At 71.6% G+C, this 111628-nt stretch carries 110 protein-coding genes, 1 tRNA gene and 2 riboswitches (1 of these 113 running past the window's edge); of the genes, 61 read left to right on the top strand and 50 right to left on the bottom strand.

Annotation, left to right across the window (positions count from 1 at the left end; all coding sequences use genetic code 11):
• Positions 1-615: 615 nt before the first annotated feature.
• Positions 616-2529 (top strand): hypothetical protein, encoded by a 1914-nt coding sequence (locus ACFQSB_RS14890; protein ID WP_380826992.1) that lies wholly within the window; start codon positions 616-618, stop codon positions 2527-2529.
• 16 nt (positions 2530-2545) lie between these two features.
• Positions 2546-2923 (top strand): hypothetical protein, encoded by a 378-nt coding sequence (locus ACFQSB_RS14885; protein ID WP_354841827.1) that lies wholly within the window; start codon positions 2546-2548, stop codon positions 2921-2923.
• A gap of 241 nt (positions 2924-3164) precedes the next feature.
• Here ACFQSB_RS14885 and ACFQSB_RS14880 read toward each other — a convergent pair whose 3' ends face one another.
• The gene (locus ACFQSB_RS14880) at positions 3165-3368 is read right to left on the bottom strand and encodes a hypothetical protein (RefSeq protein WP_380826989.1); all 204 of its coding nucleotides are present in this window, start codon (positions 3366-3368) and stop codon (positions 3165-3167) included.
• 36 nt (positions 3369-3404) lie between these two features.
• On the opposite strand from ACFQSB_RS14880, the gene ACFQSB_RS14875 reads away from it, so the two are divergent.
• From ACFQSB_RS14875 to ACFQSB_RS14820, 12 genes are all read left to right on the top strand, one after another.
• Positions 3405-4628, top strand: coding sequence for a serine hydroxymethyltransferase (locus ACFQSB_RS14875; RefSeq protein ID WP_380826987.1), 1224 nt, complete (start codon positions 3405-3407; stop codon positions 4626-4628).
• 61 nt (positions 4629-4689) lie between these two features.
• Entirely contained in the window at positions 4690-5928 is a 1239-nt protein-coding gene (locus tag ACFQSB_RS14870; RefSeq protein WP_354841832.1) for a glycosyltransferase family 4 protein, read from the top strand.
• 210 nt (positions 5929-6138) lie between these two features.
• Entirely contained in the window at positions 6139-6567 is a 429-nt protein-coding gene (locus ACFQSB_RS14865) for a hypothetical protein (protein ID WP_380826985.1), read from the top strand.
• Between the two features lie 289 nt (positions 6568-6856).
• On the top strand, positions 6857-7648 hold the full coding sequence (atpB, locus tag ACFQSB_RS14860) for a F0F1 ATP synthase subunit A (protein WP_380826984.1): 792 nt from the start codon (positions 6857-6859) through the stop codon (positions 7646-7648).
• 91 nt (positions 7649-7739) lie between these two features.
• Positions 7740-7973 carry an ATP synthase F0 subunit C gene (atpE, locus tag ACFQSB_RS14855; protein WP_354841841.1) on the top strand — a complete coding sequence of 78 codons (234 nt, stop codon included), beginning with the start codon at positions 7740-7742 and terminating at the stop codon, positions 7971-7973.
• Between the two features lie 32 nt (positions 7974-8005).
• The gene (locus tag ACFQSB_RS14850; protein WP_354841844.1) at positions 8006-8545 is read left to right on the top strand and encodes a F0F1 ATP synthase subunit B; all 540 of its coding nucleotides are present in this window, start codon (positions 8006-8008) and stop codon (positions 8543-8545) included.
• Positions 8545-9354: a F0F1 ATP synthase subunit delta gene (locus ACFQSB_RS14845; protein WP_380826982.1), complete on the top strand. Its 810-nt coding sequence runs from the start codon at positions 8545-8547 to the stop codon at positions 9352-9354. The genes ACFQSB_RS14850 and ACFQSB_RS14845 overlap by 1 nt, the downstream gene beginning before the upstream one ends.
• A gap of 40 nt (positions 9355-9394) precedes the next feature.
• Positions 9395-11044, top strand: coding sequence for a F0F1 ATP synthase subunit alpha (gene atpA / locus ACFQSB_RS14840; RefSeq protein ID WP_354841849.1), 1650 nt, complete (start codon positions 9395-9397; stop codon positions 11042-11044).
• A gap of 3 nt (positions 11045-11047) precedes the next feature.
• A complete protein-coding gene (locus ACFQSB_RS14835; RefSeq protein ID WP_380826981.1) occupies positions 11048-11950 on the top strand; it encodes a F0F1 ATP synthase subunit gamma in 903 nt (300 codons plus the stop codon).
• A 9-nt stretch (positions 11951-11959) separates the two neighbouring features.
• Positions 11960-13387 carry a F0F1 ATP synthase subunit beta gene (atpD, locus tag ACFQSB_RS14830; protein WP_380826979.1) on the top strand — a complete coding sequence of 476 codons (1428 nt, stop codon included), beginning with the start codon at positions 11960-11962 and terminating at the stop codon, positions 13385-13387.
• A gap of 52 nt (positions 13388-13439) precedes the next feature.
• Positions 13440-13841, top strand: a complete 402-nt coding sequence (locus ACFQSB_RS14825) for a F0F1 ATP synthase subunit epsilon (protein WP_354916508.1) — start codon at positions 13440-13442, stop codon at positions 13839-13841.
• 13 nt (positions 13842-13854) lie between these two features.
• A complete protein-coding gene (locus ACFQSB_RS14820) occupies positions 13855-14259 on the top strand; it encodes a DUF2550 domain-containing protein (protein WP_380826977.1) in 405 nt (134 codons plus the stop codon).
• Between the two features lie 78 nt (positions 14260-14337).
• Here the strand turns inward: ACFQSB_RS14820 and ACFQSB_RS14815 are convergent, their stop codons facing one another.
• Positions 14338-14928, bottom strand: coding sequence for a cob(I)yrinic acid a,c-diamide adenosyltransferase (locus ACFQSB_RS14815; protein ID WP_380826976.1), 591 nt, complete (start codon positions 14926-14928; stop codon positions 14338-14340).
• A gap of 176 nt (positions 14929-15104) precedes the next feature.
• On the opposite strand from ACFQSB_RS14815, the gene ACFQSB_RS14810 reads away from it, so the two are divergent.
• Positions 15105-15422, top strand: coding sequence for an STAS domain-containing protein (locus tag ACFQSB_RS14810; protein WP_354916517.1), 318 nt, complete (start codon positions 15105-15107; stop codon positions 15420-15422).
• Between the two features lie 237 nt (positions 15423-15659).
• Here ACFQSB_RS14810 and ACFQSB_RS14805 read toward each other — a convergent pair whose 3' ends face one another.
• The 9 genes from ACFQSB_RS14805 to ACFQSB_RS14765 form a co-directional block, all read right to left on the bottom strand.
• A complete protein-coding gene (locus tag ACFQSB_RS14805; protein WP_380826975.1) occupies positions 15660-16268 on the bottom strand; it encodes a TetR/AcrR family transcriptional regulator in 609 nt (202 codons plus the stop codon).
• 80 nt (positions 16269-16348) lie between these two features.
• The gene (locus ACFQSB_RS14800) at positions 16349-17836 is read right to left on the bottom strand and encodes an aldehyde dehydrogenase family protein (protein ID WP_380826973.1); all 1488 of its coding nucleotides are present in this window, start codon (positions 17834-17836) and stop codon (positions 16349-16351) included.
• Positions 17837-18030: 194 nt separating this feature from the next.
• Positions 18031-18648, bottom strand: a complete 618-nt coding sequence (locus tag ACFQSB_RS14795; protein WP_380826972.1) for a response regulator — start codon at positions 18646-18648, stop codon at positions 18031-18033.
• Positions 18645-19910: a sensor histidine kinase gene (locus ACFQSB_RS14790; protein WP_380826971.1), complete on the bottom strand. Its 1266-nt coding sequence runs from the start codon at positions 19908-19910 to the stop codon at positions 18645-18647. Before ACFQSB_RS14790 ends, ACFQSB_RS14795 begins: the two co-directional genes overlap by 4 nt.
• A gap of 110 nt (positions 19911-20020) precedes the next feature.
• Positions 20021-20875 (bottom strand): ABC transporter permease, encoded by an 855-nt coding sequence (locus ACFQSB_RS14785; protein WP_380826969.1) that lies wholly within the window; start codon positions 20873-20875, stop codon positions 20021-20023.
• Positions 20872-21720, bottom strand: a complete 849-nt coding sequence (locus ACFQSB_RS14780) for an ABC transporter ATP-binding protein (RefSeq protein WP_380826968.1) — start codon at positions 21718-21720, stop codon at positions 20872-20874. Before ACFQSB_RS14780 ends, ACFQSB_RS14785 begins: the two co-directional genes overlap by 4 nt.
• Positions 21721-21862: 142 nt before the next feature.
• On the bottom strand, positions 21863-23041 hold the full coding sequence (locus ACFQSB_RS14775) for a glycosyltransferase family 4 protein (protein WP_380826967.1): 1179 nt from the start codon (positions 23039-23041) through the stop codon (positions 21863-21865).
• 624 nt (positions 23042-23665) lie between these two features.
• Positions 23666-24325 (bottom strand): endonuclease NucS, encoded by a 660-nt coding sequence (nucS, locus tag ACFQSB_RS14770; RefSeq protein ID WP_380826966.1) that lies wholly within the window; start codon positions 24323-24325, stop codon positions 23666-23668.
• 99 nt (positions 24326-24424) lie between these two features.
• On the bottom strand, positions 24425-25501 hold the full coding sequence (locus tag ACFQSB_RS14765; RefSeq protein ID WP_380826965.1) for a hypothetical protein: 1077 nt from the start codon (positions 25499-25501) through the stop codon (positions 24425-24427).
• A gap of 871 nt (positions 25502-26372) precedes the next feature.
• Here ACFQSB_RS14765 and ACFQSB_RS14760 point away from each other — a divergent pair.
• The 4 genes from ACFQSB_RS14760 (at position 26373) to ACFQSB_RS14745 (ending at position 29908) form a co-directional block, all read left to right on the top strand.
• Positions 26373-27854 carry a 3-hydroxyacyl-CoA dehydrogenase family protein gene (locus tag ACFQSB_RS14760; protein ID WP_380826964.1) on the top strand — a complete coding sequence of 494 codons (1482 nt, stop codon included), beginning with the start codon at positions 26373-26375 and terminating at the stop codon, positions 27852-27854.
• A 36-nt stretch (positions 27855-27890) separates the two neighbouring features.
• On the top strand, positions 27891-28211 hold the full coding sequence (locus ACFQSB_RS14755) for an ATP/GTP-binding protein (protein WP_380826963.1): 321 nt from the start codon (positions 27891-27893) through the stop codon (positions 28209-28211).
• Positions 28212-28389: 178 nt separating this feature from the next.
• Entirely contained in the window at positions 28390-29094 is a 705-nt protein-coding gene (locus ACFQSB_RS14750; RefSeq protein WP_380826961.1) for an alpha/beta hydrolase, read from the top strand.
• A 55-nt stretch (positions 29095-29149) separates the two neighbouring features.
• Complete coding sequence (locus ACFQSB_RS14745; protein WP_380826959.1) at positions 29150-29908, top strand: SDR family NAD(P)-dependent oxidoreductase; 759 nt, start codon at positions 29150-29152, stop codon at positions 29906-29908.
• Between the two features lie 18 nt (positions 29909-29926).
• Here ACFQSB_RS14745 and ACFQSB_RS14740 read toward each other — a convergent pair whose 3' ends face one another.
• The 3 genes from ACFQSB_RS14740 to mce form a co-directional block, all read right to left on the bottom strand.
• Positions 29927-31339 carry an AI-2E family transporter gene (locus ACFQSB_RS14740; RefSeq protein WP_380826958.1) on the bottom strand — a complete coding sequence of 471 codons (1413 nt, stop codon included), beginning with the start codon at positions 31337-31339 and terminating at the stop codon, positions 29927-29929.
• Between the two features lie 182 nt (positions 31340-31521).
• Positions 31522-32814: a DivIVA domain-containing protein gene (locus tag ACFQSB_RS14735; protein ID WP_380826956.1), complete on the bottom strand. Its 1293-nt coding sequence runs from the start codon at positions 32812-32814 to the stop codon at positions 31522-31524.
• 275 nt (positions 32815-33089) lie between these two features.
• Positions 33090-33518: a methylmalonyl-CoA epimerase gene (gene mce / locus ACFQSB_RS14730; RefSeq protein ID WP_354841907.1), complete on the bottom strand. Its 429-nt coding sequence runs from the start codon at positions 33516-33518 to the stop codon at positions 33090-33092.
• A gap of 188 nt (positions 33519-33706) precedes the next feature.
• Here mce and ACFQSB_RS14725 point away from each other — a divergent pair, with 188 nt between their 5' ends.
• Complete coding sequence (locus tag ACFQSB_RS14725; protein ID WP_380827134.1) at positions 33707-34894, top strand: acetyl-CoA C-acetyltransferase; 1188 nt, start codon at positions 33707-33709, stop codon at positions 34892-34894.
• Between the two features lie 323 nt (positions 34895-35217).
• Here the strand turns inward: ACFQSB_RS14725 and ACFQSB_RS14720 are convergent, their stop codons facing one another.
• Positions 35218-35697: a MarR family winged helix-turn-helix transcriptional regulator gene (locus ACFQSB_RS14720; protein WP_380826953.1), complete on the bottom strand. Its 480-nt coding sequence runs from the start codon at positions 35695-35697 to the stop codon at positions 35218-35220.
• A gap of 108 nt (positions 35698-35805) precedes the next feature.
• Between ACFQSB_RS14720 and ACFQSB_RS14715 the strand changes: the two genes are divergently transcribed.
• A complete protein-coding gene (locus ACFQSB_RS14715; protein ID WP_354841912.1) occupies positions 35806-36639 on the top strand; it encodes an alpha/beta fold hydrolase in 834 nt (277 codons plus the stop codon).
• A gap of 53 nt (positions 36640-36692) precedes the next feature.
• Positions 36693-37805, top strand: a complete 1113-nt coding sequence (locus ACFQSB_RS14710; RefSeq protein ID WP_380826951.1) for a CapA family protein — start codon at positions 36693-36695, stop codon at positions 37803-37805.
• 64 nt (positions 37806-37869) lie between these two features.
• Here ACFQSB_RS14710 and ACFQSB_RS14705 read toward each other — a convergent pair whose 3' ends face one another.
• On the bottom strand, positions 37870-38097 hold the full coding sequence (locus ACFQSB_RS14705) for a hypothetical protein (RefSeq protein ID WP_354916558.1): 228 nt from the start codon (positions 38095-38097) through the stop codon (positions 37870-37872).
• 177 nt (positions 38098-38274) lie between these two features.
• Between ACFQSB_RS14705 and ACFQSB_RS14700 the strand changes: the two genes are divergently transcribed.
• Together ACFQSB_RS14700 and ACFQSB_RS14695 are read left to right on the top strand one after the other, a co-directional pair.
• A complete protein-coding gene (locus ACFQSB_RS14700) occupies positions 38275-39567 on the top strand; it encodes a sensor histidine kinase (RefSeq protein ID WP_380826949.1) in 1293 nt (430 codons plus the stop codon).
• Positions 39564-40244 (top strand): response regulator, encoded by a 681-nt coding sequence (locus tag ACFQSB_RS14695; RefSeq protein WP_380826948.1) that lies wholly within the window; start codon positions 39564-39566, stop codon positions 40242-40244. The genes ACFQSB_RS14700 and ACFQSB_RS14695 overlap by 4 nt, the downstream gene beginning before the upstream one ends.
• 36 nt (positions 40245-40280) lie before the next feature.
• On the opposite strand, the gene ACFQSB_RS14690 is transcribed toward ACFQSB_RS14695, so the two are convergent.
• Both ACFQSB_RS14690 and ACFQSB_RS14685 read right to left on the bottom strand, forming a co-directional pair.
• A complete protein-coding gene (locus ACFQSB_RS14690) occupies positions 40281-40973 on the bottom strand; it encodes a DUF4230 domain-containing protein (protein ID WP_354841926.1) in 693 nt (230 codons plus the stop codon).
• A gap of 31 nt (positions 40974-41004) precedes the next feature.
• The gene (locus ACFQSB_RS14685; RefSeq protein ID WP_380826947.1) at positions 41005-42468 is read right to left on the bottom strand and encodes a hypothetical protein; all 1464 of its coding nucleotides are present in this window, start codon (positions 42466-42468) and stop codon (positions 41005-41007) included.
• Positions 42469-42870: 402 nt separating this feature from the next.
• Here ACFQSB_RS14685 and ACFQSB_RS14680 point away from each other — a divergent pair, with 402 nt between their 5' ends.
• On the top strand, positions 42871-43491 hold the full coding sequence (locus ACFQSB_RS14680; protein WP_380826945.1) for a MarR family winged helix-turn-helix transcriptional regulator: 621 nt from the start codon (positions 42871-42873) through the stop codon (positions 43489-43491).
• A 124-nt stretch (positions 43492-43615) separates the two neighbouring features.
• Here the strand turns inward: ACFQSB_RS14680 and ACFQSB_RS14675 are convergent, their stop codons facing one another.
• Positions 43616-45337 (bottom strand): S8 family serine peptidase, encoded by a 1722-nt coding sequence (locus ACFQSB_RS14675; RefSeq protein ID WP_380826944.1) that lies wholly within the window; start codon positions 45335-45337, stop codon positions 43616-43618.
• A 171-nt stretch (positions 45338-45508) separates the two neighbouring features.
• Here ACFQSB_RS14675 and ACFQSB_RS14670 point away from each other — a divergent pair, with 171 nt between their 5' ends.
• On the top strand, positions 45509-46468 hold the full coding sequence (locus tag ACFQSB_RS14670) for a tetratricopeptide repeat protein (protein WP_380826943.1): 960 nt from the start codon (positions 45509-45511) through the stop codon (positions 46466-46468).
• Positions 46469-46849: 381 nt separating this feature from the next.
• Positions 46850-48259, top strand: coding sequence for an NAD-dependent malic enzyme (locus tag ACFQSB_RS14665; protein WP_354841940.1), 1410 nt, complete (start codon positions 46850-46852; stop codon positions 48257-48259).
• Positions 48260-48337: 78 nt separating this feature from the next.
• Here the strand turns inward: ACFQSB_RS14665 and ACFQSB_RS14660 are convergent, their stop codons facing one another.
• On the bottom strand, positions 48338-49102 hold the full coding sequence (locus ACFQSB_RS14660; RefSeq protein ID WP_380826941.1) for a hypothetical protein: 765 nt from the start codon (positions 49100-49102) through the stop codon (positions 48338-48340).
• Positions 49103-49279: 177 nt separating this feature from the next.
• Here ACFQSB_RS14660 and ACFQSB_RS14655 point away from each other — a divergent pair, with 177 nt between their 5' ends.
• The gene (locus ACFQSB_RS14655; RefSeq protein WP_354841945.1) at positions 49280-49858 is read left to right on the top strand and encodes a YqgE/AlgH family protein; all 579 of its coding nucleotides are present in this window, start codon (positions 49280-49282) and stop codon (positions 49856-49858) included.
• On the opposite strand, the gene ACFQSB_RS14650 is transcribed toward ACFQSB_RS14655, so the two are convergent.
• Complete coding sequence (locus ACFQSB_RS14650; RefSeq protein ID WP_380826940.1) at positions 49851-50588, bottom strand: TetR family transcriptional regulator; 738 nt, start codon at positions 50586-50588, stop codon at positions 49851-49853. The genes ACFQSB_RS14655 and ACFQSB_RS14650 overlap by 8 nt on opposite strands.
• Before the next feature lie 136 nt (positions 50589-50724).
• Between ACFQSB_RS14650 and ACFQSB_RS14645 the strand changes: the two genes are divergently transcribed.
• The 6 genes from ACFQSB_RS14645 (at position 50725) to ACFQSB_RS14620 (ending at position 57517) form a co-directional block, all read left to right on the top strand.
• A complete protein-coding gene (locus ACFQSB_RS14645; RefSeq protein ID WP_380826939.1) occupies positions 50725-52296 on the top strand; it encodes an MFS transporter in 1572 nt (523 codons plus the stop codon).
• 96 nt (positions 52297-52392) lie between these two features.
• Entirely contained in the window at positions 52393-52644 is a 252-nt protein-coding gene (locus tag ACFQSB_RS14640; RefSeq protein WP_354841953.1) for a DUF3039 domain-containing protein, read from the top strand.
• Positions 52645-52883: 239 nt separating this feature from the next.
• Complete coding sequence (locus ACFQSB_RS14635; protein WP_417774566.1) at positions 52884-53798, top strand: zinc metalloprotease; 915 nt, start codon at positions 52884-52886, stop codon at positions 53796-53798.
• Positions 53799-54145: 347 nt separating this feature from the next.
• On the top strand, positions 54146-54826 hold the full coding sequence (locus ACFQSB_RS14630) for a hypothetical protein (RefSeq protein WP_354916594.1): 681 nt from the start codon (positions 54146-54148) through the stop codon (positions 54824-54826).
• 237 nt (positions 54827-55063) lie between these two features.
• Positions 55064-56821, top strand: a complete 1758-nt coding sequence (locus tag ACFQSB_RS14625; protein ID WP_380826937.1) for a DEAD/DEAH box helicase — start codon at positions 55064-55066, stop codon at positions 56819-56821.
• Between the two features lie 120 nt (positions 56822-56941).
• Positions 56942-57517: a nicotinamidase gene (locus ACFQSB_RS14620; protein ID WP_380826936.1), complete on the top strand. Its 576-nt coding sequence runs from the start codon at positions 56942-56944 to the stop codon at positions 57515-57517.
• Between the two features lie 155 nt (positions 57518-57672).
• On the opposite strand, the gene ACFQSB_RS14615 is transcribed toward ACFQSB_RS14620, so the two are convergent.
• Positions 57673-58959: a nicotinate phosphoribosyltransferase gene (locus tag ACFQSB_RS14615; RefSeq protein WP_380826933.1), complete on the bottom strand. Its 1287-nt coding sequence runs from the start codon at positions 58957-58959 to the stop codon at positions 57673-57675.
• A 45-nt stretch (positions 58960-59004) separates the two neighbouring features.
• Here ACFQSB_RS14615 and clpS point away from each other — a divergent pair, with 45 nt between their 5' ends.
• From clpS to ACFQSB_RS14590, 5 genes are all read left to right on the top strand, one after another.
• Complete coding sequence (gene clpS, locus ACFQSB_RS14610) at positions 59005-59295, top strand: ATP-dependent Clp protease adapter ClpS (RefSeq protein ID WP_354916606.1); 291 nt, start codon at positions 59005-59007, stop codon at positions 59293-59295.
• The gene (locus tag ACFQSB_RS14605; RefSeq protein ID WP_354841972.1) at positions 59292-59819 is read left to right on the top strand and encodes a DUF2017 domain-containing protein; all 528 of its coding nucleotides are present in this window, start codon (positions 59292-59294) and stop codon (positions 59817-59819) included. The genes clpS and ACFQSB_RS14605 overlap by 4 nt, the downstream gene beginning before the upstream one ends.
• A 9-nt stretch (positions 59820-59828) precedes the next feature.
• The gene (locus tag ACFQSB_RS14600; protein ID WP_354841974.1) at positions 59829-60239 is read left to right on the top strand and encodes a M67 family metallopeptidase; all 411 of its coding nucleotides are present in this window, start codon (positions 59829-59831) and stop codon (positions 60237-60239) included.
• A 230-nt stretch (positions 60240-60469) separates the two neighbouring features.
• The gene (locus ACFQSB_RS14595) at positions 60470-60748 is read left to right on the top strand and encodes a MoaD/ThiS family protein (RefSeq protein WP_354841977.1); all 279 of its coding nucleotides are present in this window, start codon (positions 60470-60472) and stop codon (positions 60746-60748) included.
• A gap of 2 nt (positions 60749-60750) precedes the next feature.
• Positions 60751-61698 (top strand): PLP-dependent cysteine synthase family protein, encoded by a 948-nt coding sequence (locus ACFQSB_RS14590; protein ID WP_354841980.1) that lies wholly within the window; start codon positions 60751-60753, stop codon positions 61696-61698.
• A gap of 105 nt (positions 61699-61803) precedes the next feature.
• Here the strand turns inward: ACFQSB_RS14590 and ACFQSB_RS14585 are convergent, their stop codons facing one another.
• Positions 61804-63450 carry a DUF3352 domain-containing protein gene (locus ACFQSB_RS14585; protein ID WP_380826929.1) on the bottom strand — a complete coding sequence of 549 codons (1647 nt, stop codon included), beginning with the start codon at positions 63448-63450 and terminating at the stop codon, positions 61804-61806.
• Between the two features lie 181 nt (positions 63451-63631).
• On the opposite strand from ACFQSB_RS14585, the gene ACFQSB_RS14580 reads away from it, so the two are divergent.
• From ACFQSB_RS14580 to ACFQSB_RS14555, 6 genes are all read left to right on the top strand, one after another.
• Entirely contained in the window at positions 63632-64423 is a 792-nt protein-coding gene (locus ACFQSB_RS14580; RefSeq protein ID WP_380826928.1) for a thioesterase family protein, read from the top strand.
• Between the two features lie 197 nt (positions 64424-64620).
• Positions 64621-65481: a glutamate racemase gene (gene murI, locus ACFQSB_RS14575; protein ID WP_354916644.1), complete on the top strand. Its 861-nt coding sequence runs from the start codon at positions 64621-64623 to the stop codon at positions 65479-65481.
• A gap of 205 nt (positions 65482-65686) precedes the next feature.
• Entirely contained in the window at positions 65687-66439 is a 753-nt protein-coding gene (locus ACFQSB_RS14570; RefSeq protein WP_380826927.1) for an MBL fold metallo-hydrolase, read from the top strand.
• Positions 66440-66443: 4 nt separating this feature from the next.
• Positions 66444-67160: a ribonuclease PH gene (gene rph, locus ACFQSB_RS14565; RefSeq protein ID WP_354841991.1), complete on the top strand. Its 717-nt coding sequence runs from the start codon at positions 66444-66446 to the stop codon at positions 67158-67160.
• Positions 67157-67780, top strand: a complete 624-nt coding sequence (gene rdgB, locus ACFQSB_RS14560; protein WP_380826925.1) for an RdgB/HAM1 family non-canonical purine NTP pyrophosphatase — start codon at positions 67157-67159, stop codon at positions 67778-67780. The genes rph and rdgB overlap by 4 nt, the downstream gene beginning before the upstream one ends.
• Before the next feature lie 71 nt (positions 67781-67851).
• Entirely contained in the window at positions 67852-69729 is a 1878-nt protein-coding gene (locus tag ACFQSB_RS14555; RefSeq protein WP_380826924.1) for a molybdopterin-dependent oxidoreductase, read from the top strand.
• A gap of 133 nt (positions 69730-69862) precedes the next feature.
• Here ACFQSB_RS14555 and ACFQSB_RS14550 read toward each other — a convergent pair whose 3' ends face one another.
• Both ACFQSB_RS14550 and ACFQSB_RS14545 read right to left on the bottom strand, forming a co-directional pair.
• Entirely contained in the window at positions 69863-70525 is a 663-nt protein-coding gene (locus ACFQSB_RS14550; RefSeq protein ID WP_380826923.1) for a response regulator, read from the bottom strand.
• On the bottom strand, positions 70522-71637 hold the full coding sequence (locus ACFQSB_RS14545; RefSeq protein ID WP_380826921.1) for a sensor histidine kinase: 1116 nt from the start codon (positions 71635-71637) through the stop codon (positions 70522-70524). Before ACFQSB_RS14545 ends, ACFQSB_RS14550 begins: the two co-directional genes overlap by 4 nt.
• Positions 71638-71852: 215 nt before the next feature.
• Between ACFQSB_RS14545 and ACFQSB_RS14540 the strand changes: the two genes are divergently transcribed.
• The 4 genes from ACFQSB_RS14540 to ACFQSB_RS14525 all read left to right on the top strand — a co-directional run bounded on the left by ACFQSB_RS14540 (position 71853) and on the right by ACFQSB_RS14525 (position 75267).
• Entirely contained in the window at positions 71853-72290 is a 438-nt protein-coding gene (locus tag ACFQSB_RS14540; RefSeq protein ID WP_380826919.1) for a DUF6223 family protein, read from the top strand.
• Positions 72291-72359: 69 nt separating this feature from the next.
• Positions 72360-73067, top strand: a complete 708-nt coding sequence (locus ACFQSB_RS14535; RefSeq protein WP_380826917.1) for a sulfotransferase family protein — start codon at positions 72360-72362, stop codon at positions 73065-73067.
• 374 nt (positions 73068-73441) lie between these two features.
• Complete coding sequence (locus ACFQSB_RS14530) at positions 73442-74986, top strand: toxin glutamine deamidase domain-containing protein (protein ID WP_380826916.1); 1545 nt, start codon at positions 73442-73444, stop codon at positions 74984-74986.
• A complete protein-coding gene (locus tag ACFQSB_RS14525; RefSeq protein WP_380826915.1) occupies positions 74983-75267 on the top strand; it encodes a hypothetical protein in 285 nt (94 codons plus the stop codon). The genes ACFQSB_RS14530 and ACFQSB_RS14525 overlap by 4 nt, the downstream gene beginning before the upstream one ends.
• 231 nt (positions 75268-75498) lie before the next feature.
• On the opposite strand, the gene ACFQSB_RS14520 is transcribed toward ACFQSB_RS14525, so the two are convergent.
• The 7 genes from ACFQSB_RS14520 to bcp form a co-directional block, all read right to left on the bottom strand.
• Positions 75499-78024, bottom strand: coding sequence for an ABC transporter permease (locus ACFQSB_RS14520; RefSeq protein WP_380826913.1), 2526 nt, complete (start codon positions 78022-78024; stop codon positions 75499-75501).
• Position 78025: 1 nt separating this feature from the next.
• Positions 78026-78787: an ABC transporter ATP-binding protein gene (locus tag ACFQSB_RS14515; RefSeq protein WP_354842016.1), complete on the bottom strand. Its 762-nt coding sequence runs from the start codon at positions 78785-78787 to the stop codon at positions 78026-78028.
• 304 nt (positions 78788-79091) lie between these two features.
• On the bottom strand, positions 79092-79784 hold the full coding sequence (locus ACFQSB_RS14510) for a response regulator (protein WP_380826911.1): 693 nt from the start codon (positions 79782-79784) through the stop codon (positions 79092-79094).
• Positions 79781-80962, bottom strand: a complete 1182-nt coding sequence (locus tag ACFQSB_RS14505) for a sensor histidine kinase (RefSeq protein ID WP_380826909.1) — start codon at positions 80960-80962, stop codon at positions 79781-79783. The genes ACFQSB_RS14510 and ACFQSB_RS14505 overlap by 4 nt, the downstream gene beginning before the upstream one ends.
• Positions 80963-81349: 387 nt before the next feature.
• Complete coding sequence (locus ACFQSB_RS14500) at positions 81350-82507, bottom strand: hypothetical protein (RefSeq protein ID WP_380826906.1); 1158 nt, start codon at positions 82505-82507, stop codon at positions 81350-81352.
• Positions 82483-82556: transfer RNA gene (locus tag ACFQSB_RS14495), tRNA-Leu, on the bottom strand. Before ACFQSB_RS14495 ends, ACFQSB_RS14500 begins: the two co-directional genes overlap by 25 nt.
• Before the next feature lie 50 nt (positions 82557-82606).
• Complete coding sequence (gene bcp, locus ACFQSB_RS14490) at positions 82607-83080, bottom strand: thioredoxin-dependent thiol peroxidase (RefSeq protein ID WP_354842026.1); 474 nt, start codon at positions 83078-83080, stop codon at positions 82607-82609.
• A gap of 123 nt (positions 83081-83203) precedes the next feature.
• On the opposite strand from bcp, the gene ACFQSB_RS14485 reads away from it, so the two are divergent.
• A complete protein-coding gene (locus tag ACFQSB_RS14485) occupies positions 83204-83548 on the top strand; it encodes a DUF3618 domain-containing protein (RefSeq protein WP_354842029.1) in 345 nt (114 codons plus the stop codon).
• Positions 83549-83578: 30 nt separating this feature from the next.
• Here ACFQSB_RS14485 and ACFQSB_RS14480 read toward each other — a convergent pair whose 3' ends face one another.
• Both ACFQSB_RS14480 and ACFQSB_RS14475 read right to left on the bottom strand, forming a co-directional pair.
• A complete protein-coding gene (locus tag ACFQSB_RS14480; RefSeq protein ID WP_380826904.1) occupies positions 83579-84766 on the bottom strand; it encodes an amino acid deaminase/aldolase in 1188 nt (395 codons plus the stop codon).
• Between the two features lie 43 nt (positions 84767-84809).
• Positions 84810-86303, bottom strand: coding sequence for a hypothetical protein (locus ACFQSB_RS14475; protein ID WP_380826903.1), 1494 nt, complete (start codon positions 86301-86303; stop codon positions 84810-84812).
• Positions 86304-86523: 220 nt separating this feature from the next.
• Here ACFQSB_RS14475 and ACFQSB_RS14470 point away from each other — a divergent pair, with 220 nt between their 5' ends.
• Positions 86524-87216: a type 1 glutamine amidotransferase domain-containing protein gene (locus tag ACFQSB_RS14470; protein ID WP_380826901.1), complete on the top strand. Its 693-nt coding sequence runs from the start codon at positions 86524-86526 to the stop codon at positions 87214-87216.
• 44 nt (positions 87217-87260) lie between these two features.
• Here ACFQSB_RS14470 and ACFQSB_RS14465 read toward each other — a convergent pair whose 3' ends face one another.
• Both ACFQSB_RS14465 and ACFQSB_RS14460 read right to left on the bottom strand, forming a co-directional pair.
• Positions 87261-88796 (bottom strand): ArnT family glycosyltransferase, encoded by a 1536-nt coding sequence (locus tag ACFQSB_RS14465; protein WP_380826899.1) that lies wholly within the window; start codon positions 88794-88796, stop codon positions 87261-87263.
• Between the two features lie 366 nt (positions 88797-89162).
• Positions 89163-89564, bottom strand: a complete 402-nt coding sequence (locus tag ACFQSB_RS14460) for an ATP-binding protein (RefSeq protein ID WP_380826897.1) — start codon at positions 89562-89564, stop codon at positions 89163-89165.
• Positions 89565-89785: 221 nt separating this feature from the next.
• On the opposite strand from ACFQSB_RS14460, the gene ACFQSB_RS14455 reads away from it, so the two are divergent.
• Both ACFQSB_RS14455 and ACFQSB_RS14450 read left to right on the top strand, forming a co-directional pair.
• The gene (locus ACFQSB_RS14455) at positions 89786-90607 is read left to right on the top strand and encodes a helix-turn-helix domain-containing protein (protein WP_354929168.1); all 822 of its coding nucleotides are present in this window, start codon (positions 89786-89788) and stop codon (positions 90605-90607) included.
• The gene (locus ACFQSB_RS14450; RefSeq protein WP_380826896.1) at positions 90555-90752 is read left to right on the top strand and encodes a DUF397 domain-containing protein; all 198 of its coding nucleotides are present in this window, start codon (positions 90555-90557) and stop codon (positions 90750-90752) included. The genes ACFQSB_RS14455 and ACFQSB_RS14450 overlap by 53 nt, the downstream gene beginning before the upstream one ends.
• A 114-nt stretch (positions 90753-90866) precedes the next feature.
• On the opposite strand, the gene ACFQSB_RS14445 is transcribed toward ACFQSB_RS14450, so the two are convergent.
• On the bottom strand, positions 90867-91091 hold the full coding sequence (locus tag ACFQSB_RS14445) for a hypothetical protein (RefSeq protein ID WP_354929159.1): 225 nt from the start codon (positions 91089-91091) through the stop codon (positions 90867-90869).
• A gap of 166 nt (positions 91092-91257) precedes the next feature.
• On the opposite strand from ACFQSB_RS14445, the gene ACFQSB_RS14440 reads away from it, so the two are divergent.
• Positions 91258-91776, top strand: a complete 519-nt coding sequence (locus ACFQSB_RS14440; RefSeq protein WP_380826895.1) for an RNA polymerase sigma factor — start codon at positions 91258-91260, stop codon at positions 91774-91776.
• Positions 91773-92255 (top strand): hypothetical protein, encoded by a 483-nt coding sequence (locus tag ACFQSB_RS14435; protein ID WP_380826894.1) that lies wholly within the window; start codon positions 91773-91775, stop codon positions 92253-92255. Before ACFQSB_RS14440 ends, ACFQSB_RS14435 begins: the two co-directional genes overlap by 4 nt.
• A gap of 121 nt (positions 92256-92376) precedes the next feature.
• On the opposite strand, the gene ACFQSB_RS14430 is transcribed toward ACFQSB_RS14435, so the two are convergent.
• Positions 92377-93210 (bottom strand): alpha/beta fold hydrolase, encoded by an 834-nt coding sequence (locus tag ACFQSB_RS14430; protein WP_380826893.1) that lies wholly within the window; start codon positions 93208-93210, stop codon positions 92377-92379.
• 96 nt (positions 93211-93306) lie between these two features.
• Here ACFQSB_RS14430 and ACFQSB_RS14425 point away from each other — a divergent pair, with 96 nt between their 5' ends.
• Positions 93307-93957, top strand: a complete 651-nt coding sequence (locus ACFQSB_RS14425) for a TetR/AcrR family transcriptional regulator C-terminal domain-containing protein (RefSeq protein WP_380826892.1) — start codon at positions 93307-93309, stop codon at positions 93955-93957.
• A 63-nt stretch (positions 93958-94020) separates the two neighbouring features.
• Here the strand turns inward: ACFQSB_RS14425 and ACFQSB_RS14420 are convergent, their stop codons facing one another.
• The 8 genes from ACFQSB_RS14420 to ACFQSB_RS14385 all read right to left on the bottom strand — a co-directional run bounded on the left by ACFQSB_RS14420 (position 94021) and on the right by ACFQSB_RS14385 (position 103291).
• Complete coding sequence (locus ACFQSB_RS14420; protein WP_380826890.1) at positions 94021-95136, bottom strand: glycoside hydrolase family 11 protein; 1116 nt, start codon at positions 95134-95136, stop codon at positions 94021-94023.
• Positions 95137-95774: 638 nt separating this feature from the next.
• A complete protein-coding gene (locus ACFQSB_RS14415; RefSeq protein WP_380826889.1) occupies positions 95775-97151 on the bottom strand; it encodes an L-serine ammonia-lyase in 1377 nt (458 codons plus the stop codon).
• Positions 97152-97311: 160 nt separating this feature from the next.
• Positions 97312-97701 carry a glycine cleavage system protein GcvH gene (gcvH, locus tag ACFQSB_RS14410; RefSeq protein WP_354842072.1) on the bottom strand — a complete coding sequence of 130 codons (390 nt, stop codon included), beginning with the start codon at positions 97699-97701 and terminating at the stop codon, positions 97312-97314.
• Positions 97698-98789 carry a glycine cleavage system aminomethyltransferase GcvT gene (gene gcvT / locus ACFQSB_RS14405; protein WP_380826886.1) on the bottom strand — a complete coding sequence of 364 codons (1092 nt, stop codon included), beginning with the start codon at positions 98787-98789 and terminating at the stop codon, positions 97698-97700. Before gcvT ends, gcvH begins: the two co-directional genes overlap by 4 nt.
• Positions 98790-98822: 33 nt before the next feature.
• A riboswitch (glycine riboswitch) is annotated at positions 98823-98924 on the bottom strand.
• A riboswitch (glycine riboswitch) is annotated at positions 98925-99022 on the bottom strand.
• 18 nt (positions 99023-99040) lie between these two features.
• Positions 99041-99751, bottom strand: coding sequence for a gamma-glutamyl-gamma-aminobutyrate hydrolase family protein (locus ACFQSB_RS14400; RefSeq protein ID WP_380826884.1), 711 nt, complete (start codon positions 99749-99751; stop codon positions 99041-99043).
• 11 nt (positions 99752-99762) lie between these two features.
• Positions 99763-100527, bottom strand: a complete 765-nt coding sequence (locus ACFQSB_RS14395; protein WP_354929129.1) for a 3-oxoacyl-ACP reductase — start codon at positions 100525-100527, stop codon at positions 99763-99765.
• 66 nt (positions 100528-100593) lie between these two features.
• Positions 100594-101943, bottom strand: coding sequence for an aldehyde dehydrogenase family protein (locus ACFQSB_RS14390; RefSeq protein ID WP_380826881.1), 1350 nt, complete (start codon positions 101941-101943; stop codon positions 100594-100596).
• Between the two features lies 1 nt (position 101944).
• Positions 101945-103291, bottom strand: coding sequence for a glutamine synthetase family protein (locus tag ACFQSB_RS14385; protein ID WP_380826879.1), 1347 nt, complete (start codon positions 103289-103291; stop codon positions 101945-101947).
• 144 nt (positions 103292-103435) lie between these two features.
• On the opposite strand from ACFQSB_RS14385, the gene ACFQSB_RS14380 reads away from it, so the two are divergent.
• Both ACFQSB_RS14380 and ACFQSB_RS14375 read left to right on the top strand, forming a co-directional pair.
• Positions 103436-104158, top strand: a complete 723-nt coding sequence (locus ACFQSB_RS14380) for a FadR/GntR family transcriptional regulator (protein ID WP_380826877.1) — start codon at positions 103436-103438, stop codon at positions 104156-104158.
• A 198-nt stretch (positions 104159-104356) separates the two neighbouring features.
• Positions 104357-105202 carry a hypothetical protein gene (locus ACFQSB_RS14375; protein ID WP_380826876.1) on the top strand — a complete coding sequence of 282 codons (846 nt, stop codon included), beginning with the start codon at positions 104357-104359 and terminating at the stop codon, positions 105200-105202.
• Between the two features lie 18 nt (positions 105203-105220).
• Here the strand turns inward: ACFQSB_RS14375 and ACFQSB_RS14370 are convergent, their stop codons facing one another.
• Entirely contained in the window at positions 105221-105811 is a 591-nt protein-coding gene (locus ACFQSB_RS14370; RefSeq protein ID WP_380826875.1) for a TetR/AcrR family transcriptional regulator, read from the bottom strand.
• Between the two features lie 87 nt (positions 105812-105898).
• Between ACFQSB_RS14370 and ACFQSB_RS14365 the strand changes: the two genes are divergently transcribed.
• Together ACFQSB_RS14365 and ACFQSB_RS14360 are read left to right on the top strand one after the other, a co-directional pair.
• A complete protein-coding gene (locus ACFQSB_RS14365) occupies positions 105899-107155 on the top strand; it encodes an FAD-dependent oxidoreductase (RefSeq protein ID WP_380826873.1) in 1257 nt (418 codons plus the stop codon).
• Between the two features lie 124 nt (positions 107156-107279).
• Positions 107280-107474, top strand: a complete 195-nt coding sequence (locus tag ACFQSB_RS14360) for a hypothetical protein (protein ID WP_354842100.1) — start codon at positions 107280-107282, stop codon at positions 107472-107474.
• Between the two features lie 110 nt (positions 107475-107584).
• Here the strand turns inward: ACFQSB_RS14360 and ACFQSB_RS14355 are convergent, their stop codons facing one another.
• Complete coding sequence (locus ACFQSB_RS14355; protein ID WP_380826872.1) at positions 107585-108250, bottom strand: alpha/beta hydrolase fold domain-containing protein; 666 nt, start codon at positions 108248-108250, stop codon at positions 107585-107587.
• Between the two features lie 297 nt (positions 108251-108547).
• On the opposite strand from ACFQSB_RS14355, the gene ACFQSB_RS14350 reads away from it, so the two are divergent.
• Complete coding sequence (locus ACFQSB_RS14350) at positions 108548-109468, top strand: TIGR03620 family F420-dependent LLM class oxidoreductase (protein ID WP_354842105.1); 921 nt, start codon at positions 108548-108550, stop codon at positions 109466-109468.
• A gap of 156 nt (positions 109469-109624) precedes the next feature.
• Here the strand turns inward: ACFQSB_RS14350 and ACFQSB_RS14345 are convergent, their stop codons facing one another.
• Positions 109625-111250: a nickel/cobalt transporter gene (locus ACFQSB_RS14345; protein ID WP_380826870.1), complete on the bottom strand. Its 1626-nt coding sequence runs from the start codon at positions 111248-111250 to the stop codon at positions 109625-109627.
• Positions 111247-111628, bottom strand: the final stretch of a protein-coding gene (locus ACFQSB_RS14340) for a tetratricopeptide repeat protein (protein ID WP_380826869.1). 938 nt of this gene lie beyond the right edge of the window; the window shows 382 of its 1320 coding nt (coding positions 939-1320); its start codon lies beyond the right edge, outside the window — the gene reads right to left on this strand; the stop codon is at positions 111247-111249. Before ACFQSB_RS14340 ends, ACFQSB_RS14345 begins: the two co-directional genes overlap by 4 nt.

The raw sequence follows: 111628 nt of genomic DNA, 5'->3' as shown, positions 1-111628 counted from the left end.
CACCGGCGATGCCGAGTCGGAAGACGCGTCCAAGCCCGGCGAGATCGTCACATCCGACAAGACGGCGAAGCCCGACGACGCCGTCACGTCCGACGACGTCACCGCCGCGTCCGTTGAGACCGAGAAGCCCGACGAGACCGTGAAGCGGGACGAGATCGCGAAACAGGACGAGATCGCGAAGCCGGACGAGACGGTGAAACCGGGCGACGGCGCCGAGGTCGAGGCGGCCGTCAGGCCGGAGGAGACCGTCGAGCCCGCAGAGACGGCCAAGTCCGGCCTGACCGCCAAGTCCGACGAGACCGTGAAGCCCGACGACACCCTCAAGGGTGACGACACCGCCAAGAGCGACAGGGCGATCACGGGTGGCGTGGAGACGCACACGGGCGACGAAGGCCGGTCCGACAAGCGTCCGTGATGGCGGCAGCCGGGTTGTGACCGTCGTGACTCATGCCGTATGGCTATCGTGCGGGCTCGGGGTCGAGATGCCTCAGTAGCGTGAGGTGCGTCTGTGCTCTTGAGCGACGGCCGATGGCGAGAGAGCATGGCTGCGAGCGGGCGCGAGCCTTCTCTGGAGGCGCACCAGAGGAGCGGCGGTCACGACCACGGGAGACGCCCATGGGCAAGCTGGACGGAATGGACCCCAAGCTGGTCCGTGAGCTGTTGGCCGAAGTGGGGCGCGCGGGCAAGCAGATGCGCGGCGTCGAAGGCCGTGTCACCCAGCTGACCAGCGCCGCCGGCCTTTCCGTGCCGACCACGTACCGGCCGGCCCAGGTGGCGGACGCCGGTGAGGCGTTCGTCCGTGATGTCAGCGCCCGGGTCGTCCTGCTCGAGAAGAAGGTGAAGCAGAACGACACGGTGAGCGGGCCCAAGAACATGGGCCAGAAGGCTCCCGACAAACACGACGACAAGGGCGACAAGGGCGACAAAACCCATACCGCCGACCAGGACGGGCATCCCACGTCCGACAAGGGCGACAAGGACGACGCCCCCAAGGCCAAGAACGAGAAGGGCGGCCCGCCGAAGGTCGAGAAGATCGACAAAGACGACGCCCTCAAGCACGACAAGAACGACGCGCCCAAGGCCGACAAGCACGACAAGAACGACGCGCCCAAGGCCGACAAGCACGATGCGCCGACGTCCGACACCCAGGACAAGACTCACAAGGTCGACACGCACCCCGACCAGCAGGACAAGACCGAAAAGCAGCAGCCACCAAAGGCCGAAAAGCCCGACGCCACCCCACGGCACGATCCCGCGCCCAAGCATGACCCCGCGCCGAAACACGACCCTGCGCCCAAGCATGACCCCGCGCCGAAACACGACCCTGCACCCAAGCACGACCCGACGCCCCGTGTGGATTCGGGGCCTCAGGGAGGCGAGCCGCAGTACATCGAGCCCACTGACGGCAACCCGCAGGCCGGCCCCGACAGCCGGTCTCCCCTTACTCCTCCCGAGCAACCCGACACCCCCGACCAGCAGCCGCACGCGGTCGATCAGCGTCCCGACGCGCCACAGCACCAGTCGCCTGTCCCGGATCAGCCGCCCTCGACCCCCGACCAACAACCGGGTGCGCCAGACCAGCAGCCGAACGCGGTAGATCAGCGGCCTGACGCGCAGCAGCAGTCGCCTGGTCCCGATCAGCAGCCGTCGGTTCCTGACCAGCGGCCGAGTGCGCCGGATCAGCACCAGCCGTCGGCTCCGGATCATCAGCCGAACGCGGTGGATCAGCGGCCTGACGCGCCGCAGCAGCAGTCGCCTGCTCCTGACCAGCAGTCGGATGGGGCGGACCAGCAGCCGTCGGTTCCTGATCAGCACCAGCCGTCGGGCCTTGATCAGCAGCCGAATGGGGTGGATCAGCGGCCTGATGGGCCGGTGCGGGGGCCGGATGTGGGGGATGGGCAGCTCGATACGCCTAAGGTGGACAATCCTCATGACATCGACACCTCGCAGGAGCGGACGCGGGTGATCGACGTCGACGGGGTGCGTGTCGTCGAGGTGACCATGAAGCCGCCGAGTGGGGAGTACCTGCGCTGGCTGGTGCAGAACATGGACAAGATCCCGCCGATGGACCAACCGGTGATCGTGCCGCCGGACGGGGCGCATCCAGGGCATCCGCACCCGGATGGTCCTGTCGGCCACATCCAGCCCAACGAGCCGTCCGGTACGGCCAAGCCGTCGGCGCCGCTTCCGCCGGACTCGCCGGACTCGTCCGCCGACGCCGCTTCGTCGGCGTCCGCCGGCAATCCCGGTCCGGTGGGTTCCGGGGTCGCCGAGAGTGGCCACGCGGCTCTGCAGGGGCACGTGGAGCCGGGTGAGCATGTCCGGTCGGGTCTGTACTCCCCGCCGGAAGGTGAGGCCCGTTACGGCCATTTCAGCGCCCACGGAGGGCACGCCGCCACGTTCGCGGCCGGTGACCCGTACGAGAATGGGGCTGGTGACCCGTATGAGGACCAGGCCGGAGGCCCGTACGAGGACGGGGATTCCGGTTCGTCGTCGCGGGGCAGGTTCGATCCGTCGTCCGGTTCGTGAAGGAGGGCCGCCAGAGATGTACGCCGATCCCCCGGCTCCGCAGCCGCTCCAGCCCGGAGAGAGCCCGCCCGGCTCGGCCGACCCCTTCAGCCCGGACGGGCAGGCGACGAGCTGGCGGTTCAACCCCGAGTACCAGAAGCTCATCGACCTGTGGCAGCAGGTGATGCCGATGCTGGAGCAGCTCACCACCTCGCTGGACAAGGCGCAGCAGATGGCCCGCAGCAGGGATGTCTGGGACGCGCCGGTCGCCGAGCGCTACGTCCAGGACATGAGCGAGTGGCGCAACCGCCTGAGCATGTACCGCCAGTCGGTGCTCTCGGCGATCAGCGACCAGGCCGCGGACACTCCGCGCTGGGTCCCGGTCGCGGCCGGCGCCCCCCACGCCTACAGCTGACCCGCTCAGTAGCCGACCCGCTCGGTCGTTGCGCCGCCGGTCGGTCGGGACGGCCGGCCGGTCCGGGCTCGCGGCTGGTCCGGGCTCGGGACCGGTCGGGACGAACGCCGATCGTCGGTGGGTGCGGATGGCGATGAGGGCGGGCTTACAGTGGGGAGATCGGTGTCCTTACCACGCGCGGGTCCGTGCGAGGGGAAGGAGTGGTGAGCCAGCCATGCACGCGAGACGGCCTGACCACGAATCACCCGGCCGGGGCGACCGCCCCGACCGCGACTCCGCACCGGATGCGCGCCCTGTCCAGGACTTCGCCGCGAATGCGCGTCCGGATCGCGCCCCCGTCGACGATGCGCGTCCAGATCGCGCCCCCGCCGACGACGCGCGTCCAGAGCGCGCCCCCGCCGACGATGCGCGTTCTGAGCGCGATCTGGCGCAAGGGGGTGGACATGGTGACGGGGAGTTCTATGGGCCCGACTTCGGGGAGTTGCGGCGGCGCGATCCGGAGATGGCGCAGGTGCTGCTCGACGAGCTCGACCGGATTCGCGGCGGGCTGCAGCTGATCGCCAGCGAGAACTACGCCTCTCCCGCCGTCATCGCGGCCCTCGGGTCCACGCTGACCAACAAGTACGCCGAGGGCTACCCGGGCAGGCGGTACTACGGCGGCTGCGAGGTGGTGGACCGGGCCGAGCTGCTGGCGATCGAGCGGGCGAAGGCGCTGTTCGGGGCCGATCACGTCAACGTCCAGCCGCATTCGGGCGCGTCGGCGAACCTCGCCGCGTACGCCGCGCTGCTCCGGCCGGGGGACACGGTCCTGGCGATGGCGCTGTCGCACGGCGGCCATCTCACCCACGGCTCCAAGGTGAACTTCTCCGGCCGCTGGTTCGACGTGGTGGCCTACGGGGTGCGGCGCGACACCGAGATGATCGACTACGACGAGGTCCGCGATCTCGCGCTGCGGCACCAGCCGAAGATGATCATTTGTGGCGCCACGGCCTACCCGCGGCTCATCGACCACGCGGTGTTCCGCGGGATCGCCGACGAGGTGGGCGCGTGGCTGCTGGTGGACGCCGCGCACACCATCGGCCTGGTGGCCGGCCGGGCGGTGCCCTCGCCGGTGCCGCACGCCGACGTGGTGACGTTCACGACGCACAAGGCGATGCGCGGGCCGAGGGGCGGCGGCATCCTGTGCACTTCCGAGCTGGCCTCGCGCATCGACCGGGCGGTCTTCCCCTTCACCCAGGGCGGCCCGCTGATGCACGCGGTCGCGGCCAAGGCGGTGGCGTTCGGGGAGGCGCTGCGGCCGGAGTTTCGTGCGTACGCCGCGCAGGTCATCGTGAACTGCCGCGCGCTGACCGACGCGCTGGCGGCCGAGGACATGCGCCCGGTGTCCGGCGGCACCGACAACCATCTGGCGCTCATCGACCTGCGCGGCGTCGGGGTGACCGGGGCGGCGGCCGAGCAGAGTTGCGCGCGGGCGGGCATCATCCTCAACCGCAACGCGATCCCCTACGACCCGGAACCGCCGACGGTGACCTCGGGCATCCGGGTCGGCACACCGTGCGTGACGACGCAGGGCATGGGGGTCAGCGAGATGAAGGAGATCGGATCGATGGTGGCGCAGGCCGTGCGTCATCCGGGTGCGATAGCGTCGGTGGCCGAGAGGGTGACGCAGCTCACGCGGGGTCACCCGGCATATCCACGTGGTTAATGTGCAGTTCTGTGTAATTTTTCGGTCACATCTGACCGAACAATCCGGGAAACTGGGGTCTGTGCGCGAATACCTCCTCATGGCGTCGGTGGCAGCGGTGGTCACCTACCTGCTGGTCCCGCTGGTCAGGGTTTTCGCCCTGCGCATCGGGGCGGCGCCCGAGATCCGCGAGAGAGACGTGCACACCGTCCGCACCCCTCGGCTGGGCGGCCTGGCGATGTACGCCGGCATGCTCGCGGGGCTGTTCGTGGCGAGCCGGCTGGACCACATCGGCGAGAAGCTCGCCGACCCGCGCATGGGCGACGGCCACACGGTCATCGCCCTGGCCCTCGCGGGCGGGGTCATCGTGGTCATCGGCTTTCTGGACGACTGGTGGGGCATGGACGCCTTCGTCAAGCTCGGCGGCCAGATCGCCGCGGCGGGGCTGCTGGTCGCCTTCAAGCTGACCCTGCTGTGGATCCCGCTGCCGAACGGCCAGACGGTCAGCCTGGACAACACGCTGACCACGATCATCACGATCATGGTGGTGGTCGTCGCCATCAACGCGGTGAACTTCGTGGACGGCCTGGACGGCCTGGCGGCGGGCATCGTGTGCATCGCGGCGATGGCGACCTTCGCCTGGACCGTCGCGCTGACCGACAGCCTCGACCAGGGGCGCCTCAGCATCACGGCGGCCATCACGGCCATCCTCATCGGCATGTGCCTGGGCTTCCTGCCGCACAACTTCCACCCCGCCAAGATCTTCATGGGCGACACCGGGGCGATGCTGATCGGCCTGGTGCTGGCGACCTCGGTCGTCACGGTGACCGGCACGGTCGACTACAACGGGGCGGCCGGTGACATCAACCGCTTCCCCGTCGTCCTGCCCATCCTGCTCCCGCTCGCGGTGATGGTCCTCCCGCTGGCCGACCTGATCATGGCGGTGGTGCGGCGCACTTCCTACGGCAAGTCGCCGTTCGCGCCCGACCGCGGCCACCTGCACCACCGCCTGCTGCAGATCGGCCACTCGCACCGGCGCACGGTGCTGATCATGTACGCGTGGACGTTCCTGTTCGCCGCGACGGTCGTGGGTCTGTCGGTCGGCGGGGTGCCGCTGATCGTCTTCCCGGTCGTCGTGCTGCTGGCGCTGGCCGTGCTGGTGATGATGGGCCTTCCCCTGTGGCGGTCCGGCCGGGGCGGGCGCGGTGGCGGCGTCCACGCCACGCGCCGGGGGCCGGCTCCCGACGCCGGGCCGGCGGCCGAGGACCCATCGGTGCCCGGGACGGCGGGCGCTTCCCACGTCACGGCCACCAGCGGCTGACCCGGCCCGCATCCGGGCCTGCATCCGGGGCCCGCGCGCAGATCATCTTCTGCTCTCGCCCGGGCGTTCACCTGCACGAAAGCGCAGGTAAAGGCGGCACTCCCTGAGCTTGTGATATCTTTCACTAGCAGTGGGCCCGGCAAGGCCCGGGCAACGCCAGCCCTGTAAGGTAGCAATCGCTCGCTTGACAACTGATGCCCTGGAGCACCGATGCAGGACAACGATCTCCGAATACTCAGAGCAGCCGTGATCCCGACGGCTCTGGTCGGCCTGATCGCTGTGGTGGCCGCCGCGTTCCTCGCGGGCTCCAAGGGCGCGCTCGGCTCGGGCATCGGGGTCCTCGTCGTGGTCGCCTTCTTCACCATCAGCCTGATCGTCGTCGCCTACGCCGCGCGCATCTCACCGACGATCATGATGGCCGCGGCGATGGGCACCTACCTGGTGAAGATCCTGCTGCTCGCGGTGCTGCTCGAACGCTTCGCCGACGCCACCACGTGGGATCCGCAGTCGTTCAGCCTGACCGTCATCGCCTGCACCATCTGCTGGACCATCGGCGAGGCGCGCGGTTTCCTGCGTCTTCGCATGCTCTATGTCGATCCCGAGGTCAAAGTTCCCGGCCAGGTCGAGGAGAAGAGGTGAGCCGTCATGCTCCGCACCGCCGCTTCCCTTACACTCTCATCGGCAGACGAGGTTCGACCGCTCACCGTCGGGCCCCCGAGATGACGATCTCTCGAGGCTGGCTCGATATGACTAGTCACAGCCGCGCCTGCTATTGTCGCGTGCGCGGTAAACAAGGTCGGGGAACATCTGTCGGAGCCATCGAGCCCTGGCCTCCTCGCCCTCTTTCCACTTCTCATCCGGTCCGCCCGTCCGCGGCGAGGTCACCGGATGGCCACTTGACCGATCAACACGACGAAGGGAATGACGAGTGAGCGCCACGCTGACGCCTCTCGCCTCCGATGAGTTCCAGGCTCCGGGGCTCGGCATTTTCGACTGGCCGCCGCTCGTCGAAGGTCAGGCCTGGTTCAACAAGCCGGCCCTCCTCGCGCTGGTCGGCACGCTGCTGGTCATGGTGCTCACCTACATCGCGTTCTCCCGGCCGAAGCTCGTGCCGCGAGGGTTCCAGAACGCCGGTGAGCTCGCCTACCAGTTCGTCCGCGAGCAGATCGCCCGGCCGAACCTCGGCAAGGACAGCGACCGCTGGATGCCGCTGCTGTTCACCCTGTTCCTGTTCGTGCTGGTCATGAACCTGTTCGGGTCGGTCATCTTCATCCAGTTCCCCGTGATGTCGCGCATCGGCTACCCGGCGATCCTGTCGATCTTCGTCTGGCTGCTGGTGATGTACCTGGGCATCAAGCACCAGGGGCCCATCGGCTTCTTCAAGAACGTGATGTTCCCCCCCGGCCTGCCCGGCTGGATCTACGTGCTGGTCGCGCCCATCGAGTTCATCTCGACCTTCTTCCTGCGCCACATCACCCACGCGGTCCGGCTGTTCGCCACCATGATGGCCGGCCACCTGATCATCGCGCTGTTCTCCGAGGTCGGCTGGCACTTCCTGGCCACCAACCTGACTCCGCTCGGCGCGCCGCTCGGCATCCTGGGCGTCGCGATGACCATCCTGCTGACCGCCTTCGAGATCTTCATCCAGGCGCTGCAGGCCTACGTTTTCGCGCTGCTCGCGGCGATGTTCATCAACGACGCGCTGCACCCGGCCCACTGAGACCCGCCCTCTGCGGCACCCCTTCCGTTAGCCCCGCCCGACACCTCCGGTGGGCACACACCCACTGGTCGATAGAAAAGGAAAACCACGCATGTCTGCTGCTGTTCTCGCCGAAGTGACCGGCAACCTCGGTTCCATCGGTTACGGCCTGGCGGCGATCGGCCCCGGCATCGGCATCGGCATCATCTTCGGCCAGGGCGTGCAGGCCATCGCCCGCCAGCCGGAGGCCTACGGCCTCATCCGTCAGAACATGATCCTGGGCTTCGTTTTCGCCGAGGCGCTCGCGCTGATCGGTATTGCGCTCGCGTTCGCCTTCCGGGCCTGACAGACGACCGGCTCTGAAGGAAGGCGGCATTCATGTACGCGCTAGCGGCAGAGGAAGCGACCAACCCACTCCTGCCTGACCTGGCCGAAATGGTCATCGGCGGGGTGTCGTTCCTGGTCGTTCTGTTCTTCATCGGCCGCCTCCTTGTGCCCCGCATCCAGAAGACCCTGGAGATGCGGACCGAGGCCATCGAAGGCGGCCTCAAGAAGGCCGAGGAGGCCCAGGCCGAAGCCCAGCAGACGCTGGAGGACTACCGGGCCAAGCTGGCCGAGGCCCGTCACGAGGCCGCCCGCATGCGCGAGGAGGCCCGCGAGCAGGCCGCGCAGATCAAGGCCGAGCTGCGCGAGGAGGCCCAGGCCGAGGCGCGCCGTCTCATCGAGGCGGCGCACGCCCAGATCGAGGCCGACCGCCAGCAGGCTTTCACCCAGCTGCGCGCCGAGCTCGGCCGCCTGTCCATCGAGCTGGCGAGCCGCATTGTTGGCGAGTCGCTGGAGGACCAGGCCCGGCAGAGCGGCGTCGTGGACCGCTTCCTCGATGAGCTGGAGTCCGCCGGCGAGGCGGCGGTGCGCTGATGAGGGGCCTGAGCCGTAGTTCGTTCGCCGAGGTCGAAGAGCGCTTCAACGCGGTCGCGGCCTCGGCAGACCTCGGCCGGCTGGCGCAGGATCTCGGCGCGGTCGCCGTCCTGCTCGACAACGAGCACGGGCTGCGGCGCAACCTCGCCGACCCGGCCCGCCCGGTGGAGCGCAAGGCCGAGGTCGTCCGCGGCCTGCTCGGCGGCAAGATCGCCGACGCCGCGCTGGAGACCGTCATCGCGGCCGTCTCGGCGCGGTGGTCCAGGTCGCCCGACCTGTCGGACGCCCTGGAGCGGCTCAGCGTCATCGCCTCGGCCGCCGAGGCCGAGTCGGCGAGCAGGCTCGACGACGTCGAAGACGAGCTGTTCCGCTTCGGCCGCATCGTCGAGGCCAACCCCGCGCTGCGCATGGCGCTGGTCGACCCCGCCGTCCCGGCGGACGCCAAGCGGGGGTTGGTCGCCGACCTGCTGCGCGACAGGGTGGCGCCGACGTCCCTGCGCCTGGTCACGCAGCTTGTGCTGCACCCGCGAGGACGTAGTTTGGAACGTGGGCTGGAGGAGTACGGCCAGCTCGTGGCGGAGCAGCGGCAGCAACTTGTCGCCGTGGTGCGCAGCGCGGTCTCGCTGACCGACGCGCAGAAGCAGCGCCTCACCGCCTGGTTGCGCACCACCTACGGACGGGACGTCCACCTCAACACCGAGGTGGACCCGCGGGTGCTCGGTGGGTTCTCGGTCCGGCTCGGCGACGAGCTGATCGACACCACGATCGCAGGACGTATTGAAGAAGTCCGCCGCCGGTTGGCCGGCTAGCAGTGTCAGGGCGGCCGATGATTAGGGAGACTGAAGAGAGATGTCGGAGCTGACGATCCGGCCGGACGAGATCCGGGACGCGCTTGAGCGCTTCGTTCAGGCGTACGAGCCGGAAGGCGCCGCGCGCGAGGAGATCGGGACCGTCGTCGACGCCGGCGACGGCATCGCCCACATCTCCGGCCTTCCTTCCGCGATGGCGAACGAGCTGCTGGAGTTCGAGGACGGTACGCGCGGTCTGGCGCTGAACCTGGATGTCCGCGAGATCGGCGCGGTCATCCTGGGCGAGTTCAGCGGCGTCGAGGAGGGCCAGTCGGTCCGCCGGACGGGCGAGGTCCTGTCCGTGCCGGTCGGCGACGGCTTCCTCGGCCGCGTGGTCGACCCGCTGGGCAACCCGCTCGACGGCAAGGGCGCCATCGAGGCCGAGCGGCGTCGTCCGCTCGAGCTGCAGGCCCCCTCCGTCGTCCAGCGCCAGCCGGTGAAGGAGCCGCTGCAGACCGGCCTCAAGGCGATCGACGCCATGACGCCGATCGGCCGCGGCCAGCGCCAGCTGATCATCGGCGACCGCGGCACGGGCAAGACCGCGATCGCCGTGGACACCATCCTCAACCAGCGCGAGAACTGGGCCACCGGCGACCCGACCAAGCAGGTCCGCTGCGTCTACGTCGCGGTCGGCCAGAAGGGCTCGACGATCGCGCAGGTCCGGGCACGCCTGGAGGAGGCGGGCGCGATGGAGTACACCACCATCGTCGCCGCCCCGGCCTCCGACCCGGCCGGCTTCAAGTACCTGGCGCCCTACACCGGTTCGGCCATCGGCCAGCACTGGATGTACCAGGGCAAGCACGTGCTCATCGTGTTCGACGACCTGACCAAGCAGGCCGACGCCTACCGCGCCGTGTCCCTGCTGCTGCGCCGTCCGCCGGGCCGCGAGGCGTTCCCCGGCGACGTCTTCTACTTGCACTCCCGTCTGCTGGAGCGCTGCGCCAAGCTGTCGGACGACCTCGGCGCGGGTTCGATGACCGGTCTGCCGATCATCGAGACCAAGGGCAACGACGTCTCGGCGTTCATCCCGACCAACGTGATCTCCATCACCGACGGTCAGTGCTTCCTGGAGACCGACCTGTTCAACTCGGGCGTCCGCCCGGCGATCAACGTCGGTGTCTCGGTGTCCCGAGTCGGCGGCTCGGCGCAGATCAAGGCGATGCGCAAGGTCGCCGGCACGCTGCGCCTGTCGCTGTCGCAGTACCGCGACCTGGAGGCCTTCGCGGCCTTCGCCTCCGACCTGGACGCGGCCTCCCGCGCCCAGCTCGAGCGCGGCGCCCGTCTGGTCGAGCTGCTCAAGCAGCCCCAGTACACGCCGTTCCCGGTGGAGAAGGAGGTCGTCTCGGTCTGGGCCGGCACCAGCGGCGAGCTGGACGACGTCCCGCTCGAGGACATCCGGCGCTTCGAGACCGAGTTCCTGGAGACCCTCTCCACCTCCTACAAGGGCGTCCTGGACGCCATCCGGGAGACCAGGGAGCTCGGCGACGACACCGTCACCACCCTCAAGGACGCGATCACCGAGTTCAAGAAGGGCTTCCAGACCTCCTCCGGTGAGATGCTGGTGCAGGACGAGCCCGTCGAGGCCCTGAGCGCGGACGAGGTCGGCCAGGAGAAGATCGTGAAGCACGTCCGCCCGACCGAGAAGAAGTAGCCCATGGGTGCCCAGCTAAGACTGCTGCGGCGGCGGATCCGGTCGGTCAGGTCCACGGCGAAGATCACGCGCGCCCAGGAGCTCATCGCCTCGTCCCGCATCATCAAGGCGCAGCAGCGCATGGAGGCGGCCGTCCCGTACGAGCGCGAGATCACTCGCGCGGTGTCGGCCGTCCTGAGCAACAGCGCCGACGTCGACCACCCGCTGACGGTCGCCAAGGAGCGGCCGTCCACGGCGGGCGTGCTGATCGTCACCAGCGACCGCGGCTTCGCCGGAGGCTTCAACGCCAACATCCTGCGCGAGGCCGAGGCGCTGGCCGGTCACCTGCGCGGCCGCGGCATCGAGATGAAGCCGTTCGTCGTCGGGCGCAAGGGCATCACCTGGCACCGCTTCCGCAGCCGGGAGATGAGCGGGGAATGGTCGGGCTTCTCCGACAGCCCCGCCTACGCCCACGCCAAGGAGATCGCCGGCGCGCTGGTCTCGGCCTTCGAGGACGAGAACGGCATCGACGAGATCCACGTCGTCTACACCGGGTTCGTCTCGATGCTGACGCAAGAGGTGCAGGTCAAGCGCATCCTGCCGCTCGAGGTGGAAGAGACCACCGAAGAGCCGGCCGAGGGTCCGCTGCCGTACTACGAGTTCGAGCCGACCGCGGGCGAGGTGCTCAACCAGCTCCTTCCCCGCTACATCGAGTCGCGCATCTTCAACGCGCTGCTGCAGTCGGCCGCCTCGGAGCACGCCTCGCGTCGCCGGGCGATGAAGTCGGCGACCGACAACGCCAACGAGCTCATCCGCGCGTTCACCCAGCAGATGAACCAGGCTCGTCAGGCCGAGATCACCCAGGAAATCAGCGAGATCGTCGGTGGAGCGAACGCGCTCGCCGACGCCTCTGCGGGGAAAGAGTGAGAAACCACAATGACTGTTGAGACCGTCGCGACCGCCGTAGGTCGTGTGGCCCGCGTCACGGGTCCCGTCGTCGACGTGGAGTTCCCCGTCGAGGCCATGCCGGACATCTACAACGCCCTGACCACCGAGGTCGCCCTCGGCGAGCAGTCCAGGACGCTGACCCTGGAGGTCGCCCAGCACCTCGGCGACAACCTGGTCCGCGCCATCTCCATGCAGCCCACCGACGGCCTGGTGCGCGGCGCCGCCGTCACCGACAGCGGCGGCCCCATCTCGGTGCCGGTCGGCGACGTCGTCAAGGGCCACGTGTGGAACGCGCTCGGCGAGCCGCTGGACACCGACAAGGCGTCCCTGCAGGTCAACGAGCGCTGGGGCATCCACCGCCCGTCGCCCGCCTTCGACCAGCTCGAGTCGCGCACCGAGATGCTGCCCACCGGCATCAAGGTCATCGACCTGCTCACCCCGTACGTCAAGGGTGGCAAGATCGGCCTGTTCGGCGGCGCCGGCGTCGGCAAGACCGTCCTCATCCAGGAGATGATCCGCCGCGTCGCGCTGAAGTTCTCCGGCACGTCGGTGTTCGCCGGCGTCGGCGAGCGCACCCGCGAGGGCAACGACCTGTGGCTGGAGATGGACGAGGCGGACGTCCTGAAGGACACCGCCCTGGTGTTCGGCCAGATGGACGAGCCGCCGGGCACCCGCCTGCGCGTCGCCCTGTCGGCCCTCACCATGGCCGAGTACTTCCGCGACGTCCAGAAGCAGGACGTGCTGCTGTTCATCGACAACATCTTCCGGTTCACCCAGGCCGGTTCCGAGGTGTCGACGCTGCTCGGCCGCATGCCCTCCGCCGTGGGTTACCAGCCGACGCTGGCCGACGAGATGGGCGTCCTCCAGGAGCGCATCACCTCGACCCGCGGTCACTCGATCACCTCCATGCAGGCGATCTACGTCCCCGCGGACGACATCACCGACCCGGCCCCGCACAACGCGTTCGCGCACCTCGACGCGCAGACCGTTCTGTCCCGGCCGATCTCGGAGAAGGGCATCTACCCCGCGGTGGACCCGCTCGACTCCACCTCCCGCATCCTCGACCCGCAGGTCGTCGGCGAGGAGCACTACCGGGTCGCCCAGGAGACCAAGCGCATCCTGCAGAAGTACAAGGAACTGCAGGACATCATCGCCATCCTGGGCATCGACGAGCTCTCCGAAGAGGACCGCGTCACCGTGCAGCGGGCCCGCCGCATCGAGCGCTTCCTGTCCCACCCGATGTACGCCGCCGAGGCGTTCACCGGCCAGCCGGGAGAGTTCGTGCCGGTCGAGGAGACCATCCACTCCTTCAAGGGTCTGTGCGAGGGCGAGTACGACCACCTGCCCGAGCAGGCGTTCTTCATGGTCGGCGGCATCGACCAGGCCATCGCCAAGGCCAAGGAACTGGCCCGCTGACGACGGAATGCCGGTACGGCCCCGCCGTACCGGCATTCGAGGAAGGTGTGTGATGGCAAAGCTCCGCATCGGAGTGGTGTCGCCGGAACGTGAGATCTGGTCCGGCGAGGCCGACATGGTGATTGCCAAGACCGTGGACGGCGAGATCGGTATTATGCCGAATCACGCGCCCGTGCTCGGTGTCCTCGTCGAGGGCGGCGTCCTGCGCATCCGGCGCGGCGACGGTGACGACGTCATCGCCGCCGTGCACGGCGGTTTCATCTCGGTGGCCAACAACGACGTGTCGGTGCTGGCCGAGACGGCCGAGCTCGGCTCCGAGGTGGACGTCGCGTCGGCGCGCGACGCGCTCCAGCGGGCGCTCGCCTCCGTCGAGGCCGACAACGAGGACGCCGAGGCCCAGATCGAGGCCAAACGTGCTCGGGCCCGGCTGCGTGCGGCCGGCGAAGAGGTCTGATAAATACACCGACATGAACGTGGGGGCGGCAATGGCGGCGCTTGACATACTGGTGAGCGTTGTGGTCATCGCCGCCCTGATCGTTCTGCGCGGGGTGCTGCTGGCACGATCCCGCGGGAACGTCGTATGTAGTCTGCGGACCAAAGACCGCGCATGGAGGAGTGGAGTTGCCCGCTACGCGGGCGGAGAGCTCCATTGGATCCCTTTCCTGGGACTGCGACTGAGGCCGCGCCACGCTATCGCGAGGCGCGGCCTCACCGTTTCCACCCGCCGCCCCCTTGCCGGCGACGAGGGCCCCGCCGGCTACTGGACCGTCGACTGCGCGGGTGTGTCCCTCGCCATGAGCGAGGACGCCCTCACCGGCTTCCTCGCCTGGGTCGAGTCCGCCCCTCCCAGCGCCCACCTCGACGCTGCATAGTTTTTGCCTCGCTGCGCTCGGTGGGCTCGGAGTGCCTTGAGGGATGCGGCTGGGGTTGGCCTTGACGGGGGTTAAGGGTCAGCGGGTGGCGCCGGGTTTCCAGAGGAGTTCGGTGCCGTCCGCGGTGATGCGGCACAGGATGAACATCAGGTCGCTCAGGCGGTTGAGGTAGGTCGCGGTCAGCGGGTTGACATCGTCGTGGGCCGCGAGGGCCGCCCAGGCCGTGCGCTCGGCCCGCCGGACGACGGTACGGGCGACGTGCATGAGCGCCGTGCCGGGGGTGCCGCCGGGAAGGATGAAGCTGCGCAGGGGCTTCAACCGCTCGTTGAACCGGTCGCACTGGGCTTCCAGCCACTCCACGTACGACGGCTCGACGCGCAGCGGCGGGAACTCCGGGTCGGGCGTGAGGGGCGTGCACAGGTCCGCTCCGACGTCGAACAACTCGTTCTGCACGCGGGACAGCACCTCGGCGACCTCGGCGGGCAGGTTCCCCATGGCCATGGCGACGCCGATCGCGGCGTTGGCCTCCTCGACGTCGGCGTAGGCGGCGAGCCGGGGGTCGGTCTTGTGCGTGCGGCTCATGTCGCCGAGGTTCGTGCTGCCGTCGTCTCCCGTGCGCGTGTAGATCTTGGAGAGGACGACCGGCTTGTCGTTGTCAGCTCGCGTCATGCCGCCCAGCGTAATCCGGGTGCCTGATCCCCCTGCCCGCGCGGGCCGCGCGCGTGCGGCGGTGCTCGGCCGGACGCCCGCGACGTGCGGTTTGACCAGGATCGAGGCATGGGGAACGCCGAAGCGGGCAGGGAGACGATGCGGCCTCGACAGGTCGCCGGACATGAGGAGGCGGCATGCGAGGCCGGATGGGTCCGGGTTGCCAGGAGGTCCACGTCGGGTCCCGGCTCGATGTGGGTACCGTCGCGGAGCTGCGGCCGCGCCTGCACGAGGCGGTCGAGAGCGGCGAGGGTGACATGTTCGTCGATCTCTCCGGCCTGGAGATGATCGACTCGGCCGGCCTGGGGGTTCTCGTCGGCACGCATCGCCGTGCGCTACGCGCGGGTCGCCGCCTTGTCCTGCGGGGAGTGCCGCCGCGGGTCATGCGGGTGCTCGCCATCACCCGGTTGCACCGGGTGCTTCGGGTCGAGCTGCCCGTGGCCGCGGTGGCCTAGTCCAGTGCGCTGTCCACGACGTTCGCCGGCTCGGGCTCCGTAGTAGGCGCCGGCATCGCCACACCACGACCCGCCGACCCGGCGCCGATCATTGCAGCACTTGGCCGGGGGTGGAGCCGCGCCCGGTGACGTAAGTGGTCGCCGCATCAGTCACGCGTCCGCCGCGCGCCGTGGGTGCGCGGGCAAGAGCGCGGGTCGGGGAGCCGGGCGGGTACGGCTCGGGCGTTCGCCGGGCGCTCAGGTGCCGAACGAGCGGCGGAAGATGTGGACGGCCGTCTCGATGAGGTGGTCCAGGGGCGGGCGTTCCTCGGCCAGCACCCACTCGATCAGCAGCTCCTGCAGCGCGCCTACGACCCCGAGGGCGAGCAGGTGGGTCAGGTTCGGCAGGCCGTCCGGCAGGTCTCCCAGGCTCTGTTCGATGATCTCGGTGAAGCCCTTGACCGCGCGCTGCCGGTGGGCGGTGAGGATGTCGCCCGCCCGCCGCACCTCAAGGTGCATGATGCGGGCGCGGCGCAGGTCCCGGGTGACGAAGGTGATGTACTCCCTGATGCCCGCGCAGATCCGGCTGTCGGGGTCGCCCGGCGCCTCGCCGATGGCCTTGGAGACCGCGAGGATGGTCTCCTCGACGCAACGGTCGTACACGGCGCGCATAAGATCTTCGCGTCCCGTGAAACATTCATAGAAAGCACGGTTGGAGATGCGCGCCGAGGCGCACAGCCGCTCGATCGTGGTCGCGGTGAAGCCCGCGCCGGCGAACAGCGTGTAGGCGGCGGTCAGCAGCCGTTCTCTGCGGTCGGCTAATCGCTGCTCCGCTGTCATTCCGCGGTAGTCGCGTCCGGTCGCCACTGCTCACCTCGCGTCCTGCTGGCCCCGTAGGAACCCATCATTATGGACGCAAGATCGTTTTTCTGGAAGTATCAGGACAACTACCTTCTGCGTCGACCATGCAGGAATGTGATCAGCTTCACAAGGCGGTCCATCTCCGCGGGGGTCCGGCGGAAGGAGGTGATGGTCATCCCGGGCAACGGGAACCGCTGGCGGGCGATGGCCTTCGGCCGGGCGAACTCGCGCAGCCCGTCCGCGCCGTGGATGCGCCCGAACCCCGAGTCGCCCACGCCGCCGAAGGGCAGCGACGGCACACCCGCGAACGAGATGACCGAGTTGATCGCCGTCATCCCGCTGAGCATCGCCCGCGCCAGCTCCATGGCCCGCCGCGCGTTGCCCGAGAAGACCGTGCCTCCCAGGCCGTAGGAGACCGCGTTGGTCCTGCGCATCGCCTCCTCGGCGTTCGCGACCTTGCGCACGGTGACCGTCGGCCCGAACGTCTCCTCGCGCACCGCGCTGGAGTCCTCCGGCACGTCCGTCAGCACCACGGGATCGACGTAAGGGGGCCGCACGGACGCGGCGCCGCCGACGACGGCCGTGCCGCCCTTGGCGAGGGCGTCGTCGACGTGCCGCCGGATCACCTCGGTCTGGGCCGGCATGGTGATCGGCCCGTAGTCCTCACCGGTGCGCACCGCCCGCGCCCGCTCGGTGAGCTCGCGCATGAAGGCGTCGTAGACCCCCTCGACCACGTACACGCGCTCGACGCCCACACAGGTCTGCCCGGCGTTGGACATCGCCCCCCACAGCGCGGCGTCGGCCGCGGCGGCGACGTCGGCGTCCGCGTCCACGATGAGCGCGTCCTTTCCGCCGCACTCGGCCACCATCGGCGTGAGGTTGGCCGCGCAGGCGGCCATGACCCGCTTGGCGGTGGCCGTCGAGCCGGTGAAGGCGATCTTGCGGACGCCGGGGTCGGCGGCCAGCGCCGCCCCGGTGTCGCCGAGCCCGGTGACCACCTGGAACACCTCGTGCTCGGGCACGCTCTGGCGGAACAGCTCCGCCAGCAGCACGCCGACGCCGGGGGTGAGCTCGCTGGGCTTGAACACCACGGCGTTTCCCGCGGCGAGGGCGTAGGAGATCGACCCCATCGGGGTGAAGACGGGGTAGTTCCACGGCCCTATCACCCCGACCACGCCGAGGGGCAGGTACTCCAGGGTGGCGGCGAGGTTGGCGCCGAGCAGGCCCGGCGAGACGCGGCGCCGGCCGAGGACCTTGCGGGCGTTGCGCGCCGCCCAGTCGAGGTGGGTGATCGTCAGCACCGTCTCCAGCGTGGCGTCGCCGATCGGCTTGCCGGTCTCCTGGTGGACGAGGTCGGCGATGCGGCCGAGGTTGGCGACGAGCACCGCCTTGTAGTCGAGCAGCCGGCGCCTGCGCGCCTCGAAGCCCAGCCCCGCCCACCAGCGGGCCGCCTCTCCGGCGCGCTCCACGGCCGCGTGGACGGCCTCGGCGTCGTGGCGCGGGTGGGTGCCGACGACGGCGCCCGTAGCGGGGTTCAGTGAGTCGAAGGCGGCCTGCTCGGTGGCGGTTGTCATGGCGTCTCCTCCTCGGGCCTCACGGCCGCGCTCGCGCCCGGATGCGCCCGTCCGGGACCACGCTGGTCCCTGCCCGGGACCTGTGGTCACCTTAGCCGCGCCGCCACACCGGACACCATCTGCCCCGAACATTGTTCCGCGTCCGTGTCGCGCCCGTGCCGCCGGCCTGTGCCGCGCCGTTCCCGGGAGCGAGGCTAGAGATGACCGCGGGCGAGCGCGGTGGTGACGGCGGCGGTGCGGTCGGAGACGCCCAGCTTGCCGAAGATCCGCAGAAGGTGCGTCTTGACCGTCGCCTCGCTGATGAACAGTTCCCTGCCCACCTCGGCGTTGGTCAGACCGCGCGCCACCAGCGCCAGCACCTCGGTCTCCCTGGGCGACAGCGACCCGGCGGCCGGCGCCCGCATGCGGGTCACCAGCCTGGTCGCCACGGCCGGCGACAGCACGGTCTCGCCGCGGGCCGCGCCGAAGACGGCCGCGACCAGGTCGGCCCGCGAGGTGTCCTTCAGCAGGTAGCCCGCCGCGCCGGCCTCGACCGCGCGCACGATGTCCTGGTCGGTCTCGTAGGTCGTCAGGACGATCACCCGGGTCTCCGGGCGGCCGGCCAGGATCGCCGGGATGGCATCGGCGCCGTCGCCGCCGGGCATGCGCAGGTCCATGAGGATCACGTCCGGGGACAGCTCGCGGGCGCACACCACCGCCTCGCGACCCGAGCCGGCCTCGCCCGCCACTGCGATGCCGGGATCGGCCTCCAGCATGCCCCGCAGGCCCTCACGGACCACAGGATGGTCGTCGACGATCAGCACGCGTATCACTCGATGCCGCCCTTCTGGGGGAGCCGGACGGTGAGCGTGGTGCCGCGCCCGGGAGCGGTGTCCAGGTCCACGGTGCCGCCCGCCTGCTCGACGCGGCCCCGCATGGCGCGCAGGCCGAACCCGGCGGAGGGGGACAGGCCGTCGAACCCCGCTCCGTCGTCGCTCACGCGCAGGACCACCTCCTGGTCGAGGTAGGTCAGTCCGAGCGAGGCCGACGCGGCCCCGGCGTGCTTGCGCACGTTGGCCAGCCCCTCTTGCGCCGCGCGGATCAGCACGACCTCCGCGCCGGGCGGCAGCGCCCGTGAACGGCCCTCGACGCCGAAGGACAGCGGGATGCCGAGCTCTTCGCCGACGCGCGAGGCGATGCGGCTCAGAGCCTCCTCCAGGCTCGACCCGTCCAGCGGAGGCGGCCGCAGGACGGTGATCAGCCCTCGCGCCTCGTCCAGGCCTTCCTGCGCGGTGCGCATGGCCAGCGCCAGGTGCCGGGAAGGGTCGGGCTGCGCCTCCGCCGCCTGGAGCAGCATGATGATGCTGGTGAAGCCCTGCGCGAGGGTGTCGTGGATGTCCCCGGCCAGCCGTTCGCGCTCGGCCAGGGCGCCGCGCTCGCGCGAGAGCCGCTCCACCTCGGCCCGGCTGGCCGACAGCTCCTCGATCAGCTCGGCCCGGTCGGCGCTCTGGTTGACGATGCGGGTGATCCACCGCCCGGCGATGATCGAGAAGACCGCCGCCACCACGCCGGAGGCCACGAAGCCGACCAGGTCGTCCATGCGGACGCCGGGCGTCATGACGAAGCGGATCGCCGGGGCCGTGTTCAGCAGCAGCACGGTGGTGACCGCCCACCGCACGGGCAGCGCCATGAACATCTGCGGGCACAGGGCGAACAGGGCGAACGTCGACGGTGGGGCGATCACCGTGGCGGGGACGAACGTCACGATCGCGAAGCCGGCGTAGAGCAACCCGAAACGGCCGTAGTGACGCTGGGCCTTGAGCGCGCGCCGCCCGACGAGCACGTAGGCGACGGCGCACGCGCACAGGGAGCCGATGGCCACGGCTTTGGCGGCGTCCCCCGCGCGCCTGTCCATGATCACCAGCGCGAGGGTCACCACGAACGCGAGCAGGTAGAGCGCCTCCCACCCGCGCAGGATCTGCCAGGCGTTGGCCACCGGCCCGTTCGCGCCGCCCGACGCGCCGGGTCTGGGGCCGGCCGTGACCGCCGGCCCGCCCGGGGCCGTGACCGCGCGGCCGCCGGGGGATGTGTCCACGGGGCGGCCGGGGGATGTGTCCACGGGGCCGCCGGGGAGCGGCATCGTGAGGCGGTCAGGGGGCGGGCCGCCCGGGCGGGTGGGGAGAAGGCCGGTGAGAGTCCGTCGCGTCATCCGTCGCGGCGGCTCTTCCAGCGGAACGTCATCAGGCACAGGGCAAGACCTCCGACGACCCACGCTGCCAGGACCATGGCCACGCGGTCCAGTTCGTAGGTGCCCGTGATCTCCAGGGCGGCCCCCGAATCGCCCAGGAAGACCGATCTGAAGCCCTGGCACATCCATTTCAGCGGGAAGAAGGAGGAGATTCCGACCAGCCACTGCGGTAGCTGGGTGAAGGGGATGTAGACCCCTGAGATGAACTGCAGCACCACGAACGGCAGGCTGATCACCGCCGAGGCGCTGCGGGCCGAGCGCGGCAGGCCGCTGACCGCGATGCCGAGCAGCGAGGAGGCGGTGATGCCGAGCACGAAGACCCAGGCGAAGGTCGCCCAGCGGACCGGGTCGGAGGGCAGGCGCACGTCGTAGGCGGCCACGCCGATGGCCAGCAGGATCGCGACCTCCAGGAAGGCCACCAGGAGCACCTGCAGGATCTTGCCGACGAAGTAGGCGCTGTGCGGGATGGGAGTGCCGGACAGGCGCTTCAGCGTGCCGTCGTCGCGGTCGACGGCGATGCCGATGCCGAGGTTCTGGAAGCTCGCGGCCATGACCCCCGCGCCGATGAGCCCCGCGGTGTAGAGCTGGGAGGCGGTGATGGAGGTGCCCCCGAGCCGGTCGGAGAAGATGGAGCCGAAGATCGCCAGCAGCACGATCGGGAAGGCGAAGGTGAAGACGACGGCGTCCCTCTCGCGGAAGAACATCCGGGTCTCCACGCCGGCCCTGGACCAGCCGAGCGCGAGCGCCGAGGGCAGGCGGGGCGGTGCGGCCGGGGGAGCGGCCGCGGCGGGGGCGGTGACGGCGTCGGTCATCGGGCCGTCTCCGCGATGAGGTTCATGTAGACGTCCTCCAGGGACGGTCGGGTCACGGTCAGCTCGGGGACCTCGCCGCCGAACCGGCCGGTGAGCTCCAGAATGGTCGCGGTCGGTGTGCCGGTCTCCAGGTGCCGGCGCTCGCCGTCCTCCAGCCAGCCCACCGTCGCGCGGGCGGCGGCCCGGCCGCCGAGGGTGGAGGGGCGGTCCTGCGCCACGATGCGGCCCCTGGCGATCACCGCCACCCGGTCGGCCAGCGCCTCGGCCTCGTCCAGATAGTGGGTGGTCAGCACGATCGTCGTGCCGTCGCGGGCCAGGTCCTCGATCAGCTCCCAGAACGTGCGCCGCGCCTCGGGGTCGAAGCCGGTCGTCGGCTCGTCGAGGAACAGCAGCTCCGGGCGGCCGACGACGCCGAGCGCCACGTCGACGCGGCGCCGCTGGCCGCCGGAGAGCTGCCTGATGCGCTTGCCGGCCTGCTCCGCCAGCCCGACCCGGGCGATCACCTCGTCGGGGTCCCGGGCGCCGGGGTAGTAGCCGGCGAAGTGGCGGACGGTCTCGCGCACCGTCAGCTCGGCGGTGTCGTTGGAGGTCTGCAGGACGATGCCGACCCGGCTCCGCCACTGCCGGGTGGGATGGCCGGGGTCGGCGCCGAGCACGGCGACCTCGCCCGCGTCCCGCTTGCGGTACCCCTCCAGGATCTCGACCGTGGTGGACTTGCCCGCGCCGTTCGGGCCGAGGATGGCGAACACCTCTCCCGCGGCGATGTCCAGGTCGATGCCGTCCACCGCCCGGACCTCGCCGTAGCGCTTGGTCAGCCCGCGGACCCTCACAGCTGTCTGCGTCATGCCCTCGAGCATCGTCCGTCCGGACCCCGCGCGGCACCACCGGACAACCGACCCCGTGTCCTCCGTTCGGTGGACACCGCCGCGCTACGCCGGTGCGCTACGCCGGCGCCCGCGGGGCCGGTTCCGGGGCGTCAGGGCGGGGTCAGACCGGCGTGCCGAGCGAGCACTCGGGCTGCGGCCGGCGCTCGTCCAGCTCGGCCAGCAGGGCCGTCCACTGGGCGCCGATCACCTCCATGTCGTAGGACGCGGCGGTCTTCAGCGCGTTGGCGCCCATCTCGCGCCGCAGTTCCTCGTCCTCGATCAGGCGGCAGATGCCGGCCGCCAGCGCGGCGGCCTTCTTGGACCGGACGAGAAGCCCGTCGTGGCCGTCGGTGATGATCTCCTTGGGGCCGTGCGGGCAGTTGAAGCTGACCACCGGCACGCCCTTGCTCATCGCTTCCAGGATGGTCATGCCGAAGCCCTCGTAGCGGGAGCTGACGGCGTAGATCGACGCCTTGGACAGCTCGACGCCGATCTCGGGGGTGCTGCCCATGAGGAAGACCTTGTCCGACAGCCCCGCCGCGTCGATGCGGTCGCGCAGCTTCTCCTCGCGTTCGGGGGTGCCGCCGCCGTAGATGCGCAGCACCCAGTCGGGGTGGGTCTCGGCGACGCTCTTCCAGGCGTTGACCAGGCGGTCGAAGCCCTTGGCCCACACGACGCGGCCGATGCCGACGACCACCTTCTCCTCCAGGGACGACTCCTCGCCGGCCAGGTCGGGGATGGCGTTGGGGATGCGCAGCAGACGCCCGGGCGGGTTCCCCTTCAGTAACCTGGTGTACTCCTTCAGATCGGCCCTGGTGAGCGTGGTGAAGGCGTCGAGCCTGCCGTAGCGCCTCTTGATCTGGGTCTGGAGCTGCGGGCCGTGCGACTCCAGGGTGACGTGTTCCTGGCCGATGGTGAGCACCTCCGGCGGCGCGAACAGGCCCATGGCCAGGTTGAAGGCCGGCCGCGTGCCGATGACCACCCCGCCCCGCAGCGAGCGCAGGTAGCGGGCCAGCCGCAGATCGGTCAGAAGGCTCATGTTGAGGTAGGCCTTCTCCTCCTCGGGGACCAACCTGCTCGGACGCCGGGCGAGGAACTCGGCGAGCCGTCCTCGGGGGGCGATGCGGTCGTCCAGGAAGCGCAGCCGCACACCGGGCGGCATCGGGAAGAACGGCTCCTCGTTGGTGCGGGTCAGGCTGACGATCTCCACGTCGTGCTCGCGCGCCAGGTAGGCGGCCAGGTTGAGCACGGTGCGGATCGTGCCGCCCATCCCGTAGGCGTGCAGAAGCAGGATGTGCACCGATCGAGTGCTCCGTGGCGGAGCCTTCCGCGCCCGCCGCGCGTTCACCAGGTCGAGCAGCTTCACCGCCCCACGTGCGACGGCCTTGCGTCCCCTCGTCAACACCCCGAAGACCCCTCAAATCGTGCGGTCATGGACATGCCCCTCGTATCCCATGTGCCATCTCGGCCGGGAAGCATCCGTGACCGCGGGTGAGAATAATGAACTACCCCGTGGAAGGTAAGGATTGCGTTAGCGCGGCCCTTACCTTGCCCTCACTCGCATGATCTAGACGCTCTCAAGGGGTGCTTCCGTTGCATCTGGTTCACAGGTAATTCACGGAGTAATGCACCGATAGCGGAACGTATGGCCACAGGGGCGGCATGGGGTGCGGTGTCCGGTTCTGTGAAGGTGAACGGCCTTGCGGTGCGGACCTCTGGCAAGGCCGGGCGGGATGTGGAGGAGGGGACTGGTCGTTCTGCGCCATTCCTTCTATGAACTGTCCCGATAAATGGCGGCGTTCTGGGCGAATGACGGGTTTCGCGATATATGTACAGATTTGGGGTTTAGTTCCGTCCGGTCGGGCGCGACCGGAACAGGGCATGGCTCCGCCCGGACGCGACCGGCGGTGACGAACGGCGCGGGTCAGAAAAGGGTGTCGGTGCGCTCGATGCCGCGCAGGGCGTCGTAGTCGAGAGTGACGCAGTCGATGCCGCGGTCGACGGCCAGCACTCTGGCCTGCGGCCTGATCTCCTGGGCGGCGAAGATGCCCTTCACCGGCGCCAGCAGGGTGTCGCGGTTGAGCAGCTCCAGATAGCGGGTGAGCTGCTCGACGCCGTCGATCTCGCCACGCCGCTTGATCTCGACGGCGACGGTGCCGCCCAGATGGTCGCGGCACAGGATGTCCACCGGCCCGATGGCCGTCGGGTACTCCCGGCGGACCAGCGTCCAGCCGGAGCCGAGCGTGGCGATGTTGTCGGCCAGCAGCTCCTGCAGGTGAGCCTCGACGCCGTCCTTCCGCAGGCCGGGATCGACGCCCAGCTCGTGCGAGGAGTCGTGCAGGATCTCCTCGATCGTCAGGACGAGCTGCTCGCCGGTCTTACCGTGGGTGACCGTCCACAGCCCCTCCTCCTCGCGCAGCTTGCACGGAGGGTTCATCCAGTTGAGCGGCTTGAACGCCCGGTCGTCGGCATGGATCGACACCGAACCGTCCGCTTTCAAGATCACCAAACGGTTCGCCATGGGCAAATGCGCTGACAGGCGGCCTATGTAGTCCACAGAGCATCGAGCGACGACGAGACGCATGGGGAAAGCCTAGCCCTCATGCGATCCAGCAGGGCATCAATAGGTTGGCGGCGATGGGGGCGCCGTCCCCGCGCCGCCGCGGACATCCGCGTGCCAGGGTCACCACCCCCAGGCTTTGAGCGCCGTCTGCTTGTCGAAGCCGACCAGCGAGGCCAGGAGCACGTAAAGCTCCCTGTCGTTGCGCTCCCTGGCCCTGTCCGCCGTGCGGCCCGCCGTGCTCTCCAGCCCGGGCTGCTTGTCGGCCGTGCTCAGCGCGCCGGCGAGGAAGGCCCGGGTGGCCTGCTCGCCACGCGCCCTGTAGCGGTCCATCAGGTAGGTCAAGTAGTCCTCGTGGTGGAGGAGCACCTTGGGGGGCGCGTCCGCCGAGACCACGATGGCGTCGTCGGGACCGGTGATGTGGCACGTGGCCGAGGTGTAGACGGCCCGGGTGTGCGCGGCGGCGAGGTGGTCCAGCGCGTTGACGACCTTGCGGAGCGAGGCGATCATCGTTCTCAGGGAGTCCGATGCGGTGAACAGGACGACGCTCAGCTCGCCGTTCGCGGTGAGGTCGGCCCCGGCCGCGGTCGCCTGCGTGAGGAAAGCCGTCATGTGCTGCGCGATCGTCTGCGAGGACGTGCCCGCATCGGCGTGCGACAGGTAGGAGATCCGCGCCGTGCGGCTCCACATGGCCAGCGCGGTACAGGTGTGAATCCGCGTCGTCCACGCCGTCCCGGCTCCGACGTGGTAGTACTGCTGGCCCGGCGCGTCACCCGTCTTGTCCATGCAGTCCTGCTCGATCGACACGCCGATCTCCGACAACCGCACGGGGGCGCTCCGCGCCGGCTCCACGACGTCGACCCGGCGGTCCTGGTCGCCGATGACGAGTTTGAGGGCGTCCACGGCCCCCACCTCGTCGAGGGTGCCGTAGAGCCGGAGCCGCGTGCCCTCCGGGTAGGCACCGCGCAGCGCTGCGGAGAAGGGGATGACCTGCCCGGTCTCGTCGACGCCGCACCCCTTGACGACCGTGCCCGCCACACCTGGCGTGATGCTGCCGACATCACTGGCCGAGGCGAGCGTGTAGGTCACGAGCGTGTTGACGGGGGAGAGGTCTCGCAGTCCGGCCGGGATGTCGTAGGTGTTCCCGGTCGTGAGATCGCGCAGGACGCCGGGAGTCATGAAGATCTTGCCGTTGGGCATTGCAACGCTCCAATGAGGGGGACGGCCCGTTTCCAGGCAGCCGAATAACCCAGGATGAAGAAATGGCCGCGGGCTCTCACGCGAATCACACCCCGGGCGTGAGCGGCCCGAAATCACGAATATGGCCCCGACTCGACCAAGGATCCCCCGGCGCCTTCCGAACCATAACACTCACCCCGGCCCTCGACCAGCAAAGGCCGCAGGCCCCGAAAATTCACAACCCAGGACCTCATGACCCCACCCCCATCAGCCCCTGAACACCAGTCAAACCACCCCCGCCTCTGATTTCCCTCATAAAACCAAGCCGGTAAATCACATTAATCCCCCAGATCAAATACACCCCCCGTCGACCCCCACCCCTGGCGCACTACAACCCGCCCCCATCCGCTGATCAGGTCGTCCAGGGCCTCCCGCGGTTCCTTGATGTCGGAGGAGCGGTCGCCGGCAGGGATGAAGGTCTTGGTTGTGATCTCAAACTCGCCCACCGTCCCTAGGAAGACGTCCTCCAGAAGCATCTGCAAGAAGTCCCGCTCCCAGGACTTTGCATATTGGCACCTGCCTGCCCTCGGGGCGGATCGGCATATGTGGTACTGGTAGTGCCTTGGCGAGCCATCGGCGAGTTTCTTGGTGGCCGAGTTTGCGGAGAATCTCTCGCCGCAGGGGCAGTGTTTCATTCCAGTTCTCACCGATTTGGCCGGCCGGGCACACCGGTGCTCGGTGACCGGATGGGAGAGCCGGCAGCCGCCGGCGAGACCGATGACGGCGAAGAGCCGCCCGCCCGGCTCCCGGAGGCGCCCCTTGGGGCCGTCGGACGGGAGAGGGGACGCCTCTGGGAGACTTGCGGCCAGAACAGGGACGGCAGGAGGGCAGGATGGCACGCACGTTCCACACCGTCGGCGTCGTCGGTCTCGGCACCATGGGCGCGGGCATCGCCGAGGTCTTCGCCCGGGCCGGGCTGAGCGTGATCGGCGTGGAGGTGGACGCCGCGGCGCTCGAGCGCGGCCGGGACAACCTCCGGCGGTCCACCGAGCGGGCCGTCGCCCGCGGCAGGATGACCCCCGGGGAGCGCGACGACATCCTCGCCAGGGTCGGCTTCACCGGCGCCCTCGCGGACCTGCGCGACGCCGACCTGGTCGTCGAGGCCATCCCCGAGGTGATGGACTACAAGCGCGCCCTGTTCGCGGACCTCGACCGCGTCTGCCGGCCCGACGCCGTCCTGGCCACCAACACCTCCTCGCTGTCGGTCACCGCGATCGCCGCGTTCACCTCCCGGCCGGGCCAGGTCGTCGGCATGCACTTCTTCAACCCGGCCCCGGTCATGCGGCTGGTCGAGGTCGTCGGCACGGTGGTCACCGAGGACGGGCTGACCGCGGACGTCGCGGAGCTCGCGCGGCGCGTCGGCAAGACGCCGGTCACCGTGGGCGACCGGGCCGGGTTCGTGGTCAACCGGCTGCTGCTCGGCTACCTCAACCACGCCGTCACGCTGCTGGAGCGCGGAGTGGCGGCCAAGGACGACATCGACACGGCCATGAAGACCGGGGCCGGCCTGCCGATGGGCCCGTTCACGCTGCTCGACCTGATCGGCCTGGACGTCTCCCACGAGATCTGCGAGGTGCTGTTCCAGGAGACGCGCGACCGGGTGCACGCCCCCGCCCCCCTGCTCAGGGAGCTGGTGACCGCCGGGTTGCTCGGGCGCAAGAGCGGCCGGGGCTTCCACGACCACGCCGGCGCACCCCGGCCTCCCGCCTCCGCGCCGGCAGGGCCGGCAGGGCCGGCGGTCGGGTCGGTCCACGTGCTCGGCGACGGCGCGGGGGATCTGGCCGCCCGGCTCGCGGCCGCGGGCGTCAAGCACGCCGAGGCGGAGGACGCCGACGTGGTGATCGCGCTGTCCGGCACCCCGGTCGTCGAGCACGCCGCGCGGCTGCCGCGTCCCGAGCGCCTGGCGGGGCTCCACCTGGTGGGCGACCGGGTGGCCGAGGTGGTCTCGACGGCGCTCACCGCCCCCGAGACGGCGCGCGCCGTCGCCGGCCTGATGGAGGCGCTCGGGCGCACCCCGGTGCCCTGCGCCGACCGCGCCGGGTTCGTGGTCGACGCGCTGCTCTACCCCTACCTCAACGACGCCGTCCGGATGTACGACTCCGGCTACGCCTCCATCGAGGACATCGACACCGCCATGCGCCTGGGCTGCGGCTACCCGGCCGGGCCGTTCGAGACCCTCGACGCCATCGGCCTCGGCACGGTACGCGACGGCCTGCGGGCGCTGTACGCCGAGTACCGCGAGCCGTTCTTCGCGCCGACGCCCCTGCTCGACCGCCTGGTGACCGCCGGTGTGACGAGCATCCGGGGCCGGTGACGGAAGAACACCCGCCACACCGACGTTCGTGCCGATATGAGCCCCCGCCGCGCCCGCCGTCCCGACCCGAGAGACAAGGGTCGCGGCTCCGTCGCGCCGCGCCCGCTCGACGGAGTCCTGCGCGGCATGGAGCGGGTGGAGGAGGGACCTGACGGGGAGTGGAAGGTCCGCAACGTCTCCGGCGCGGGCTCTGACAAGATGTACCGCTGCCCGGGGTGCGACCAGGAGATCCGCGCGGGGCTGCCCCACGTGGTGAGCTGGCCCAACTGGAGCGGCGGAGAGGGGGAGCGCCGCCACTGGCACACCGCCTGCTGGCGCAAGCGCGTGGACCGCGGCCCCGGCCGCTCCCGCTACTGAGCCTGCCCCGTCTTCCCGGCCCCCGCGCCGCCTGAGACGCCCCGTCCGTCACGCCCCGTCCGTCACGCCCCGTCCGTCCCGCACCGCCTGACATGTCCCGCCCGTCACCGCCCCGGCGGAGATGCATCGCCCGTCGCCCGCCCGGTCGGCCTCCCGACCGCTACCTGAGGAGTACGCATTGGAGATCCGCTCGTCGACGGTGCTGCCCGCCGTGCGGGAGGACATCGAACTGCACACGGCCGACGGCCTGACCCTGGTGGGGGAGCTGGCGCTACCCCCCGAGGGGCGTCCCGCGGCCACGCTCATCTGCCTGCACCCGCTCCCGACGGCCGAGGGCATGATGGACAGCCACGTGCTGCGCAAGGCCTCCTACCGGCTGCCCGCGCTGGCCGGTGTCGCCGTGCTGCGCTTCAACACCCGGGGGACCTCCTCCGCGCGCGGCACGTCGGAGGGCGCGTTCGACGAGGGCGAGGGCGAGCGGTACGACGTGGCCGCCGCGCTGGAGTACGCCGAGTTCCACGACCTGCCCGCTCCCTGGCTGCTCGGCTGGTCGTTCGGCACCGAACTGGCGCTCAAGTGGGGCCACGACCCGCTGGTCCAGGGTGCGATCCTGCTGTCGCCGCCGCTCAAGCGGGCCGGCGACGCCGACCTCGCGGCGTGGGCGGAGTTCGGCCGTCCCCTGGTCGCGCTGGTGCCGGAGTTCGACGACTACCTGCGCCCGGAGGAGGCCCGCCGGCGCTTCGCGGCCGTCCCGCAGGCCGAGGTGGTCGGCGTGGAGGGGGCCAAGCACCTCTGGGTCGGCGAGCCGTACGTGCGCATCGTGCTGGACGAGATCGTCAAGCGGGTCAACCCCTCGGCCTTCCCGCTGCCGACCGAGGTGTGACGCCGGGCGCGCCCGCCCCATAGAATCTTGTTCGGTTCGAGCAGAGGAGGCTGTCGTGCAGGCGTTCGATCTATCAGGACAGAAGGCGTTCGTGACCGGGGCGTCGCGGGGCATCGGCAGGGCGATCGCCCTGGCCTACGCCGAGGCGGGCGCCGACCTGGTCCTGGTCGCGCGCTCGCCCGAGCCCCTGGCCCAGGTCGCCAAGGAGGTCGAGGCGCTGGGACGGTCGGCGCACGTCATCCCGGCCGACCTGTCCGACCGGGACGCCGCCGCGGCGGCCGTGCGGCAGGCGCTCCAGGCGTTCGGCCACCTGGACATCGTGGTGAACAACGCCGGCGGCTCCAACTTCATCGTCCCGTTCAAGGACCTGCGGCTGTCCGGCTGGGACAAGATCATGAAGCTCAACCTGGACTCGGCGATGGCGGTGTGCCACGCCGTCGCGCCGCACCTGCTGGAGCGCGGGAGCGGCTCGGTGATCAACGTGGCGTCCATCGCCGCCCAGGGCGCCCCGTTCATGGCCCCGTACGCCGCGGCCAAGGCCGGACTGGTGGGGCTCACCAGGACCCTGGCGCTGGAATGGGCCGGCAGCGGGGTGCGGGTCAACGCCCTGTGCCCGGGCTGGACGGCCACCGACCTCAACCGCAGCCTCCGCGAGGACGAGAACGCCGGGCGGGCCATGGTGGCGAACGTCCCCATGGCCCGCTGGGGCACGCCGGAGGAGATGGCCGGCCCTGCCCTGTTCCTCGCCGCGCCCGCCTCCTCCTACATGACCGGGCAGGCGCTCTTCGTCGACGGCGGGCTCACCACCGCCTGAGCCGTCCAGGGGCGGCCGCTACAACCGGGCCTGGCGGGGGAGGACGACCTCCCTGATGATCAGGGCCACCGCGGCCGCCACCGGGATCGCCAGCAGTGCGCCCACCGCGCCGAGCAGCGCGCCCCCGAACAGGGCGGCGATCACCGACACCGCCGGCGCCACGTCGACCGAGCGGCTCATCACGCGCGGGTAGATGACGTAGTTCTCGACCTGCTGGTAGACCACGAAGAAGATCACGCAGGCGATGCCCAGCGGAGCGGACTGCAGGAACCCGACCGCCGACACCAGCACCGCGCCCACCGTCGCGCCGACCAGCGGGATCAGGTCGGTCACGGCGACGACCAGCGCGAGCGCCAGCGCGTACTTGGCCCCGGCGACCGTCAGGAACAGCCACGACAGCCCGCCCGCGATCACCGAGATCAGCACGTTGCCCGCGACGTACCCGCCGATGCCGTCGAGGATCTCATCGCCGATGGCCCGCGTGCGGGGGCGGCGGCTCGACGGCACCAGCAGGAGCAGGTACTCCTTGATCGTCGGCAGCGACCCGAGGAAGTAGAGCGTCAGCACCAGCAGGGTGAAGCCGGAGAAGAACGCGTCCAGCACGACCGCACCCGCGCCCAGGATGCCGCCGGCCACGGTCGCGCCGAGACCTCCGCTGGTGATGTAGCTCTGCAGGTTGGCGAGGATCTGGTAGTCGGCGTCGAGTTGCTTGATCGTCGGGTTGGCCAGCAGGCCCTGCACGTACCCGGGCACGGCGCCGACGAAGTCGCTGGTCTCCTGGCTGACCGGCGGGACGATCGCCAGGCCGAAGAGCGCGAACAGTACGATCACGCCGAGGAACACCAGCGAGATGGCCCAGCGCCGGTGCATGCCGCGCCGTTGCAGCGCCTCCACGACGGGGTTCAGCCCCACCGCCAGGAACGCCGCCACCACGATCAGCACGATCACGCTGCGCGAGCTGACCAGCGCCTGCGCCAGCCCCCAGGCCGTGAGCACGCCCAGCGCCGCCGTCAGGCCCCACAGGAACGGGCCCCGGGTGAGCGGCTTGCCCGGCGCGCCGAACGGCAGGTCGGGCCCCGTCATGCCGTCGTCCGCGCCGTCGGCGGCGGCCATCTCGCGTCCCCGACGCCCGGGCGACGCCACGACCCGCCCCGGCGACCCCATGCCCCGCCCGGACGCCCCTTCGCGCGTGGAGGACGACTCGCGCGCGGGAACCGACTCGGGCGAGGGGGACGCCGTGCGGCGTGGCGGGGCGTACTCGCGTCCCGGGGACGCCATGCTCTGCGCGGACCGTCCCCTGCGGCCGCCGGACGGCGCCGCCGCGGGCATGATGTCGGTCACCTCCGAGGCGTCGGCACGGGCGTCACGCGCGCCCTGGGCCCTCCCTGGAACATCGGACGCCGACCTCGCGTCCGGAGGAAGGTCACGCACGGTCTGCTCCTCGCCGTCGGGGGAAGTCGGGGTCGTGGAAACGGGCGGACAACAAAGGAGAGCCTAGCGACCCGTGATCGCCAGGCTCTCCCGTACCGTCCTGCATCCCCTTCGCCGGCCTCGCCCCGCTCGGCGGACTCGGGCGCCTTACCCGGACCGCCGGTCTCGGCCAGGTGGGCTGGTTACTCCTGCCACCACTCGGAGTCGTCCTCGGCCGGGGCCGCGGCGCGCTGAGGAGCTGGGGCCGGGCTCGGCTTCTCGCTCACCGAAGGCGTGGCCGCCAGCGCCGGCTTGGGCGCGGGGGCCGCGACCGCCGGGGCCTCGTCCATGCCCGGCAGGGCGGCGCCGCCGAGGAGCTGGCGGAGCTGGGCGAGGTGGCTGGTGATGCTGTCGCGCTGGCGGGTCAGCTCGTCCACCTGGCGCTGGGCGACGGTCCGGTTGCGCTCGGCCTCGGACTTGGCCTCAGACACGATGGAGTCGGCGCTGGCCTTGGCGTCGGCGACCATCTGGTCGGCGTTCTTGCGCGCGTTGGCGAGCAGCTGCTTGGCGTGGGTGTCGGCCTCGCGGCGGGTCTGCTCGGCCTGCTGGGTGGCCTTGCTGGCGCGCTGCTCGGCGGTGGCGGCCCGCTGCTCGGCCTCGGCCACCATCTTCTGGGTGTTGGCCTGGGCGGTGGCGTGACGCTCGGCCTCCAGCCGCTCGGCCTCCTCGCGGCGGGCGGCGAGCTGGATCTCGAACTCGGCCTCGTCCTGGGCGCGCTTGGCCTCGGACTCCTCCAGGACGCGCTGGGCCTGCGCCCGCATCTCGTCGGCCTGGCGCTTGGCCGTGGTGAGCACCTCGTCGCGCTCGCGCTTGGTGGAGGCGCGCAGCTGGGCGACCTCGCGCTCGGTGGTGGTGCGCAGCTTGGCGATCTCGCGCTCGGCGTCCGCGCGCTTCTCGGCGACCTCGTGGTCGGCCGTGGCGCGGAGCTTGGAGACCTCGCGCTCGGTGGTCGAGGTCAGCTCGTCGGCCTCGCGCTTGGCGGTCGAGCGGATCTCCTCGGCCTCCCGCTCGGCCATGGTGCGCATCTCGTCGGTCTCACGGGTGGCCAGCGCGCGCTTCTCGGCGGCCTCGTGCTCGGCCGCCGCCCGGACGTCCGCCGCGTCCACCTTCGCCGCGGCCTTGATCTCGTTGGCCTCGGCCCGCGCGGCCTGGACGAGCTCGGTGGCCTGCTCCTCCGCGAGACGCAGCAACTGCTCGATGCGGGCACCGAGACCGGAGTAGGTCGGGCGCTCCTGCTCCTGCAGCTGCCGCTGGGAGTCGGACAGCTCCCGTTGCAAGGCGGAGAGCTGCTCACGAGTCTGCCGCAGGTCGGTGTCGAGCTGCTTGAGGTGGTCGTGAACCTGGTGCCGGTCGTAGCCACGGAGAACCACGTCGAATTCCCGCGTGGGGGCGTCTTCAAAGAAATTGTTCAGCTGGGCGTCGATGTCGGACTGCATGAGGCTCGATCCTGGGTTGTCGAGACGGCTACACGGGCCGGACGGGGGGCGGACATCCGATGCGGGGGCCGGTGCCGGCGGGCGCGCGCGCCCAGGCACTCGCTCGCAGGGGCGCGCTGCCGCTCGCCCCTGATGTCCTCGTGCCCGGCTCGCCCGTCCACGGCGGGTCCACGTACCGGATGGTAGGCCAGCGTACTCCGGTGTTGCCGAATTGGAGGTCCCGTCCGACTTTCTGCGCGACTTGTTACGAATAAGCCATTGTTAAGTTTCGTCAGCTAGGACGGACGAGGAGGGGACTCGACCAGCTCTGTCAAGACTCCTCCCACATCTTTCGGATGAAGAAACGCGATTGACGTGCCCATTGCGCCGTGCCGCGGGTGCAGGTCGATCAAACGCACCCCCGTGGCGCCGATGGCCTCCAGTGCGGCGGTGACATCGCTCACACCATAGGCGACATGATGGATGCCCTCACCCCGCTTGGCCAGGAACTTGCCGACCGGCGTCCCGGCGTGCAGCGGTTCGAGCAGCTGGATGTAGGACCCCCCGCCCTCGCCGTCCGCCACGTGCAACATGGCCTCTTTCACCCCCTGCTCCTCGTTGACCTCCCGGGCGACCACGGTCACGCCGAAGGCCGACTCGTAGAACGCGATCTTCTCCTCGAGATTCTCGCAGGCTATGCCCACGTGGTCGATTCTCAGCAGCATTGCGTGTCCTCCGTCCGTGACCGGCCGCGAAAGCCGGAATGCCCGGCGGGTCTCTCGCGAGCCGCGCGGCGCGCGCTCCGAGAGACCTGCCTTGGGGGCGGGTGGTGCGTCGTAGGTATGGTGGCAAAGTCGCCGACGACCCCATCATGGAGGCCCTGGTGTCCCGTTCTCCCGCCACCCCGCCCGGCATGCCGCGATCGGTCATCGTCGCGGGGGCCCGCACGCCCATCGGCCGCCTGCTCGGTTCCCTGTCCGGTCTGTCCGCCGTCGAGCTGGGCGGCCTGGCGATCAAGGCGGCCCTGGAGCGTTCCGGCGTGGCGCCCGAGCAGGTCCAGTACGTGATCATGGGCCAGGTGCTGCAGGCGGGGGCCGGCCAGATCCCCTCGCGCCAGGCGGCGGTGAAGGCCGGCATCCCGATGAGCGTGCCGTCACTGACGATCAACAAGGTGTGCCTGTCCGGCCTGGACGCCATCGCGCTGGCCGACCAGCTCATCCGGGCCGGCGAGTTCGACATCGTGGTGGCCGGCGGCATGGAGTCGATGACCAACGCCCCGCACCTGCTCCCCGGCCTGCGCAAGGGCGTCAAGTACGGCGGGGCCGACATCGTCGACGCGATGGCGTTCGACGGGCTCAGGGATGTCTTCGACCAGGTGTCGATGGGGGAGTCCACCGAGCGGCACAACACCCGCCTCGGCATCGGGCGCGAGGAGCAGGACGCCTTCTCGGCGCGCTCCCACCAGCTCGCGGCGGCCGCCGCCAAGGACGGCACGTTCGACGACGAGATCGTCCCGGTGACCCTGCCCCAGCGCAAGGGCGACCCCCTGGTCGTCTCCGCCGACGAGGGCGTGCGCGGCGACACCACCGTGGAGACACTGGCGCGGCTGCGGCCCGCGTTCACCAAGGACGGCACGATCACGGCCGGCTCGGCGTCCCAGATCTCCGACGGCGCCTGCGCGGTCGTGGTGATGTCCCGGGCCAAGGCCGAGGAGCTGGGCCTGACCTGGCTGGCCGAGATCGGCGCGCACGGCAACGTCGCCGGCCCCGACAACTCGCTGCAGTCGCAGCCGGCCAACGCGATCCGCCACGCCCTGGGCAAGCAGGGGCTGACCGTGGACGACCTCGACCTCATCGAGATCAACGAGGCGTTCGCGGCGGTCGTGCTCCAGTCGTCCAAGGAGCTCGGCGTGGCCGAGGACAAGGTGAACGTCAACGGCGGCGGCATCGCGCTGGGCCACCCCATCGGCGCCTCGGGCGCGCGCATCGTGCTGGCCCTCGCCCACGAGCTGCGCCGTCGCGGCGGCGGCACGGGCGCGGCCGGCCTGTGCGGCGGCGGCGGCCAGGGCGACGCGCTGATCATCACCGTCCCCGCCTCCTGACCTCCCGCGGACGCGGACGTCGATCGGCGGCCCGCGCAGGCGTGGGCCGTCCGTCCCGTCGCCGCCCGAGGTTTCGGCGGTTCTCGATGACCCCGGCCGCTTGAGAGATGGGCCATCTTTAAGGTGTCTTGCCGGGTGCAGTGAATATGGGAGTCAAGTCTCGCGGGTGCGCGCGCATTGGCGCGTGGGATGCCGCGCCGGGCCCGTCCCCGCCGTGTTTCCGCGTGTACGCGTGTCCGCGTGTCGGTGTTCGCGCTCCGGTGCGCGCGGCGTGGGCGGCCCCGGCCGCGACGACCGGGGAGTGACCTCCTCGGCCGAGGGCGTCAGGCCTCGCGGGCGGCGTACGCGCTCGCCGAGGCCGTGACTTGGCGCAGGGTGCGCTGGAGGACGGCGATGGTGGCGGCGTCGATGCCCACGGCCTCGCCGATGGCGGCCGGGATGTGGCGGACCGCGGCCCCCAGGGCGCGGCCCTCGCCGGTGAGCGCGAGTTCCACCGTGCGCTCGTCGTCGGCCCGGCGCCGCCGGGTGAGCAGGCCCCGCGACTCCAGGCGCTTGAGCAGCGGCGAGACGGTGTTGTAGTCGAGCTGGAGCTGCTCGACGATGTCGCGGATGGTGCTGCCGTCGTGCTGCCAGAGCACGACCATCACCAGATATTGCGGGTAGGTGAGTCCTAGGGGTTCCAGCAGCGGGCGGTAGACGGCGGTGAGGCTGCGTGAGGCCGCGTAGAGGTCGAAGCACAGCAGCTCCGACAGGGCGCCCGGCGCGGTGTCGGCCGGTGCCGGGCCCGGTGTGCCTGGTGTCATGGAAGGAGTTTACGCCAGGCCCAGCGTTCCCGATTATCTCGTGCGCGAGGTAATCGTGTACGATGCGATACAGGCGAACGGAACAGCACCTACCTCGAAGGAAGCGTCATGGCGTACATCACCGTGGGCAACGAGAACTCGACCCCGATCCAGCTCTACTACGAAGACCACGGCTCCGGGCAGCCGGTTGTGCTCATCCACGGGTACCCCCTCGACGGGCACTCCTGGGAGAAGCAGACCGCGGCGCTGCTCAAGGCGGGCTACCGCGTCATCACCTACGACCGCCGCGGCTTCGGCAGGTCCAGCCAGCCCACCACCGGCTACGACTACGACACCTTCGCCGCCGACCTGGACATCGTGCTGAGTGAGCTCGACCTGGACGACGCCGTGCTCGTCGGCTTCTCGATGGGCACCGGCGAGGTCGGCCGCTACCTCGGCACCTACGGCTCCACGCGGGTGAGCAAGGCCGCCTTCCTGGCCTCGCTCGAGCCGTTCCTGCTCAAGACCGACGACAACCCGACCGGCGTCGACAAGTCGGTCTTCGACGGCATCCTCGCCGCCGTGACCGCCGACCGGTACGCCTACTTCGACGCCTTCTACGCCGACTTCTACAACACCGACGAGAACCTCGGCACCCGGCTGAGCGAGGCCGCGCTCAAGGCGAGCTGGAACGTCGCCGCCGGCGCGTCGGCGTACGCCTCGTCGGCCTGCGTGCCCACGTGGCTCACCGACTTCCGCGCCGACATCGCCAAGATCGACGTGCCCACCCTGATCCTGCACGGCACCGCCGACCGCATCCTGCCCATCGACGCCACGGCCCGGCCCTTCCGCCGGCTGCTGCCGCAGGCCACCTACGTGGAGATCGAGGGCGCCCCGCACGGCCTGCTGTGGACCCACGCCGACGAGGTCACCGAGGCCCTGCTGGCCTTCCTCAAGAGCTGACCCGTTCCCGGCGGGAGCCGAGTCGTCCACGCGGCGCGGATAGCATGGAAGACATGCGACGTCGATCTTTGACGTTGTTCCTCTGCGGTGACGTGATGCTCGGCCGGGGCGTCGACCAGATCCTGGACCACCCCGGTGATCCGGCGCTGCGGGAGGCGTGCGTCCGGGACGCGCGCGACTACGTCGGGCTGGCCGAGGCGGTCAACGGTCCGGTTCCCCGCCCCGCCGGCGACCGCTGGCCGTGGGGCGACGCCCTGGCGGTCCTTGAGGAGTCGTCGCCCGGCGTTCGCATCGTGAACCTGGAGACCAGCGTCACCCGCAGCGGTGACTTCTGGCCCGGCAAGGCCGTCCATTACCGGATGAATCCCGCCAACCTTTCGTGTCTCGCCGTCGCCCGTCCCGACGTCTGCGCGCTGGCCAACAACCACGTGATGGACTTCGGCCGCCGAGGCCTCGCCGAGACGCTGGACGCCCTGACCGGCGCGGGGTTCCGCGCCGCCGGGGCCGGGCGGGAGATCCGCGAGGCCCGGCGGCCCGTGGTGCTCACCCCGGACGGAGGCGGCCGGGTGCTGGTCTTCTCCTGCGGGATGGAGTCCAGCGGCGTTCCCGCGAGCTGGGCGGCGACCGCCGACCGGTCGGGCGTCGACCTGGTCCCCGAGCCGGCGCGCATCGGCACGGCGGAGATCGCCGGCCGGGTGCGCCGGGCCAAGGGCCCCGGTGACCTCGTGGTCGTGTCGCTGCATTGGGGTTCCAACTGGGGCTACCACGTTTCCCCGGCGCAGCGGCGCTTCGCGCACGCGCTGGTGGACGCGGGCGTGGACGTCGTCCATGGGCACTCCTCACACCACCCCCGCCCGGTGGAGGTGTACCGGGACCGGCTCGTCCTGTACGGCTGCGGCGACCTCATCGACGACTACGAGGGCATCGCCGGCTACGAGCGCTACCGGGACGACCTGAGACTGCTGTACCTCGCGTCGCTGGACGCGGACACCGGAAGGCTGCTCGGCCTCACCATGATCCCCATGCGGGCTCGCCGCCTGCGTCTCGACCGCGCCTGCGACCAGGACGCCGAGTGGCTCAGGTCCGTCCTCGATCAGGAGAGCCGCGCCTTCGGCGCCGCCGTGGCCCACACCCCGGACGGCACCCTCACCCTCCACCCCCGATAGGCCTGCCTCGCCTCCCGTGCCGCGCGCTCGCCGGATCGTGCGCGGCCCCCAGCGCGCGGAGCGCTCACGGTGAGCGGGGAGCGGCGGCGATGACGACGATGATCCCGAGCGCGGCCAGCGCAAGGTTGGCGTACAGCTCGTAGCCGGTCAGGAAGCCGATGCGGGGGACCACCACGCGGTTGAAGAAGTTCAGGAAGATCGCCATGAAGGGCTGCACGGCCACTCGGTCGATGGCCCCGCTGATGCCCTCGGCCGCCAGCACCAGCCCGGCCACCTCGATGTTGTTGCGCATGACGGCAAGCTATGGAGCCGCCGGCCCGCCCCGTAACGGCCATGCGGATCGCCGTCCCGGACCGCCGTATCCGGCCTCGGCGCCCTCTCCGGCGAAAGTCTCGTCCCCGCTGACTTCCGTATCGCCCGGTTCGCGGGGATGGGCGGTGCGCGGGGTCCGGTCGTAGGCTCGCGGCAGATGAACCGATCAGCCATCGCCTCCGCGCCACGGCGGCCCGTCCGCGACGCCCTCGCGGACATCGCCGTCTTCCTGCTGGCGGCGGGCTTCGGCCTGCTGACCATGGCCGAGCGCCTCGACGCGGTCATGCCCTCACCGGCGTGGCTGTTCACCCTCGACCAGGTCATCGGCGCGCTGAGCTGTGCCTCGCTGTGGCTGCGCCGCCGATGGCCGGTGGAGCTGGCGCTGGTGCTGGTCGTCCTGTCGGCGTGGTCGGAGATGGTCTCGGGCGCGATGCTGGTGGCGCTGTTCACCGTCGCCGTTCACCGGCCTCCGCGCGTCTCCGGCGGCGTCTTCGCCCTCAGCCTGGTGTCCGCCCTCATCTACACGTTCCTGCGTCCCGAGCCCGATCTGCCCTTCCCGCTGTTGTTCGTGCTGGGGCTGGCCATCCAGGGCGCGGTGGTGGGCTGGGGACTGTTCATCCACCAGCGGCGCAGCCTGGTGCTGTCGCTGCGCGACCGCGCCGTCCGCGCCGAGACCGAGGCCCACCTGCGCGCCCTGCAGGCCCAGCACCAGGCGCGCGAGGCGATCGCGCGGGAGATCCATGACGTGCTCGGCCACCGGCTGTCGCTGCTGAGCGTCCACGCCGGCGCCCTGGAATACCACCCGGGCGCGTCCCCCGACGACGTCGCCAGGGCGGCCAAGGTCATTCGCGAGAGCGCCCACCAGGCGCTCCAGGACCTGCGCGAGGTCATCGGCGTACTGCGCGCCCCCGTCGGTGAGCTGGCCCCCCTGGGCCTGGCCGACGTGCGCGACCTCGTCGCCGAGTCGCGCCTGGCCGGGATGCGGGTGAAGTTCACCGAGGAGCTGCCGGGACCGGCCCCCGACCGCGCGGGGCGCACCGCCTACCGCATCGTCCAGGAGGGCCTCACCAATGCCCGTAAGCACGCGGTGGGCGCCGAGGTGCGCGTCCGGGTGCTCGGCGCGCCCGGGCGCGGGCTGGAGGTGGAGATCCGCAACGCCCTTCCGGCGCCGTCCGCGCGACCGGCCCCGTCAGGAGCGGGACAGGGGCTGGTGGGGCTGGCGGAGCGGGTCGCCCTGGCGGACGGACGGCTTGAGCACGGGCCCGCCCCCGGAGGCGACGGGCGGCCAGAGCATGGGCCCGCCGCCGGAGGCGACGGGCGGCTTGAGCATGGGCCCGCCGCCGGAGGACTCGCCGTCGAAGGGCCCGCCGCCGACGGTGACCGGGCGCTATGGCACCCGGCCTCCGAAGGTGACTGGCGGCTGTGGGCCTGGTTACCGTGGCCGCCATGACCTCGATCGAGTCGTCCCCGGTGCGCGTGCTCATCGCCGACGACGATCCCTTGGTACGGGCCGGGCTGGTGATGATGCTGGGCGGCGCCCCCGACATCGCCGTCGTCGGCCAGGCCGGTGACGGCGCGCAGGTGATGCCCCTGGTCGACCGGCACGCTCCCGCGGTGGTGCTGATGGACATCCGCATGCCGGTGATGGACGGGCTGGCCGCCACCAGGGCGCTGCGGGCCCGGCCCATGGCGCCGGAGGTCATCGTCCTGACCACCTTCGACGCCGACGACCACGTGCTCGCCGCACTGCGTGCCGGGGCCGCGGGCTTCCTGCTGAAGGACACTCCGCCCGCCGAGATCGTGGCCGCCGTGCGCCAGGTGGCGCGGGGACGCCCGGTGCTGTCGCCGGGGGTGACCCGGCGCCTCATCGCCCGGGTGGCCGAATCGGGCCACGACCGGCGGCGTGCCCAGGCCAGGGAGCGCCTGACGTCGCTGAACGACCGTGAACGCCAGGTCGCCCTCGGGGTCGGCCAGGGCAGCTCCAACGCGGAGATCGCCGCCGCGCTCTACCTCGGCGTCCCGACGGTCAAGACCCACGTCTCCGGCATTCTCACCAAGCTGGGCCTGAACAACCGCGTCCAGATCGCGCTCATCGTCCACGACGCGGGGCTGCTGGACGAGGAGTGAGACCCATGCCGCGGCCTTCGGCGTGTGGCGGCCGGGTCAGGGCTCGTCGGTGTAGGCGACGGTGACCTTGGTGAAGCCCAACGACTTCAGCATGCCCTCCAGCATGAGCTTGGTGTTCTGATCGGCGCGGTTGCGCAGGTCGCTGGCCTGAGCGGCCTCGGCGATCTTCTGCTCGGCCAGGACGTACAGCTCCTGCTGGTTCTGAGGGGAGTTGGAGAGCATCTCCTGCACGCGGTCGAGCAGCCCGCGCTGCTGGGCGTAGACGTAGGACTTCTTGTTGTCCAGATTCGGCTTCTCCAGTTGCGCGTGCGGGATGCGCACGGTGACCTCGGTGCGGTCGGCGGAGACGGTGATCGCGTCCTTGGGCAGGCGCGAGAAGTCGACGTAGGCGTTCACCCCGCCCGCGCCGACGAACAGCGTGCGCGATCCTTTGACGGCGTCCGGCAGGAACGGCGCGTCCTTCTCCAGGTCCACGATGACCTGGAAGTTGCCGGTGGCGGACTGGAATCGGCTCATGTTCTGGATCGACTGCAGCAGCACCGGCTGGCTGCGGTCGATGGTGGTCTCCCCGAACGGGTTGAGGTACGACCAGGTCAGCTTGGCGCCCACGGTCAGCAGCACGAGCACGGTGAGAACCCCTGCCAGGATGCGCCAGCCGCGGCGGGATCGGCGTGGTGCCGGTTCCGCCGCCTCGGCGGCCGTCCGGGGGGTCGACGTCTGGCGGTTCACGGCCGTTCTCCTTCCCGGGATGCGAGGTTTCTCACCTTGCCGAGGCCACCGACGTCCGTGCGGGCGAAGAAGGACCGGACGAGGAAGGACCCGGCGTGGAAGGACCCGGCGTGGAAGGGCCGGGCATGGTCGGGTACGGCGAGCCGGGGACCGGCGACCGGTCGGAGTAGAGCGTGGCGCCGGCCGGCCCGGCGGGCGGAGTGGCGTCCCCGCCGCGTGACATCCGCCGCGTCGCCGCCCCGCCGTCGCCGTCGCCGCCGTTCCTGCCGGGAACGGCCGGCGTGCCGCCACCGCCCGCGACGGCCACCCCGCCGCCGAAGTGCGACGCCTTCAGCCGGCAGGTGGCGAAGTCGGTGTAGAACATGCGCAACCAGTCGCGGCGCTGGCTCTCGCTGAGCGCGGAGAACCACGCGGCGGCCGCTTGATGGCCCGGCAGCGGCCCACTCGGCAGCGGCTCGCCGCGCAGCCAGGCGCTCACGATGGCCCGGTAGCCGTCGGCGCGGGCCTCGCCGCACCGCGGGGCCAGGCGCTCGACGAACTCCGCCGCGGCCCTCGACGCGTAGCCGGGGGTGAGGTCGTCCACATGGATGGCGACCGCGCCGGTCGCGCCCCCGGGGGCCGGGCGGACGTCGTCACGCGGCCGCTGCTCGACCCGGGAGAAGGCGGCGGGCGTGCCGGTGAGCCGGGCGGCGATCGTGGTGAAGGCGGCTCCCAGCTCGGTCAGGCCGCTGCGCATGCCGGGGTGGACGCACACCGTGATCGGCCACTCCTGGCAGCTGTAGACCATCGTCTCGGTGGCGGCGACGGCCTGCGGCTCGCCGAGGACCCGTGCCATGCCCGTGCCCGCCGCGAGCACCGCCAGCAGCGCGAAGGCCAGCGCGAGCGCCCTGCGGGTCACAACGGTGGTCCAGATGAGCAGCAGGGCGGTGGTCAGCCCGAGCAGCCACAATGACTGGTCGGCGAACGCCGCGCGGCTCAGCCCCTCGAACGGGTCGTACGGCTCGGGCGTGGCGGGCGCGAGCTTGACGATCCAGCCCGACCCCGCCGACAGCGACGCGAACAACGCGTAGCTGCCGGCGCCCGCCGCGAACGGGGCGAGCGCCCAGGGCGCGGCCCAGCCCGTGACCCAGCCGATCACCGCGTACAGCGCGAGACCTGCGGCGCCCACGGCGAGGCCGCTCGGCGCCAGGTGGCCGGCCTGCTCGGTGAGGACGGCCTTCATGGCGAGCATGGTGACGGTGGCGCCGAACGCGCCCACCACGACCGCCAGCACCGCCAGCGGCGCGCGCAGCACCCGCCAGCCGCCCGGCAGCCGGCCGCGGGCGGCGCGGCGCTTGCGCACGGCGACCCACGCGGCGAACGCGGCGGCCACCGGCCCGGTCAGCCGGAGCGACCCGATGACCGCGACGACGATGTTCTCCCATGCGGAAATGCCCGGTACAAGGACGCTCCACGCCGCGAGCAGGCCCAGCGCGAGCAGCATCCCTACCGCCACCAGCGCGCTGTGCTTCAGCTCTTCGCGCGAAACGCCCCTTTGCTCAAGCACGGCCCCGCGCGGGCCGGAGACCCGGCCGCGCGGCCCGTGCCGTCGCGCACATGCTCTTCATTTGAAAAACCCCCGTGCCTGGATGAGCGGCGCGTTTCGGCACCGGTGCCGGCCCCTTGGCACCCGGCACCCGACCCTGCTCGCCACGCCGCACACCCGCGGGGATCGCGTAGCCGCGCCTCGCGTCGTACGGCGCGGCTTTTCCCCTTGCTTTGGGTCGGGCTTTGCCGCGCCTCACCTCTTGACATGCACACCATAACGGAGCGTGATGTTTGGCGTCCCGGTTCTTGGGTATCCGATGGAACTCAGTGACCCTGCGTCAATGGCGGCGACAGGCGCTAGCGTAGCGTTGTGTCCATCGGTGTACCGAAGCCGCTTAACCTGCCGTTCGACCCCATCGAGCGTGCCGCTGAGACCTGGCGCGTCCGTTTCGGGCCGTCCTCCGCCATGGCCGCCGTCACATCGATCATGAGAGCGCACCAGATCCTCATCGGGCAACTGGACACGCTGCTCAGGCCGCACGACTTGACCTTCGCGCGCTACGAGGCGCTGGTCCTGCTCACCTTCAGCAGGACCGGCGCGCTGTCGCTGTCGCGCATCGGCGAGCGGCTCATGGTCCACCCGACGAGCGTGACCAACACCATCGACCGGCTCGAGCGCGCGGGGCTGGTCCGCCGCATGCGCAACCCCAAGGACGGCCGCGGCGTCCTGGCCGAGATCACGGCCAAGGGACGCGAGGTGGTCGAGCGGGCGACCGCCGATCTGATGGGCGCCGACTTCTGCATGACGATGTACGGCGACGGCGAGAAGACCGAGATCTTCGGCCTGCTGCGCACCATGCGCGTGGCCGCCGGCGATTTCCCCGCCTTCGAGGAGGAGGACGAGGTGCTGGTGCCGGGGCGGTCCGGCGCCGGACCGGCGCGCCGCGGCGGCGACGCGAAGGGGCCCGCCCCGAAGGACGGGCCCCTGTGAACCGGCTGACGCCGGGCGTGCCGTCACCCGTGCGGCCCCATGGCGGGGGGCGATCTACGGGCGTGGCGCTCCAGCTCTAGCGCTGGTTCTGGTTCTGGTTCTGGTTCTGGTTCTGGTTCCGGCTCTAGCGGCCGACGGCGCGCAGGGCGTCGACGATGCCCTTGCCGTAGAAGCCGTTGGAGGTCGTGGTGCCCTCGCACACGTGGGTGGCGGTCACCGTGTTGCCGGCCGGCAGGATGCGGGTGTAGGTGTAGGCGGGCGGGTTCGGGCAGGCCGTCTTGGTGGCGGTCGCCTTCAGGATGCCCTCGACCAGGTCGGGCGAGAGGGTCTTGCCGCCGTTGCGGAAGTCCCGGTGGCCGTACTTGCTGACGATCAGCGCCGCGACGCCGACCGCGCGGGGCGAGGCCATCGAGGTGCCCTGCAGGTACTGGTAGTACGCGCAGGTGGCGCCGGAGCAGTCCTTGACGACGTAGTTCACGGTCGGGTTCCCGTCGGCGTCGATCTCACCGTTGGCCACGGCGAGCGACTTGGGATAGGCCGACAGCGTCGCCTTGGTGATGTCGCGGGTGTTGTCCGGGGTGTCGTAGACGTCGCCGCCGGGGGAGGCCACGTCGATGTACCCGTTGCCGTGGTCGGAGTAGTACGCCTTGCGCTTGCTGATGCCGGTGGAGGACACCGAGATCACGTGCTGGCCCTCGCTCGGCATCGAGACGCAGCTCGGGGGGATGGTGCGGGTGCGGGGCGCCTCGCCGGGCACGTCGGCGAAGTCCGGGCTGGTGGCGTCGACGAACGTCTTGGTGTAGTCGCTGGCCTGGTTGCCGGCCGCGGAGATCAGCGTCACGCCGCGCCGGTGGGCGTAGTCCAGGGCCCGCTGGGTGGCCTTGATGATCGTCGCCTGCTCCATCTGGTCGGAGGGCGAGTCGGCCGGGTTGTCGACACAGTTGAACAGCCACGGGTCGATGTAGTAGCTCATGTTGACCACGTCGACGCCGATGTCGCCCGCGTACGTCAGGGCGTCCACGGTGGGCTGCAGGAAGAAGTAGCCGGAGTCCTGGCCCGCGCGCAGGTTCACCAGCGTGACCTTGGGGGCCACGCCCGCGATGCCCAGCTTGTTGATCGGCGAGGCGATCGAGGAGGCCACGTGCGTGCCGTGTCCGTCCTCGTCCACGTCGTTGGGGTCGTTGCAGGACTTGTCGGGCTCGTCCTCACAGGGGCCGTCGATCGGCTCGCCGTTGGCGTCGGCGGGGACGTCGACGGTGAAGTTGCGGCTCAGCGCCTTGTCGAAGTTCGGGGCGATGTCGGGGTGGGAGCCGTCGATCCCCGTGTCGAGCACGCCGACCAGGACCTTGGGGTCGCCCTGCTCGTACTTGTGCGCCTCTTCGGCGTGGATCTGCTTCATGTCCCACTGCAGGTCCGAGAGCGGCTCGGCCTTCACCGCGTGGCCGTGCTTGAACGGCCCGCCGCCGCGGCCCTCCTTCTCGACGGCCTTGGCGTCCTTGGCCGCCCGCCCGGTGAGGGCGGTCCTGGCGGCGCTCTTGGGAACGCTGCCGACGGCGCGGTCGCGGGCCACGCCCTCGATCGCGGCGGAGCTCGTCACCGCGGAGACGAAGCCGGCGTTCGTGGTCGTGACCGTGGCCAGGCCCACGGCCTGGTTCACCTTGACCACGCTGCCGCCCGCGGCCTCGACGGCCTTCTGGGCGTCCGCCGGCGCGACGCCTTCCTTGTACAGGACGACGTACTGGGTCGCCGTCGCGGGTTCGGCCGTCGTTCGGACGGCCTGCGCCGGGAACGCCAGGGTCGCGGCGATCACGGCTGCTGCGGCGGAAACGACGATGACGCGTCTCACACCCACCTCCAAGTGAGCTGAATTCATGCCGAGAGCTATCGTTCGGGATATTCGTGATTTATGACAGATCCGTGCGAATTCGCGATAAAGGCGTGACATAACGGGGCCGAGTCGTCCGAGGGGTGCGCCCGCCGACCATGAGCACACGCCGGATGCGGCAGGATTGGACGTATGAGCCCAGCGGACTTCACTCGACCGGCTTCGTTGCAGGGGGCCGTGGATCTCGGCGCGCGCAAGCAGGCGCTCGAAGCCCAGGCCCGTCGCGAGGCGGCGGCGCAACAGGCCGCCGCGGGAGGCGCCCCCGCGGCGCCGGCGGCCGGCACGGTCATCGACGTCACCGACGAGACCTTCGCCACCGACGTCATCGAGCGCTCCATGCGCACCCCGGTCATCCTCGACCTGTGGGCCACCTGGTGCGAGCCGTGCAAGCAGCTCAGCCCGATCCTCGAGAAGCTGGCCGCCGAGGCCGCCGGCCGCTGGGTGCTGGCCAAGGTGGACGTCGACGCCAGCCCCCAGATCAGCGGCGCGCTCCAGGTGCAGAGCATCCCCACCGTCCTGGCCGTCTTCCAGGGCCAGGCGGTGACCGGCTTCCAGGGCGCGCTGCCCGAGGCGCAGGTGCGCCAGTGGCTCGACCAGCTCATGCAGGCGCTCGCCCAGTACCTCCCGCCCACCCCGGACGCCCCTCAGGACGAGCAGGGCGCGGAGCCCCAGCCGCAGACCGACCCCGACCTGCTCGCGGCCGAGAAGGCCATCGAAGAGGGTGACCTCGACGCGGCGGCGGCGGCCTACGAGCGGCTGCTCGCCCGCTCGCCGGCCGACCCGGACGCCAAGATCGGCCTGGCCGGCGTGGGGCTGGTCCGCCGCACGCAGGACCTGGACCCCGGCGCGGTCCTCCGGCGGGCCGCCGAGAACCCGTCCGACGTCGAGCTCCAGAGCCAGGCGGCCGACATCGAGATGCTCGGTGGCCAGGTCGACGAGGCCTTCGAGCGGCTGGTCCAGACCGTCCGCCGCACCTCGGGCGACGACCGCGACCGCGTCCGCCGCCACCTCCTCGGCCTGTTCGACGCCCTCCCCGCGAGCGACCCCTCCGTCGCCAAAGCCCGCCGCAGCCTCGCCAGCGCCCTCTTCTGACCCCCTCGCCCCCCCTCAAGGCACCCCGAGCCGCCGAGCGCAGCGAGGCACATCAACACGGCCTCAAGCTCGCCCCGAGCCCGTCAAGCCATTCCAGCGGATCAACCACAAGGACTCGCTCGGGGCGCGGCGGTGCTGTGAGGAGGAGAGAGCGAGTGCGAGGAACGAGCGCTCGTGAACGACGACGAACAGCGCCGCCTCAAAGGCGCCCCGAGCCCGCCGAGCGGAGCGAGGCCAATAAGCAGGGCACAGCATGAGGCGGAACAACCTGCTCGGGTCTGGCACGATGGATGTCCCGGAAGGGGAGCAGGCGAGCCGGGATGCACCAACAGCGGCACCCGAGCGAGCGCGACCACCACACCCGCAAAGGAGCGGATCGACGTGGCCACCGTGCCGAGCGTGTCGTACTCCATCACCGTCCGTCTTGAGGTCCCGGCGGGCGGTAAGGCCGTCAGTCAGCTCACCCATGCCGTGGAGACCGCCGGCGGCGTGGTGACCGCCCTTGACGTGACCAACGCCGGTCACGAGAAGCTGCGCATCGACGTGACCTGCGCGGCCAAGGACACCGACCACGCGCAGACGATCGTCGACAGCCTGGACGCCGTCGAGGGCGTCGTCATCCACAAGGTCAGCGACCGCACGTTCCTCATGCACCTCGGCGGCAAGATCGAGATGCAGTCGAAGGTGCCGCTGCGCAACCGCGACGAGCTGTCGATGGCCTACACGCCGGGCGTGGCCCGGGTGTCGCTCGCCATCGCCCGCAACCCCGAGGACGCCCGCCGCCTGACCATCAAGCGCAACACCGTCGCGGTGGTCACCGACGGCTCGGCCGTGCTGGGCCTGGGCAACATCGGGCCGGCGGCGGCGCTGCCGGTCATGGAGGGCAAGGCGGCCCTGTTCAAGCGGTTCGCGGGCATCGACGCCTGGCCCATCTGCCTGGACACCCAGGACGTCGACAAGATCGTCGAAGTGGTCCAGGCCATCGCCCCCGGGTTCGGCGGCATCAACCTGGAGGACATCTCGGCGCCGCGCTGCTTCGAGGTGGAGCGGCGGCTGCGCGACCTGCTGGACATCCCGGTCTTCCACGACGACCAGCACGGCACCGCCATCTGCGTGCTGGCCGCGCTCACGAACGCGCTGCGCGTCGTCGGCAAGTCGCTGCCGGACGTGAAGATCGCGATGGCGGGCGCGGGGGCGGCGGGCACGGCCGTGCTGCGCCTGCTGATGGCCGCGGGCGCGCGCAACGTCGTCGTCTGCGACTACCTCGGGGCCGTGCACCAGGGCCGCGACGACCTGGACGCGTCGCTGCGGTGGATCGCCGAGAACACCAACGCCGAGGGGTACGCGGGCGACCTGCGCGGGGCGGTCAAGGGCGCCGACGTCTTCATCGGGGTCTCGGCGCCGGGCATCCTGACCGGCGACGACATCGCCGCCATGGCCGACCGCGCCGTGGTGTTCGCCCTGGCCAACCCCGAGCCGGAGGTCTCGCCGGACGACGCCCGCGAGCACGCGGCCGTCGTGGCCACCGGCCGCTCGGACTACCCGAACCAGATCAACAACGTGCTGGCCTTCCCGGGTGTGTTCCGCGGCCTGCTGGACGCGCAGTCGCGCATGGTCACCGAGGGCATGCTGCTGGCGGCGGCCAACGCCCTGGCCAACGTCGTGGCGGTGGAGGAGCTCGGCCCGAACTACATCATCCCGAGCGTGTTCCACCCCGATGTCGCCACCGCGGTCGCCGCGGCCGTCCGCGAGTCGGCCGGCGGCCGGGCACGAGGCTTCACCGAGGCGTGACGCCGAGGACCCACGCCGACCCGCGCCCAGGCGTTGTGAAGGCGTGGGCCGTCACCCCGGACGTGAAGGCGTGGGCCGTCAGCGGGGCGTGAGGGGGCGGCGGCCGGTCGCGTAGAGGGGGCGGGGGCGCAGCAGGGGCTCGACGGGGGCGCGGCGGGGCCAGATGACCGCGATGCCCCACAGCATGCCGCCGAAGATGACCATGCCGACGGCGGTGGCCATCTTGCCGTACAGGTCGGCGGGCGGGCCGGTGTAGGGAAGGCGGTCGCCGCCCTGCCGGCGCAGCAGCGGGTTGTACCGGTGGGCGCGCAGGCCGTTGACGTGCCGCGCGCCGTGCTCGCCGCTGGAGTGGGAGGCGCTGTCGCTGTCGCTCTCGCTGTAGACGCTCTCGCGGTACTCGCCGTAGGACTCCTGCGAGTCGCGGGAGGCCGGGGTGGCCGTCGAATCGGTGGAGCCGGTCGGGGTGTCGTCCTCGCAGCCGGAGTAGACGCGGAAGGTCGTGGTGCCCTGGCCCTGGATGGTGACGGTGACCCGTTCGCTGGTGCGCGGTTCGAGGTAGACCGGGATGTTGCGCTGGACGCCGGGCCAGAGGACGCCGTTGCGCACCAGCGAGCCGCCTCGGTAGACGGAGTACTCCACGACGTCGCGGTGGCGGGGGGCGGTCATGATGACGTCGGCTCGCCCGGACGGGCATTCGACCTTGGACATGGTCACCTCGACGCGCCCGTCGCGTAGGTCGCGCGCCTCACGCCCGGTGACGCCCGCGGCGTACGAGGCTCCGGCGGCCGGGACGCCGGCGGCCACGCCCGCCGCCACGAGAGCCAGCATCATGAGGCGGTACATGAGGCCCCTTCCTTTCCTCCCGTGCGCGGTGTTCGCGAGCCGATCGGATCCTCCAGTCATCGATACTACATACCGACAGTGCCCGGTTGAACGCGTTGAGTAACATATGGCGAGGTGGCGGCCCTGTCTGCCCGGGGGCGGGCGCGCGTTCCCCACATCACGCGTCATGATGGATGCATGGCGGAGGCGATCTACGTCGGCGGGCTCCTCGTGGCGACGCCACTGCTTGACGACCCGAACTTCCGGCGCGGCGTCGTGCTGATCCTCGAGCACGACGAGGACGGCGGCACCCTCGGCGTCATGCTGAACCGGCCGAGCGAGGTCACCGTGACGCAGGTGCTCCCTTCCTGGGACTCTCTGGTGTCCGGCCCTCCGGTGCTCTTCGAGGGCGGGCCGGTGCAGACCGACAGCGCGCTGGCCCTGGCCTCGGTGCCGAGCGGGCAGGAGCCGCTCGGCTGGCGCAGGCTGCACGCGGGCTCGTCGGCCGTCTCCAAGCTCGGCACGGTCGATCTGGACGCGCCTCCGGAGATCCTCGCGGGCGAGATCACGCAGATGCGCATCTTCGCCGGGTACGCCGGCTGGACGGCGGGCCAGTTGGAGAGCGAGATCCGCGAGGGCTCGTGGTACGTCGTCGAGGCCGAACCGGGCGACACCTTCGACTCGCGGCCGGCCAACCTGTGGCGGTCGGTGCTGCGGCGTCAGCCGGGCGAGCTGGCGTTCGTGGCGACCTGCCCGGACGACCCCAAGCTCAACTGACCGCGGCCGCGGACGGCTCGGCGCCCGGGTCCTGGCCGGCGGCGCCAGGGTCCTCGCCCGCGCACGGCTCGCGGCCGGTGCGGTGGCCGGAGGGCGGTGCCGCCGACGGTGCCGCGGGCGGGCGGTCCCAGCCGGGGCGCAGTGCCTGCTCGGCGAGGTCCAGCGCGTGCTCGACGTTGGCGACCAGGCTGTGGAGATAGCTGTCGTCGTCCACCGAGCAGTCCATCCCGACGCGGACGGCCGAGGTGGCGAAGGCCACCAGCAGCCGGGGGCGCGGGTCGGTGGCGGGGTCGGTGCCCTGGCGTCTGGCGATCTCGACGGTGAGCTTCTGCTCGATGTCGGCCATGCGCGCGAAGCTCGTGCACAACAGCGCCGGGTTGGCGTCGACCACGCGGCGGTGGCGCAGGAAGCGCTCGGTCTCCTCGGCGGCGTCGCTCTCCATGGCGTGGACGAACTCGCGGAAGGCGCGGGTGAGGGCGGTGAACGGCGGCTCGTCCTCGGGCCGGGCGGCGAGGGCGGCGTTGATGCGCTCGTCGTACTCGAGGGTGAAGTCCAGGGCCAGGTCTTCCTTGCTGCCGAAGTAGCGGAAGAACGTGCGCGGGGAGACCTCCACCGCGGCGGCGATCTGGTCGACGGTCGTGGCCTCGTACCCCTGGGCGAGGAACAGCCGGAAGCCCGCGTCTATCAGCGCCAGCCGGGTCTGGTGCTTCTTGCGCTCCCGAAGACCCATGCCGGTCACCTCCTCGAAATGTTCACTTCACATTGTGCCACAAGTCATGATCTGTCGTATAAAACCGTTTGTCATCTGTCATGCTCTGCCATAAATTACTAGAAGTCGACTAATCTTTCGAAACGGGGGATCTTCCATGGCACAAGCGCTGGCCGCGCCCGCGGACGCGCCGGTCCGACGCGGGCACGGCCATCCTTGGCTCACATTGCTCGCCGTCGCGCTCGGCGTGATCATGGTGATGCTCGACGGCACGGTGGTCTCCATCGCCAACCCGGTGATCGGCAAGGACCTCGGGGCGTCCCTGTCGGACCTGCAGTGGATCACCAGCGGCTACCTGCTCGCCCTGGCCGTCTTCCTCATCACCGCCGGCAAGCTGGGCGACCTCTTCGGCCACAAGCGGGTCTTCCTGGTGGGCATCGCCGGCTTCGCCCTGACCTCGCTCGCCATCGGCCTCACCTCCTCCATCGGCGTCCTGATCGCCCTGCGGGTGCTCCAGGGCCTGTTCGGGGCGCTGCTCCAGCCGGCCGCCCTCGCCCTGCTGCGCGCCGCCTTCCCCGCCGAGCGCCTGAACATGGCCATCGGCATCTGGGGTGCGGCGATCGGCGTCTCCAGCGCCGCGGGCCCGATCATCGGCGGCCTGCTCGTCGAGAACGTGAGCTGGCAGTCGGTCTTCTTCATCAACGTGCCGGTCGGCGTGGTCGCGCTGCTGGTCGGGCTGTGGGTCATCAAGGAGAGCAGGTCCGAGGCGCTGTCCAAGGTGGACGTCCCCGGCGTGGTGCTCCTGTCCGGCGCGATGTTCTGCCTGGTGTGGGCCATCATCAAGGCGCCGGGCTACGGCTGGGGGGACGCCCGGACGATCGGGTTCTTCGCCGGGGCCGTCGTGCTGGGCGCCGCCTTCGTGTTCTGGCAGACCCGGGCCACCGAGCCCCTGCTCCCGCTCACCCTGTTCCGCAACGCGTCGGTCTCCATCGGCACCGTCCTGATGGTGCTCATGGCCTTCTCGATGTTCGGCGCGATGTTCTTCCTGACCTTCTACTTCCAGGGCGTGCACGGGCTGTCGCCGCTGGAGTCGGGCATGCGCATGCTGCCGATGAGCGCCGGCATGATCGTCGCCTCCCCGCTGGCGGGCGCGGCGCTGAGCAGGTTCGGGCCCAAGGTGCCGATCGCCGTCGGCATGCTGATCACCGCGATCTCGATGTTCCTGCTCTCGCGCCTCGGGCTGGAGGCCGGCTACCTCGACACCGCCGTCCCCTTCGCGCTGCTCGCGTTCGGCCTGTCGCCCGTCATGGTCGGGGCGACCGAGGTCATCGTCGGCAACTCGCCCGAGGAGTACAGCGGCGTCGCCGGAGGCATGCAGCAGTCGGCCATGCAGGTGGGCGGGTCCCTCGGCACCGCGGTGCTCGGCGCGCTGATCACCGCCCGCGTGGCGGACGTGTTGCCGGGCAATCTCGCCGCCGCGCACATCCCCGCGACCCCCGCGCAGGTCGAGGCGATGAAGAACCTCGTCGCGATCGGGGTCGCTCCGGTGCAGCCGGGCACGCCCAAGCCGATCGCCGACGCGCTGACGCACGCGGCGCACGGCTCCTTCCTTTCGGGCATGCACTTCGGCTTCACCGTGAGCGTCATCGTCGCCGTCCTGGCCGCGATCCTCGCCCTGTTCGTCCGGGCCGGGCGCAAGACCTACGACGCCGCCGTCCACGTGGGCTGAGGCCCGGTCCCGGCCGGCCCGCGCCGCGAGCGAGGGCCGGCCGGAACATGGGTTCGTCCGCCGCGCCGCTCCCCGGCGCACGTAGACTCGGATGTCGTGAGCACGAAGATCCTTCCCGAGAGCGAAGTACGGCCGAACCTCTCGCACGGCGACGAGGGAGACCACGAGCGCTTCTCGCACTACGCGGACAAGAACAAGATCACCGAGAGCATGGTGACCGGCACGCCGATCCGGGCGCTCTGCGGCAAGGTCTGGGTCCCGAGCCGTGATCCCAAGAAATACCCGGTGTGCCCCGAGTGCAAGGAGATCTACGAAGGTCTTCCCCTGGGCGGCGGCCCCAAAGAGTGACCCCGCGAGGCCGCGCGTCCGCGTCCTCGTACCTCGCGCCGGGCGATGAGCCGTTCAGGCCCGCGCGCGACGGCTCCGTGACGCCGTAACGCACGTCCGGGTGGGCGGGTGAGCCGTTCATGCTGGGACGGGCGAGCCTGGGTGAACCCTTGGCCGGGGAGCGAGTGTTGCTCCCCGGCGATCGGCGCGGCGGCGGCTAGCGTCAGCACTCTGACCTGATCGAACCGGGGGAGTGCATGGTGCGGCGCACGGTTGCCGTGTCTCTGGGGTCTCTGGCGTCTCTGGCGTGCCTGTTCACGATCGCGGGCGCGCCCGGCGTGCCGGCCCGCGCCGCCGCCGCGCGCCCGTGCGGCGGGCACGCGGGTCCTCCGCGCATGGACGGGCGCGGCCCGGAGCCGTACGCGCCCGACCGCCGGGACACCGAGCGCATGCTCTCGGAGATGCGGCGCCGGCTCGGCGCCCTGCGTCCCGGTCTCCGGGCCCACACGGTCACCGTCCCCTTGTGGGTTCATGTGATCACCGACGGGCAGGCGGGCGCCCCGGAGGCCGCCGTCACGGCCCAGGTCGAGACGCTGAACGCCGCCTACGGAGGACGGCTCGGCGGCGCCGACACCGGCGTGCGGTTCGCGCTGCGCGGCGTCACGCGCACCGACAACCAGGTGTGGTTCCACCAGCCGCTCGCCAACGAGGCCGCCATGAAGCAGCGGCTGCGCAAGGGCGGCGCCGAGACGCTGAACCTCTACGTCGCCCAGTTCGGCGAACTGGTGCTCGGCTACGCCACCTATCCGCACTGGTACCAGAACAACCCCAAGTTGGACGGCGTCGTGGTCGACTGGCGCAGCCTGCCCGGCGGCAGCCTGCGCGACTTCGGCAAGGGGTACACCGCGGTGCACGAGATCGGCCACTGGCTCGGGTTGTTGCACACCTTCGAGAACGGCTGCGGCTCGCCCGGGGACTCGGTCGACGACACCCCGCCCGAGGCCACCTCGACCCAGGGGTGCCCCGATCGCAAGGACACCTGCCCCGACCTCGGCGACGACCCGGTGCACAACTACATGGACTACTCCCACGACCGCTGCATGTCGGAGTTCACCGCCGGCCAGGCCGCCCGCATGCGCGACATGTGGACCGCCTACCGCGCCCCCACTCCCTGACCGCTTACTGCGTCCCCGCCCCCTGACCGCCGCGCGCCGGATCGCTGTTCCCGCCGCTTACCGCGTCCCCGCCGCTTACCGCGTCCCCGCCCAATGGCCGCCTGCCGCGCCCCCGCCCCCTGACCGCCGCGCGCCGGATCGCCGTTCCCGCGGGGTGTCAGGAACCCGGTGACCTCGCGGCCCTGACGCCGGATCGCCCGCGCTTCGGTGCGCCCCCACATCCGCCCGGGCAGGTCTCCGGCGGGGCGTCCGGACGGCCCGTTGCGGTCATCGGCGTCATTATTCAAATGTTTCGTTGACGCAAGGGCCGCCCTGGAACGGATACTCGGTGCACGGGAGGAGGCGCTGTGGACAAGTACCGCACCGGGCGACGGCCGTACGGCGAGCCCGTGTGGCCTCCGCCGGAAGAGGAAGGGCTGCCGCCGTCGGCCCGGCTGTACGGCGCTCCGGCCGCCCCCTCGCGGGTCAGGGTGCCTTCCTGGGCCCGCCGGGTGCTCGTGTTCGTCGTGGCGGTGGTCGTGGGCGCCGCCCTGGTGGCCGGAGTGGTCGCCTTCGCCGTGAGCCGCCTGAACGCGAGCCCGGGCCCCGTCCCGGTGGACGACGGCGTCGCCGGAGTCGGCTACACGCTGCCGTCCGGCTGGACGCCGGGAACGGTCCCGCCGGTCACCGGGTTCACCTCGGTCGCCACCGCGGGCGACTCCGCGCTCGTCATGGCCCGCCCGGCCGGGCCGCTTCCGGCCGCGGGCCCGCGTGCGGCCACGCTCGACCTGGCCGAGCTGTACGGGCGGCTGCTGTTGCACGGCGACGAGGTGGAGGTGGTGGACGACCGCCCGGTCGCGGTGAACGGGTTCACCGGCCACACCCGCGCCCTCCGCGCGACCTACACCGACGTGGTCAACCAGCCGGCCTATCTGCGTGTGACACTTCTCACCAAGAACGGCGAGAGCGTCGTCCTGCTCGCCGTCGCGCAGCCGGACACCCCCCGGCGCCGTGCCGAGATCGACGCCATCATGCGCGGAGTCACCTAGCCCGGCCGTCCTCCGCCGGCGTCCCTGGGGACGCCCCAGGGGTGTGCCGCCGGTCCCTGGACGGGGCGATAGCACGGGAGGGGCGCGATGGCGAGCATCCTCGGGGGCGGCACGTCCTGTCGGTGTCCCCCGCTATCGTGGCTTCACTGTGAGGGAGCGAAGCGAGCGCGACGACAAGATCATCAGTGTGGGGCACCGCCCCGAGGTCCGGAAAGGTCCTCTGACAAGGAGGTCGGCGTGAGCTCGTTTGCCGCGTCCCATCTGTCACCTTCCTATCCCGACCGAGCCGCGTGGGGCACCGCGCCCAAGCTCCGCGCGTGGCAGCAGGAGGCGCTCGACCTCTACTTCCGGCGCGAGCCGCGCGACTTCCTGACCGTGGCGACCCCCGGCGCCGGCAAGACGACGTACGCGCTGCGCATCGCCAGCGAGCTGATCAGCCGGGGCATCGTGCGGGCGGTCACCATCGTGTGCCCCACCGAGCACCTCAAGCGCCAGTGGGCCGACGCCGCGGGCCGGGTCGGCATCGCCATCGATCCGGAGTTCAAGAACAGCCAGGGCGCCACCTCGCGCGACTACGTCGGTGTCGCGGTGACCTACGCCCAGGTGTCGATGCACCCCGCGCTCCACCGCGCCCGCACCGAGGCCCGCAAGACGCTGGTCATCTTCGACGAGATCCACCACGCGGGCGACGCCAAGTCCTGGGGCGACGGCGTGCGCGAGGCGTTCGAGCCGGCCGCGCGGCGCCTGGCCCTCACCGGCACCCCCTTCCGGTCCGACACCAACCCCATCCCGTTCGTCACCTACGCCGAGGACGGCGAGGGCGTGCGGCGCAGCGTCTCCGACTACTCCTACGGCTACGGCCCCGCGCTCGCCGACGGGGTCGTCCGCCCGGTGATCTTCCTGGCGTACGCCGGTGAGATGCGCTGGCGCACCCGCGCCGGTGACGAGATCACCGCCACGCTCGGCACGCCGCTCACCAAAGACCAGATGGGCCAGGCGTGGCGCGCCGCCCTCGACCCCAAGGGCGACTGGATCCGCCAGGTCCTGCGGGCGGCCGACAAGCGCCTCACCGAGGTGCGCAGGCACGTGCCCGACGCCGGGGCCATGGTCATCGCCACCGACCACGAGACGGCGCGCTCCTACGCCAGGCACCTGCGCGCGATCACCGGCGAGGGCGCCACGGTCGTGCTGTCGGACGACCCCGGCGCCTCCGACAAGATCAAGCAGTTCAGCGCCTCGGAGGAACGCTGGCTGGTCGCCGTCCGCATGGTCTCCGAAGGCGTCGACATCCCGCGTCTCGCGGTGGGCGTGTACGCCACCAGCGTCTCGACGCCGCTGTTCTTCGCCCAGGCGGTGGGGCGCTTCGTCCGTGCGCGCAGGCGGGGCGAGACGGCCTCGGTGTTCCTGCCCTCGGTGCCCACCCTCATGGGCCTGGCCGGTGAGATGGAGGCCGAGCGCGACCACGTCCTGGACCGCAAGCTCCCCGAGGAGGGCCTGGACGACTTCCTCGTCGAGGACGCCCAGCAGAAGAAGGACAACCCGGACGTCCTGGGCGACGAGCTGCCGTTCGAGACCGTCGAGGCGTCGGCGACCTTCGACCGGGTGCTGTTCGACGGCGGCGAGTTCGGCACCTCGGCCGAGCCCGGCTCCCCCGAGGAGGAGGACTTCCTCGGCCTGCCGGGGCTGCTGGAGCCCGACCAGGTGGCGGTGCTGCTGCGCAAGCACCAGGCCGATCAGCAGGCCGCCCGGCGGCGCAAGGTGGCCGACGCTCCCGCGCCGGTGGCGCTCGCGCCGCACGAGGAGATCGCGGCCCTGCGCAAAGAGCTGAACGGCCTGGTCGGCGCCTGGAACCACCGCACCGGCCAGCCGCACGGCGTCATCCACGCCGAGCTGCGCCGCGCCTGCGGAGGCCCGGCCATCGCCCAGGCCTCCGCCGACCAGATCCGCGCCCGCATAGAGACCATCCGCAAATGGGCCACCCAACGCTCCCGCTGACTCCGCACCCGCTGGCTCCGCACCCGCCCGGGTGACCGGCACCACCATGAGCACGCGGCGCACCGGCGCTCCGGCCCGAGCGTCCGACATTCCCGTCCCGTCATCTCCAGGGAGACCGGCTTGAAGAGCGCGCTTGTCATCGTCGATGTGCAGAACGACTTCTGCGAGGGCGGCAGCCTCGCGGTGGGCGGCGGCGCCGAGGTCGCCGCCGCCATCGGTCCGCACGCCGCCACGGGCGGATACGACCACGTCGTGGCGACCCGCGACTACCACGTCGACCCCGGCGACCACTTCGCCGAGCACCCCGACTACCAGCGCACCTGGCCCGCCCACTGCGTCGTGGGCACCTCCGGAGCCGACTTCCACCCGGCGCTCGACACCTCCGCCGTGGAGGAGGTGTTCAGCAAGGGCCGGCACAGCGCGGCCTACAGCGGCTTCGAGGGCGCCAGCGGCGCGGGCACCGGGCTGGCCGAGTGGCTGACCACGCGCGGGGTCGAGCGGGTGGACGTGGTCGGCATCGCCACCGACCACTGCGTGCGCGCCACCGCGCTCGACGCCGCGAACAACGGCTTCGCCGTGCGCGTTCTGCTGGACCTCACGGCCGGCGTCGCCCCCGCCACCACCGAAGCGGCCCTCACCGAACTCACCACCGCCGGCGTCGCCCTGACAGGCACCCCCATCCTCAGAACGGCCTGACCCGGCCCGGGGCGTCCGGGCCGGGCGCCGTACAACGGCGCCGGCTTCGCCGTACCCCACCCCGCCGACCCGGCGCCGATGAAGCACGTCTGGTTGGGCGGGGCGGTCTCGGCCGGCGGTGAGGTGAGACGGGGAGGTCGTGGTGGGGCTGTAGGTCAGGAGAAGAGGGTGGGGATGACGGGGTCGCCTTGGGAGAGTTGGTGGGCGAGGACGGGGAGTTCGGCGACGGAGGCGCGGTGGCGCTCGCGGGCGGCATCCAGCGGTTCCCTGCCGACGATCTCGCCGCCGCGCACCAGCGTGTGCAGCAGCGGCCGCGCGCCCTCGGGAGCGGGGGCGCCGGGCGCGGTGGTGACCAGTTCGGCGGCGGCGACGCCGTCCTCGACGACGCGGAAGGCGTCCTTCCTGCCGCCCCGGCTCGGCTTGCCGACCGACTTCTTGGCCACCGGCCGCAGCACGCCCTCGCCGTCCTCGCGGGCGACGAGCTTGTAGACCATGGACGCCGTGGGGGCGCCCGACCCGGTGACCACCGAGGTGCCGACGCCGTACCCGTCGACGGGCGCGGCGGCGAGCGCGGCGATGGCGTACTCGTCCAGGTCGCTGGTGACCACGATGCGCGTCTTGGTGGCGCCGAGCCCGTCGAGGAGCTTGCGCACCTCGCGGGCGACCACCGCGAGGTCGCCGGAGTCGATGCGCACGGCGCCTAGCCCGGGCCCGGCCAGCTCCACCGCCGTGCGCACGGCCTTGGCGACGTCGTAGGTGTCCACCAGGAGCGTGGTGTCGTGGCCGAGGGAGTCGATCTGCGCCTGGAAGGCGTCGTACTCGCTGCCGTGCAGCAGGGTGAAGGCGTGCGCGCTGGTGCCGGCCGTCGGCACGCCGTACACGCTGCCGGCCATCAGGTTGGAGGTGGAGGAGAAGCCCGCCAGGTAGGCCGCCCGCGCCGAGGCGACGGCGGCCCGTTCGTGCGTGCGCCGCGAGCCCATCTCGATGATCGGCCGGTCGCCCGCCGCGTGCGTCATGCGGGACGCCGCCGAGGCGACCGCGGAGTCGTGGTTGAGGATCGAAAGGATCAGCGTCTCCAGCAGCACGGCCTCGGCGAACGTGCCGTCCACCACCATGATCGGCGAGCCGGGGAAGTAGCACTCGCCCTCCCGGTAGCCGTACACGTCGCCGGAGAACCGGTAGGAGGCGAGGAAGTCGAGCGTGCGGTCGTTCACCACCCGCCGCTCGCGCAGGAACGCCAGCTCGGCCTCGCCGAAGCGGAAGTCCGCGAGGGCGTCCAGCACCCGCCCGGTGCCCGCGACGACGCCGTACCGGCGACCCAGGGGGAGGTGGCGGGCGAAGACCTCGAACACCGCCCGATGGTGCGCCGCCCCGCTGTCCAATGCCGCCTGCAGCATCGTCAGCTCATAGTGATCGGTGAGCAACGCGCTGCTCATGGCCATCTTCACAAGTCGAAGACTACGACTGGCGTAGGGCAGGATGGGAACGTGGGTAGTACCGCTCCAGCCGAGGTCGAGCGTCCGTCGACGGACGTCCGTCCCGACCTTCCGTGGCTGACGATCGTGTGGAACGACCCGGTCAACCTCATGTCGTACGTGACCTACGTCCTGCAGACGGTCTTCGGCTACCCCAAGGTCAAGGCCGAGAAACTGATGCTCGACGTGCACCACAAGGGCAAGGCCGTCGTGGCCAGTGGCACCCGTGAGGAGATGGAACGCGACGTGCAGATCCTGCACTCCTACGGCTTGTGGGCCACCGTCCAGAGAGATTCGGCGTGAGCACGGGCTTCAGCGCGACGCGTGGCGGTGGGGTCGCCATCCTGCTGGACGCCGGGGAGGCCTCGATCCTGCGCTCGCTGGTGTCGCAGGTGCTCGGCCTGGTGGAGCCGGGTGCGACGGGGGACGACCCGCTCGAGCGGGCGCTCGGCATCGGCTCGGCGACGGCGCCGTCCGATCCGGTGCTGGCCCGGCTGTTCCCCTCCGCCTACGCCGACGACGACGAGGCGGCCGCCGATTTCCGCCGCTACACCGAGGCGACGCTGCGCGAGGGCAAGCGGGCCGACGCCGAGGTGCTGCTCAAGACCGCCGAGCAGGGCAAGGTCGAGCTGACCGGCGAGCAGGCGCAGGCGTGGCTGCGCGCGCTGAACGACGTGCGCCTGGCGCTCGGCGTGCGGCTGGAGGTCACAGAAGAGGTGCACGAGGAGCTGGCCGGGATGGCCGAGGACGACCCGCGCTACCCGGCGTACGTGACCTACGACTGGCTGACCTACCTCCAGGACACGCTGGTCCGCGCCCTTTGGTAACTTCCAGGCATGCTCACGATCTCACGGGAACTGGTCGACAAGATCATCGCCCACGCCTGGGCCGATCACCCGGACGAGGCATGCGGGGTGATCGCCGGTCCGGCGGGCTCCGACCGGCCCGAGCGTTTCATCCCCATGGAGAACGCCGAGCGGTCGCCGACGTTCTACCGCTTCGACTCGATGGAGCAGTTCCGCGTGTGGCGCGAGATGGACGACCGCGACGAGGAGCCGGTGGTCGTCTACCACTCGCACACCTCGACCGAGGCGTACCCGTCCCGCACGGACATCAGCTACGCCTCCGAGCCGAACGCCCACTATGTGCTGGTCTCCACGGCCGATCCCGATGATGTGCAGTTCCGCTCGTTCCGCGTGGTGGACGGGGTCGTGACCGAGGAACAGGTGGAGATCGTCTCCTCGTGAGGCTCGCAGGGGAAGCGGTAGAGTTGGGAACATGCTGATGACCGATCCGGTGTCGCCGAGCGCCCGCGTGCGCCCCGGCCGGTCGTCCCCCGTGCAGAACCATCTTTTCGCGCACACTCCGTTCACCGTCGTCTACGACTGTTCCTGAACGCAGGAATCCCAGCCCCGCCCCGCGTGTTCGCACACGTTGGGTGTCCCGTGACGACCACTGACCAAGGAGAAAACACGCGATGGCCATCGAGGTTCGCATTCCGACCATCCTCCGCACCTACACCGACGGCGCCAAGTCGGTGAACGCCGCGGGTGCGACTCTCTCCGACCTGATCGGCGACCTCGAGTCCCGCCACCCCGGGCTCAGGGAGCGCATCGTCGACGACTCCGGCCTGCGCCGGTTCGTCAACGTCTACCTCAACGACGAGGACGTGCGGTTCCTCGGCGGCCTGGACACCCCCGTCGCCGACGGGGACACCGTGACCGTCCTGCCCGCCGTGGCCGGAGGCATGCGCTAGTCATGCGCTTCGACTCGCTGATCGACTCGGTCGGGAACACCCCTCTGGTGGGGCTTCCGCGCCTGTCCCCGTCCGCGGACGTCCGCGTCTGGGCCAAGCTGGAGGACCGCAACCCGACCGGGTCGGTCAAGGACCGCCCGGCGCTGTGGATGATCGAACAGGCCGAGAAGGAGGGCCTGCTCACGCCCGGCTGCACGATTCTCGAGCCCACCTCCGGCAACACCGGCATCTCGCTGGCGATGTCGGCCCGGCTCAAGGGCTACAAGCTGATCTGTGTGATGCCGGAGAACACCTCCGAGGAACGCCGCCAGCTGCTGCGCATGTGGGGCGCCGAGATCATCCCCTCGCCGGCGGCGGGCGGGTCCAACGAGGCGGTGCGGGTGGCCAAGCGGCTGGCCGCCGAGAACCCGTCCTGGGTGATGCTCTACCAGTACGGCAACCCGGCGAACTGGCGCTCCCACTACGAGTCGACGGGGCCGGAGATCCTGCGGGACCTGCCCTCCATCACCCACTTCGTGGCCGGTCTCGGCACCACGGGCACCCTGATGGGCGTCGGGCGCTACCTGCGCGAGCACGTGCCCGGCGTGCAGATCGTGGCGGCCGAGCCGCGGTACGGCGAGCTGGTGTACGGGCTGCGCAACGTGGACGAGGGGTTCATCCCCGAGATCTACGACGCCGACGTGCTGACCACGCGTTTCTCGGTGACCTCGGCGGACGCGCTGCGCCGCACGCGCGAGCTGCTCGGCTCCGAGGGCATCTTCGCCGGCATCTCCACCGGCTGCGCCCTGCACGCCGCGCTCGGCATGGCGGCCAAGGCGGTCAAGGCCGGGGAGCGCGCCGACATCGTGTTCATCGTGGCGGACGGCGGCTGGAAGTACCTGTCCACCGGCGCCTACGAGGGAACGCTGGACCAGGCGGAGGACCGCCTGGAGGGCCAGCTCTGGGCCTGAGGCCCGATCTTCTCGCTCATGAACGCGGGCCCTCTCTCCCTGGAGAGGGGGCCCGCGTTCGTCTTCCCGCCCAGTCCAGCCCGGCCGGGGCTGAGCGGGAAGAGATCAGTTGAACAGGACGCGGAGGCTGAAGGACGTGATGTCGCCGGACCTCCGGGCGCTGAGGCCCACCGCGCGCAGCACCTGGGCGTTGGCCCGCTCCTCGCCGCTCAGGTCGTTCAGGTAGTACTTCTCGATCTTGTCCAGGTCGATGTAGAGCGCGGCCGCCGCGGAGTCCGCGTCCGGGACCGCGGTGGTGAAGGTCTCGCTGTCGCCGAGCGCGCCGTCCTTGGCGAGCTCGGCGGCGTACTCCTGGGAGCTGGCCAGGACGAGCCGTCCGTCGGCCGCGACCTTGGCGATCTGCGGCGCCGCCGTCCCCGAGTCGGCGATGAACTTCTCGATCTTGGCGACGACCGCCTGCGCCTTGGCCGGGTCGGTGGTGAGCACGGCGCCGGCCTTGGGCAGCCGGCCGTCCAGGCCGCGCTGGTCCACGGCCACGGTGAGGTTCTGGCCCAGCAGCGTCACCAGGTCCTCGGGGAGGGAGATGCCGTAGGTCTGCCGCGCCTGCTGGACGAAGTCGGAGAACGACCGGCCGCCCGAGGCGCCGTCGGCGGCCTCGGTGATCTGCGGCCATTGGCCGGCCAGCAGCTCGCCGAGTCCGGACACCGACAGCGCGCCCACGGTCGAGGCGGGCAGCCGCGACAGCCGCGCGCCTTCCACGGCGGCGGGGGCCTGCATCGTCCCGCCGCGGGAGATGCCGGTCAGCTCGGCGTACCCGCCGTCGAAGCGCAGCGCCCCGGCGAAGCGCACGTTCTTCACCATGTCCAGGGTGCCCGCGGGCGGGGTGGCGCCGGTGGCCTGCGCGGCGCCGGCGATCCGGCCGGCGTCGCCCCAGAACGACAGCACGCCCGGCTCGCCCACGGCCTCCCGGTCGGCGGCGAAGGCGGCCTCGCCCGACAGCGGCGCGGCCGTGGCGTAGGCGTCGGCCTCCGCCTGTGTCTCGGCGAGGATCGCGTAGCCCTCCCGGAACGCCAGGCCCTTCAGCTCGCCGCCGGTGTTCAGCTTGCGCACCCCGGCGCGGGCCTTGTCCTCGTCGGTGACCTGCACGGCCGCGACCACCCGCGGCGTGCCGGAGCCCGCCTTCGGCGCCAGCACGCCGAGGCCGACGCGGTCGCCGAGCCACGGGGCGACGTCGCGGGCGTAGTCCACCTCGGCCAGGCCGGAGTCCCCCTGGCGCAGCAGCTCGAACAGCGACCGGCGCGGGTCGTCGCCGGTGAACGCGCCCCGCGTCGCGGAGAACTTCCGCGCGAGCTGGAACAGCGCGAGCTTCTGGTTCGCGGCCGGGTCGAGGTCGAGCCGCACGTAGGCCATGGTCCCCGCGGGCAGGACGTCCTCCGGCTGGGCGCCGCCGCCGCTGAGCAGGGTCATCGCGTACACGCCGCCGCCCCCGACCAGCGCCACGACGACGGCGGCGACGATCGCCAGCAGCCAGCCCCGCCCGCGCCTGCGGGCGGGCGGTGGCGGCGGCGCGCCGATCTGCACCTGCTGCCACGCGGGCTCCCCGGCCTGCGGCGGCCCGGCGAGGGGCGGCGCGGCGTAGGTGAAGGACTGGGTCCCCGGAGCGGCGTGCCGGCCGGGCGATGGGTGCCGGTAGGACACCGTCCGGTCGGGGTCCTCGTTGAACGGGTACGGGGGGAGGGGTTGGCCTGCCATGGCTCCGCTTTCGATGGATAGGGGGATTGTCCTGAGGTGGGAAGGGATCCGCCGCGAGGCTAGATCACCGTGGTAGCGAAGCACTTGCAGGCCGCTTTCCACCGGCTTTGCGGACCTCGGTAGGGTGAGGCTTCCAGAACGAAATTCGGTTCGTTTCGCGCGAGACGGGGCCAGAGAGCAGATGACGAAGTTCGACGAGGCGACGCAGGCGATCAGGGTCGACGCGACCACCTACGACGTCTGCCTCGATCCCGGCTACGCGATCGGCGGGCCGCTCAACGGCGGGTACCTCATGGCCGCCGTGCTGCGGGCCGTCGTCGACGCCTCCCCGTACGAGCACCCGGTGTCCACCGCCGCGCAGTTCCTGCGGGCCCCGAGGCCCGGGCCCGCCCGCGTCCGGCTGGAGCAGCTCAAGGCCGGCCGGACCGCCGCGATGACCCGGGCGACCCTGGTCCAGGACGATGTCTCCTACATCGAGACGCTGGTGACGACCGCCACCCTCGGCGACGGCCCGAGCGAGTGGATCGGCGAGCCCGCGGTCGCCATGCCTGCGGTGGAGGAGTGCTTGCCGCTGCCGTCTCCCAAGGACGAGTCGAACATGACGTTCAACGCCCAGATCGAGACCCGGTTCGACCCGCCCACGATCGGCTGGTTCACCGGCATGCCGACCGGGCGGCCGGAGTCGCGCGCGTACTTCCGCATGGCCGAGCCGCAGGACCCCGACCCCTACGTTCTGGCGATGGCCGTGGACGCACTGCCGCCGGTCGTGTTCTCCGCGGGCGCCAGGGGATGGGCGCCGACGGTCGAGCTGACCTGGCACCTGCGAGGGCTGCCCGTCCCCGGCTGGCTGAAGGTCGTCGGCCACGGACGCCTGATCAGGGACGGATGGTTCGACGAGGACGTCGAGATCTGGGACTCCGCGGGCAACCTGGTGGCCCAGTCGCGTCAGCTCGCCCGGCTCGGCCGTGGCTGAGCGGCGGGCGGGCGGTGCGACGGCCGAGTGGCGCGCGGGCGGTGCGACGGTGGGCGTGCGCGGCGCCCGCCGGGACGGACGGCCCGGTGAGGGATTACTCCAATGTGAGCATTCTTACCAAGAGCGATTGTCCACGGTCCCCTAATGTTGGGATCATGGTGGACATCGGGAGCGTCGCCCACGCGCCATGGGTCAGCATGATCGACGCCGTGGAAGAGCAGAGGGACGGGCACGGTCCCGCGATCGGGATCTTCGACAGCGGCGTCGGCGGCCTCACCGTCGCCCGGGCGATCATCGACCAGCTTCCGAACGAGTCGATCCTGTACGTCGCCGACACCGCGCGCCAGCCGTACGGGCCCAAGCGCATCGCCGAGGTGCGCGCGTACGCGCTGGAGGTCATGGACCACCTCGTCGAGCACGACGTGAAGATGCTGGTGATCGCCTGCAACAGCGCCAGCGCGGCCGTGCTGCGCGACGCCCGCGAGCGGTACGACGTGCCCGTGGTGGAGGTCATCCAGCCCGCGGCCCGGCGGGCCGTCCGCGCCACGAGGAACGGCCGGGTCGGTGTCATCGCCACCCGCGCGACCATCGAGTCCATGGCCTACCACGACGCCTTCGCGGCGGCCCCCGACGTGCGGCTGACCGGAGTGGCCGCCCCCCGGTTCGTGGAGTTCGTCGAGCGGGGCGAGACGATGAGCGACGAGCTGATCGAGGTCGCCCGCGAGTACCTCCGGCCGGTGGTCGACGACGGCTGCGACACGCTGATCCTCGGCTGCACCCACTACCCGCTGCTGACCGGTGCGATCTCCTATGTGGCCGGCAACGGCGTCACGCTCGTGTCCAGCGCGGACGAGACGGCCAAGGACGTCTACCGTGTCCTGCACGACCGCGGCCTCGCGGCGCGGAGCGGGACGCCCCGGCACAGGTTCCGCGCGACGGGCGACGGCGCCATGTTCGCCCACCTCGGGCGGCGGTTCCTCGGACCGGAGATCGTCGACGTCGAGCGCGCGCCGGTGGGCGACATCTCCGGCGAAGGGGCGCTCGCCGCGCCCAACTGAGACCACACGCGCCCCGATGGGACGGGGCGCGGACGGCGGGCGGGGCCGGCAGGGCCGCGCCCGGCGCCCGCCGTGCCGGGTGCGGCGCCCGCCGTGCCGGGACACCCTGGGCCGGGACACCCGTGCCAGGGGCGCGCGAACGAACAGTGCTGACCGCGTCGCGTCAGTGTGACAAGGCGCTACCGCGCCGAGTGAGGAGTCCGCCGTGAGATTGACGATCGTGGGCTGTTCCGGGAGCTTCCCCGGCCCTGACAGTCCCGCGTCCTGCTACCTGCTGGAGGCCGAGGGGTTCCGCCTGCTCCTTGACTTCGGCAACGGCTCCCTGGGAGCCCTGCAACGCCACATCGGCCTGTACGACGTGGACGCCATCTGCCTGTCGCACCTGCACGCCGACCACTGCCTGGACATGTGCTCCTACCACGTCGTGCGGACCTACGCGCCGTCGGGCCCGCTGCCGCGCGTCCCCGTCCACGCCCCGAAGGACGCCCCGCGCCGCCTGGGCGCCGCCTACGGCATGGACGACGAGCCGGGACTGGAGACCGCCTTCGACTTCTCGGCGCTCGCGCCCGGCACGTTCTCCGTGGGGCCGTTCGAGGTGACGGCCGCCCAGATGAACCACCCCGTCGAGACCTACGGCTTCCGCGTCACGCACGGCGGCCACGCGGTCGCCTACTCGGCCGACACCGGGGAGTCCGCCGAGCTGGTCGAGCTCGCCGCCGGGGCCGACGTGCTGCTGTGCGAGGCGTCGTTCCTCGACCGGCCAGGCAACCCGGAGGGCCTGCACATGAACGGCCGCCAGGCCGCCGAGCACGCCGCCCGCGCCGGCGCCGGCACGCTCGTTCTCACCCATCTGGTGCCCTGGAACGACCCGGAGCAGATCCTGCGGGACGCCGGGCGCGGAGGGTTCGAGGGGCGGGTGGAACTCGCGCGGAGCGGGGCCGTGTATGACCTAAGGTGAGCCCATGGCACGTGATGATGGACGCAGTCCCGACCAGCTCCGGCCGGTCACGATCACCCGCGACTGGCTCGCCCACGCCGAGGGCTCGGTCCTGGTGGAGTTCGGCGGCACCCGAGTGCTGTGCGCCGCCACGGTGCAGGACAACGTGCCGCGGTGGCGCAGGGGCAGCGGTCTCGGCTGGATCACCGCCGAGTACGCCATGCTGCCCCGCTCGACCAACACCCGCAGCGACCGCGAGTCGGTGCGCGGCAAGATCGGCGGCCGCACCCACGAGATCTCACGGCTGATCGGCCGCTCGCTGCGCGCCTGCGTCGACTACAAGGCCCTCGGCGAGAACACCATCGTGCTCGACTGCGACGTGCTGCAGGCCGACGGCGGCACGCGCACGGCCGCCATCACCGGGGCCTACGTCGCCCTCGCCGACGCCATCGCCTGGATGCGCAAGCGCAAGATGTGCCCCGGCGACCCGCTGGTCAACTCCGTCGCCGCCGTCTCGGTCGGCATCGTCGGCGCCACCCCGCTGCTCGACCTGTGCTACACCGAGGACGTCGCCGCCGAGACCGACATGAACGTCGTCATGACCGGTTCGGGGGAGTTCGTCGAGGTCCAGGGCACCGCCGAGGGCATCCCCTTCGACCGCTCCACCCTCGACTCCCTGCTCGACCTGGCCGGCGCGGGCTGCGCCGAGCTCACCGCCCTCCAGCGCCGGGTCCTGTCGTGAGCGTGGTGCGCACGGTGGTCCTGGCCACCCGCAACGAGGGCAAGATCGTCGAGCTGCGGCGCATCCTCGCCGACGCCGACGAGAAGATCGAGCTGATCGGGCTCGAGCGGTTCCCCGAGATCGGCGAGATCGCCGAGACCGGGCTCACGTTCGCCGAGAACGCCCTGATCAAGGCGCACGCCGTCGCCTCGGCGAGCGGGCTGCCCGCCATCGCCGACGACTCCGGGCTGTGCGTCGACGCGCTCAACGGCATGCCCGGGGTGTTCTCCGCCCGCTGGTCGGGCTCCCACGGCGACGACGCCGCCAACCTGCGGCTGCTGCTCGCCCAGGTGTCGGACGTGCCGGACGGCCGCAGGGGCGCCCACTTCGCCTGCGCGGCGGCGCTCGCCCTGCCCGGCGGCGACGAGCGCGTCGTCGAGGGCACGCTCGCCGGCACGCTGATCCGCTCCCCGCGCGGGTCCAACGGGTTCGGGTACGACCCGATCTTCGTCCCCGATGGCGAGCAGCGCACGACCGCCGAGTTGTCCCCGGCCGACAAGGACGCCGTCAGCCACCGGGGCCGGGCCTTCCGCGCCCTGGTGCCCGTCCTGCACGAGCTGCTCGCGGGCAAGGCCCCGTGACCACTCGCGGGGAAGGCCCCGTAACCGGGGCGTAAGATCCGGGCGACCGGTTCAGGCGTAGCGTTCGTCCTGTGAACCTCAACCAGACGCGCCCGCGCGGGCAGGCATGGGCGGCGGCGCTCATCGGCCTCGTGGCGGGCGCGGTGGCCCTGGGCATCGGCCAGCTCGCCGCCGGGCTGCTCGACCCGAAGGCGTCTCCGGTCATCGCGGTCGGCGACGCGGCCGTCGACCGCACGCCGGCCGCGCTGAAGGAATGGGCCATCCGCACCTTCGGCGCCAGCGACAAGTTCGTCCTCATCTCGGGCATCGTGGTGGTGCTCGCCCTCGTCGCCGCCGGTCTCGGCCTGCTGGCCCGCCGCCGCGCGGGGTACGCCACGGCCGGGCTGCTGGCCTTCGGCGTGGTCGGCGCGGTCGCCGCGGTCACCAGGCCCGACGGCGCGGTGCTCGACGTGCTGCCCTCGGTGGTCGGCGCGGCGGCCGGGGCCTGGGCGTTGCGCATCCTGGTCCGCCGGGCGTGGCCCGACGCCGAACCGGGATACGGCTTCCCGCGCTACGACGACCCCGCCGCCCTCTCGGGCGCGGCGACGATCCGGGAGCGGGACCCGCAGGACCTCCACGGGGGCGAGGACCTGCGTGACTCTTCCGCGGCCGGTTCTCCGGCGGGCGCTTCCTCGGCCACCGGTTCCGCCTGGGCCGGTGGCTCGGCCACCGGTTCCGGCGGGGCCGGTCGCTCCGCCACGGGTTCCTCCGCGACCGGTGCCGGGGGCGGCGGTGCGCCGGCGGCGTCCGGCGCGGCCATGGAGCCGCGGGAGCCGCAGGACGCCGAAGCGCGGCCGGCCGGGCGTCCCGCCGTCATGCGGGGAACCGCCGAGGAGCCCGAGTTCGACCGGCGCGCCCTGCTCGGCGGGGTCGCCGCGGGCGTCGTGGTGGCCGGGGCGGGCGGGCTGATCGGACGCGCCCTCGGCGGCCGGCTCGACGTCTCCACCGAACGCGCCAAGCTCGCCCTGCCCAGGGCGGCGACGCCGGCCAAGCCGCTCCCCTCCGGAGTGGACTTCCGCCTGGACGGCCTGTCGCCCTTCACGACGCCCAACCGCGACTTCTACCGTGTCGACACGGCTCTGGTCGTCCCGCAGGTGGACCCGAAGACGTGGACGCTGAAGATCCACGGCATGGTGGACCGGCCCGTCGAGATCACCTTCGCCGACCTTCTCAAGCGGCCCCTCATGGAGGCCGACGTCACGCTGACCTGCGTGTCCAACGACGTGGGGGACAACTACGTCGGCAACGCGCGCTGGCTCGGCGCCCGCCTGGCCGACGTGCTGCGCGACGCCGGCATCCGCTCCGGGGCCGACATGCTGCTGTCCACCTCCTCCGACGGCTGGACCTGCGGCACGCCGGTGGACATCGTGATGGACGGCCGGGACGCGCTGCTCGCCGTCGCGATGAACGGCGAGGCGCTCCCGGTCTCCCACGGCTTCCCGGTGCGCCAGGTCGTCCCCGGACTGTACGGCTATGTCTCGGCCACCAAGTGGGTCACCGACATCAAGGTGACCCGCTTCGACCAGGACGAGGCGTACTGGACGCCGCGCGGCTGGGCGCCCAAGGGCCCGATCAAGACCGAGTCGCGCATCGACCTGCCACGGGGCGGGTCCACGATCCCCGCCGGCCGCACGGCCATCGCGGGCGTGGCCTGGGCGCAGCACCGGGGCGTCGACGCCGTCGAGGTCCGCGTGGACAAGGGGACGTGGCGGCAGGCGCGGCTGGCCGCGGTCCCCGGCCCGGACACCTGGCGGCAGTGGGTGGTGGACGACTGGGACGCCACCCCCGGCAAGCACACCATCGAGGTGCGCGCCACCGACGCCACCGGCCAGACCCAGACCGCCGACTACGCCCCGCCCGCCCCCGACGGTGCCACCGGCTGGCACTCCATCCTCGTCGTCGTCAAGTGAGACCCAACCGGAATCCGGGCGCGGCGGGATCGGTGAGCAGGATCTGGCGTCAGCCGGGACCGGCGACCACGTCGCTGGAGAGGGACGGCGATCCGGCGCCGCGCTCGGACCACGGGCCGATGAGCAGGAGATGTCAGGAGCCGCCCGGGGCGACCAGGCCGGATTCGTAGGCGAGGACCACGAGTTGGGCACGGTCGCGGGCGCGGAGCTTCGCCATGGCCCGGTTGATATGGGTTTTCGCGGTCATCGGGCTGATCACCATGCGGTCGGCGATCTGGTCGTTGGACAAGCCCTGCGCTACCAGTGCGACGGCCTCGCGTTCGCGGTTGGTCAGCTCTTCCAGCCCCATGCCGGTGCCGGTGCTGATCGGCCGGGTGAGGTATCTGTTGATGAGCATGCGGGTGATCGAGGGCGCGAGCAGCGCGTCGCCACGCGCGGCGACGCGTACGGCGTGCAGGAAGTCGTCCGGCACGACGTCTTTGACGAGAAATCCGGCCGCGCCGGCACGCAGGGCGTTGAAGACGTGTTCGTCCAAGCCGTAGTTGGTCAGGATGACGACGTGCACCCCGGCCAGAGCCGGGTCCGCGGCGATGCGCCGGGTCGCCTCGATGCCGTCGACGAGCGGCATCTGGATGTCGATGAGCGCGACATCGGGCAGATGTTCCGTGGCCAGAGCCAGGCCCTCCATCCCGTCGCCGGCCTCGGCCACCACCTCGATGTCGTCTTCGAGGTCGAGGAGCGCGCGGAATCCGCTGCGCAGGAGCGGCTGGTCGTCGACCAGCAGGACACGGATCAAGGCGTCCGATCCACGGGGAGTTCCGCCTGGACGGTGAAGCCGCCCTCACCGCGCGGCTCCGCGCGCAGGCGGCCCCCGAGGGCGGTGACACGTTCGCGCATCCCGAGCAGCCCGACCCCGGGCACCGGCGCGGTGTCCGGTGTGGCCTTGCCGTCGTCTTCGACGCGTATCTCCAGGGCGCCCGGGCGGTAGTGGACCCGGACCGACGCGGTGGCGGCCGCGGCATGCCGGGCGATGTTGGTGAGCGACTCCTGAACGATCCGGTAGACGGTCCGGTCCACCGCGGCCGGCAGACCGTGCCGTCGCCCTTCGATCGTCAGCGTCGCGTCCAGGCCGCTCCTCCGGGCCCGTTCCACCAGCTCCTCAACGTGGTCGAGCCCACGCGGCGGGGTCGTGTCGTCGTCGCGCAGCGCTTCCAGGGTCGCGCGCAGCTCCCGGGTCGCCTCACGTCCGGCCTCCTGGATCGCCAGCAGGGCCTCCGGCACCTGTTCGCCCCGCCTCCGGGCCACATGGACGGCGACCTCGGCCTGCACCTTGATGACCGAGATCTGGTGGGTGAGCGAATCGTGCAGTTCCCGCGCGATGTGCAACCGCTCCTCGTCGGCGCGGCGTCGCGCGGTCTCCTCCCGGGTGCGCTCCGCTTCCTCCGCCCGCCGCTCGGCCTGTCGCAGCGCCTCACCCGCGGCGCCTGCCGCGATCAGCCAGGCCAGCTCGAGAGCGCCTCGGGCCTGCGCGAACGCCTCGCCCGTGTCGTGCAGGCCCGAGGCCAGGGCCGCGATGGGCAGCGCGGCCAGCATGGTCACGCTCGCCGCCACGGTGATGACGCGGTGTCCCGCCCGTACGGCGGCGTACACCGCGAACAGGTACGCGACGGCGGGTACGTCGAACCCGGCCGCCTGGTAACCCACCGCGCACAGCCCGGTGACGGCCAGGACCGGAACCGGAGCCCGGCGGCGCGCGGCCAGCACCAGGCCGCCGACCCCCAGCAGCCCGTATCCGAGCAGGTCGACGTACGTGGCGGAGCCCTGCCCCGACAGCCCGGTGACCAGTAGCGCCGCCGCCACGCCGACGGCGATCACCCAGTCTGTGACACCGGCCCGTCCTGTGCTCATGGGCGCACCTTAGCCGGAGGTCCGCGTGGGCGAGTCCTGCCCATGGATGATCGACCGGCTACCGCACCCGCGGTACCTTCGCGGCTCCTGCGGCGTCCGCCGTAGCCGGCTGCGGCATCGGCGGCAGCGCGGATCGCCATCGTCCGCCGGACGACCGGCGGTAGGTCCGGCGGACATGATCGGGCGACGTCCAGTCGTAGGAGAAGGAGCACCTCATGTCAGTCCGATTCGTGCTTGCCGCCGCCGCGGCCGCGCTGCTGTCGGGGTTCGGGCTCGCCACACCGGCGGCCGCGCACGTCTTGGCCCAGCCGGACCCCGTCAGTGCCTACGCCTTGACCGCCGGGCGTCTCTGGTCCGTCGTGGGTGCGCTGCTGGGGCTGGCGGGCGTGGTCATCGGCGGGCTGGCCGTGGCCCGCTCCGCCGGTCGTATCGGCAGCGGCGACGGGAGGAGAGGGGCCATCGTGGCCCTGGTGGCGGGGCTGGGGGGTGCGGTCATCGGCGGGCTGGTCGTGGCCGCCGCCAAGGGTGGTCCCGGCACCGGCTACGGAATAGTCGGGGGTTACGTGGCTCTGGTGGTGGGACTGATCGCCATGCTCCTCGGCGGGCTCGCTCTGACCCGCTCCCGCCGCACCGCTCGCCGGCCGACCGGCTGACCGCGTGGCCTCACGTAATGCCGACACGTAATGCCGACACGTAATGCCGACACGTAATGGAGGAGCGACATGCTGACCGTGATCGGCGCGGGGTTTCCGCGCACCGGTACGAGCTCGATGAAGGCGGCACTGCAACGGCTGGCCTTCGGGCCCTGCCATCACATGTTCGACGTCATGACCAACCCCGGCCTCACCCAGAGGTGGGCCGCCCTGGCCGCCGGCGACACGGCGGACTGGGAGCACCTGTTCGAGGGGTTCCGGTCCGCGGTGGACTGGCCGGCCTCGTACTTCTGGCGTGAGCTGGCGGCGACGTACCCGGCGGCCAAGGTGGTTCTCACGGTCCGCGACCCGCACGCCTGGTACGCGAGCATGCAGACGCTCATCGCCAACGGCCCGGCACGGCGGTTGTCGGAGAACATGCCGCCGGAGGCCGCCGATCTGTACACCTCCATGGTGACCATGAGCCCGCTGCTCGACCGCATGGTGCGGGAGGCGTTGGACAGCGACCGGCCCTTCCGTGAGGGCCTGCCCGACGAGAAGGCCGCCATCGCGGCGTTCGAGCGGCACACGGCCACGGTGAAGGAGAGCCTGCCGCCGGAGCGGCTGCTGGTGTTCGACGTGCGCGAGGGGTGGGAGCCGCTCTGCCGGTTCCTGGGCGTGGACGTCCCCGCCGGCGAGCCGTTCCCGCATCTGAACGACGGCAAGTCGATGCGGGAGGCGCTGGAGAGGGTGTTGTCAGGGGGCGGCATCGTGTCGCCGTTCGCCCCGAAGGACTGAACCCTCCCCCACGCGAGGTGATCGCGTTGATCATCCGCTTTCCTTCGTCTTTCCGCGCCGCCCGGCCCGGCGTGTGGTCCCAGGTGAATCCCGCGATCGGCACGCCGGTGCCGCGCGGCGCCCCTACGATCGGCCTCTGACCGGGTCGGTGCGGAACTTGGGGGAGCACAATGACCGGAACCAGTCACGGGGGTCGGTCGCGCGCGGGGGCGTCGCGGCGCAGGCCCCGCGACGGCCACGACGCCCCGGGGCCCCCTGGGCCGCCGGGACCAGCGGAGCTACCGGGCCTACCGGGACCATCGGAGCCACCGGGGCTACGGCCGTGGCCGCCGATGGCGTCGGAGCCGCCGATGGCCTCGGAGGCGGGGAGGTCCGTGGGGACGCGGGTCGCCGAGGTGGGGTACAACCCTGTCGTCACCTCCGACGGCGTCCGCTGGCGTGACTACGAGCTGGCCGCGGAGATCCCCGCGGACGAATGGCGGCCGTCGTCGGCCGATCCGCTGTCCTCGGCCGATCCGCTCACCACCCGGCAGGAGCCCGTTCCGGCGGTTCTCCGGGGCTACGAGATGGCTCCTTCGCCGGGGCAGATCCAGATCCCGGGCCTGGCCCGCGCCCCGGAGGGCTCACCGGAGAGCCGGACGCCTGATGGCCATGTCTCGCTGCGGGAAACGCCGCAGGCCCGAGCGTCGGGCGAACGGCCGCCGGCCCACGCGGGCGGAGCGGGGAACACCACGCCGCTGGACACCGACGGGTTCCGGCGGCAGCCACGCGAGACCGCCCCGGACACCGCACTCTGGCAGGACGGGTTCACCCTCCCACCATGGAAACCGGCCTCCCCTCCGCAGCCTGCACCCGCCCAGCCCCTGTCGGCGCAGTCCATGTCCGCCCAGTCGGTGTCGGCGCAGCCTGTGTCCACCCAGCCTGTGTCCGCGCAGGCCGTGTCGACGCAGTCTGTGTCCGCGTCGTTCATGTCCGCGCAGGGCGCGCCCGCGCGACTCGGGCCCGCGTCCGGTCGTCACCACCTCGTTTCCACGCAGGATGCCCCGGCTCACGGACGCCGCCACCCGGAGCGTGGCGGGCACGGCCCGGCCCACGCTCGACGCGAGTCCGCGTATGAGCAAGGGGCGTCCGCTCATGGTGGTCCAGGCGGGGCGAGCGGCGATCGTGATGTGCCGGGCGGTCCTGGTGTGCCGAGCGGCGGTCCCGGTGTGTCGGGCGGGCATCCGGGTGTGCTGGGCGGTGATCAGGAGGTGCTGGGCGGGGGTCTCGGTAATGGGGGGTGGCCGGGGGTGGTGGCGGGCGACTGGTTCGACGGTCCGGGCCGTCCGCCTCGGCTCGACCTCGCGCGCCCGTACGGCACGTCGGGCGGGCTGGCCTGGCCCGATCCGCAGGTGCAGCGCGACCTGTGCCAGGCGGTGCCCGAGGGGGCGCGCTTCGCCGACCCGCGCGGCACGTGGATCCGTCTGATCAACGGCGAGGGCCCGTCCGACGATCCCTTCCGGGCGACGAACTCGCTCGACTGCGCGCTCGCGGTGATCTCCACCTGGCACGGCGAGCCGGTGGTGGCCGCGCCGCGGCAGCCCGAGTACGACCGCCTCGGCCGGCCGTCGCTCGGCGGCGAGCCCGGCGGCGTGGCCCGCGCCGAACGCTGGCTCGGGCACCGCTTCGAGTACGTCGGGCAGGGCCGCCGCGCGTACGCGCTGGTCGCCGAGCGGCTGGGCGCCGGCGGCCATGGTGCGGCGGCCGTGCTGGTCACCCGCTGGGCCTCCGGCGGCAACCACGCGTGGAACGCCGTCAACGCCGCGGGGGAGGTCGTGTGGGTGGACGCCCAGCGCGGGCACACCTCCGTGGACCCACCGCCCGGCCCGGTGGCCGGGGTGTTCTGCGTGGCGCTCGACCGGCGGGGGAGGCGGCTGTGAGCGGGCACGGGATGTCGGCGGAGCAGGCGCGGGTGGTGGCCGAGGAGTACTTCAACGGCCCGCTGCCGGCCGAGCGGGCCACGGAGGTCGGGCTCTACGCCTTCGACGAGGGGTACGTCGCCTGGCCGCGGCCGCCCGAGCCGCAGGATCCGAGCGCGCTGCCGGCGATCGTGGGCGGCGGGTGCGTGGTCATCGACCGCGCCACCGGCGAGGTGTCCATCCGCCCCTTGCTCACTCCGGAGGCCGTCGCCGAACAGTGGTCGGGACGCCGCCCTCGGTAGGCCGGGCGCCGCCGATACGCGGCGGGACCCACCTGGCCGCGGGCCCGGCCGCCGGTACGCGGCCGGCCTCACCTGGCGGCGGGCCCGGCCGCAGGGGCTCGGCCCGCACGTGTGGCTGGCGCGGATGGGCTCGGCCCGCACACGCGCTCGCGCAGGTGGGCTCGGCCGCGGGTGGGCCCGGCCCGCGCGGGTGGCCGGCGCTGTCCGGGGCCACCCGCGGCATGGCCGGGTTCAGTCGGCGGCGAGGGAGCCGACGATGGAGGCGCGGGCGGCGCGGCGGCCCGGCAGGACCGCCGCCAGCACGCCCGCCGCGCCCGACAGCAGGACGAACAGCAGCACCTGGGTGACCGGGACCCGGAACAGCACGCCCTCCATCAGCGTCCGCGAGGCGGCCCAGCCGTACGCGACGCCGAGCACCGCCCCCACCAGGGCCCCGATGAGGCCGAGGATCAGCGCCTCGACCGACAGCATCCGGCGCAGTTGCGCCCGGGTCAGCCCGAGGGCGCGCAGCAGCGCCGACTCGCGGGTGCGTTCGTGCACCGACAGGCTGAGGGTGTTGGCGATGCCGAGCAGCGAGATCAGGACCGCCAGGCCCAGCAGCCCACTGATGATCATCAAGGCCATGTCGAGCGCCTCGTCGAACTGCCCGCGGGCTTCGGTGGCGCTGAGCACCTTGGCCGTCGGGTACGGCTCGGTCGCGGCCTCGACGGCGCGCCGGGAGACGTCGGGGGTCACGCCGTCCTTGACGTTGACGATCAGCCGGCTGTCGCCGAGCGGGCCGAAGTACCGGTCGAACTCGGTGTCGGGCACGGTGACGGCCGGCAGCGGGGTCGACTCCGGGTCGAACAGGCCGAGCACCTTGAGCCGTACGGCCCCCGCCTTGGGCGTCCTGACCGTGATCGAGCCGCCCGGCCCGGTGCCGAGCCGCTTGGCCAGGTCGTCGGCGATCACCGCCGAGCCCGGGGCGAAGCCCCGCATGGAGCCCGCGCTGAGCGCCGGCTGGTACGGGCCGCTGAACGCGCCGACGTCGTTCGTGCGCCCGGTGTCGCCGATCCGGGCGGCCGCCTGCCGGAACTCGACGGTCGAGGCGAGCTCGGGCCGGGCGCGCAGGCCCTCGGCGAGCGCGCGGGGGAGCGCCGCGTCGGCATTCGAGGTCAGGTCCTCCTGCGGCGAGATCATGTAGTCGATGGGGAACTGGTCGTCCAGCTTGGCCGTGTACGTGGCGCGCGTTGTGGCGGTGATGACCGAGATGAGCGTCATGAGCGTCACGCCGATGGTCAGCGCGACCGTCGTGGTGGCCGAGCGCTTGGGGTTGCGCTGGGAGTTGTCCAGGGCGAGCCTGCCCGGGACGCCGAACAGCCGGGCGGGCGCCCACCCGGCCAGCGTGCTGAGCGGCCCGACCATCAGCGGGCCGAGGATGAGCACGGCGAGGAAGGTCAGCACGCCGCCGCCCATGACGATGAACAGGGCCTGCTGCCCGGGCGAGGAGATGACGCCGTAGGCGGTGACCCCGGCGCCGCCCAGCAGGAACAGCATGGCGAACACGACGCGCAGGACGCCGGTCCGGAAGGCGTGCTCGTCGCTCTGGGTGCGCAGCGCCGCGACCGGGGCGACCTTGGTGGCCGTGCGCGCGGGCAGCAGCGCGGCCCCGACGGTGACGACCAGGCCGACGGCGAGGGCGAGGGCCATGGTCCGCGGCGCGAGCGAGACGCCGCCTCCGGGCGCGTCCATGCCGAGCGTCCTGAGCAGGGCGAGCGCTCCCGCGCCGAGCCCGAGTCCGGCCAGCAGGCCGAGGGCCGACGACAGCAGGCCGACGACCGCCGACTCCAGCAGGATGGACCCGAAGACCTGGCGGCGTGTCGCCCCGATGCAGCGCAGCAGTGCCATCTCCCTGGAGCGCTGAGCCACCAGGATGTTGAAGGTGTTGTAGATGACCAGGGCGGCCACGAACATCGCGACCAGGCCGAACATCAGCAGCGCCGTGCCGATCACGTCGATGTCGGCGCCGCTGCTCTTGGCCAGCTCCTGCGCGAGCTGGTGGCCGGTGTAGAGGCGGGCGCCGTGGCCGGTCACGGCGGCCGACACGGCGCTCTTCAGCCGTTCAGGGGTGACGCCCGGTGCCGCGACGACGTCGATCTCGACGAAGCCCTTCTGGCCGGTCATCGTCTGCGCGGTCGCGGGGGCGAAGCCCACCGCGCCGGTGACGGCGAGCTGCTGGTCCACCCCGACGTCGAACAACCCGACCAGGCGGAAGGGATGCGGCCGGCCGTCGCCGTCGAGCACCCGGACGGTGTCGCCGACGGCGAACCCGCGGGTCTTCGCCGTGTTCTTGTCGATGACGACCTGGTCGGGAGCGGACGGCGCGGCGCCGGAGGTGATCTCCGTGCGGTTCAACCGGCCGCCGACCACCGAGACGCCGGTGGTGGCGAAGTCGCCGACGGCCCTGCCGTCCTTGCCGAGCAGCGCGGCGCTGCCCTGGACCAGCCCCTGCGCCTCGGCGACGCCGGCCACGCCCTTGATCGCCGCCAGGTCGGCCGCGGTCAGCCGCGGCTGGTTCTCGCTGGTGCTGACCGGCGGGAGCACGGCCACGTCCACCTTGTCGGCCGAGGCGGCGATGCGCTGCGACAGGCCCGCCTGGATCGTGTCGGTCAGCACGAACGTCCCGGCGATGAAGCCCACCCCGAGGGTGATCGCCAGCGAGGTGAGCAGGAGCCGGAGCTTGTGCGCCAGCAGCCCGGCCAGCGTGGTGCGGAACACCTCAGCCCTCCAGCTTCATCAGGGTGTCGAGCACGTTCTGCGGCGACGGCTGCGCCAGCTCGGTCACCAGCATCCCGTCGCGCAGGAAGACCACCCGGTCGGCGTAGGAGGCGGCGACCGGGTCGTGGGTGACCATGACGATGGTCTGGTCCAGCTCGCGGACCGAGGTACGCAGGAACGACAGCACCTCGGCGCCGCTGCGCGAGTCGAGGTTGCCGGTCGGCTCGTCCGCGAAGATGACCTGGGGCTTGCTGATCAGCGCGCGGGCGACCGCGACGCGCTGCTGCTGCCCGCCGGACAGCTCGCTCGGCCGGTGCTTGAGCCGGTCGCCGAGCCCGACCGTGCGGATCACCGCCTCGAACAGCTCCTGGTCGGCCTGGCGGCCGGCGATGTCCAGCGGCAGGCGGATGTTCTGCTCGGCGGTGAGGGTCGGCAGCAGGTTGAACGCCTGGAAGATGAAGCCGACGCGTTCGCGCCGCAGCAACGTCAGGCGCTTGTCGCTGAGCCGGGTGATGTCGACGTCGCCGATGCGCACCTCGCCGTCGGTCACGGTGTCCAGGCCGGCCAGGCAGTGCATCAGGGTGGACTTCCCGGAGCCCGACGGGCCCATGATGGCGGTGAACGCACCGGTCTCGAACCGGACGTCCACCCCGCGCAGCGCGTGCACGGCCGCGTCCCCGTGGCCGTAGACCTTGCTCACGCCACGGGCGACGACCGCGGCGGGCGCGGTCCGCAGGACGGCTTCCTCTCCGATGACGGTCACGGCTGGCTCCTCAAGCGGTAGGGGATTGATCTGCGGAGATTCCGCGAGATCAACGCTATGGCCGCCGATCTCGCCCGCCATGACCCTAGGGAAGGGACTTCGAGTAGGCCTGGAGGGGCGTCGCAGACGGGCGGTGCGACCCTTGAGGTACCCGCGCCTCCCCCTTTCGGCCGACCCGCCGCCGCCGGAGGCGCACACCCGCACTGCACACCCGCACTGCACACCCGCACCGCACGGACGGCCGCCCGGCTCGCGGCAGCGGTCGGCGGCCAGCGGTCAGCGGTCGGCGGTCAGCGGTCGGCCGTCAGCGGTCGGAGGGCTTGGTCAGGGGGGTGATCAGGCCGGTCTCGTAGGCGTACACGACGGCCTGCGCGCGGTCGCGGACGCCGAGCTTGGCGAGGACCCGGCCCAGGTGGGTCTTCACCGTGGCCTCGGCCAGCGTGAGCCGCCGCGCGATCTCGGCGTTGGACAGCCCGCGCCCGACCAGCACGAGCACCTCGCGCTCGCGCGCGGTGAGCTGCCCCAGAGTCTCCGCCTGGGGCGCCGTCGCGCCCGGCAGGTGGGCGGTGAAGCGCTCCAGCAGCCGCCTGGTCGTGCTGGGCGCGACCACCGCGTCCCCGGCGTGCACCGAGTGGATCGCGCTGAGCAGATCGGACGGAGGCACGTCCTTGAGCAGGAACCCCGACGCCCCGGCCTTGAGCGCCGCGAAGGCGTAATCGTCGAGGTCGAAGGTGGTGAGGATGAGCACTTTGGGCGGGTCCGGCATGGCGCGGATCAGCCGGGTCGCCTCCACGCCGTCCACGCGGGGCATGCGCACGTCCATCAGCACGATGTCGGCGCGCACCGTGCGCATCAGCTCGACCGCGTCGGCTCCGTCCGCGGCCTCGCCCACGATCTCGATGTCGGGCTGGGCGCCGAGGACCATGCGGAAGCCGGCGCGCACGAGCTGCTGGTCGTCGACCAGGACCACCCTGATCTGGTCGCCCGGGACGCTCACGCGGCCCGTGCCACGGGGAGTCGTGCGGTCACCTGGAACCCACCTCCGGGGCTGGGGGAAGCGTGCACGCTGCCGTCGTACATCGCGACCCGCTCGCGCATGCCGATGAGCCCGTGCCCGTCGATGCCGCGGGGCGCCGCCGCGCCCCGGCCGTCATCGGTCACCCGCAAGTGGACCTCCCGTGGACCGTACTCCATCTCGACCCGCGCGTGCGTGCCCGGTCCGCCGTGTTTGAGGGTGTTGGTCAGGGCTTCCTGGACGAGGCGGTAGATGACGAGCTGGACCCCCTCCGACAGGTCGCAGGCCGTCCCGGTGACCGTGTACTCCACCGGGAGGCCGGACTGCCGGATGTGCAGCAGGAGCCCGTCCAGGTCGGCCACGCCCGGCTGCGGCGCGTACTCCTCTTCGCTCCCGTCGTCCTGCCGGAGCACGCCGACCAGGCGGCGCATCTCGGCCAGGGCCTGCCGCCCCGTGCTGGAGATCGTCCTCACGGCCCGCCGCGCCTGCTCGGGGTCGGCGTCGATGGCGTACCCCGCGCCGTCCGCCTGGACGATCATGACGCTGACGTTGTGCGCCACCACGTCGTGCAGCTCGCGGGCGATGCGGGCCCGCTCGGCCGCGGCGGCGATGCGTGCCTGCTGGTCCCGCTCGCGCTCGGCGCGCTCGGCGCGTTCCTCCAGCCCTTCAAGGTAGCGCCGCCGGGTGCTGGCGTAGATGCCGGCGATCCAGGTGGCGACCATGAACACCGACGCGGAGGCCAGGGAGAACGCCGACATCGTGCCGTAGCGGAGCAGCAGCAGCACGATGCCCAGCTCCACGATCGCGCCCGCCGCGAGGGACCACCGCAGCACACAGCCGGAGACGACGCTGTACAGCGCCACCAGCACGGCGATGTTGGCGGGAAGCGGCTGGACGGGGGCGAGCCACTGGAAGAAGGACACCAGCGCGATGATCGCGAACACCGGGACGGGGTGGCTGCGGCGCCACAGCAGCGGCACGAGCAGCGCCGCCGACATCGCCGTGTACTCGAGGTAGTTCAGACCGTGCGCCCCCGGCGGATGGGAGCCGTTGGCGATGTTGCCGGCGGCGGCCAGGCACAGCAGCAGGAGCGGCGCCACGAACAGGACATCGACCAGCTTGCCCTTGCCGGAACCCCACGCGCGCAGTCTGCCGAACACGTATTCAACTCTACGTTCGCCCACTTCACCCGCCCTTCCGCCTGGAGAGGGATCTGCTTCTACGACCCAGGTCGTACAGCCCCGGAAGGCTTACACCGGTCTTACGGGCCGTGGGGGATAGTTCTTATTGGGAGCACCCCTTCGGGGGAGTAAAGGGAGAAGTGAGATGTCGGGCTTCAAAGACGACGGGTCGCGTGGCTGGGGGGACTGTCACGCGACCCCGGGAATCCCGACCTCGTCTCCTACCCACGCTTGACGCCCTCTGCCCAGCGGGCTGACGCGGAAAGAGCCGCCTCCACGACGTGGAGGCGGCTCTCGTCGTCCCGGCGCCCTTCACACCACCCTCAGGTGTCCTTCGCGCAGCCCTCATGCGTCTTTCGCGCCGCCTCAGCGGACGTGCCTGGTCGCCTTGACGGTGGCGTCCTCGGCGTAGGCCCAGTTGTCCGCCACGGTGCGCAGCGCGGGCAGCCACTTCCCCGGCTCGTCCCTGCCCGCCGTGAGATGGCGCACCGCGGTGTCGCGCATGCCGGCGCAGACATAGGCGAGGTGCACGCCCGCCGCGCCGAACCCGGGCACCCCCACCTCGTTGCCCCGCGCCAGCTCGCACGCCCTGTCGAGCGTCCCGGACGCGCTCGCGTCGAGGTCACGGCCGAGGGCCTCCAGTGAGCGGTGGTCGATGCGCTTCATGTCGCCGAGCTGGACGGCCGTCGCCCCGTGGTACCCCTTGGGCGGGGTCTCACCGTCCCGCAGGTGGGCCGGCCATGACACCGGACTCACGCTCTCGCGCATGGTCGGCGCCGCGCGCCAGATGGTCTGGTACCCGCCGATGCCGCCTGCCACCGTCGCGGTCCCCGTGGCCGCCGTCCCCGTCAACGCCCCCTGTGACACCCCGAGCCGGACGGCGAGCCCGGACAGCATCGTGGCCACCGTGCCGTTGACCTTGGCCATGCTCGCCACCATCCCCCGGACGACGACGCCGGCCTCGACCATGGCCTTGTTGGCCACGTAGGTGGTGCTGGCGCCGATGCCCGGCACCACCGCGGCGGCGAGGTAGGGCGCCACGAAGCTGAGCAGCGAGGACCCGATGATCGCCGAGGACATGCCGAGCCCGGTGTAGGACAGGGCGCTCGCCTTCAGCGCGCCGTCCATCTCGTCGTACATGCCGGCCGCCTGGTCGAGCGCCGTCTGGTAGGGCCGCAGCCGGTTGGCCATGAAGGCGTCGCGGCCCTTCTCCACCCAGTGGTCGGCGTGGGCGCGACGGGTCACGGCGTCGGTCATCTGCTCGCCGGCCTGCCGGACGAGCGTGGCGACCTCGGCGTACCGGTCGCCCGCGTGCCACATCTGGGCCGGGTCGGACACCACCGACAGCAGCAGCAGGGCGACGGGCCAGCCGAGGGGGAACACGATCGCGGCGCTGGTGGCGTTCGCCGCGCCCCACGTGCTCGGCGCGGAGGTGACGACGTCTGCGAAAGTGGCGCCCATGGTGATCGTTCCCCCGGGGAGGTGGACGAGCGACGGGGTGGGGTCGGTGGGATTCGAACCCACACTGTCAGGTACCTAAAACCTGTGCCTCCTGCCGTTGGGCTACGACCCCGTGCCTGCGGCTGGCGCCATCCTAGTTGAGCACACGCCCGGCCGTGCCGGTCAGGCCAGACCGAGATCTTTTCGCAGGCGCGCGACGTGACCGGTGGCCTTCACGTTGTAGAGCGCCTTCTCGACCTTGCCGTCGGCGTCGATGACGAAGGTCGAGCGCAGCACGCCGACCGTCGTCCTGCCGTACATGGTCTTCTCGCCGTACGCCCCGTACGCCTGGTGGACGGCCAGCTCGGGGTCGGAGAGCAGCGGGAAGGTGAGCGCGTCACGTTCGGCGAACTTCGCGAGCTTCTGCGGGGTGTCCTTGGAGACGCCCAGCACGACGAAGCCCGCGGCGGTCAGCGAGGCGAGGCTGTCGCGGAAATCGCACGCCTGCTTGGTGCACCCAGGCGTCATCGCCGCGGGGTAGAAGTAGAGGATGACCCGCTTGCCGCGGAAGGACTCAAGGCTCGTGGCCTCGCCCTCGGAGTCGGGCAGGGTGAAGTCGGGTGCGGCGTCGCCGGGCTCGAGTCTCGTCTGCGTCACGGGAACAACCTACCGGCATGCCCAGCGTGCCGGGCGGTCACCCGACCTGACAGACTGATCGCTGCAATGTAGCGGCGAGCCGGGCGAGGGCGGCTCGCCCGGGAGACAGAGAAGGGGATCGTCATGGCCGACACCGATCCCGAGGCGCTCGAGCGGGAAATCGAGCGCACCCGGGCGGAGCTTGCTGTCACCGTTGACGCCATCGTGGACCGCGTCAGCCCCAAGCGGGTCGCCGGGCGCGGCGTCGCCAGGATCAAGGCCAATGCCGAGCACCTGGTCACCACCGCCCGCGACATGATCGGCGGCGCCGGTCACCCGCGGGGGTACGCCCAGTACGGCGCCTACGGCGAGGACGACGGCTGGCAGGACGAGCCCCCGGCCCGCAACCTGGCCCCGATCCTCATCGGCGTCGGCGCCATCGTCATAGCCGGCGCCGCCTACACCCTCTGGCGCCGCACCCGCCGCTGACCCCTGGGCCGTAAGCGGTTCGCGGGCCGGTCAGAGGAAGGTCTTGCCGTCGCCTCGGTAGGTGGGGACGGTGTCGACCAGGCGGTCTCCCTCGATCAGGTGCAGGGCGTCGAAGCGCTCGCACAGTTCGCCCGCCTTGGCGTGGCGGAACCACACGCGGTCGCCGATGCGAAGGTCGTCTGCCGCGCGGCCGAGCAGCGGGGTCTGCACCTCGCCCGCGCCCTCGCGCCCGTCGTAGCTCAGCCCGGCCGGCAGGTACGGCTGCGGGAGGCGCGACACGCCGGGGGAGCCGGAGGCGTGGTACCCGCCGCCGAGCACGGTGACCACCCCGGGGGCGGGCCGGCGCACGACGGGCAGCGCGAACAGCGCGGCCGGGCGGCCGGTGAAGCCGCGGTAGAAGTCGAACAGGCGCGGGTGGTAGAACCCCGACCCGGCGGCGATCTCGGTCACCGCCTTCTCCCTGGTGGTCTTCTCCACCGAACCGGTGCCGCCGCCGTTGACGAACTCCAGGTCGGCGACCTGCCGGACGGCCTCGACGACGCGTCCCCTCCGGACGATCAGCTCGCGCCGCGACCTGGCCTGCACCATGCGCAGCGCACGGCCGTAGGGGCCCGGCACCCGGTCGCCCACTCCGGCGATCTGCGCCTCGTACGCCATCAGGCCCACCAGCCGGAACCCCGGACGCTTGGCCACCTCGGCGGCCAGGTCGGCGGCCTGCCCGGGCTCGCGGACCGGGGAGCGCAGCACTCCGGCGCGCATCCGGCCAGCGAACGCCACGAAGCTCGCGTCGATGTCCAGGCAGAGGCGGATCTCCTGGCGGGACGGCACGCCGGCCGTCGCCGCCTCGATCAGGTCGAGATGTTCGAGGCAGTCGATCATCACGGTGATCTCCCGTGCGGCCCGGGGATCGCCCGCCAGGGCCGCCAGCGCCTGCCGGTCGGCCGTCGGATAGGCCACCAGGATGTCGCGGAACCCTTCGCCGGCCAGCCACAGCGCTTCGGGCAGCGTGAACGCCATGACGCCGGCGAAGCCGTCCATTTCCAGGACGCTCCGCAGAACCGCCCGGCAGCGGATGGACTTGCTGGCCACCCTGATCGACTTGCCCTTGGCGCGGCGGGCCATCGACGCGGCGTTCTCCCGCAACGCCGCGAGGTCGAGGATCGCGAAGGGCGGGTCGAGTTCGGCGGTGGCGCGTTCGTAACGCTGGCGCTCGTCCATGCCGGAAGCATAAGTGCGCCGACATAGATGAGCCTAGGTCACGTTAGCCTGGCGTATCTCCCGTATCTCCCGTATCTGCCGTATCTCCCGCACGCCGTACGCGGAGGTTCTGGAAGGCCAGGCCGGCCGCCAGGCATGCGACGGGGATGACGGGCACGACGTAGCGGTGGTCGAACGCCGCGATCAGCGGCGGCAGCAGGAGCAACGTCATCGCCACCGCCCACGGCAGCAGCACCGGACCGCCCAGCCGCCGCCATCGCGCGAGCACGCCGAACAGCCCGGCCAGCAGGATGACCGCGAGGAACGGGCCCCGCAGGAACCCCTGCGACTGATAGGCCCGCAGTAGCCCCGCGTACGGTTCGACGAGCCGGGTGTCGGCCCTGCCGCCCTGGTAGGCGGCCGTGAGCTGCGGAGCGCTGCGCCCCGACGAGGCGATCTTGCTGGTGAACGGCTTCACCGAGTCGGGGAAGACGTAGGCGCTCTGCGGGCCGGGGGTCGGATAGACCCGGCGGGTCCACTCGAAGCTCCACAGCGCGTCCCTCAGGCCGGTCACCAGGAAGTCCACCGGCTGCGCCATGATGGCCTCCTTGGCGAACGCGCCGCTCAGCCGCTCGCGGTCGGCGTCCTTGCGCACCTTGGCGAGGGGTGAGCCGGCCTCCCAGATGTAGGACGGGGGAGCGGGCCGCCGTCCGGGAGGATCGGACGGGCACAGGACGCGCTCTTCCCCGGCCGGGTGCATGCGCGCGCAGTCGGCGAAGCTCATCGTGCGCGCCCAGAGCCAGACGTTGCTCTGACCCAGACCGTAGACGCCGTGCTCGCTGTGGTGCCACACGGCGTAGCCGCCGATGCCTACCATCGCGGCGAGCGCGCACGCCACCAGCGGACGCCACCCGGCCCGGGCGATGAGCATGCAGACGAGCACGACGATGAGCACGGGAAGCCCGACGGTGCGGGTGAGGGTGGCCGCCATCAGCAACAGCCCCGCCGCGACGGCCGTCCCCACCGTGGGCCGTTCTCGCCACAGCAGCGCCGTCACCGCGGCCGTCACCAGGAAGGTGAACAGCAGGTCGGCCATGACGAGGTGCTCAAGCTGGACCATGTGCACGTCCAGCAGCACGGGGACGGCGGCGAGCGTCGCCCTCCAGCCGGGCAGCCGGGCACGGCGCCGCAGCACGGCGTACACGCAGACCGCCATCGCCAGCCCGAGCAGGTGCTGGACGGTGATCACGGCGGCGAAGCCCTGCAAGGGGCGCAACGCCCACAGGAACAAGGAGTAGCCGGCGGGGCGGGACTCCAGCGGTTGCAGACGGACCGCCGCGTTGACGTACACGAAGGAGTCGGCCCAGAACCACAGCGCCGGGCGGTATCCCAGCATGGCCACCAGCCGGAGCACGGCCCCGGCGGCGAGGGCGAGCAGGAAGACCCAATGGGCCCGCGCGGCGGGGACCACCCGGCGGATGCGCGTGGCCGGTCCCGTGGAGGCCGGACGGCCGTTGGAAGCCGTCGCGGCCGTGGACCCGGCCGTGCTCGAAGCCATGCCCGGCAGCACCGGCACCTCCTCAGGCGGACAACGGGTTCTTCATGCTAGGCCGCTCCCCGAACCGCCCTCGCCGGTTGTCCACATCCCGATCCGGCGGGCGCGCCTGGCCAGCGCGTTCGTCGGCTCCACCGCCGCGGCGCCGACGAACGGCATATAAAGTTACATAGGTCACATTGTTGGCCGTATCACCAGGTGCGATCGAGGGGGCGAATCCCTCATGGCCAAGATTCTCTTCGTGGTGACCGGAGCGAGTTACTGGACGCTCAAGGACGGCGCCCGGCACCCGACCGGTTACTGGGCCGAGGAGTTCACGGCCCCGTACAGCGCGTTGACCGAGGCCGGCCACGAGATCGTGGTGGCCACCCCCCGTGGCGTGGTGCCGCACGTGGACGTCATGAGCCTGCGCCCCTCGATGGCCGGCGGGGAGCAGGTCGCCCTGCGGGAGGAGGAGATCCTGCGGTCGGCCGAGGAGCTGCGGCGGCCGATCGAACTGGCGGACGTCCGCCTCGAAGACTTCGACGCCGTCTACCTCCCCGGGGGCCATGGCCCCATGGAAGACCTGTGGAACGACGCCGACGCGGGCCGGCTGCTGACCGCGGCCCTGGCCACGGGCAAGCCCCTGGCCATCGTCTGCCACGCGCCGGCCGCGATGCTGGCCACGCGGCGAAAGGGAGCCTCGCCTTTCGCCGGATACCGGGTCACGGCCTACACCAACGACGAGGAGGAAGCCGTCGGACTGGCGTCCAAGGCCAGGTGGCTGCTCGAAGACGAATTGGTCCACCTGGGCGTCGACTTCACCCGCGGCGAGAGCTGGAAGCCGTACACGGTCGTGGACCGCAACCTGTACACCGGCCAGAACCCCGCCTCCGCCGCCCCTCTGTCGCAGGAACTGCTCAAAGCCCTCGATTGACACCTCGCCGCGGTCGGACCGGACCCGGATCGACCGGCTCGCCGTCAGTCGTAGTGCCGGAGGCGGGGCCACAACCGGGACCAGGGGAGGCGGAGTCCGGTGCAGACGTAGACGTGGCCGCCGGCCTCGATGTTGCGGACGCCGTACGGGTTGGACACGGTGGCCGCCTCGCGCACGCTGGTGAAGAAGCCGCCGAGGTAGCCGGCGTAGCTGCTGCCGGGCGCGACGGCGACGACGGTGGTGGCGTCCGGGTTGCCGGGGCCCCACCACCACACGCTGTTGTGGCCGCTCACGGCCGTGGGCAGCCCGGTGCCCCTGCCCAGTTCGTTGATGGCGCCCGCCTCGCTGTAGTTGTCGGTGAAGATCACGGCTTGGGCCCGTTGGCCGGGCGGCAGGGTGTTCCACACGTCGCGGACCGTGTCGACGAGTTCGGGCCATCCGACGGTCTCGGCCAAGGTGGAGTCGATGGTGCGGCCGGAGCCGGCGCGGGGGAGCGGAAGGATCGGTAACAGCCCGAGCGCGAGCACGACGGTGAGGAGCGCGGTCGCCACGGCGACGGCGCCGATGCGGAGCCGCCAGGCGTACAGCCATCCGTCGACGGCGACGGCGCCCGCGGCGAGCAGATAGACGTACGCGCCGGCCACGTAGTAGATCTTCGCGCCGGTCGTGAGGGCGTAGAGGACGAACAGCAGCCCGTAGGCCCACACGAGCGCCCGCCACAGCGGCCGTTCGGAGCGCCACAGCAGGCGCAGCCCGGCGGGCCAGACCCACACCAGGGCGAGGCACACCAGCAGCAGTTGGCCGATCACCCAGACGGGGATGTTGAGCAGGCCGCCGTTCTCCCGGTTGAGCTGACGGGTCATGGCGATCGTCGCCCACTCGTGCTGCGACTGCCACCAGATGTCGGGAACGACGAACGCCACCGCGATCGCGGCGCCGGCCGCGAACCAGCGGTTGAGCACGAGCCGGCGGCCCCCGCCGAACAGGGCGCCGACCACGAGCGCCACGGCGAAGAAGCCCGGCTGGTGGTTGTCGGCGACGCCGAGGCCGAGCGCCAGCCCGGCGACCGGCCACCAGCGGGGGTCGCCGGTGCGTCCGATGCGGACGACGACGAGGGCCAGCGCGGCCAGTGCCAGCATGGCGTACGGGGTGGTGTTCGCCACGTGGTCGGCGGCCCACAGGACCGGCATGGTCGCCACGGCCACCGCCGCCATCAGTTGCGGCCGCCGGCCGCCGCCGAGCTCGCGGGCGGTGAGCCCGCCGACCACGACCGTGGCCCAGGCGGCGAGCGCGGGCCACACCCGCAGGCCGGGCAGCGACACGCCGAACAGGTCCAGGGACACCCGGGCCAGCAGCGGCGCCAGGAAAGGCTGGTCGACGTAACTCGCCTGCAGATGCCGGGCGGCGTCCAGGAAGTACAGCTCGTCGCGCTGGAAGCCGTACCGGGGCGAAAGCGCCATCAGCACGGCGAAGACGACGCCGCCGACCGCGATCACCCGCCGGTCGAATGGGGCGAGACCGGTCGGGACGGTGCCGGCGTCCGCCCGCACCGCGAAATCGTGGGCGCGGCCGTCAGCCATCGACCCGCACCGTGACACAGGCGTTCTCGCACGCACGGCCGCACCGTCCGCGCGACGCCCGGAGGCATACGAACACAGTGGCATGCTACATCGCCGGCCACGTGACCGGCCGATCACCGCGTAATTCGCGCAGCCTTTTCTGAGCCGGCCGATCGGTGTGGGCCTTTCTCGTCAATGTCGCTCGTGCCGATCGGAGAAAAGCCGTCCCCACCGGGGGCAATGGGGACGGCCGCTCGTAACCCTCTGATTCGTATTGAACGACCGTTGCGCGCGCACGGAACGGCGGTACGGCCGACGCATTCCACGTGGGACCGTAAGAGTGGTCGCAGGGGACCTTGAGAGCGGTAGGGAATAGCGGAAACGCCGTCACTCGTGCGTGCGGGTATATCTCACCTGGAACCAGACCGTGCGCCCGGCGGCGTCCTCGTGGACGTCCCAGCGGTGGGACAGCCTTTCGACGAGCATCATTCCGCGACCGCCCTCGGCGCACGGATCTCCACGGACGTGTGGCACCGTGTCGCCGCCGGCGTCCACCACGTCGACGTGGACCAGATCGTGGCGGTCGGCGATGGCCAGCGTGACCGTCCCGCCATTCCGCGAGTCCGAATGAACGACGGCGTTCGTGACGACCTCGGAGACCAGGAGCGTCACGTCGTCCAGAGCCGGATGGCCGTCGCCGAGCTTGTCCCGGACGTACTCGCGGGCCAATGAGGCCGACTCAGGGATACCGGCCAGCTCGATGACGCCCAGCAGGTTTCCTATCCTCATGCGCTCGCCTTTTCGCTTTCCGGCGGGAAATTCCGCGCCTCCTGGTGACTTCGCTTCACCAGGCTGTCAACGAGGACCTACCATCGGTAGCGGAACGGGGGAACACCCCGTCCACACTTCAGGTGAGGGAAATCGTTGGTCGCCGGAACAATCCGTTCTACATGGGTAGGTGAGATTTGTCCCCCCAAAAAGAAATAGACCCGCACGAGTCTCCGCGCGCGGTGTTCGCATTCGAACTGCGCCGTTACCGGCAGGCCGCCGCGCTGACGCAGGCCCAGCTCGGCGACCGCATGGGCTTCTCCGACTCCATGGTCAACATGATCGAGCTGGCCAAACGCCCGCCGTCCCGCCGCTTCGCCGAGCTCTGCGACCAGATCTTCGGCCTCGACGGCACCATGGTCCGCCTCTACACCGCCACGACCTGGAACAAGGCCCCCGAGTACCTCCGCCCCTGGCTGGAGGAGGAAGAACAGGCGACTGGTCTGCGGACCTGGCAGCCCACCATCGTCCCGGGGCTGCTACAGACCCAGGCGTACACTCGCGAGATCCTCGCCGCCACTCCAGGGATCACGGATGAGGAGTTGCAGAAACGACTGGCGAACCGGATGCAGCGGCAGGCGATCCTGCAACGTGACCGGCCGCCCGTGCTCAACGTGGTCATGGATGAGGCCGTGCTCCATCGGATGATCGGTGATATAGAGGTCATGCGAGAGCAGCTCAGGCACCTGCTTGAGATCGCCCGGCATCCTCGAGTGACCATCCAGATCGTGCCCAGCGCGGTCCGGGCGCATTGCGGACTGGCGGGCGGGTTCATCATCGCCGAACGGAATGGGTCTCCCTATGCCGCCTATACGGACGCCCAGCCCTTCGGGCGCACCTTCGACGACCGGCTCTTGATCGCTGAACTCGTCCTTCGGTACGACGCGCTCCGGGCGGAAGCCCTCCCGTTCAGCCAGTCGCTCCGGCTTCTAGAGGAAACGGTGAAGCAAAATGATCCAGAAGCTCCAAGATGCACAGTGGCGCAAGAGCAGCTACAGCGCTGACCAGGGAGAGTGTGTCGAGGTGGCGTCGAATGTTTCCCGGCTACGGGCGGTTCGCGACAGCAAGAGATCTACTGCCCCGGCATTGGTCGTCAGCCCTGGGGAGTGGGCGGCCTTCCTGGCCGGTGTGAAGAACGGCGAGGTGTGAGCGTCGTCCATTGGCGGTGAAGAGTTCGCGGTGGGCGAGTGTTCGTGGGGGTGAGTAAGGCCAGCCGCGTGCATGCTGGGCTGCTGGCCCTACTTCGCGACGGAGGTCGGTCGCCTACTTCATGCTGTCGGCCAGGTCCACCAGAGCGGTGGCCGCGCGGAAGAACTTGTTGCGTCCCAGGTCGCCGACCGTCTTGATGCGGAAGGCCTCCTGCAGCAGCTTCGCGTCGTTCTCGCTGACCCCGGACAGCGCGGATACGGGAGCCTTGACCAGGTCCGCGAGGCTCTTACTCTCATATTCCTTGTCGAGCAGCTTCGACATTTCTGCGGTGACCGCCATGGTTCCCCCCGTTGATGTGGCTTTCGAGTGATTCGCCGAGCACTCCAGACCTTCCCACCGGCGGCACCGGTCATGGTCATCCGCCGACAAGGCGCGGTCAAAGTGCTTCCTGGCCGGTATGAACCTCCGGGGTCCGGGCGCCGACTGAACGGGCGAAGGAGGGCGGATGAGCGATGAACTGCTCGTGGTGCGCTGCCAGCTCGGCGAGCGCGAGGCGTTCGCCGAGCTGGTACGGGCCTGGCACGGCGCGGTCGAACGGTACGTCGGGCGGATGCTCGCCGGCCACGACGATGACGTGGTCCAGGAGATCTGGCTGGCGGTCTTCAAAGGGCTGCCGCGACTCCGGCGGCCGGACCGGTTCGCGCCGTGGCTGTTCACCATCGCGCGCCGCGCGGTGATGAACCGGCTGCGGGACGCGTACGCGCGGCCGGAAGCCGAGCAGGTGGACGACCTGCCCGGCCGGGACGAGGCGCAGGACGTCGTCGACCGGGAGACCCTCGGCGGTGCGCTGGCGGCCCTTCCGCTGCGCGAGCGGGAGGTGCTCCTGCTGTTCTACCTCCAGGACCTGTCGCTGGACGCGTGCGCGCAGATCTGCGGCGTCCCGGTAGGAACGGTCAAGTCACGGCTCAACCGGGCGCGGAGGTTGTTGCAGGAAGAACTCGTGAGGAAGGGGTACGAGGCATGAGGCCGGAGGACGTGCTCAAGCGGCTGGACGCGCCCCTGTCGCTGCGGCGGCGCATCGGATACGTGACCCTGGCCTGCGCGGGACTCGCGGGGAGCGGGCTCATCGGTGTGCTGTGGGCGACCGAGCCGGGGCTGCCGCCGCGGACGAAGGTCGCCTTCGCGGTGCTGGTGGCGATCGGGCTCTGCTGGGCGGCGTTCGGCGGCTGGGCGGTGACGCGCCGGGCGCCGCTGTTCGCCCGGGACCGCGTCGTGGCGGGTTGGATCGGACTGGGCGCGTGGCTGACGCTGACCGTCGGCGCGCTGGTCATCACGACCCTGCGCCACAAGATCGATCCCTCGGCGATCGTCATGCTGCTGGTCCTCGGCATCCTCGCCGTGGTCAACCTCCGCGCCGCCCGCCGCGCGAGGACGGCCCTCCTGCGCCGCAAGGACGAACTGACGCAACGCCACGCCCCGGACGGCGACGACGCGGAACGATGACGGCAGGCGAGCCGCGACATCACGGTCGGGCCTTCGCCGTCGTGGCGGGCGGTGACGAATGCGCCGTCTGGCGGGCCGTGACGGAGACCGCGGGGGTGCGCTCGAGTTCTCCGTGCGCGGGTCAGCCCGTCGAGGGGTGGAGCACCTTGTCCGCGAGCCGCTGGATGATCCCGGCGACCTGTTCGTGGTCTCTCAGGTCGGCGCCGTGGTCGCGGCCGCGCATGATGACGCGCTCGGCGTGCGGCATGACGCCTTCGATGGCGTCGAGCCGCTCGCCGAGGTGAGCGGGGCTGCGGTCGCCGCCGAGCAGCACGGTCGGCACCTTGATCGTCGCGTAGGTGTCCAGTCGCACCCCGAGCCGGTCGAGCGCGTCCAGAGAGTCGAGCTGGCCGGGGATGAGCCTGCGGTACCTGGGGATCAGCGCCACCGCGAGCCCGGCCAGTGAGGCCTGCCGGCCGGGTATCCCCACCGAGCCGCGCAGGAAGACGGCCATGGCCTTGCCGGGCCGCCCCGCCGCGAGGGCGGCCCGGGCCTGCGTGAGGATGTGCCCGTCCTCGCCGCTCAGCGGCGGCCCTATGACGGCGGCGGGCTCGTAGACGACCGCCCCCGCGAACGACGACGGTGAGGCGGCCAGGGCTTCGAGGGCGACGACGCCGCCGTCGGAGTGGCCGTAGAGGACGACCGGTTCGCCGACCGCTCGCACCAGCGCCATGACGTCCTGCACCTCCTCGGCGATCGTGCAGGGGGAGCCGCCGAGCCGGGGGTCGGGCTTGAGGTCCATGCGGTACTGGCGGCGGTGCGGGCGCAGGACGCGGAAGCGGGCCGCCAGGACGCCGGCGAGGCGCCGGCAGCGCGTGCCGTCGTCCAGACCGGGGCCGAGCAGCACGACGGCCGGACCCTTGCCCTCGTCGTAGGCGCGGACGTCGGTGCCGTCCGCCGATGTCGTGACGAGCACGGTGCCTCCTGAAGTCCGGGGAGCGGAACGCTCCTTAGCAGTGCTCAGTTCTCCTTAGCAGCGATAAGGTAACTTAGCGCTGCTAAGGTGTCAACGATGCGAGCGAACGACAAACGGCCCGGCCTGAGCCGTCAGACGTTGGTCGAGACAGGGCTGCGCCTGCTCGACGAGGTGGGGCTGGACGGGCTGACGGTGCGCCGGCTCGCCGCCGAGCTGGGCGTCCAGTCGCCGGCTCTGTACTGGCACGTCCGCACCAAGCAGGAACTGCTGGACGCGATGGGGGACGAGATCATCCGGGCGGCGGGCATGGGGCCGCCCCGGGAGGAGGAGTCCTGGCAGGACTGGCTGGACCGCCGCGCCCGCGCGTACCGTGCCTCACTGCTGTCCCACCGCGACGGCGCGCGCATCGTCGCCGGCGCCCGGGGGAGGTCCCCGGTGACGCTCCGGCTGTTCGAGGAAGAGTTGTCCGCCATGGTCGCCCGGGGCTTCACCCCGGCGTTGGCCCTGCACACCATCACGGCCTTGAGCCACTACGTCATCGGCTCGGTCCTGCAACAGCAGACCGAGCCCGAGCGGCCGGCCGTGGCCGCCGATGCGACGGAGGACGACATACCGGCCATCCTGCTGGCGGCCGTCCGGGACGGCGGCGGCCCGTTCGGTGAGCGCGCCTTCGACCACGGGCTGCGCGCGTTCATCGACGGCACCGCCGCCGCCCTGGCACGCCGGAACGCCGCCTCTCCGTCGTGAAACCGCGTGGGGAGCGGGCTCCACCGCCCGCTCCCCACGTTCGTCTTGCTGAGGCCGTTCAGGTCAGCCGGTGGTGCAGGCCGTGCCGTTGAGGCTGAAGGCCGTGGGGTTGGGATTGCTGCCGGTGTGGGTGCCCTGGAAGCCGAACGTGGTGTTCGCGCCGGGGGCCAGCGAGCCGTTGTAGGACACGTTGCGGGCGGTGACCGTCGAGCCGCTCTGGCTGACGTCGGCGTTCCACGAACTGGTGACCTGCTGCCCGGCGGAGAAGGACCAGGTCACCGTCCAGCCGTTGATCGCGCTGCCGCCGGTGTTGGTGACGGTGAGGTTGGCGGTGAAGCCGTTGTTCCACTCGTTCTTGGTGTAGGACACGCGGCAGGGGCCGCTCCCGCCACTGGGAGAAGGCGAAGGCGTGGCCGACGGGGTGGGGTTGGGCGTGGGAGTGCGCGTCGGCGTCGGAGTGGGAGTCGGCGACGGGCTGGAGCCGTCCAGGGTGATGTTGGAGTTGCCGCTGCTCTGGTAGCCCTCGGTGGCCAGGATCTGGTAGTCGTGGGAGCCGAGGTTCATGCCGTAGCGGGCCCAGGCGTCGAAGTGGTTCCCGACCGTGATGGTGCCGCCGGTCCTCTTGGACTGCCGGACGCTCCAGTACTGGTTGAAGGTGCTGCTGTTGCCCTCGATCGAGGGGGCGTTGTAGCGGGTGGTCATGTAGATGTCGTAGGTGCCGCCGTCGCTGGTGACGGTGCCCTTGAACGTGCCGGTGGGCCGGTAGGTCCCCCAGTTGTCCACGATGTAGTACTCCACCAGCGGGCCTCTGGTCCACCCGTACAGGGCCAGGTAGGAGTTGCCCGAGGTGTTGAAGCTGCCCGAGTAGGTCACCGTCCTGCGTGCGCCGGGCTTCCAGCCCTTGCCGGCGACGAAGTTGCCGACGTTGCTCCAGGAGGTGCTGTAGTTCCCGCCGTTACCCAGGGTCATGGACGACGATCCACTGCCGTTGGTCCAGAACGAGTAGAAGTAGCCGTTGTTGGTGCCGGTCTGGTTGCTGGTGATGGCCGCGTGGGCGGTGCCCGGCAGCAGCAGGGTCATGGCGGAGACCAGCGAGAGCACCATGGTGCAGGCACGGCCGATGAGCACTCTGGTGTGGCTACGGTGACGGACCGGCGGGCGGATGGGGACGTCGTTCATGTGCGCGCTTCCTCCTCGTTAAGGCTGGCGCGGGCCAGGTGGCGTGGCAGGACCCGGCGGGGACGCCGCCGGTGACCGGGATGACGGCCACGGCGCGCGGCGTCGTACGACGCGGCGGAGGTCGGCCGGTCCTCGTCGGCCGACGATCGGAAGCCCTGGTCGTGGCAGGCGACCCGGATCGACAGCGGTTGAGCCTGTCAGCGGCGACAGTGTTCGCCCGATCCCGCCGCCCTGTCAACGCCCACCGAAAAGCGTCGAAAGTCGAGGCCCGCCAGGGCGCTTCTTCCCGCTGCTGGACGACTGTTTGCGGCTTGGCGGGCTCAAGCGCCCGAATGAAATTTTCGGCGCCACCCCGAACGATTTCGGCACCACCACGCGCCCTCGCCCGAGCGGCCCCCCGGTACTTTCCACCACGACGAAGACCCCGTCCCCTGGCGACCGCTCCGCGCGGCGGGCTGGGCCGGAAATGAAGAAGAGGGACGATCACCGGCCGGATGAACGCCCCTCTGGGTGCTGCTCAAAGAGGGGCAGTGGCCGTGACGGCGGGTGCCCCTTCATGGTTGTACATCAGGTTAACGCCTGTCCGGCAAGGCGTCATGGCACTTTCCGTATTCGTGTGATCGCCGAGCGTTGAGCGGTCAGCATTCGATGACGTTGACGGCGAGGCCGCCTCGGCTGGTTTCTTTGTATTTGTCGAGCATGTCGCGGCCGGTGTCGCGCATGGTCTTGATGGCCTTGTCGAGGGCGACGAAGTGGCGGCCGTCGCCGCGCAGGGCGATGCGGGCGGCGGTGATGGCCTTGATCGAGGCGACCGCGTTGCGCTCGATGCACGGGATCTGCACCAGGCCGCCGATCGGGTCGCAGGTCAGGCCGAGGTTGTGCTCGATGCCGATCTCGGCGGCGTTCTCCACCTGTTCGGGGGTGCCGCCGAGCGCCTCGGTCAGGCCGGCCGCGGCCATGGAGCAGGCCGAGCCGACCTCGCCCTGGCAGCCGACCTCGGCGCCGGAGATGGAGGCGTTCTCCTTGAACAGCACGCCGATCGCGCCGGCCGTGAGCAGGAAGCGGATGACGCCGTCGTCGTCGGACAGCGGCGTGAAGCGGTCGTAGTACGTCAGCACGGCGGGGATGATGCCGGCCGCGCCGTTGGTGGGGGCGGTGACGACGCGGCCGCCGGCGGCGTTCTCCTCGTTGACGGCGAGGGCGAACAGGGTGACCCAGTCCATCGTCTGGAGCGGGTCCTTCTCGGGGGACTCGCTCTGCAGGCGCCGCAGCATCTGGTTGGCCCGCCGCTTGACCTTCAGGCCGCCGGGAAGCACGCCCTCCTTGGCGGTGCCGCGGCGCACGCACTCGGACATGACGTTCCAGAGGTTCAGCAGGGCCGACCTGATCTCCGCCTCGGTGCGCCCGAAGGCCTTCTCGTTCTCCAGCATGAGCCCGGAGATCGACAGCCCGGTCTCGGAGCACAGCCGCAGCAGCTCGGCGCCCGAGGTGAACGGGTGGGGCAGCTCGGTGTCGTCGGCCTTGATGCGGTCGGCGCCGGTGGCGTTCTCGTCCACCACGAAGCCGCCGCCCACCGAGTAGTAGACCTTCTCGCGGATCTGCTCGCCCTCGGCGGTGAAGGCGGTGAAGCGCATGCCGTTGGGGTGGCCGGGCAGGGAGATCTTGCGTTCGAACACCAGGTGCTCGCCGACGACGAAGGGGATCTCGCGGGTGCCGTACAGCTCGATGGTGCCGGTGTCGCGCATCTTCGCCAGGCGCTCATCGACGGTGTCCACGTCGACCAGCTCGGGCTTCTCGCCGGACAGGCCGAGCAGCACCGCCTTGTCGCTGCCGTGTCCCTTGCCGGTCAGGCCGAGCGAGCCGTAGAGGATCGCCTCGACCCGGGCGGTCTTCTCCAGCAGGCCGTCCTGGTGCAGGCCGCGGGCGAACTTGTGCGCCGCCGCCATCGGGCCGCCGGTGTGCGAGCTGGACGGCCCGATGCCGATCTTGAACAGGTCGAAGACGCTGATCGCCATTGATCATTCCGTCCTTGGAAGCGATGTCGTGCGAGGGATGCCCCCATATGCGCCGGGTACGCGCGGGACAGGTCATGCGGTGGTGGCGCCGGCCGGTCCGGGCGGCCGGCCGGCGAGAGTCGTCGTGGGTGGACGGGGATTGGTGAACGGACGGCGGGACTCAGGACTCGGCGGTGGTGACCGTGGTGTACTCCTCGGCGGTGAGGAGGTCCTCGTGGGGGCCCTCGACGCGCACGCGGAACAGCCAGCCGTCGCCGTAGGGGTCGGAGTTGACCAGCGACGGGTCGTCCACGACGACCTGGTTGACCTCCACGACCTCGCCGGTGAGCGGGGCGTAGATGTCGCTCACGGACTTGGTGGACTCCACCTCGCCCACCGCGTCGCCCGCCTCGACGGTGCCGCCCACCTCGGGCAGCTGCACGAAGACCACGTCACCCAGCGCTTCGGCGGCGAACGCCGTGATGCCCACGGTCACGGTGAGGCCGTCGTCGAGGCCGGCCACCCACTCGTGCTCCTTGGTGTAGCTGAGCTCCTCGGGAATGCTGCTCACTTGCTCCTCCGGTAAAAAGGCAGGTCAATCACGTCGACCGGTTCATGGGTACCACGGATGTCGACCGCGAGCCCATCGGACACGTTGGTGTCCACGTAGGCCATCGCGATCGGCTTGCCGAGTGACTGGGACGGCGCGCCGCTGGTGACCTCTCCAACGACGGTGCCGTCAGTCAGCAGCACCACGGGATAGCCGTGGCGCGGCACTCGGCGGCCCCGCGCGACCAGGCCGGTCAGGCGCCGGCGCGGAGGGACGTCCTTGAGCGGCGCGAGCGCCGCGCGGCCGACGAAGTCGCCGGCCTTGTCGAACCGTACGACCCGGCCGAGGCCGGCGTCGAAGGGGGTCAGCCCGGCGTTCAACTCGTTGCCGTACAGCGGCATGCCGGCCTCCAGGCGCAGCGTGTCGCGGGCGGACAGCCCGGCGGGGCGCAGGCCATGGGAGTCGCCGGCCTTGGTGAGCTCCTGCCACAGCGTGACGGCGTCGCCCGCGGCGACGAACAGCTCGAAGCCGTCCTCGCCGGTGTACCCGGTGCGGGCGATGAGCGCCTCGACGCCGGCCACGGTGCCGGGCAGGCCCGCGTAGTACTTCAGGCCGGGAAGATCGGCGTCGGTGAGCGTGGCGAGGATCTCCTGCGCGCGGGGCCCCTGGACGGCGATCAGCGCGTACTCGGCGGACCGGTCGCGCACCTCGGCCTGGAAGCCTTCGGCGCGCTCGGTGAGCTCGGCCGCCACCTGCTCGTAGTTGGAGGCGTTGGCCACGACGAGGTACTCCTCGGCGGCCAGCCGGTAGACGATCAGGTCGTCGAGCACGCCGCCGTCGGGCGCGCAGATCATGGTGTAGCGGGCCCGGCCCGGCTCCAGCGTCGACAGGCTGCCCACCAGCGCGTGGTCCAGCGCCTCGCCCGCCTGCGGCCCGGTGAGGAAGATCTCGCCCATGTGGGAGAGGTCGAACAGCCCGGCGGCGGTGCGCACCGCGTTGTGCTCGGCGGACTCGCTGCCGTAGCGCAGCGGCATCAGCCAGCCGGCGAAGTCGGTGAGCGTCGCGCCGAGGCTCTCGTGCACCTCGCGGAGCGGTGTGGGTCGGGACATGATGCGCACCTCAGACAGGGTTGGATGAGAGCATCCTCCCCCTCTGTCATCGGTGCCTGAGAGTTTCGCCCGGGTTTTACCGGACTTTCACCTTCGGCGAGGCCCCACGGAGAGGGCCTGCTTTCCAGAGATCACCTGGCCCGCGCGGTCCTTTGCCTTGTGAGGTTCGCGGGGAGGACTTGCTCCTTCAGGGGTCCTGACCGGATGTCAGGACGCTCTCCCGCACGGGATCATCGGTGTTCCCGCCCACCCTACCAATGCCGATCGCCCGCCGTCGCGGCGGCGACGAGCGCCTGGAACAACGGGCCGTCCTCGCCCGCCTCGGGGTGCCACTGGACGGCCAGGGCGAAGGGGTGGCCCGCCAGCTCCACGGCCTCCACGGTGCCGTCCTCGCAGGTCGCCGCGACCGTGAGGCCGTCACCGAGGCGATCGGCGGCCTGGTGGTGGTAGTGGGCCGCGGCGACCTCGCCGTCCCCGAGGACCTTGGACAGGGCGGTGCCCGGCACCGGGCGCACCGGCAGGTGGCCGAACTCGCCGGGGGCCGGGGAGTGCCCGTCGTGCCCGACGACGTCCGGCAGGTGCTGGTGCAGGGTGCCGCCCAGGTGGACGTTCAGCACCTGCATCCCCCGGCACACCCCGAGGAAGGGGAGCCCGGCCGAGAGAGCCGCCCCGATCAGCCCGAACTCCGCCTCGTCACGGGACTCCCGGACGTAGCCCGTCCGCGGGTGCGGGCGCTCGCCGTACCTGGCCGGGTCGACGTCCCCGCCGCCGGCCACGATGAGGCCGTCCAGCCGGCCGGCCAGCGACGCCGGGTCGCCCGCCGGAGGCAGGATGACCGGCTGGCCGCCCGCCCGTTCGACGTGCTCGACATAGGTGTACGGCAGCAGCGCCGCCGGCATCCGCCAGACCGTGAAGGCGGCGGGCTCGACGTAGCAGGTGATGCCGATGACGGGTCGCGACATGGTCGACCAGGCTACAGCGGGGTCACGTAGGCGCCGGAGATGCCGCCGTCCACGAGGAACTCCGCGCCGGTGATGAAACTCGCGTCGTCGGAGGCCAGGAAGGCGACCGCGGCGGCGATCTCGGACGCCTCGGCGAACCGGCCGAGCGGGATGTGCACCAGGCGCCGCTGCGCCCGCTCGGGGTCCTTGGCGAACAGCTCCTGCAGCAGCGGGGTGTTCACCGGTCCCGGGCACAGGGCGTTGACCCGGATGCCCTCGCGGGCGAACTGCACGCCGAGCTCGCGGGACATGGCCAGCACGCCGCCCTTGGAGGCGGTGTAGGAGATCTGCGAGGTCGCCGAGCCCATCACGGCGACGAACGACGCGGTGTTGATGATCGAACCCTTGCCCTGCCGCCGCATGTACGGGATGGCGTGCTTGCAGCACAGGTACACGCTGGTCAGGTTGACGTCCTGAACCCGCCGCCAGGCGTCCATGCCGGTGGTCAGGATGGAGTCGTCGTCGGGTGGTGAGATGCCGGCGTTGTTGAAGGCGACGTCGACCGAGCCGTAGGTGTCGAACGCCGTGCGGAACATCTCGGCGACGTCGTCCTCGCTGGTCACGTCGGTCCGGACGAAGACGCCCCCGACCTCTTCGGCGATCTTCGCGCCGCCCTCCTCGTCGAGGTCGGCGCACACGACCTTGGCGCCCTCCTCGGCGAAGCGGCGGGCCGTGGCGAGGCCGATGCCCCCCGCCGCGCCCGTGATGACGGCGACGCGGTCGCGCAGACGTTGCATGGTGAGGTACTCCCTGGTGCTGGTGGACTCCCGTGGCCCCCGGGCGGGCCGGCGGGACGGCGGCGGTCAGTGGGCGATGAAGACGTTCTTGGTCTCGGTGAAGGCGGCCAGCGCGTCCGGGCCCAGCTCGCGGCCGAGCCCCGACTGCTTGAACCCGCCGAACGGCGTCCAGTAGCGGACCGAGGAGTGGGAGTTCACCGACAGGTTGCCCGCCTCGATGGCGCGGGCGACCCGCAGGGCCCGCCCGACGTCCCGCGTCCAGATCGACCCCGAGAGCCCGTACCGGGTGTCGTTGGCGATCTGGACGGCCTCGGCCTCACCCTCGAAGGGGACAACGCTGACCACCGGCCCGAAGATCTCCTCGGTGTAGGCGCGCTCGTCCAGCGACTCGTGGGTGAGCACGGTCGGCGGGAACCAGAAGCCCTTCCCGTCCGGGCACGTCCCCTGGAAGCGCGGGGTGCCGGTCACGAACGAGGCCACGCGGTCGCGGTGCTCGGCGCTGATCAGCGGCCCCAGGGCGGTGCCGGGGTCGCGCGGGTCGCCCACGACGAGCCCGCCGACCGTCGCGACCAGCCGGTCGAGGAACTCCTCGAAGACCGGACGCTCCACCAGGATGCGCGAGCGCGCGCAGCAGTCCTGCCCGCTGTTGTCGAACACGGCCGAAGGGGCGGTGGCGGCGGCCCGCTCGATGTCGGCGTCGGCGAAGACCACGTTGGCGCTCTTGCCGCCGAGCTCCAGCGTCACCCGCTTGACCTGCTCCGCCGCCTGGGCGGCGATGCGCTTGCCCACCTCCGTCGACCCGGTGAAGACGATCTTGTTGACGCCCGGGTGCTCGACCAGCCGGGCCCCCGCGACCTCCCCTGCCCCAGGCAGCACCTGGAGCACCCCCTCGGGGAGGCCGGCCTCCAAGGCCAGCTCGGCCAGCCTCAGAGCCGTGAGCGGGGTCCACTCGGCGGGCTTCACGATGACCGTGTTGCCCGCCGCCAGTGCCGGGGCCGCCCCCCAGGTCATGATGACCATGGGGAAGTTCCACGGCACGATCACGCCCACGACGCCGAGCGGTTCGGCGAAGGTGATGTCCACCCCGCCCGGCACCGGGATCTGCTTTCCATGATTGCGTTCCGGGGCGCCCGCGTAGAAGTGCAGGACGTCGCGGACGTTGCCGGCCTCCCAGCGGGCGTTGCCGATCGGATGCCCGGAGTTGGCCAGCTCCAGCTCGGCCAGCTCCTCGCCGTGCCGGTCGACCAGGTCGGCGAAGCGCCGCAGCAGGCGGGCGCGGTCGCCGGGGGAGACCTCCCGCCAGGCGGGGAAGGCCTTCCTGGCGCGCTCCACCGCGCGGTCGGTCTCGGCGACGTCGGCGAGCTCGACGTCGGCGAGCACGGTCTCGGTGGCAGGGTTGATGATCTTCATGGTCATGTCACATCCGCTCGAAGCCGCGGAACAGCTCCCAGTCGGTCACCGCCGCGTCGAAGGCGGCCAGCTCGACCCGGGCGTTGTTGGCGTAGTGCTCGACGACCTGCTCGCCGAGCGCGTCCTTCGCGATCTTCGACCCCTCCCACAGCGCCAGGGCGTCGCGGAGCGTCGACGGCACGGTCTCGGCGCCCGCCGTGTAGGCGTTGCCGGTGCAGGCCTCCTCCAGCGGCAGCTCGTGCTCGATGCCGTACAGTCCGGCCGCGATGAGGCCGGAGACCGCCAGGTAGGGGTTGACGTCGCCGCCGGGCACGCGGTTCTCCACCCGCAGCGAGGGGCCGTGCCCGACCAGGCGCAGGGAGCAGGTGCGGTTGTCCACGCCCCACTTGACCGCCGTCGGGGCGAAGCTTCCGGGGACGTACCGCTTGTAGGAGTTGATGTTCGGCGCGTACAGCAGCGTCAGCTCGCGCATCGCGGCGAGCTGCCCGGCGATGAAGTGCTCGCCGAGCCGGGACAGCCCGTGCGGCCCGTCCCCAGCCATGACGAGCTCGCCGTCCTCGCCGCGCAGCGAGATGTGGATGTGGCAGGAGTTGCCCTCGCGCTGGTTCGGCTTGGCCATGAAGGTGACCGACATGCCCTCCTGGGCGGCGATCTCCTTGGCGCCGTTCTTGTAGATGACGTGGTTGTCGCAGGTGGTCAGCGCCTCGGCGTACCGGAAGGCGATCTCGTGCTGACCGAGGTTGCACTCGCCCTTGGCCGACTCGACGTACATGCCCGCGCCCTCCATGCCGAGCCGGACCCGGCGCAGCAGGGGCTCGACGCGCGCGCCGCCGAGCAGGGAGTAGTCGACGTTGTACTGGTTGGCCGGGGTCAGGTCGCGGTACGCCTTGGACCACGCGGTCTCGTAGCCGTCGTTGTAGACGACGAACTCCAGCTCGGTGCCCACGTAGGCCGCCCAGCCGCGCTCGGCCAGCCGGGCCGTCTGCCCGCGCAGGATCTGCCGGGGCGAGGCCGTCACGTCCGAGCCGTCCTCCCAGACCAGGTCGGCCATCAGCATGACCGTGCCCTCCTGCCAGGGCACCCGGCGCAGGGTGGACACATCCGGGCGCATCACGAAGTCGCCGTACCCCCGCTCCCAGGACGACATGCTGTAACCGTCGACGGTGTTCATGTCGATGTCCACGGCGAGGAGGTAGTTGCATCCCTCGGCGGCGTGGTGCAGCACCTCCTCCAGGAAGTAGCGCGCGGACAGCCGCTTGCCCTGGAGGCGTCCCTGCATGTCGGCGATGGCAAGGAGCACGGTGTCGACCCGCCCGGCGGACACCTCTTCACGAAGTTGGTCGACGGTGAGCACCGTGTCCCCTTCCGGCAAAAGTCTGGAAACAGACCATTGGAGGCATGCAAGCACCAGCGGCGGTCCCCCGTCAACGGTCCGCCCCGCCCCAGCAGCGGAATGGACTAATCTCGAACCATTGGGACCGTTTCAGGGGAGGGCGTGATGGACGGGCACCAGCTCGTCGCGCTCCTGCGGCCCGTCCGCGCCGGCAACGCCTTCGAGGAGACCGTCGAGCGGCTGCTGCAGGCCATCAAGCTCGGCGTCGTCGCGCCCGGCGACAAGCTTCCCCCCGAACGAGAGCTGGCCGCCCGGCTCGGCATCAGCCGGGTCACCCTGCGCGAGGCCATCCGCGCCCTGCAGGAGGCCGGCTACCTCGACGTGCGCCGCGGCCGGTACGGCGGAGCGTTCGTCGTCTACCAGCCCCCGCGCCCACGCCAGGGCGACCTGCGCAGGGCCGTCAAGCAGATGGGCGCGGACGAGCTGGACGACGCGCTGACCTTCCGCATGGCCATCGAGTGCGGCGCCGCCCAGGTGCTGGCGGCCACCGAGCTCACCGGCGAGCAGCGCGAAACGCTGCGGCGCAGGCTTGCCGGCGTCAACGACGCCGCCCCGGCCGACTACCGGCGGCTGGACACCGCCTTCCACCTGTCCATCGCCGAGCTCACCGGGTCGGCGCTGCTGGCCTCGGCCGCCGCCGACGCGCGGCTGCGGGTCACCGACCTGCTCAACGCCATCCCCGTGCTCGGCCCCAACATCGACCACGCCGCCGCGCAGCACGCCGCGATGGTCGCCGCCATCCTCGCCGGGGACGCCGAGGCCGCGCGGCGGGCCGTCGTCGAGCACCTGGAGGGCACCGCCTCCCTCCTGCGCGCCTTCCTCGCCTGAAGGCCCCCGGCGGCCGATCGGCGGTGAACGCCGCGGCGGTCCGTCGCAAGCGGCGCCGCTCCGGGCACCGCGCCGCCCTCCCGATCGTCGAACAGAGGGCCGGCCGAGAGCGGGACCGACGGCCGGGGGAGCGGACGGCACGGCCCGGTGGATCAACGACCCCGGGACCGTACGTAGCATCGGTACTGGGGGATGCCTGTGGGAGTCTGGTTTCACGAACGGATCATCGACACCGGACGGCTGCCGCTCTTCTGCTTCCTGTCGGCGCTGATCGTCACGTTCGTCTTCACGCGCGTCAACGTGCGGCTGATCCGGGCCAAGGTCGGCTGGTTCCGCGACGTCAACGTGGGCGACGTCCACGTCCACCACGTCGTGTTCGGCGTGGTCCTCATGATGTTCGGCGGGGTCGCCGGGCTGGTCACCGCGGGGCTGTCCCCCGGCTGGTACGCCTGCACCGCGGCGGTGTTCGGGGTCGGCGCGGCGCTGGTGCTGGACGAGTTCGCGCTGATCCTGCACCTGCGCGACGTCTACTGGTCGGAGGAGGGGCGCACGTCGGTCGACGCGGTGTTCGTGGCCGTCGCGGTGACGCTGCTCCTGCTGCTGGGCCTGCGCCCCTTCGGCTGGGAGGAGCCCGAGCCCTCCGCGGCCGGCCGGTGGTCGGCCGCCCTGTTGCTGCTGCTCAACCTCGCGCTCGCCGTGGTCACGCTGCTCAAGGGCAAGATCTGGACCGGCCTGGCGGGGCTGTTCGTCCCTGTCCTGCTGATCGTCGGCGCGGTGCGGCTCGCGCGTCCCGGGTCCCCATGGGCGCGCTGGTTCTTCGCCCCCGGCTCGCGGCGGCCGCGGGCGTCCAAGATGGCCACGGCGGTCCACCGGGAGATCCGCTGGCGCCGTCCGGTGATCAGGGCGAAGATCGCCGTGCAGGAGTTCGTGTCCGGCCGGCACGACCTGCCCTCGGTCTGGAGCGGCAAGGCCGCCGAGGCGGTGAAGAGAGGCGAGACGGCGAAGAGGGGCGAGACGGCCGCGCGGCCGCACCGGCACCCGTGACGGCCCCTCCCGCTCCGGTCACGGGCGCAGGTGGGCCACCAGACGCCTGACCTGGTCGGCGTAGTGGTCGGTGAACTCCGCTGAGGCCGGGTCGGCCTCGCACAGCACCCGCACCAGATGCGGGAAGGCCACGCCCGCGCTCGACAGGGCGAACAGGGCCAGCATCAGGCACGCCGGGTCGATGTCGGCGGGGAACTCGCCGTCCGCCTGGCGCCTCCGCATGTCCGCGAGGTCGCGCCGCAGATCTTCGCCGAGCTCGGGCGTGACGGCGCCGCCCTCGGTCAGCCCCTCCCACACCATCATGCGGCCGAAGTCGCGGTTGGCGGCGTTGGCCCGGACGTAGGCCGCGGCCAGGTCGGGGAGCGGGGCGGCGGGGTCGGCGAAGCCGCTCTCGGCGCTCTGCCAGCGGTCGGTGAGCTCGCGGTACAGGCCTTCCTTGCCGCCGAAGTAGTACGAGATGAGCTGCTTGTTCACCCCGGCTCTGGCCGCGATCTCACTCACCCGGGCGCCGGCGAACCCTTTGGCGCCGAACTCCTCGATGGCGGCCCGCACGATGCGCTCTTTGGTGCGCTCGGGGTCGCGCCGTCGTTCGGCGGGGGCACGTCTCATGGGATCACGCTAGCACTCTCATCCTCAAGGATGAGATTTCCATCCGTGCGGTTGACACAATCATCCGTACGTTTGATAGTTGGAGACATGAACCCACGCATAGCGGTGATCGGAGGCGGCGTCGGCGGCCTCTGCCTGGCACAAGGACTGCACAAGGCGGGCGCCCAGGTGACCGTCTACGAACGCGACCGCACCCCCGGCGACCGGCTGCAGGGGTACCGCGTCCACATCGACCCCAACGGCGCGCGGGCCCTGCACGACTGCCTGCCGCCATGGCTCTGGAAGAGCTTCGTCGCCACCACCGGCGCGCGCGGCCAGGGCCTGGCCTTCCTCACCGAACAGCTCGAAGAACTGCTGCTGATGCAGGTGCCCGAGGTCGACGACCCCGTCGACGACCACCACTCGGTCAGCCGCATCACGCTCAGGCAGATCCTGCTGTCCGGGATGGAGGAGGTGGTGCGCTTCGGCAAGACCTTCGAGCGCTACGAGCGGGAGGACGGCGGGCGCGTCCGGCTGTTCTTCGAGGACGGCACCAGCGACGTCGCCGACATCGTGGTCGGCGCGGACGGCGGCAACTCGCGGGTCAGGAAGCAGTACCTGCCGCACGCCCAGCGCGTCGACACCGGCATCCTCGGGGTGGCCGGCAAGTTCCCGCTCACCGCGCGCACCCGCGACCTGATCGACCCGGGCCTGGTCCAGCGGGCCAGCAACGTCATCCCGCCCAAGGGGGCAGGCCTGTTCTGCGCCCCGCACGACCTCGGCGAGGCCCCCGCCCCGCCGCGCGGCGCCATCGGCGGCACCGACAGGGAGGGCGCCCTGTACGACAACATCGGCAGCTACGTCCTGTGGGCGTTCGCCGCGCGGCACCGGCGCTACCCGCGAGACCCGTCCGCCCTGTCCGGCGAGGACCTGCGCGACACCGTCGCCGGCATGATGACGGGCTGGCACCCCGACCTGCGCCGGCTGGTCACCATGTCCCACCCCGACACCGTCTCGCTGCTGCCGATCCGCACCTCGGTGCCCGTCGACCCGTGGCCCGCGACCACGGTCACCCTGCTCGGCGACGCCGTCCACAGCATGACGCCGATGCGCGGAGTCGGCGCCAACATCGCCCTGCGTGACGCAGGCCTGCTCTGCCGGGCCCTCACCAGCGGGCAGGACCCGGTCGAGGCGATCGCCGGCTACGAGGAGCGGATGCGGGAGTACGGCTTCGCCGCCGTCCGTGACTCGCTGCGCGCGGCCCGGCAGTTCGTCGGCGGCGGCACCGTGACCAGGCTGGCCTTCAAGACCTTCCTGCGCACCGCCCGCCGCTTCCCCGCCGTCCAGCGGACGATCTTCTCCTGACCCGGGCCCGTCCGGCCGTCTCCTGAGCACGGTGGTCCTCCGCGCCGTCCGCGACCACGCATAGCCCGCCGATTACGGGGGAGTGAGCGGGGACGAACGTTGATCGGGTGAGGAGGCAAGCGCGATGAAATTCATGGACAAGTGGAAGATGCGCCAGCTCAAGGCCCGCGCGAAGCGGCAGATCGGCGCGCAGACCGGCAACCGCGCCATGGCCGCCGAGGCCCGCACCGAAGAGGCCGAGGCCCGGCTGCTCCAGACCCGCGACCGGCTGGAGGAGGTCGCCCGGGAGATCCGCCGCGAGTACGGCGTCCGCCACTGACGCTCCGGAGCGGCCGCCGGCCGCCGCGCGCCGAGCCGCGTCCGCGGCGGGCGTGGCGGCCGGTTTCGTGCCCGTGGCCCTCGCCCCCGTGAGGGGCGCCGCTCAGGGGCTCAGCGGGGAGGGCCGATCAGGGGCTCAGCCGGGGAGGCGGCGAGGAACGAGGCGACGACCTGCCGGACGTCCTCGCGGCCGAGGTCGTCGTCGTGGCCTCCCGCCGTGAGGTAGGTCGTCACGGGGTGGCCCGAGGCCAGCAGGGCGTTGCTGAGGTCCAAGGTCTGCGTCGCCGGGACGACGTCGTCCTCCCGGCCGTGCAGCAGCAGGACGGGCACCCCGTTGCCCACGTGGTTGGCCGGCGTCACATCGGCGGTGGCCTGGTCGCCGGGAGCCGGGACGTGGCCGAGCAGCCGCGCCCACGGGCTGCCGGGGTCACGGCACTCCGGCCAGTCGGCCGCCAGCGGGTCCAGCGGAGGAGCCCAGGCGATCACTCCGGCCACGTCGTCGGGCGCGTCCACGCCCCGCAGCGCGAGATGCAGGGCCAGATGGGCGCCCGCCGAGGTGCCGGCGACCAGCAGCGGCACGCCGGGATGATCGGCGCGGACCTTGCGCGCCGCCTCGCGCACGTCGTCGAGCTGCGCCGGCCAGGTGGCCTCATGGCTCAGCCGGTAGGTCGCCGGGTGGACGTCGAGCCCGTGGGCGGCCAGGATGCCGCGCGAACGCTCCCCGGCGTCGCGCTGCATCCACGCCCCGCCGTGCAGCCAGATCAGTGCCCGCCTCATGCCGTGATCCTATGGCTCGCGGCGGCTTGCCTCCGCGGCCGCCCGCGTCCTGTACGCCTCGCAGCGGGGAGGAGTGGACGTGCCGTCCGGAGGCCCGCCCGTCCTCTCCTGAAGTGTAGTGAGATCGTGACCGTGCGTAGCGGGCGTCGCCGGTGGGGAGGCTTCCAGCGTGACGGGGCCCGCACCACCATGGGCGGGCCCGCGGCGCCGGCGGACCCACCCGATCACGTGTCGACGGATCACGATCGAGCAGGCCGGCGGGCAGGCGGACCAACGGATGGACGTGGAGAGGCGAGCATGCACAAGGACACCTCGGCGGTTCCGGACCCGGCGGAGCTCAGGCGGCGGCTCGGCAGGAGCGGCGTGTGGCTCGGCACCCTCGGCCGCCTGGACGCGGAGAGCACCCGCAGGGCGGCCGGCGCGATCGAGGACCTCGGATACCGGTCCCTGTGGATCTCCGAGGTCTACGGCGCCAAGGACTCCCTGGTGAACTCCGGCATCCTGCTCTCGGCCACCGACCGCCTCATCGTCGCCACCGGCATCGCCAACCTCTACGCCCGGGACGCGGCCTCGGCGGACGCGGGCGCCAACGCCTTGGCCGAGGCGTGGTCGGGACGGTTCATCCTCGGCCTCGGCGTGAGCCACGTGCCACTGGTCGCCGTGCGCGGCCACGACTACGGCAAGCCCGTCTCGACCATGCGCGCCTACCTCGACGCGATGGACCAGGCCCCCTACCAGGCTCCGCTGCCCGAACGGCCCGCCCGCGTCCTGGCCGCGCTGCGCTCCGGCATGCTGAGGCTCGCGGCCGAACGCACCCAGGGCGCCCACACTTACTTCGTCGGCCCCGACCACACGGCCAAGGCCAGGGAGATCCTCGGCCCCGAGCCCCTGCTCGTCCCCGAGCAGGCCATCGTCCTGGACACCGACGCCGACCGGGCCCGCGCCACCGCGCGCGAGTACATGGCCCTGTACCTGACGCTGCCGAACTACCTCAACAACCTGCGCGAGATGGGCTGGGGCGACGCCGACTTCGCGGACGGCGGCAGCGACGCCCTGGTGGACGCGATCGTGGCCTGGGGCGACGCCGACGCCATCGGCGAGAGGGTCCGCGCCCACCACGACGCCGGGGCCGACCACGTCTGCGTCCAGCCCCTCACGTCCACCATCGACGAGACCCTCACCCACCTGGGCGTCCTGGCCGCCACCCTCACCACCTGACCAGCGCACCAGGCGGGCGATGAGATGCGCCCGGCCCCGCGCAGGATGCCGTTCGCACCGGAGCCGCGGTCGCACGGCGCTGGTCGCGGACGGCGCTGGTCGGACCGGTGCCGCTCAGACGGTGCCGCTCAGACGGTGCCGGTCAGATGGTGCTGGTCAGATGGCGCCGGTCAGACCGCGGACGGCGAGGCCGGCGCCGAGCAGGACGACGGTCGCGGCGGTGCCGATGGGCGTGAGTCCGGCGAGGCGGCCCGCCAGGCCCTCGCGTTTCGCGGCGAGCGCGTCCAGCCGGCTCGCCAGCCTCACCAGCAGCAGGCCGGTCGCCGTCAGGGTGGCCGCCATGCCCAGGCCGTAGGCGGCGACCAGGGCGACGCCGAACCACGTACGGCCGAGGGCGGCGGCGCCGAGCAGCACGATCAGCGCCGACGGGCTCGGCACCAGGCCGCCCGCCACGCCCAGCCCGATCAACCCGGCCCGCCCGCCGCCCCCACGCGCGTGTCCGTGTCCGTGCCCGTGCGCGTGTCCGTGCGCGCCTCGGTCCGCGATGCCGTGTTCGCCCGCGTCTTCGTCTCCCGGCGCATGCCCGGAACCGTGCCCGTACCCGTGCCCGTACCCGTGGCCGTGCGCGTGTCCATGGCCGTGGCCGTTCTCGGGGGAGCCGCGGTGGGCGCGGGCGGCGGACCACAGAAGGCGCAGGCCCACGGCGGCGATGAGCAGGCCGCTGGCGATCCCGAGCCAGGACAGGACCGACTCCCCGGCCACGGCGGAGAGCGCGCTGATCAGCAGGCCCACGACGAGCACGCCCGCGGTGTGCGTGGCGGTGACCGTGGCCCCGACGACCAGGGCGTCACGCGGGCGGCCCCGGCGTCCGGCCAGGTAGGCGGCCATGACGGTCTTGCCGTGCCCGGGGATCAGCGCGTGCCCGGCGCCGAGCGCCACCGCGAGCAGCACGGCCAGCAGGCCGAGCGGCACGGTGAGGGAGGAGGCGCCGATGAGGCCGGTGAACGTGCGGTCCAGGCCGGCCAGCCAGTCCCCGATCGGCCCGGGAAGGGACGGCCCCGCCAGGGAGGCGAGCGGCCGGCCCCCGGCCCCGTCGCCCGGCGCGGAGCCGGAGGCGGGCGCCGGCGCCCCCGACCCGGGAGCCGGCGCCGCCTGGCCGGAAGCCGGCGTCCCCGATCCGGAAGCCGGCGCCGCCTGGCCCGGGTTCGCGGAGGTGGTGCGCAGGGTGGCCGAGCGCTGGTCGAGGGGGGCGGTGAGCAGGTCGGCAGGGTAGGAGCGCAACCGGTCGCTCACGCTCGTCGCGGGCACGGCCGGCCGGGCGAACCGCATTCCCTCGGGGACCGCGGTGATCTCGCGCCAGCCGATGCGGTCGCCGAGGAAGGAGTCGGTGAACACGATCGAGGACGCGGCGGAGACGGCGGCCGGAGCCGACAGGTCACAGGTGAGGCGGCTGGTCCGCAGGCCGCCCTGCCCCGGGGCGTAGGCGTAGGAGGCGGCGCCGACCTGCCAGGGCAGCGTCCTGCCGTCCACCGTCAGACGCTGGGCGCGGGACAGCTCCGCGCACGCCGCGGCGGCGTACGCGGCCCGCTCGGCGGGGGAGGCCGCGCCGGAGCCGTCGGCGTCGACCCGCGCCGCGCTCTGCAGCGTCGGCAGTTCGGCGTAGTCGACGATGGCCGTGTTCCCGACCTGCTGCGGGGTGACCCGCAGCCCGTCGTAGTGGTTGACCGTGAAGTTGCCGAGCGGGTGGGCCGCCACGACGGCGGCCAGGACCAGGGCGATCATGAGGGCCTCGCGAGGGCGGGGAGGTCGGGGGAGAAGCGCGGGCCGGCGGACGCGGCGGGCGGGCGGGCGGCGGAGCCGCGTCCGAGCGCGTGCTCGATCGTGGCGCGGTGGTAGCGGGCCACGGCGTTGCGCCACCCTCGGGCGGTCGCCTTCCTGGCGTACGGAAGAGCCTCGCGGGACCGGCCCGCCTTGTGCAGCGCCCAGGCCAGGGCGTCGGCGGCGGCCATGTTGGGGTTCCTGCCGTACTCGGCCTTCGCGTGCCGCACGGCCTCGGACGCGGATCCGTGGTCGGCCTCGAACTCGGCCCAGGTGAGGTCGTCGCGGACCCCGCCCGCGGCCATCAGCCGCTTCTGGGCCCTCAGCAGTTCCCACTGCGGG

It is taken from the genome of Sphaerisporangium rhizosphaerae, assembly GCF_042665155.1.
GTDB lineage: Bacteria > Actinomycetota > Actinomycetes > Streptosporangiales > Streptosporangiaceae > Sphaerisporangium > Sphaerisporangium rhizosphaerae.
The sequence above is the reverse complement of the archived record's forward strand: the minus strand, read 5'-3'. Positions and strand labels throughout refer to the sequence as shown.

Coding starts and splice junctions, on each gene's coding strand:
- ACFQSB_RS14890 (WP_380826992.1), top strand. CDS start 616: ATGGGCAAGCTGGACGGAATGGACCCCAAGCTGGTCCGTGAGCTGTTG.
- ACFQSB_RS14885 (WP_354841827.1), top strand. CDS start 2,546: ATGTACGCCGATCCCCCGGCTCCGCAGCCGCTCCAGCCCGGAGAGAGC.
- ACFQSB_RS14880 (WP_380826989.1), bottom strand. CDS start 3,368: ATGTCCACCCCCTTGCGCCAGATCGCGCTCAGAACGCGCATCGTCGGC.
- ACFQSB_RS14865 (WP_380826985.1), top strand. CDS start 6,139: ATGCAGGACAACGATCTCCGAATACTCAGAGCAGCCGTGATCCCGACG.
- atpE (WP_354841841.1), top strand. CDS start 7,740: ATGTCTGCTGCTGTTCTCGCCGAAGTGACCGGCAACCTCGGTTCCATC.
- ACFQSB_RS14850 (WP_354841844.1), top strand. CDS start 8,006: ATGTACGCGCTAGCGGCAGAGGAAGCGACCAACCCACTCCTGCCTGAC.
- ACFQSB_RS14845 (WP_380826982.1), top strand. CDS start 8,545: ATGAGGGGCCTGAGCCGTAGTTCGTTCGCCGAGGTCGAAGAGCGCTTC.
- atpA (WP_354841849.1), top strand. CDS start 9,395: ATGTCGGAGCTGACGATCCGGCCGGACGAGATCCGGGACGCGCTTGAG.
- ACFQSB_RS14835 (WP_380826981.1), top strand. CDS start 11,048: ATGGGTGCCCAGCTAAGACTGCTGCGGCGGCGGATCCGGTCGGTCAGG.
- atpD (WP_380826979.1), top strand. CDS start 11,960: ATGACTGTTGAGACCGTCGCGACCGCCGTAGGTCGTGTGGCCCGCGTC.
- ACFQSB_RS14825 (WP_354916508.1), top strand. CDS start 13,440: ATGGCAAAGCTCCGCATCGGAGTGGTGTCGCCGGAACGTGAGATCTGG.
- ACFQSB_RS14820 (WP_380826977.1), top strand. CDS start 13,855: ATGAACGTGGGGGCGGCAATGGCGGCGCTTGACATACTGGTGAGCGTT.
- ACFQSB_RS14815 (WP_380826976.1), bottom strand. CDS start 14,928: ATGACGCGAGCTGACAACGACAAGCCGGTCGTCCTCTCCAAGATCTAC.
- ACFQSB_RS14810 (WP_354916517.1), top strand. CDS start 15,105: ATGCGAGGCCGGATGGGTCCGGGTTGCCAGGAGGTCCACGTCGGGTCC.
- ACFQSB_RS14800 (WP_380826973.1), bottom strand. CDS start 17,836: ATGACAACCGCCACCGAGCAGGCCGCCTTCGACTCACTGAACCCCGCT.
- ACFQSB_RS14785 (WP_380826969.1), bottom strand. CDS start 20,875: ATGACCGACGCCGTCACCGCCCCCGCCGCGGCCGCTCCCCCGGCCGCA.
- ACFQSB_RS14780 (WP_380826968.1), bottom strand. CDS start 21,720: ATGACGCAGACAGCTGTGAGGGTCCGCGGGCTGACCAAGCGCTACGGC.
- nucS (WP_380826966.1), bottom strand. CDS start 24,325: ATGCGTCTCGTCGTCGCTCGATGCTCTGTGGACTACATAGGCCGCCTG.
- ACFQSB_RS14765 (WP_380826965.1), bottom strand. CDS start 25,501: ATGCCCAACGGCAAGATCTTCATGACTCCCGGCGTCCTGCGCGATCTC.
- ACFQSB_RS14760 (WP_380826964.1), top strand. CDS start 26,373: ATGGCACGCACGTTCCACACCGTCGGCGTCGTCGGTCTCGGCACCATG.
- ACFQSB_RS14755 (WP_380826963.1), top strand. CDS start 27,891: ATGAGCCCCCGCCGCGCCCGCCGTCCCGACCCGAGAGACAAGGGTCGC.
- ACFQSB_RS14735 (WP_380826956.1), bottom strand. CDS start 32,814: ATGCAGTCCGACATCGACGCCCAGCTGAACAATTTCTTTGAAGACGCC.
- mce (WP_354841907.1), bottom strand. CDS start 33,518: ATGCTGCTGAGAATCGACCACGTGGGCATAGCCTGCGAGAATCTCGAG.
- ACFQSB_RS14725 (WP_380827134.1), top strand. CDS start 33,707: ATGCCGCGATCGGTCATCGTCGCGGGGGCCCGCACGCCCATCGGCCGC.
- ACFQSB_RS14720 (WP_380826953.1), bottom strand. CDS start 35,697: ATGACACCAGGCACACCGGGCCCGGCACCGGCCGACACCGCGCCGGGC.
- ACFQSB_RS14715 (WP_354841912.1), top strand. CDS start 35,806: ATGGCGTACATCACCGTGGGCAACGAGAACTCGACCCCGATCCAGCTC.
- ACFQSB_RS14710 (WP_380826951.1), top strand. CDS start 36,693: ATGCGACGTCGATCTTTGACGTTGTTCCTCTGCGGTGACGTGATGCTC.
- ACFQSB_RS14705 (WP_354916558.1), bottom strand. CDS start 38,097: ATGCGCAACAACATCGAGGTGGCCGGGCTGGTGCTGGCGGCCGAGGGC.
- ACFQSB_RS14700 (WP_380826949.1), top strand. CDS start 38,275: ATGAACCGATCAGCCATCGCCTCCGCGCCACGGCGGCCCGTCCGCGAC.
- ACFQSB_RS14695 (WP_380826948.1), top strand. CDS start 39,564: ATGACCTCGATCGAGTCGTCCCCGGTGCGCGTGCTCATCGCCGACGAC.
- ACFQSB_RS14670 (WP_380826943.1), top strand. CDS start 45,509: ATGAGCCCAGCGGACTTCACTCGACCGGCTTCGTTGCAGGGGGCCGTG.
- ACFQSB_RS14660 (WP_380826941.1), bottom strand. CDS start 49,102: ATGTACCGCCTCATGATGCTGGCTCTCGTGGCGGCGGGCGTGGCCGCC.
- ACFQSB_RS14655 (WP_354841945.1), top strand. CDS start 49,280: ATGGCGGAGGCGATCTACGTCGGCGGGCTCCTCGTGGCGACGCCACTG.
- ACFQSB_RS14650 (WP_380826940.1), bottom strand. CDS start 50,588: ATGGGTCTTCGGGAGCGCAAGAAGCACCAGACCCGGCTGGCGCTGATA.
- ACFQSB_RS14645 (WP_380826939.1), top strand. CDS start 50,725: ATGGCACAAGCGCTGGCCGCGCCCGCGGACGCGCCGGTCCGACGCGGG.
- ACFQSB_RS14615 (WP_380826933.1), bottom strand. CDS start 58,959: ATGGCCATGAGCAGCGCGTTGCTCACCGATCACTATGAGCTGACGATG.
- ACFQSB_RS14600 (WP_354841974.1), top strand. CDS start 59,829: ATGCTCACGATCTCACGGGAACTGGTCGACAAGATCATCGCCCACGCC.
- ACFQSB_RS14595 (WP_354841977.1), top strand. CDS start 60,470: ATGGCCATCGAGGTTCGCATTCCGACCATCCTCCGCACCTACACCGAC.
- ACFQSB_RS14590 (WP_354841980.1), top strand. CDS start 60,751: ATGCGCTTCGACTCGCTGATCGACTCGGTCGGGAACACCCCTCTGGTG.
- ACFQSB_RS14585 (WP_380826929.1), bottom strand. CDS start 63,450: ATGGCAGGCCAACCCCTCCCCCCGTACCCGTTCAACGAGGACCCCGAC.
- ACFQSB_RS14580 (WP_380826928.1), top strand. CDS start 63,632: ATGACGAAGTTCGACGAGGCGACGCAGGCGATCAGGGTCGACGCGACC.
- murI (WP_354916644.1), top strand. CDS start 64,621: ATGATCGACGCCGTGGAAGAGCAGAGGGACGGGCACGGTCCCGCGATC.
- rph (WP_354841991.1), top strand. CDS start 66,444: ATGGCACGTGATGATGGACGCAGTCCCGACCAGCTCCGGCCGGTCACG.
- ACFQSB_RS14545 (WP_380826921.1), bottom strand. CDS start 71,637: ATGAGCACAGGACGGGCCGGTGTCACAGACTGGGTGATCGCCGTCGGC.
- ACFQSB_RS14540 (WP_380826919.1), top strand. CDS start 71,853: ATGTCAGTCCGATTCGTGCTTGCCGCCGCCGCGGCCGCGCTGCTGTCG.
- ACFQSB_RS14535 (WP_380826917.1), top strand. CDS start 72,360: ATGCTGACCGTGATCGGCGCGGGGTTTCCGCGCACCGGTACGAGCTCG.
- ACFQSB_RS14485 (WP_354842029.1), top strand. CDS start 83,204: ATGGCCGACACCGATCCCGAGGCGCTCGAGCGGGAAATCGAGCGCACC.
- ACFQSB_RS14480 (WP_380826904.1), bottom strand. CDS start 84,766: ATGGACGAGCGCCAGCGTTACGAACGCGCCACCGCCGAACTCGACCCG.
- ACFQSB_RS14475 (WP_380826903.1), bottom strand. CDS start 86,303: ATGGCTTCGAGCACGGCCGGGTCCACGGCCGCGACGGCTTCCAACGGC.
- ACFQSB_RS14470 (WP_380826901.1), top strand. CDS start 86,524: ATGGCCAAGATTCTCTTCGTGGTGACCGGAGCGAGTTACTGGACGCTC.
- ACFQSB_RS14465 (WP_380826899.1), bottom strand. CDS start 88,796: ATGGCTGACGGCCGCGCCCACGATTTCGCGGTGCGGGCGGACGCCGGC.
- ACFQSB_RS14460 (WP_380826897.1), bottom strand. CDS start 89,564: ATGAGGATAGGAAACCTGCTGGGCGTCATCGAGCTGGCCGGTATCCCT.
- ACFQSB_RS14450 (WP_380826896.1), top strand. CDS start 90,555: ATGATCCAGAAGCTCCAAGATGCACAGTGGCGCAAGAGCAGCTACAGC.
- ACFQSB_RS14445 (WP_354929159.1), bottom strand. CDS start 91,091: ATGGCGGTCACCGCAGAAATGTCGAAGCTGCTCGACAAGGAATATGAG.
- ACFQSB_RS14440 (WP_380826895.1), top strand. CDS start 91,258: ATGAGCGATGAACTGCTCGTGGTGCGCTGCCAGCTCGGCGAGCGCGAG.
- ACFQSB_RS14435 (WP_380826894.1), top strand. CDS start 91,773: ATGAGGCCGGAGGACGTGCTCAAGCGGCTGGACGCGCCCCTGTCGCTG.
- ACFQSB_RS14425 (WP_380826892.1), top strand. CDS start 93,307: ATGCGAGCGAACGACAAACGGCCCGGCCTGAGCCGTCAGACGTTGGTC.
- ACFQSB_RS14420 (WP_380826890.1), bottom strand. CDS start 95,136: ATGAACGACGTCCCCATCCGCCCGCCGGTCCGTCACCGTAGCCACACC.
- ACFQSB_RS14415 (WP_380826889.1), bottom strand. CDS start 97,151: ATGGCGATCAGCGTCTTCGACCTGTTCAAGATCGGCATCGGGCCGTCC.
- gcvT (WP_380826886.1), bottom strand. CDS start 98,789: ATGTCCCGACCCACACCGCTCCGCGAGGTGCACGAGAGCCTCGGCGCG.
- ACFQSB_RS14400 (WP_380826884.1), bottom strand. CDS start 99,751: ATGTCGCGACCCGTCATCGGCATCACCTGCTACGTCGAGCCCGCCGCC.
- ACFQSB_RS14395 (WP_354929129.1), bottom strand. CDS start 100,527: ATGCAACGTCTGCGCGACCGCGTCGCCGTCATCACGGGCGCGGCGGGG.
- ACFQSB_RS14390 (WP_380826881.1), bottom strand. CDS start 101,943: ATGACCATGAAGATCATCAACCCTGCCACCGAGACCGTGCTCGCCGAC.
- ACFQSB_RS14380 (WP_380826877.1), top strand. CDS start 103,436: ATGGACGGGCACCAGCTCGTCGCGCTCCTGCGGCCCGTCCGCGCCGGC.
- ACFQSB_RS14370 (WP_380826875.1), bottom strand. CDS start 105,811: ATGAGACGTGCCCCCGCCGAACGACGGCGCGACCCCGAGCGCACCAAA.
- ACFQSB_RS14365 (WP_380826873.1), top strand. CDS start 105,899: ATGAACCCACGCATAGCGGTGATCGGAGGCGGCGTCGGCGGCCTCTGC.
- ACFQSB_RS14360 (WP_354842100.1), top strand. CDS start 107,280: ATGAAATTCATGGACAAGTGGAAGATGCGCCAGCTCAAGGCCCGCGCG.
- ACFQSB_RS14355 (WP_380826872.1), bottom strand. CDS start 108,250: ATGAGGCGGGCACTGATCTGGCTGCACGGCGGGGCGTGGATGCAGCGC.
- ACFQSB_RS14350 (WP_354842105.1), top strand. CDS start 108,548: ATGCACAAGGACACCTCGGCGGTTCCGGACCCGGCGGAGCTCAGGCGG.
- ACFQSB_RS14345 (WP_380826870.1), bottom strand. CDS start 111,250: ATGATCGCCCTGGTCCTGGCCGCCGTCGTGGCGGCCCACCCGCTCGGC.